General features: G+C 70.8%; 113 protein-coding genes and 1 tRNA gene (2 of these 114 running past the window's edge). 50 read left to right on the top strand and 64 right to left on the bottom strand.

The features are described from left to right. From MZC64_RS01320 to MZC64_RS01280, 9 genes are all read right to left on the bottom strand, one after another. A protein-coding gene (locus tag MZC64_RS01320; protein WP_247755252.1) for a DUF2334 domain-containing protein crosses the window boundary here: on the bottom strand, positions 1-506 show its 5' portion. Its footprint begins 250 nt before the window's first position; 506 of the gene's 756 nt are visible here — the first part of the coding sequence; the start codon lies at positions 504-506; the stop codon falls past the left edge of the window. 67 nt (positions 507-573) lie between these two features. After that, entirely contained in the window at positions 574-1467 is an 894-nt protein-coding gene (locus MZC64_RS01315) for a phosphoribosylaminoimidazolesuccinocarboxamide synthase (RefSeq protein WP_247755251.1), read from the bottom strand. A gap of 161 nt (positions 1468-1628) precedes the next feature. Continuing rightward, entirely contained in the window at positions 1629-2210 is a 582-nt protein-coding gene (locus tag MZC64_RS01310) for a TetR/AcrR family transcriptional regulator (RefSeq protein ID WP_247755250.1), read from the bottom strand. 140 nt (positions 2211-2350) lie between these two features. After that, positions 2351-3784 carry an adenylosuccinate lyase gene (purB, locus tag MZC64_RS01305; RefSeq protein ID WP_247755249.1) on the bottom strand — a complete coding sequence of 478 codons (1434 nt, stop codon included), beginning with the start codon at positions 3782-3784 and terminating at the stop codon, positions 2351-2353. Between the two features lie 135 nt (positions 3785-3919). Continuing rightward, positions 3920-4753, bottom strand: coding sequence for a hypothetical protein (locus MZC64_RS01300; RefSeq protein ID WP_247755248.1), 834 nt, complete (start codon positions 4751-4753; stop codon positions 3920-3922). Then, positions 4753-5295 (bottom strand): RNA polymerase sigma factor, encoded by a 543-nt coding sequence (locus tag MZC64_RS01295; protein ID WP_247755247.1) that lies wholly within the window; start codon positions 5293-5295, stop codon positions 4753-4755. The genes MZC64_RS01300 and MZC64_RS01295 overlap by 1 nt, the downstream gene beginning before the upstream one ends. Positions 5296-5361: 66 nt before the next feature. Continuing rightward, positions 5362-5979, bottom strand: a complete 618-nt coding sequence (locus MZC64_RS01290) for a TetR/AcrR family transcriptional regulator (RefSeq protein WP_247755246.1) — start codon at positions 5977-5979, stop codon at positions 5362-5364. A gap of 26 nt (positions 5980-6005) precedes the next feature. Next, positions 6006-6746, bottom strand: coding sequence for a hypothetical protein (locus MZC64_RS01285; protein ID WP_247755245.1), 741 nt, complete (start codon positions 6744-6746; stop codon positions 6006-6008). A 32-nt stretch (positions 6747-6778) separates the two neighbouring features. Continuing rightward, the gene (locus MZC64_RS01280; RefSeq protein WP_247755244.1) at positions 6779-7297 is read right to left on the bottom strand and encodes a SigE family RNA polymerase sigma factor; all 519 of its coding nucleotides are present in this window, start codon (positions 7295-7297) and stop codon (positions 6779-6781) included. 162 nt (positions 7298-7459) lie between these two features. Between MZC64_RS01280 and MZC64_RS01275 the strand changes: the two genes are divergently transcribed. Both MZC64_RS01275 and MZC64_RS01270 read left to right on the top strand, forming a co-directional pair. Continuing rightward, entirely contained in the window at positions 7460-8506 is a 1047-nt protein-coding gene (locus tag MZC64_RS01275; RefSeq protein ID WP_247755243.1) for a GntG family PLP-dependent aldolase, read from the top strand. A gap of 15 nt (positions 8507-8521) precedes the next feature. After that, positions 8522-9133 carry an HAD family phosphatase gene (locus MZC64_RS01270; RefSeq protein ID WP_247755242.1) on the top strand — a complete coding sequence of 204 codons (612 nt, stop codon included), beginning with the start codon at positions 8522-8524 and terminating at the stop codon, positions 9131-9133. Here MZC64_RS01270 and MZC64_RS01265 read toward each other — a convergent pair. Further along, positions 9105-9266, bottom strand: a complete 162-nt coding sequence (locus MZC64_RS01265; protein WP_247755241.1) for a hypothetical protein — start codon at positions 9264-9266, stop codon at positions 9105-9107. The two genes, MZC64_RS01270 and MZC64_RS01265, sit on opposite strands and share 29 nt — an antisense overlap. A gap of 86 nt (positions 9267-9352) precedes the next feature. Here MZC64_RS01265 and MZC64_RS01260 point away from each other — a divergent pair, with 86 nt between their 5' ends. Further along, positions 9353-9871, top strand: a complete 519-nt coding sequence (locus MZC64_RS01260) for a MarR family transcriptional regulator (protein ID WP_247755240.1) — start codon at positions 9353-9355, stop codon at positions 9869-9871. Here MZC64_RS01260 and MZC64_RS01255 read toward each other — a convergent pair whose 3' ends face one another. The 10 genes from MZC64_RS01255 to MZC64_RS01210 all read right to left on the bottom strand — a co-directional run bounded on the left by MZC64_RS01255 (position 9872) and on the right by MZC64_RS01210 (position 18139). Then, a complete protein-coding gene (locus MZC64_RS01255) occupies positions 9872-10261 on the bottom strand; it encodes a hypothetical protein (RefSeq protein WP_247755239.1) in 390 nt (129 codons plus the stop codon). It abuts the gene before it with no gap. A 101-nt stretch (positions 10262-10362) separates the two neighbouring features. Beyond that, positions 10363-11538, bottom strand: coding sequence for a pyridoxal phosphate-dependent aminotransferase (locus MZC64_RS01250; RefSeq protein ID WP_247755238.1), 1176 nt, complete (start codon positions 11536-11538; stop codon positions 10363-10365). A 20-nt stretch (positions 11539-11558) separates the two neighbouring features. Continuing rightward, complete coding sequence (locus MZC64_RS01245; protein WP_247755237.1) at positions 11559-12677, bottom strand: WXG100 family type VII secretion target; 1119 nt, start codon at positions 12675-12677, stop codon at positions 11559-11561. Further along, positions 12674-12976: a hypothetical protein gene (locus MZC64_RS01240; protein WP_247755236.1), complete on the bottom strand. Its 303-nt coding sequence runs from the start codon at positions 12974-12976 to the stop codon at positions 12674-12676. Before MZC64_RS01240 ends, MZC64_RS01245 begins: the two co-directional genes overlap by 4 nt. An 18-nt stretch (positions 12977-12994) precedes the next feature. Further along, positions 12995-14242, bottom strand: a complete 1248-nt coding sequence (purD, locus tag MZC64_RS01235) for a phosphoribosylamine--glycine ligase (protein ID WP_247755235.1) — start codon at positions 14240-14242, stop codon at positions 12995-12997. Positions 14243-14253: 11 nt separating this feature from the next. After that, positions 14254-15408 (bottom strand): glycoside hydrolase family 76 protein, encoded by a 1155-nt coding sequence (locus MZC64_RS01230; protein ID WP_247755234.1) that lies wholly within the window; start codon positions 15406-15408, stop codon positions 14254-14256. Positions 15409-15471: 63 nt separating this feature from the next. Next, entirely contained in the window at positions 15472-16122 is a 651-nt protein-coding gene (locus tag MZC64_RS01225; RefSeq protein ID WP_247755233.1) for an RNA methyltransferase, read from the bottom strand. A gap of 5 nt (positions 16123-16127) precedes the next feature. Further along, entirely contained in the window at positions 16128-16691 is a 564-nt protein-coding gene (gene pyrE / locus MZC64_RS01220) for an orotate phosphoribosyltransferase (RefSeq protein WP_247755232.1), read from the bottom strand. Beyond that, positions 16688-17353 (bottom strand): hypothetical protein, encoded by a 666-nt coding sequence (locus MZC64_RS01215; RefSeq protein WP_247755231.1) that lies wholly within the window; start codon positions 17351-17353, stop codon positions 16688-16690. Before MZC64_RS01215 ends, pyrE begins: the two co-directional genes overlap by 4 nt. A 6-nt stretch (positions 17354-17359) precedes the next feature. Then, positions 17360-18139: an SDR family oxidoreductase gene (locus MZC64_RS01210; RefSeq protein ID WP_247755230.1), complete on the bottom strand. Its 780-nt coding sequence runs from the start codon at positions 18137-18139 to the stop codon at positions 17360-17362. Between the two features lie 106 nt (positions 18140-18245). Here MZC64_RS01210 and MZC64_RS01205 point away from each other — a divergent pair, with 106 nt between their 5' ends. The 4 genes from MZC64_RS01205 (at position 18246) to MZC64_RS01190 (ending at position 20517) form a co-directional block, all read left to right on the top strand. Next, entirely contained in the window at positions 18246-18779 is a 534-nt protein-coding gene (locus MZC64_RS01205; RefSeq protein WP_247755229.1) for a hypothetical protein, read from the top strand. A 117-nt stretch (positions 18780-18896) separates the two neighbouring features. Beyond that, positions 18897-19418, top strand: coding sequence for a hypothetical protein (locus MZC64_RS01200; protein ID WP_247755228.1), 522 nt, complete (start codon positions 18897-18899; stop codon positions 19416-19418). Between the two features lie 35 nt (positions 19419-19453). Then, on the top strand, positions 19454-19978 hold the full coding sequence (locus MZC64_RS01195) for a hypothetical protein (protein ID WP_247755227.1): 525 nt from the start codon (positions 19454-19456) through the stop codon (positions 19976-19978). Then, positions 19975-20517 carry a hypothetical protein gene (locus MZC64_RS01190; RefSeq protein WP_247755226.1) on the top strand — a complete coding sequence of 181 codons (543 nt, stop codon included), beginning with the start codon at positions 19975-19977 and terminating at the stop codon, positions 20515-20517. Before MZC64_RS01195 ends, MZC64_RS01190 begins: the two co-directional genes overlap by 4 nt. Before the next feature lie 19 nt (positions 20518-20536). Here MZC64_RS01190 and MZC64_RS01185 read toward each other — a convergent pair whose 3' ends face one another. Next, entirely contained in the window at positions 20537-21238 is a 702-nt protein-coding gene (locus tag MZC64_RS01185; protein ID WP_185000829.1) for a hypothetical protein, read from the bottom strand. A gap of 133 nt (positions 21239-21371) precedes the next feature. Further along, positions 21372-23954, bottom strand: a complete 2583-nt coding sequence (gene clpB, locus MZC64_RS01180) for an ATP-dependent chaperone ClpB (protein ID WP_247755225.1) — start codon at positions 23952-23954, stop codon at positions 21372-21374. Between the two features lie 115 nt (positions 23955-24069). On the opposite strand from clpB, the gene MZC64_RS01175 reads away from it, so the two are divergent. Beyond that, on the top strand, positions 24070-24666 hold the full coding sequence (locus MZC64_RS01175) for a histidine phosphatase family protein (protein ID WP_247755224.1): 597 nt from the start codon (positions 24070-24072) through the stop codon (positions 24664-24666). A gap of 60 nt (positions 24667-24726) precedes the next feature. On the opposite strand, the gene MZC64_RS01170 is transcribed toward MZC64_RS01175, so the two are convergent. From MZC64_RS01170 to MZC64_RS01155, 4 genes are all read right to left on the bottom strand, one after another. Continuing rightward, positions 24727-26367 carry an MDR family MFS transporter gene (locus MZC64_RS01170; RefSeq protein ID WP_374205590.1) on the bottom strand — a complete coding sequence of 547 codons (1641 nt, stop codon included), beginning with the start codon at positions 26365-26367 and terminating at the stop codon, positions 24727-24729. Next, a complete protein-coding gene (locus MZC64_RS01165) occupies positions 26364-26834 on the bottom strand; it encodes a MarR family transcriptional regulator (protein WP_247755223.1) in 471 nt (156 codons plus the stop codon). Before MZC64_RS01165 ends, MZC64_RS01170 begins: the two co-directional genes overlap by 4 nt. Positions 26835-26944: 110 nt before the next feature. Beyond that, a complete protein-coding gene (locus MZC64_RS01160; RefSeq protein WP_247755222.1) occupies positions 26945-27391 on the bottom strand; it encodes a MarR family transcriptional regulator in 447 nt (148 codons plus the stop codon). A gap of 57 nt (positions 27392-27448) precedes the next feature. Further along, entirely contained in the window at positions 27449-28144 is a 696-nt protein-coding gene (locus MZC64_RS01155; RefSeq protein ID WP_247755221.1) for a pyridoxamine 5'-phosphate oxidase family protein, read from the bottom strand. Positions 28145-28719: 575 nt separating this feature from the next. On the opposite strand from MZC64_RS01155, the gene MZC64_RS01150 reads away from it, so the two are divergent. Then, entirely contained in the window at positions 28720-29823 is a 1104-nt protein-coding gene (locus MZC64_RS01150) for an FAD-binding oxidoreductase (protein WP_247756186.1), read from the top strand. A gap of 60 nt (positions 29824-29883) precedes the next feature. Here MZC64_RS01150 and metG read toward each other — a convergent pair whose 3' ends face one another. From metG to dnaK, 5 genes are all read right to left on the bottom strand, one after another. Further along, on the bottom strand, positions 29884-31401 hold the full coding sequence (gene metG / locus MZC64_RS01145) for a methionine--tRNA ligase (protein WP_247755220.1): 1518 nt from the start codon (positions 31399-31401) through the stop codon (positions 29884-29886). Positions 31402-31684: 283 nt separating this feature from the next. Continuing rightward, positions 31685-32137 carry a heat shock protein transcriptional repressor HspR gene (locus MZC64_RS01140; RefSeq protein WP_247755219.1) on the bottom strand — a complete coding sequence of 151 codons (453 nt, stop codon included), beginning with the start codon at positions 32135-32137 and terminating at the stop codon, positions 31685-31687. Beyond that, a complete protein-coding gene (gene dnaJ, locus MZC64_RS01135; RefSeq protein WP_247755218.1) occupies positions 32134-33318 on the bottom strand; it encodes a molecular chaperone DnaJ in 1185 nt (394 codons plus the stop codon). The genes MZC64_RS01140 and dnaJ overlap by 4 nt, the downstream gene beginning before the upstream one ends. A gap of 32 nt (positions 33319-33350) precedes the next feature. Beyond that, a complete protein-coding gene (gene grpE / locus MZC64_RS01130; RefSeq protein WP_247755217.1) occupies positions 33351-33992 on the bottom strand; it encodes a nucleotide exchange factor GrpE in 642 nt (213 codons plus the stop codon). Positions 33993-34018: 26 nt separating this feature from the next. After that, entirely contained in the window at positions 34019-35872 is a 1854-nt protein-coding gene (gene dnaK, locus MZC64_RS01125; protein ID WP_247755216.1) for a molecular chaperone DnaK, read from the bottom strand. Between the two features lie 244 nt (positions 35873-36116). On the opposite strand from dnaK, the gene MZC64_RS01120 reads away from it, so the two are divergent. Genes MZC64_RS01120 through MZC64_RS01075 form a run of 10 tightly spaced genes read left to right on the top strand, consistent with a single transcriptional unit; the run spans position 36117 to position 43270 of the window. Next, on the top strand, positions 36117-36548 hold the full coding sequence (locus MZC64_RS01120; RefSeq protein WP_247755215.1) for a helix-turn-helix transcriptional regulator: 432 nt from the start codon (positions 36117-36119) through the stop codon (positions 36546-36548). A 58-nt stretch (positions 36549-36606) separates the two neighbouring features. Continuing rightward, complete coding sequence (locus tag MZC64_RS01115) at positions 36607-37014, top strand: hypothetical protein (RefSeq protein WP_247755214.1); 408 nt, start codon at positions 36607-36609, stop codon at positions 37012-37014. Positions 37015-37029: 15 nt separating this feature from the next. Then, positions 37030-37596: a phage tail protein gene (locus tag MZC64_RS01110; protein ID WP_247755213.1), complete on the top strand. Its 567-nt coding sequence runs from the start codon at positions 37030-37032 to the stop codon at positions 37594-37596. Then, entirely contained in the window at positions 37593-37901 is a 309-nt protein-coding gene (locus tag MZC64_RS01105; RefSeq protein ID WP_247755212.1) for a hypothetical protein, read from the top strand. The genes MZC64_RS01110 and MZC64_RS01105 overlap by 4 nt, the downstream gene beginning before the upstream one ends. A 32-nt stretch (positions 37902-37933) precedes the next feature. Next, a complete protein-coding gene (locus tag MZC64_RS01100; protein ID WP_247755211.1) occupies positions 37934-38287 on the top strand; it encodes a hypothetical protein in 354 nt (117 codons plus the stop codon). After that, the gene (locus MZC64_RS01095) at positions 38284-39864 is read left to right on the top strand and encodes a hypothetical protein (protein WP_247755210.1); all 1581 of its coding nucleotides are present in this window, start codon (positions 38284-38286) and stop codon (positions 39862-39864) included. Before MZC64_RS01100 ends, MZC64_RS01095 begins: the two co-directional genes overlap by 4 nt. Then, positions 39861-40718 carry a phage tail domain-containing protein gene (locus MZC64_RS01090; RefSeq protein WP_247755209.1) on the top strand — a complete coding sequence of 286 codons (858 nt, stop codon included), beginning with the start codon at positions 39861-39863 and terminating at the stop codon, positions 40716-40718. Before MZC64_RS01095 ends, MZC64_RS01090 begins: the two co-directional genes overlap by 4 nt. Before the next feature lie 13 nt (positions 40719-40731). Next, on the top strand, positions 40732-41724 hold the full coding sequence (locus MZC64_RS01085) for a hypothetical protein (protein ID WP_247755208.1): 993 nt from the start codon (positions 40732-40734) through the stop codon (positions 41722-41724). Then, entirely contained in the window at positions 41694-42830 is a 1137-nt protein-coding gene (locus tag MZC64_RS01080; RefSeq protein ID WP_247755207.1) for a hypothetical protein, read from the top strand. The genes MZC64_RS01085 and MZC64_RS01080 overlap by 31 nt, the downstream gene beginning before the upstream one ends. Continuing rightward, entirely contained in the window at positions 42827-43270 is a 444-nt protein-coding gene (locus MZC64_RS01075) for a hypothetical protein (RefSeq protein WP_247755206.1), read from the top strand. Before MZC64_RS01080 ends, MZC64_RS01075 begins: the two co-directional genes overlap by 4 nt. On the opposite strand, the gene MZC64_RS01070 is transcribed toward MZC64_RS01075, so the two are convergent. Beyond that, on the bottom strand, positions 43267-44316 hold the full coding sequence (locus MZC64_RS01070; RefSeq protein ID WP_247755205.1) for an alpha/beta hydrolase: 1050 nt from the start codon (positions 44314-44316) through the stop codon (positions 43267-43269). The two genes, MZC64_RS01075 and MZC64_RS01070, sit on opposite strands and share 4 nt — an antisense overlap. A gap of 35 nt (positions 44317-44351) precedes the next feature. Then, positions 44352-45668 (bottom strand): cytochrome P450, encoded by a 1317-nt coding sequence (locus MZC64_RS01065; protein ID WP_247755204.1) that lies wholly within the window; start codon positions 45666-45668, stop codon positions 44352-44354. A 162-nt stretch (positions 45669-45830) separates the two neighbouring features. On the opposite strand from MZC64_RS01065, the gene MZC64_RS01060 reads away from it, so the two are divergent. From MZC64_RS01060 to MZC64_RS01025, 8 genes are all read left to right on the top strand, one after another. Further along, entirely contained in the window at positions 45831-46646 is an 816-nt protein-coding gene (locus MZC64_RS01060) for an SAM-dependent methyltransferase (RefSeq protein ID WP_247755203.1), read from the top strand. A 7-nt stretch (positions 46647-46653) separates the two neighbouring features. Continuing rightward, on the top strand, positions 46654-47499 hold the full coding sequence (locus tag MZC64_RS01055) for a PAS domain S-box protein (RefSeq protein ID WP_247755202.1): 846 nt from the start codon (positions 46654-46656) through the stop codon (positions 47497-47499). Further along, positions 47454-48815: an EAL domain-containing protein gene (locus MZC64_RS01050; RefSeq protein WP_247755201.1), complete on the top strand. Its 1362-nt coding sequence runs from the start codon at positions 47454-47456 to the stop codon at positions 48813-48815. The genes MZC64_RS01055 and MZC64_RS01050 overlap by 46 nt, the downstream gene beginning before the upstream one ends. 121 nt (positions 48816-48936) lie before the next feature. Then, complete coding sequence (locus tag MZC64_RS01045; RefSeq protein WP_247755200.1) at positions 48937-51036, top strand: S1 family peptidase; 2100 nt, start codon at positions 48937-48939, stop codon at positions 51034-51036. A gap of 183 nt (positions 51037-51219) precedes the next feature. After that, a complete protein-coding gene (locus tag MZC64_RS01040) occupies positions 51220-53205 on the top strand; it encodes a hypothetical protein (protein WP_247755199.1) in 1986 nt (661 codons plus the stop codon). A gap of 15 nt (positions 53206-53220) precedes the next feature. After that, complete coding sequence (locus tag MZC64_RS01035; protein WP_308300941.1) at positions 53221-54042, top strand: ESX secretion-associated protein EspG; 822 nt, start codon at positions 53221-53223, stop codon at positions 54040-54042. 112 nt (positions 54043-54154) lie between these two features. Next, a complete protein-coding gene (locus tag MZC64_RS01030; protein ID WP_247755197.1) occupies positions 54155-56368 on the top strand; it encodes a (Fe-S)-binding protein in 2214 nt (737 codons plus the stop codon). A 4-nt stretch (positions 56369-56372) separates the two neighbouring features. Then, positions 56373-56957, top strand: coding sequence for a Uma2 family endonuclease (locus MZC64_RS01025; protein ID WP_247755196.1), 585 nt, complete (start codon positions 56373-56375; stop codon positions 56955-56957). Between the two features lies 1 nt (position 56958). Here the strand turns inward: MZC64_RS01025 and MZC64_RS01020 are convergent, their stop codons facing one another. Beyond that, entirely contained in the window at positions 56959-58044 is a 1086-nt protein-coding gene (locus MZC64_RS01020; protein WP_247755195.1) for an SdrD B-like domain-containing protein, read from the bottom strand. 147 nt (positions 58045-58191) lie between these two features. Between MZC64_RS01020 and MZC64_RS01015 the strand changes: the two genes are divergently transcribed. Further along, positions 58192-59193 (top strand): cation diffusion facilitator family transporter, encoded by a 1002-nt coding sequence (locus tag MZC64_RS01015; RefSeq protein ID WP_247755194.1) that lies wholly within the window; start codon positions 58192-58194, stop codon positions 59191-59193. Position 59194: 1 nt separating this feature from the next. Here the strand turns inward: MZC64_RS01015 and MZC64_RS01010 are convergent, their stop codons facing one another. Both MZC64_RS01010 and dcd read right to left on the bottom strand, forming a co-directional pair. Then, positions 59195-65020: a CARDB domain-containing protein gene (locus MZC64_RS01010; RefSeq protein WP_247755193.1), complete on the bottom strand. Its 5826-nt coding sequence runs from the start codon at positions 65018-65020 to the stop codon at positions 59195-59197. Between the two features lie 75 nt (positions 65021-65095). Then, positions 65096-65677 carry a dCTP deaminase gene (dcd, locus tag MZC64_RS01005; RefSeq protein ID WP_247755192.1) on the bottom strand — a complete coding sequence of 194 codons (582 nt, stop codon included), beginning with the start codon at positions 65675-65677 and terminating at the stop codon, positions 65096-65098. 84 nt (positions 65678-65761) lie between these two features. Here dcd and MZC64_RS01000 point away from each other — a divergent pair. Beyond that, positions 65762-65835, top strand: a tRNA-Gly gene (locus MZC64_RS01000). A 237-nt stretch (positions 65836-66072) separates the two neighbouring features. Here MZC64_RS01000 and MZC64_RS00995 read toward each other — a convergent pair. The 3 genes from MZC64_RS00995 to MZC64_RS00985 all read right to left on the bottom strand — a co-directional run bounded on the left by MZC64_RS00995 (position 66073) and on the right by MZC64_RS00985 (position 68343). After that, positions 66073-66273 (bottom strand): DUF433 domain-containing protein, encoded by a 201-nt coding sequence (locus tag MZC64_RS00995; protein ID WP_247755191.1) that lies wholly within the window; start codon positions 66271-66273, stop codon positions 66073-66075. 212 nt (positions 66274-66485) lie between these two features. After that, entirely contained in the window at positions 66486-66683 is a 198-nt protein-coding gene (locus MZC64_RS00990; RefSeq protein ID WP_185000852.1) for a DUF433 domain-containing protein, read from the bottom strand. 136 nt (positions 66684-66819) lie between these two features. Further along, a complete protein-coding gene (locus MZC64_RS00985) occupies positions 66820-68343 on the bottom strand; it encodes a sodium:solute symporter family protein (protein ID WP_247755190.1) in 1524 nt (507 codons plus the stop codon). Positions 68344-68549: 206 nt separating this feature from the next. Here MZC64_RS00985 and MZC64_RS00980 point away from each other — a divergent pair, with 206 nt between their 5' ends. Together MZC64_RS00980 and MZC64_RS00975 are read left to right on the top strand one after the other, a co-directional pair. Next, the gene (locus tag MZC64_RS00980) at positions 68550-69182 is read left to right on the top strand and encodes a LysE family translocator (RefSeq protein WP_247755189.1); all 633 of its coding nucleotides are present in this window, start codon (positions 68550-68552) and stop codon (positions 69180-69182) included. Positions 69183-69329: 147 nt separating this feature from the next. After that, positions 69330-71165, top strand: a complete 1836-nt coding sequence (locus MZC64_RS00975; protein WP_247755188.1) for an acyl-CoA dehydrogenase — start codon at positions 69330-69332, stop codon at positions 71163-71165. 66 nt (positions 71166-71231) lie between these two features. Here the strand turns inward: MZC64_RS00975 and MZC64_RS00970 are convergent, their stop codons facing one another. The 4 genes from MZC64_RS00970 to MZC64_RS00955 form a co-directional block, all read right to left on the bottom strand. After that, the gene (locus MZC64_RS00970; protein ID WP_247755187.1) at positions 71232-72038 is read right to left on the bottom strand and encodes a DUF1206 domain-containing protein; all 807 of its coding nucleotides are present in this window, start codon (positions 72036-72038) and stop codon (positions 71232-71234) included. Between the two features lie 50 nt (positions 72039-72088). After that, a complete protein-coding gene (locus tag MZC64_RS48490; protein WP_247755186.1) occupies positions 72089-75208 on the bottom strand; it encodes a VanW family protein in 3120 nt (1039 codons plus the stop codon). A 71-nt stretch (positions 75209-75279) separates the two neighbouring features. Then, positions 75280-75600 carry a co-chaperone GroES gene (locus MZC64_RS00960; RefSeq protein WP_185000857.1) on the bottom strand — a complete coding sequence of 107 codons (321 nt, stop codon included), beginning with the start codon at positions 75598-75600 and terminating at the stop codon, positions 75280-75282. A 107-nt stretch (positions 75601-75707) separates the two neighbouring features. Continuing rightward, on the bottom strand, positions 75708-77636 hold the full coding sequence (locus tag MZC64_RS00955) for an NHL domain-containing thioredoxin family protein (protein WP_247755185.1): 1929 nt from the start codon (positions 77634-77636) through the stop codon (positions 75708-75710). On the opposite strand from MZC64_RS00955, the gene MZC64_RS00950 reads away from it, so the two are divergent. After that, positions 77635-78108 carry a hypothetical protein gene (locus tag MZC64_RS00950; protein WP_247755184.1) on the top strand — a complete coding sequence of 158 codons (474 nt, stop codon included), beginning with the start codon at positions 77635-77637 and terminating at the stop codon, positions 78106-78108. The genes MZC64_RS00955 and MZC64_RS00950 overlap by 2 nt on opposite strands. Before the next feature lie 21 nt (positions 78109-78129). Next, a complete protein-coding gene (locus tag MZC64_RS00945) occupies positions 78130-78513 on the top strand; it encodes an NUDIX hydrolase (RefSeq protein ID WP_247755183.1) in 384 nt (127 codons plus the stop codon). 622 nt (positions 78514-79135) lie between these two features. Here the strand turns inward: MZC64_RS00945 and MZC64_RS00940 are convergent. After that, positions 79136-79480 carry a hypothetical protein gene (locus MZC64_RS00940; RefSeq protein ID WP_247755182.1) on the bottom strand — a complete coding sequence of 115 codons (345 nt, stop codon included), beginning with the start codon at positions 79478-79480 and terminating at the stop codon, positions 79136-79138. Between the two features lie 123 nt (positions 79481-79603). Continuing rightward, complete coding sequence (locus MZC64_RS00935; RefSeq protein ID WP_247755181.1) at positions 79604-80170, bottom strand: hypothetical protein; 567 nt, start codon at positions 80168-80170, stop codon at positions 79604-79606. Positions 80171-80270: 100 nt separating this feature from the next. Here MZC64_RS00935 and MZC64_RS00930 point away from each other — a divergent pair, with 100 nt between their 5' ends. Next, the gene (locus MZC64_RS00930) at positions 80271-81017 is read left to right on the top strand and encodes a class I SAM-dependent methyltransferase (RefSeq protein WP_247755180.1); all 747 of its coding nucleotides are present in this window, start codon (positions 80271-80273) and stop codon (positions 81015-81017) included. A gap of 266 nt (positions 81018-81283) precedes the next feature. Here the strand turns inward: MZC64_RS00930 and MZC64_RS00925 are convergent, their stop codons facing one another. Both MZC64_RS00925 and MZC64_RS00920 read right to left on the bottom strand, forming a co-directional pair. Continuing rightward, positions 81284-81430, bottom strand: coding sequence for a hypothetical protein (locus MZC64_RS00925; protein WP_185000864.1), 147 nt, complete (start codon positions 81428-81430; stop codon positions 81284-81286). A gap of 156 nt (positions 81431-81586) precedes the next feature. After that, positions 81587-82780: an ATP-binding protein gene (locus MZC64_RS00920; RefSeq protein WP_247755179.1), complete on the bottom strand. Its 1194-nt coding sequence runs from the start codon at positions 82778-82780 to the stop codon at positions 81587-81589. 151 nt (positions 82781-82931) lie between these two features. Here MZC64_RS00920 and MZC64_RS00915 point away from each other — a divergent pair, with 151 nt between their 5' ends. Both MZC64_RS00915 and MZC64_RS00910 read left to right on the top strand, forming a co-directional pair. Further along, on the top strand, positions 82932-84710 hold the full coding sequence (locus tag MZC64_RS00915) for an amino acid permease (RefSeq protein WP_247755178.1): 1779 nt from the start codon (positions 82932-82934) through the stop codon (positions 84708-84710). Positions 84711-84807: 97 nt separating this feature from the next. Then, positions 84808-85416: an SIMPL domain-containing protein gene (locus MZC64_RS00910; protein WP_247755177.1), complete on the top strand. Its 609-nt coding sequence runs from the start codon at positions 84808-84810 to the stop codon at positions 85414-85416. Between the two features lie 161 nt (positions 85417-85577). On the opposite strand, the gene MZC64_RS00905 is transcribed toward MZC64_RS00910, so the two are convergent. Both MZC64_RS00905 and MZC64_RS00900 read right to left on the bottom strand, forming a co-directional pair. Next, the gene (locus MZC64_RS00905) at positions 85578-86330 is read right to left on the bottom strand and encodes a hypothetical protein (RefSeq protein ID WP_247755176.1); all 753 of its coding nucleotides are present in this window, start codon (positions 86328-86330) and stop codon (positions 85578-85580) included. Positions 86331-86451: 121 nt separating this feature from the next. After that, on the bottom strand, positions 86452-87732 hold the full coding sequence (locus MZC64_RS00900; protein WP_247755175.1) for an acetyl-CoA C-acetyltransferase: 1281 nt from the start codon (positions 87730-87732) through the stop codon (positions 86452-86454). Positions 87733-87819: 87 nt separating this feature from the next. On the opposite strand from MZC64_RS00900, the gene MZC64_RS00895 reads away from it, so the two are divergent. Then, positions 87820-89166 (top strand): 3-oxoacyl-ACP reductase, encoded by a 1347-nt coding sequence (locus MZC64_RS00895; protein WP_247755174.1) that lies wholly within the window; start codon positions 87820-87822, stop codon positions 89164-89166. A gap of 10 nt (positions 89167-89176) precedes the next feature. Further along, positions 89177-90016, top strand: coding sequence for a MaoC/PaaZ C-terminal domain-containing protein (locus tag MZC64_RS00890; RefSeq protein ID WP_247756184.1), 840 nt, complete (start codon positions 89177-89179; stop codon positions 90014-90016). A 13-nt stretch (positions 90017-90029) separates the two neighbouring features. Here MZC64_RS00890 and MZC64_RS00885 read toward each other — a convergent pair whose 3' ends face one another. Both MZC64_RS00885 and MZC64_RS00880 read right to left on the bottom strand, forming a co-directional pair. After that, positions 90030-91019: a TAXI family TRAP transporter solute-binding subunit gene (locus MZC64_RS00885; protein ID WP_247755173.1), complete on the bottom strand. Its 990-nt coding sequence runs from the start codon at positions 91017-91019 to the stop codon at positions 90030-90032. 11 nt (positions 91020-91030) lie between these two features. Then, on the bottom strand, positions 91031-93010 hold the full coding sequence (locus tag MZC64_RS00880) for a TRAP transporter fused permease subunit (protein WP_247755172.1): 1980 nt from the start codon (positions 93008-93010) through the stop codon (positions 91031-91033). Between the two features lie 164 nt (positions 93011-93174). Between MZC64_RS00880 and MZC64_RS00875 the strand changes: the two genes are divergently transcribed. After that, on the top strand, positions 93175-94314 hold the full coding sequence (locus MZC64_RS00875; protein WP_247755171.1) for a glycerophosphodiester phosphodiesterase: 1140 nt from the start codon (positions 93175-93177) through the stop codon (positions 94312-94314). A gap of 67 nt (positions 94315-94381) precedes the next feature. On the opposite strand, the gene MZC64_RS00870 is transcribed toward MZC64_RS00875, so the two are convergent. From MZC64_RS00870 to MZC64_RS00850, 6 genes are all read right to left on the bottom strand, one after another. After that, positions 94382-95485, bottom strand: coding sequence for an LLM class flavin-dependent oxidoreductase (locus MZC64_RS00870; RefSeq protein WP_247755170.1), 1104 nt, complete (start codon positions 95483-95485; stop codon positions 94382-94384). 10 nt (positions 95486-95495) lie between these two features. Continuing rightward, positions 95496-96497, bottom strand: a complete 1002-nt coding sequence (locus MZC64_RS00865; RefSeq protein ID WP_247755169.1) for an ABC transporter substrate-binding protein — start codon at positions 96495-96497, stop codon at positions 95496-95498. After that, positions 96481-97182 (bottom strand): ABC transporter ATP-binding protein, encoded by a 702-nt coding sequence (locus MZC64_RS00860; RefSeq protein ID WP_247755168.1) that lies wholly within the window; start codon positions 97180-97182, stop codon positions 96481-96483. The genes MZC64_RS00865 and MZC64_RS00860 overlap by 17 nt, the downstream gene beginning before the upstream one ends. Then, entirely contained in the window at positions 97152-97931 is a 780-nt protein-coding gene (locus tag MZC64_RS00855) for an ABC transporter permease (RefSeq protein ID WP_247755167.1), read from the bottom strand. Before MZC64_RS00855 ends, MZC64_RS00860 begins: the two co-directional genes overlap by 31 nt. Positions 97932-98013: 82 nt before the next feature. Continuing rightward, entirely contained in the window at positions 98014-98091 is a 78-nt protein-coding gene (locus tag MZC64_RS49060) for a putative leader peptide (RefSeq protein ID WP_374205632.1), read from the bottom strand. 76 nt (positions 98092-98167) lie between these two features. After that, a complete protein-coding gene (locus MZC64_RS00850; protein WP_247755166.1) occupies positions 98168-99457 on the bottom strand; it encodes an adenylosuccinate synthase in 1290 nt (429 codons plus the stop codon). A gap of 183 nt (positions 99458-99640) precedes the next feature. On the opposite strand from MZC64_RS00850, the gene MZC64_RS00845 reads away from it, so the two are divergent. From MZC64_RS00845 to MZC64_RS00835, 3 genes are all read left to right on the top strand, one after another. Continuing rightward, positions 99641-100207 carry a hypothetical protein gene (locus tag MZC64_RS00845; RefSeq protein ID WP_247755165.1) on the top strand — a complete coding sequence of 189 codons (567 nt, stop codon included), beginning with the start codon at positions 99641-99643 and terminating at the stop codon, positions 100205-100207. Between the two features lie 115 nt (positions 100208-100322). Beyond that, positions 100323-100961, top strand: coding sequence for an HNH endonuclease family protein (locus MZC64_RS00840; RefSeq protein WP_247755164.1), 639 nt, complete (start codon positions 100323-100325; stop codon positions 100959-100961). Between the two features lie 98 nt (positions 100962-101059). Continuing rightward, positions 101060-101311, top strand: coding sequence for a hypothetical protein (locus MZC64_RS00835; protein ID WP_247755163.1), 252 nt, complete (start codon positions 101060-101062; stop codon positions 101309-101311). Here the strand turns inward: MZC64_RS00835 and MZC64_RS00830 are convergent. From MZC64_RS00830 to fbaA, 4 genes are read right to left on the bottom strand one after another with little or no spacing between them, the layout of a single operon-like run. Continuing rightward, complete coding sequence (locus MZC64_RS00830) at positions 101308-102381, bottom strand: aromatic acid exporter family protein (RefSeq protein WP_247755162.1); 1074 nt, start codon at positions 102379-102381, stop codon at positions 101308-101310. The genes MZC64_RS00835 and MZC64_RS00830 overlap by 4 nt on opposite strands. 4 nt (positions 102382-102385) lie before the next feature. Further along, positions 102386-102982 (bottom strand): SRPBCC family protein, encoded by a 597-nt coding sequence (locus MZC64_RS00825; protein ID WP_247755161.1) that lies wholly within the window; start codon positions 102980-102982, stop codon positions 102386-102388. Positions 102983-103003: 21 nt separating this feature from the next. Beyond that, positions 103004-103423: a DUF3151 domain-containing protein gene (locus MZC64_RS00820; protein WP_247755160.1), complete on the bottom strand. Its 420-nt coding sequence runs from the start codon at positions 103421-103423 to the stop codon at positions 103004-103006. Between the two features lie 5 nt (positions 103424-103428). Then, a complete protein-coding gene (fbaA, locus tag MZC64_RS00815) occupies positions 103429-104463 on the bottom strand; it encodes a class II fructose-bisphosphate aldolase (RefSeq protein ID WP_247755159.1) in 1035 nt (344 codons plus the stop codon). A gap of 187 nt (positions 104464-104650) precedes the next feature. Here fbaA and MZC64_RS00810 point away from each other — a divergent pair, with 187 nt between their 5' ends. Then, complete coding sequence (locus tag MZC64_RS00810) at positions 104651-105034, top strand: hypothetical protein (protein WP_247755158.1); 384 nt, start codon at positions 104651-104653, stop codon at positions 105032-105034. Here MZC64_RS00810 and MZC64_RS00805 read toward each other — a convergent pair whose 3' ends face one another. Next, positions 105035-105715, bottom strand: coding sequence for an alpha/beta fold hydrolase (locus MZC64_RS00805; protein ID WP_247755157.1), 681 nt, complete (start codon positions 105713-105715; stop codon positions 105035-105037). 91 nt (positions 105716-105806) lie between these two features. Here MZC64_RS00805 and MZC64_RS00800 point away from each other — a divergent pair, with 91 nt between their 5' ends. Next, a complete protein-coding gene (locus tag MZC64_RS00800; protein WP_247755156.1) occupies positions 105807-106388 on the top strand; it encodes a TetR/AcrR family transcriptional regulator in 582 nt (193 codons plus the stop codon). Here MZC64_RS00800 and MZC64_RS00795 read toward each other — a convergent pair. Next, positions 106363-106689 (bottom strand): hypothetical protein, encoded by a 327-nt coding sequence (locus MZC64_RS00795; protein WP_247755155.1) that lies wholly within the window; start codon positions 106687-106689, stop codon positions 106363-106365. The genes MZC64_RS00800 and MZC64_RS00795 overlap by 26 nt on opposite strands. A gap of 309 nt (positions 106690-106998) precedes the next feature. Here MZC64_RS00795 and MZC64_RS00790 point away from each other — a divergent pair, with 309 nt between their 5' ends. After that, entirely contained in the window at positions 106999-107934 is a 936-nt protein-coding gene (locus MZC64_RS00790; protein WP_247755154.1) for an aldo/keto reductase, read from the top strand. Positions 107935-107985: 51 nt separating this feature from the next. Here the strand turns inward: MZC64_RS00790 and MZC64_RS00785 are convergent, their stop codons facing one another. After that, the gene (locus MZC64_RS00785; protein WP_247755153.1) at positions 107986-108270 is read right to left on the bottom strand and encodes a YciI family protein; all 285 of its coding nucleotides are present in this window, start codon (positions 108268-108270) and stop codon (positions 107986-107988) included. 148 nt (positions 108271-108418) lie between these two features. Between MZC64_RS00785 and MZC64_RS00780 the strand changes: the two genes are divergently transcribed. The 5 genes from MZC64_RS00780 to MZC64_RS00760 all read left to right on the top strand — a co-directional run. Further along, positions 108419-109042, top strand: coding sequence for a SigE family RNA polymerase sigma factor (locus MZC64_RS00780; protein WP_247755152.1), 624 nt, complete (start codon positions 108419-108421; stop codon positions 109040-109042). Between the two features lie 267 nt (positions 109043-109309). After that, positions 109310-110239: an ROK family protein gene (locus tag MZC64_RS00775; RefSeq protein WP_247755151.1), complete on the top strand. Its 930-nt coding sequence runs from the start codon at positions 109310-109312 to the stop codon at positions 110237-110239. After that, the gene (gene nagA / locus MZC64_RS00770; protein ID WP_247755150.1) at positions 110239-111378 is read left to right on the top strand and encodes an N-acetylglucosamine-6-phosphate deacetylase; all 1140 of its coding nucleotides are present in this window, start codon (positions 110239-110241) and stop codon (positions 111376-111378) included. Before MZC64_RS00775 ends, nagA begins: the two co-directional genes overlap by 1 nt. A 36-nt stretch (positions 111379-111414) precedes the next feature. Beyond that, positions 111415-111684 carry a hypothetical protein gene (locus tag MZC64_RS00765; protein ID WP_247755149.1) on the top strand — a complete coding sequence of 90 codons (270 nt, stop codon included), beginning with the start codon at positions 111415-111417 and terminating at the stop codon, positions 111682-111684. A gap of 639 nt (positions 111685-112323) precedes the next feature. Then, positions 112324-112554: the 5' portion of a VTT domain-containing protein gene (locus tag MZC64_RS00760; RefSeq protein WP_247755148.1), read on the top strand. It continues 477 nt past the right edge of the window; the window shows 231 of its 708 coding nt (coding positions 1-231); it begins with the start codon at positions 112324-112326; its stop codon lies beyond the right edge, outside the window.

Genomic DNA, 112554 nt, shown 5'->3' with positions numbered 1-112554 from the left:
CCGGTGCGCAGATCGTGCACGCCCGCGGCGTCCGCGCAGACCTCGAACCCCTTGCGCCGCAACGCGATCACCGTGCCGGCGGAGGCCAGCCAGCTCGGCGGCGCGAAGCACTTGGTGCGTAGTTCCAGACGGTCCAGCACCGCGGTGGCGGCCAGCAGCCGCAGCCCGGCCTCGTGCGCGGGCAGGTCGGCGAACTCGGCCCGCCGCCAGATCCGGCCGCCCGCCCAGCTGGCCGCCGGGGCCAGCCTGGGCAGCGGCAGCCGGGCCCCGCTGGGCTGGGCCACGTGGTCAAAACCGTGCAGCACCAGGGCGTCCCCGGCCTGTTCGCGAGCCCTGATCCAGTCCAGCACGGGCGAGTCCCTGGTGGGGCGCTCGCTGTTGGGTTTGGGGGTCAGCAGTAGGGACAGCGGCAGGCCGCGCCGGTCCAGCGCGGCGGCGAACGCGGCGCACTCGGCCAGGGTCGCTCGGCCGATGCCCGAGAGCGAGACGAGCAGTCTGGGGCGCATGACCCTATTGCGCCATGGCCGCGTGACCACGACCTGCCGCTGAGGTTGCGCGCAGGCGCAACTCTGCTTAAGCCTGCGGGGACGGCCAGTCCGCCAGCGCGCGGCCGGTGATCCGCTCGTACGCCTCGACGTAGCGGGCCCTGGTCGCGGCCACGACCTCCTCCGACAGCGGGGGCGGCGGGGTGTCCGAGGCCCGGTCCCAGCCCGAGGCCGGCGAGGTCAGCCAGTCCCGCACGTACTGCTTGTCGAAGGAGGGCTGGACCTTGCCCGGGGTGTACCCGTCGGCGGGCCAGAACCGGGAGGAGTCCGGGGTGAGCACCTCATCGGCCAGCACCAGCTGACCGGCCTTGTCCACGCCGAACTCGAACTTGGTGTCGGCCAGGATCAGGCCCCGGCTCTCCGCGTGCGTGGCCGCCCGGCCGTAGACGGCCAGGGTCAGCTCCCGCAGCTGCTCGGCCTGCTCGGCGCCGACCGTGTCGACCACGGCGGCGAAGGAGACGTTCTCGTCGTGCGCGCCGATCTCGGCCTTGGTGGCCGGGGTGAAGATCGGCTCCGGCAGCCGGTCGGACTCGCCGAGTCCGGCGGGCAGCTCGACCCCGCACACCGCGCCGGTGCGCCGGTAGTCGGCCAGGCCGGATCCGGTCAGGTAGCCCCTGGCCACGCATTCCACCTGCGCCATCGCCAGCCGCCGGACCAGCAGCGCGCGGCCACGGACCTCGGCCGGGATGCGCGGGTCGTCCCAGGCCACCACGTGGTTGGGCACCACGTCGGCGAGCAGCTCGAACCAGAACACGCTCATCGCGGTGAGCACCCGCCCCTTGTCCGGGATGCCGTTGGGCAGCACGAAGTCGAAGGCGGAGATCCGGTCGGAGGCGACGAACAGCAGGTGCTCGTCGTCGACGGAGTACAGCTCACGAACCTTGCCCGCGGCGATCAGCGGGTAGTCGGCGAGGGAGGTCACGGCCTCACCCTAGGCAATGCACCGCACGTGACCTGCGTCGCACCACCGGTGTCAAGAACCGACGAACCGTGCCATCATCTCGGCAACAGTTTTCCGCCACCTTCTCGGGGATCGTCCGGCGGATTCGGGATCGCCCGGCTCGGGGGCTGGGCGATCCTTTTTTATTGCCGGACCATCGCGGTCGCCAGGTCCAGCACCAGCGATTCCGGCACCGTCTCGCCCCGCAGCCGCCGCTGCTCGAAGCCCAGCACCAGGGCGCGCACGCCCAGCGCCAGGTACCCGGCCCGCCGCTCGTCCACCACCAGGCCGCGTTCGTCCCGGCGACCGGTCAGCGATTCGGCGAACTGGCGGTCCGAGCGCACCGAGATGTCGCGCAGCCGGGTGCTGACCACCGGATCGCTCTGCGCCAGCCCGGACAGCTCGGTCTCGAAGGCCAGCAGCGGCGCGGCGTCCTTGGCATCGGCCGCGCGCAACCGCCCGGCCACGTAGACCGCGATCACCTGTTCCAGCGAAAGTCGCGGATCGCTGAGCTGTTGCAGGTCGGCAATGACACGTCGGTGAATGTCCTCGATGACCGCAATCAACAGGTCGCGCTTGCTGCCGAAAATCGAGTAAATGGCGCCGGTGGTGAGGCCGGCCCGGCCCGCGATCACGCCAAGGGAGGCCCCGCGATGCCCTTCCTCGACGATGACTTCCCTGGCTGCTTCCAGTAGCGCGGTGCGGTTTCGGGCCTTCCCCTCCATCCGTGCGACCAAAGTTCACTCCCCAGTGACCCCGACGTGTTGTCTCGCGAGTCATTCTCCGGGGCGATTGTGCGCAATGCCCCGGTACTTAGAGGGTTCCGAAGTACCGGGGCACCAGTTCTGCCGGTTCGAAACCGGTCTCAGAGGATGGCGCCGGGGCTGTACTTGGCCGCCTCCGGGTAGCGCGCCAGCACCGCTTCGATCCGCGTCACCACCGCGCTGACCTGCGCGCCCGCCGCGCCGGTGAAGGGCAGCCGGTCGGCCAGCAGCGCGTCCAGCGCGGCCCGGTCCAGCGGCAGCCGCTCATCGGCGGCCAACCGGTCCAGCAGGTCGTTCCGTTCCAAACCTTCGCGAAGTTCCAGCGCGGTGGCGACCGCGTTCTCCTTGATCGCCTCGTGCGCGGTCTCCCGGCCCACCCCGGCCCGCACCGCGGCCATCAGCACCTTGGTGGTGGCCAGGAACGGCAGGTAGCGGTCGAGTTCGCGGCCGATCACCGCGGGGAAGGCGCCGAACTCGTCCAGCACGGTCAGGAAGGTCTCCAGCAGCCCGTCGAAGGCGAAGAAGGCGTCCGGCAGCGCGACCCGGCGCACCACCGAACAGGACACATCGCCCTCGTTCCACTGGTCCCCGGCCAGCTCGCCGACCATCGAGGCGTGCCCGCGCAGGATCACCGCGAAGCCGTTGACCCGCTCGCAGGACCGGGTGTTCATCTTGTGCGGCATGGCCGAGGAGCCCACCTGACCGGGCTTGAAGCCCTCGGTGACCAGCTCGTGCCCGGCCATCAGCCGGATCGTCTTGGCCAGGCTGGACGGCCCGGCGGCCAGCTGCACCAGCGCGGTGACCACCTCGAAGTCCAGCGAGCGCGGGTAGACCTGGCCGACACTGGTCAGCACCTGGCCGAACCCGAGGTGCCCGGCAACCGCGGTCTCCAGCCGGGCGAGCCGGTCCGCGTCCCCGTCCAGCAGGTCCAGCATGTCCTGCGCGGTGCCCACCGGGCCCTTGATGCCGCGCAGCGGGTACCGCGCGAGCAGATCCTCCAGCCGGCCGAACCCGGTCAGCAGCTCATCGGCCGCGGTGGCGAACCGCTTGCCCAGCGTGGTGGCCTGCGCGGCCACGTTGTGCGAACGCCCGGCCATGACCAGCTCGGCGTTCTCGGCCGAGAGCGCGCCCAGGCGGGCCAGCACCGCGACCACCCGGTCCCGCACATGCTCCAGGCTCAGCCGGATCTGCAGCTGCTCCACGTTCTCGGTGAGGTCCCGCGAGGTCATGCCCTTGTGCACGTGCTCGTGCCCGGCCAGCGCGTTGAACTCCTCGATCCGGGCCTTCACATCGTGCCGGGTGACCCGCTCCCGCTCGGCGATGGAGCCCAGGTCGACCTGCTCCAGCACCCGCTCGTAATCGGCCAGCGCACCGGCCGGCACCTCGATGCCGAGATCCACCTGGGCCCGCAGCACGGCCAGCCAGAGCTGCCGTTCCAGGACCACCTTGTGCTCGGGCGACCACAGGCGGGCCAGCTCAAGCGAGGCGTACCGGGAGGCCAGGACGTTGGGAATGCGCGGCTTGGTCGAGGTCACGTCTGGATAGCCTAGTTGACCAGCGCGTATATGAGCACGTGGCGGTCGGCACCCCCAGTGTCGACCGCCACGTGGCCGGCGCTGAAGATCAGCGCCGGCCACTATGGGATGTCCGGAACGAGCGGTTGGTTCCGGCTACTTCAGGTTCAGCCCCGGATTGGCCACCAACCGGATCAGCTGCTCGTAGCTCATCGCCTCGGTGTGCTTGTCCACCGGGTTCTCGTACAACTGCACCATCGTGCCGTCGGTGCGGAAATGCATGACATTCAGGCCCCGCTTCAGTGGCTTCCGGTCGGGGGCATTGAGGGCCATGTTCTTCTCAATGCTGCTCCCCGCCTTGACCACCACGGTGCTGCCGTCCGGCTGCGAGATCCGATCACAGCGGCGACGCTCCGTCACCTCAGGGTCGTCCTCCGGCTTTCCCTGCGCGTCGACCAGCACCGCGCACTGCTCACGGAGCTGGACGCTTTGCATGATCAAGGCGGCCTTGCCGTAGATGTGCAGGTTGAAGCTCTGTTCCCCATTCGGAGCGGTGAACTTCACGGTGTTCGCGAGGTAGTCCCAACTGTTCGGCCCGCCGTACTGGGAGAACGCGTCTGCCGTCACCTGCGCGTCCGGCTTGACCTTCTTGATGATCCCCGGCAGCTCGCGCTCCAGCCGCTCCTTCTGCTTGCTGAGGTCCACCTTCGGGTCGGGCAGCCGGGGCACCTCGGTCTTGGTCACGGTGGGCCAGGGCGTCGGCGGCGGCGCCGCGACCGAGATGCTGTCCGCTTCGCCGGGCAGCACCAGGCTCACCGAGAAAGCGGTCGCGGCCACCGCCAGCGTGGTGCCGATGCTCACGCCCAGCAGCGCGCGTCGGCGCTTGTGCAGCTTGGCCGCGGTGTCGGCCACCCGGTCCGGGTCGAAACCCAATGGCGGCTCCGCGCCGCCGATCCCACGCAGATCGTCGATCAACTGGTTCTCGTTCATCACACGCTCCTCCCGGCGACTGGCACGTACTCGACGTCCAGCCGCTCGACGACCGCGCGCAGGGCGTCCAGCCCGCGCGCGGCCTGGCTCTTGACGGTCCCTTCCGAGCAGCGCAGTGCGGCCGCGGCATCCGCGATGGACAGGTCTGCCCAGTAGCGGAGGACCACGGCGGCACGCTGCCGCGGTGGGATCTCGGTGAGCGCGCGCAGCAGTAGGTCCCTGGTCCCCGTGGCCGGTCCGGCCAGTGCGGGATCAAGATCGGCGCCGGGCTGGTCGGGCACCTGGCCGTCGCGGTTCTCGACGGTGCGCCAGGGTTTCCTTCGCTCGTCCAGCCAGCAGCGGAGCAGGACCTGCCGCGCGTAGTTGTCGACGGTGTTCTTCCGTTGCACCTTGGGCCAGGCCCGGTACATCTTGATCAGCGCTGTCTGCGTCAAGTCCTCGGCGAGGTGCCAGTCCGCGCACAACAGGTAGGCCAGCCGCCGCAGCGACATGGCCTTCGTTCTGGCGAACTCCCGATAGCTCGCGTCATCCTCGGCTCGCATCCAGCGCCTCCCATCACCCAGATCCGCCTTTACTCACGGAGGCAGCCGGGAACAGGTTGCACGGTGTCAGCGGCGGCCGGGCAGGTTTGCCCGCAACATCCGGCGGGCGCCGTCCCTGGGGTCGGGGTTGCTCTCGATCAGCGCGTTCACCACCGCGCCGTCCACCAGCGCGACCAGCTCGTTCAGCCGTTCCCGGCTCACCGGGGTGCCGGAATGCGCGAACAGCTCGGTGAGCAGGGCCATCAGCTCCTCGCCGAGGCCGCGCATCAGCTCGGTGAGGAATGGCCGCCTGGCGCTGCCGACCAGGCGTTCGTAGCGCAGCAGCACCGGTTCCAGGCCACCGTCCCTGGACGCGCGGCCGAGCAGCAGGTCCAGCATCAGCTCGACCAGGTCCGCCGCGCACACCGGACCGTCCCGGTCGGACAGCTCATCCAGGCAGGTCCGGCCGAAGGTCAGCTCGGCCCGGGAGCTGTGCTCGATCGCGGCCGCCACCAGATCGTCCAGCGAGCTGAAGTAGTAGGTGGTGGAGGCCAGCGGCAGTTCGGCCCGCTCGGCCACCGCGCGATGCCGGATGGCGTCGAACCCGCCCTCGGCGAGCAGCGCGGCGGCCGCCTCGATCAGCGCGTGCCGCCTGCGCTCGCCCTTGGGCGTGCTCGCGGGATGTCTGCCGGGGGTCTCGGACATAACCCGCGATCGTGCCAGAAGCGGACTCAGAACACCTCGGAGAGCGCCTTCGCCAACCGTTCCAGCTCAGCGGCGTACGGCGGGGTGGCCTTGCCCTTGGCCGGTTTGCTGGACACGGTCAGCGGGGCGCCCTTGGCGGTGTGGGCGGTGTAGCCGCGGCTGCGCTCCGGCCCCTCGAATGCCTGGCCGTTCCTGGCCATCGGGCCGCCGTCCGGGCCGAGCACCACGGTCAGCACGCCGTCGGGCAGCTTCAGCGCGACGCCACGCGAACCCGGTGCCGTGCACAGCTCGCCCTGGGGCTGTTCCAGGGGAAGGGAGGTGACGGCCGGAAGCTCGACGGCGAGGGCGGCTGCGAGCTTCCGGTCCGCCATCCCGCACCCTTCGGTGCCACCGGCCGAGGGGCCGGCGCTCGCTGATGTTTCCCCCTGCTTGGAAACATCAGGCGAGGTCTTGGGGTTGGACCGGCTGGTGCCGGGATCCGCGGTGGAGGCATCACCGCCGGGGCCGCGCAGCACGCCGCCCTCCGCCGTGGCCTCACCCGAGGACGCCGTGTTCGCCGGGGTCGGCTCCGGTCCGAGCAGGTTGCTCACCACCAGCGTGCCGCCGAGCAGCAGCGCCGCGCCGAAAGTCGATCCGGACAGGATCAGCTTCCGTTGCCGCGCGCTCGCCTGGTGCGAGGCGGTGACCACGTCCTGCTCGTTGAAGGACGGCGGTGGCACCTCACGCACGGCATCGCGGAGGGCGTCCGCGAGTTTGTGCTCGTCCACCTACATCCACCTCCTCGACCCGATGATCCCGCTCATGTGGCGGACCTCAGATCGTCCAGTGCGTCACCCAGCGCCTCCCGCAGGGCATCGAGCCCGCGGGCGGTCTGACTTTTCACGGTTCCCTCCGAACAGCCCAGCGCCTTGGCCGCGGCCGAGACGTCCAGACCTTCCAGGAACCGCAACACGAGCACCGCGCGCTGCCGCGGCGGGACCCGCCGCAAGCCGTCGAGCAGAGCCGACCTGGTGGCCACCGAGTCACCGACCTCCGGTGTGCTCGCCGGAGTCTCCGGCAGCTCGTCCACGACGCGTTCGCGCCGCCACGGCCGCCGGGACTCGTCGATCGACGCGCGCACCAGCGTGCGTCTGACATAGGCATCCAGGGCACCCTTGTCCCTGACCTTGCGCCAGCGCCGGTGCAACGCGACGAACGCGGTCTGGGCCAGGTCATCCGCCCGGTGCCAGTCGCCGCAGAGCAGGTAGGCCGTCCGTCGCACCGCATCGCGCCTGGCGAGGAAGTACTCGGCGAACTCCTGCTCCTCGTGATGGTCCACGCGGAACTCTCCGCTCGTCTGCTTGCACCTACTGGACGAAACAACTGCGCACAACGGTTGCACGTTCCCGGGAAGAGATCCACGTCACCCCCCGCGTGCCCGAGCCCGCGAGCTGGGCATTCGCCGCTCGATCCGCGGCGGCGAGTGTGGTGTGATCGTATCGTGACCTACTCGGCTCCGATTGACCTGCGATCGGACACCGTCACCAAGCCCGATGACCGGATGCGCGCGGCCATGGCCGCCGCCGAGGTCGGTGACGACGTCCTGGACCGCGACCCGACGATGCGCGCGCTGGAGGAACGCGCCGCCGACCGGCTCGGCATGGCCGCCGCGCTGTGGGTGCCCAGCGGCACCATGGGCAACATCATCGCGCTGATGATCCACCTGCGCCGCGGCGACCGCTTCCTGGCCGCCAAGGACGCGCACGTGCTGCAGAACGAGCTGGGCGCGCCTGCCTGGCTGGCCGGCGGCATGCCGGCCGAACTGCCCTGCGAGCTGGGACCCGGCCGGATGGCGCCGGAGACCGTGCGCGCGGCGGCGGGCGCCGCCGGTCCGTACTACGCGCTGCGCACCACGCTGCTGTGCCTGGAGAACACGCACAACGCGGCCGGTGGCGCGGTGGTGCCGATCGAGGAGCACACCCGCCTGGTCGCCACCGCGCGCCAGACCGGGCTGCGGGTGCACCTGGACGGGGCCCGGATCTGGAACGCCTCGGTGGCCCTGGAGGTGCCACCGGCGGCGCTGACCGTGGGCGCGGACTCGGTGCAGTCCTGCCTGAGCAAGGGCCTGGGCGCCCCGGTGGGTTCGGTGCTGGCCGGGTCGGCGGAGTTCGTCGACGAGGCGCGCCGGGTGCGCAAGATGCTCGGCGGCGGGGTGCGCCAGGGCGGTGTGCTGGCCGCGGCCGGACTGCTCGCGCTGGAGCGGGTGAGTGAACTGGCCGAGGACCACGCCAACGCCCAGCTGCTCGCCGACGGACTGACCGAACAGGGCTGGCGGGTGCAGCGGCCGCAGACCAACATCCTGCTGGCCGGGGTGCCGGACCTGGACCTGGCCTTGCAGCGGCTGACCGGCGCGGGCGTGCTGGCCACCCCGATGGCCGGGCAGGTCCGGTTCGTCACGCACCGGGATGTGGACCGGGCCGGGATCGTGGAGGTCCTGCGCCGGATCGAGAAGGAAGACGTGCTCCGCAACCAGACCGCGGCGCGATAAGGCGAGAGGGAACACATGTACTGGGTGGTTTTCGACTACGGCGAGGTACTCAGCCGGAAGACGGCCGCGCTGCCCGCGCTGGCCCAGCAACTCGGCGTGTCCGCGGCGGAGTTCGAGCCCGCCTACTGGGCCGAGCGGGAGGCATACGACCGTGGCTGCCCGGATGCGCGGTACTGGCGTGCGGTGGGCGACCGGCTCGGGGTCGCGGTGGACGAGGAGACCGTGGTCGCGCTGACCAAGGCCGACGGCGAGGGCTGGCTGGTCTTCGAGCCGGAAGCCGAGGCGCTGCTCGACGAGCTGCACCAGAGCGGGGTGCCGCTGGCACTGCTGTCCAACGCGCCTGCCGCCTTCGGGCGTGCGGTGGAGCAGCGGGACTGGTCGGCCAAGTTCCGCACGCTGGTCTTCTCCGGCGACCTGGAATGCGCCAAGCCCGACCCCGAGATCTGGGCCGAGCTGGTGCGCAGGCTGGATGCCCAGCCGGAGCAGTGCGTGTTCTTCGACGACCGCCAGGTCAACATCGACGGCGCGCTGGCCGCGGGGCTGGACGCCAGGCTGTGGGCCGGGGCGGCGGACGCCCGCGCCTACCTGGCCGGGAAACTCAGTGGATCTGGCGGTTCTGCTTCTTGACCCAGGTCACCGCGGTGGCCCCGACGAAGATCACACCACCCACGATGGCCAGCCAGAACAGTCCCTTGACCAGGAACCCGATCACGGACAGGGCGATCCAGCCGACCAGCAGGATCCCGATGATCATCAACATAACGCTCTCCCCTCGCGAACCTCTCGGTCGATGAACGATCGAGCGGCCAGCGGAGTTCCATCCGGCCCGTTGGCAATAATGGCCAGGTGAGCGAACCACGCTGGCTGAGCGAAGCCCAGATGCGCGCCTGGGTCCACTTCCTGGACGCCAGCCGCCTGGTGGAGGAGCGGGTGGCCCAGCAGCTGCGCCGGGACCACGGCATCACGCACTTCGAGTACGAGGTGCTGGTGCGGTTGTCCGCGACCCCACAGCGGCGGATCAGGCTGGCGGACCTGGCGGCGCAGGTGGTGGCCGCCAGGCCGCGGCTCACCCATGTCATCGACCGGTTGCAGCAGCGCGGCTGGGTGCGCCGGGAGGCGGTGCCGGATGACGCCCGCGGGTACTTCGCGGTGCTCACGCCGGAGGGATACGCCGCGCTGGAGAGCTTCGCGCCCAGCCATGTGGAGACGGTGCGGGCCGCGCTGATCGACCAGCTCACCCCGGGGCAGATCGACGCGCTGGGCGATGTCATGTCGCACCTGTCGGTCAAACTGCGCTCGGACCGCGAGGGCGGTTGCGGCTGGCCGTCGGCGGGAGTGCGCGGCACCGGCACCGAATCCGGCTGATCAGCAGTCGTTGTACTTAGCGCCGATCGGCGGGAACTCCTGGAGATCGGCCCACAGCGCGAGACAGCGGCCGTTGGGGTTGAACGGCGAGGCGACCAGGGTCACCACGAACTTGGCCACCGGCCCGCACAGCGCGTTGGCCGGGGCGGGCACGATCACGCTGCACCCCAGTGAGACCAGGGTTTCGCCGCCGGTCTTGGCCGCGTCGTAGAGGAACTTGGTCTCCTCCTTGGTGAACTGGTGCCGCAGCCCCTGCTGGGCGACGGCGAGTTCAGCGCCGGAGAGGGTCATGACGGGCTCGGCGCTGGCCGGGGCGGACAGGCCGAGGCCGGCGACCACGGTGACCACGGCGGTGGCGGCCAGGCGGCGGAGGAAGGTCGAGGCGCGCATCCGTTCGTCCTTTCTGGACGGTGAGGGAAGGACGCCCCGACGCTAGGCGCGGGTTTTCCGCGGCTGCCGCCCCGTTGGTCGGGTATCGGCTATGCCCCGGGTCACAGCGTGGGCAGCCAGCTCCCGATGCGCGCCACGGCCTCGGTGATGGTCGCGGTGGCCGAGGCGAAGGAGAGCCGGACGAACCGGTTGCCGTGCACCGGGTCGAAGTCGATGCCCGGCACCACCGCGACACCGGTGTCGGCCAGCAGTTTCCGGCAGAAGCCCATCGAGTCCTCGGTGAGGTGGCCGATGTCGGCGTAGACGTAGAAGGCGCCGTCGGCCGGGGCCACCCGGTCGATGCCCAGCCCGGCCAGGCCGGAGAGCAGCAGGTCCCGGTTGGTGCGGTAGCGCAGCACGTGCGCGTCCGCCTCGGCGTAGGACTCCTGGGTGAAGGCGGCCACCGCGGCGTACTGGGACAGCGCGGGCGGGCAGAGGGTGAAGTTGCCGGTCAGGCAGTCCACCGCGCGGCGCAGTCCGGCGGGCAGCAGCAGCCAGCCCAGCCGCCAGCCGGTCATCGCGAAGTACTTGGAGAAGCTGTTGGCCACGATCGCTTCGCGCGAGGTCTGCCAGGCGCAGCCGAGCGGCTGGCCGTAGCTGATGCCGTGGTAGATCTCGTCGCTGACCAGCCGCACCCCGTTGGCCGCGCACCACGCCGCGATCCGGGCCAGCTCGGCCGGGTCCAGCCCGGTGCCGGTGGGGTTGGCCGGACTGGCCACGATCAGCCCCTTGATCGGCTGGTCGAGGGATTCCAGCAGCTCCACGGTGGGCTGGAACCGGGTCTCGTGCTCGCACGGCAGCTCGACCACCTCGCAGCCCAGCGCCCGCAGGATGTTGCGGTAGGCCGGATACCCGGGCCTGGTCAGCGCGACCCGGTCGCCAGGATCGAAGGCGGCCAGGAAGGCCAGCAGGAATCCGCCGGAGGACCCGGTGGTGACCACCACGTCCTCCGGGCTGACGTCCAGGTCGTAGGTGCGCCCGTAGTGCCCGGCGATGGCACTGCGCAGCTCCAGGATGCCGAGCTGCTCGGTGTAGCCCAGGGTCTGTTTGGCCAGCGCCTCGGCCGCGGCCGCGCGCACCGGCGCGGGCGCGGGACTGGACGGCTGCCCGGCGGCGAGGGAGAGCACGTCACCGCGTTCGCGTTGCCGCTTGGCCGCCGCGGAGACCACGTCCATGACGTGGAACGGCGGGATGTCGGCACGGGCGGCGACGGAGAACAGCGAGGTCGGCTGGGCCATGGCCGCAGCCTAAACAGCGCTCAGTAGCCGCGGTAACCCGATCCGGTCTTGACTCCCACCACACCCGGCACGTTGGACACCGAGCCGTAGCGCTCCACCGAGTACCGGATGCCGGCGATGATGTTGTCCACCGGGTTCCAGATGTCCTTGTGCCCTGGCACTGACCAGCGGTCGAAGGTGGGGTCGATGGTCTGCATGAGGCCCTTGGACGGGGTGCCCTTGGCCGCGTTGGAGTCCCAGTTGTTGATCGCCTGCGGGTTGCCGCCGGACTCCTTCTGGATGATCATCCAGATGTCGTTGGGGTTCATCTTGTCCACCGGGTAGCCCTGGGCCTTGAGGATCTCGATGGCCTGGTTGATCCACTCGGCCACCTGCCCCTGTGGCGCGGGTCCGCCGCCGGGCGGTGGTCCGCCGCTGGGACCCAGCCCGCCACCGCCGCCTCCGCCGGTACCGCCACCGCCACCGCCGCTGGAGCCGGACCCGCCGCCGCTTTCCCGCGGTCGTTCGGCCGGTCGTTCCTCCTTCTTCGGCTCGGGGCTGGGCTGCCAGTCCACCTTCTTGCCCGGTGCGGGCGCGAAGGGCTGGCCGTCGGGGGCGTCGAGCTTGGCGAACTTGGGTTCGGCGGACCGGCCGCGCAGGGCGCCGAGTGCGCCGCGCAGGGCGGTTTCGGCCTCGGTGACCTTGGGCTGGGCGTCGGCGATGGCCTCCTTGACGAAGCCCTCGATCACCGGCCGCACGTCCTCCTCGGGCTGGTTCCGGTTCTGCTGTTTGAAGGTGCGCACCCGGCTGAGCAGGTTCTCGCAGATGGTGTTCACCGACTGCTCGGCGCCGGAGAGGGCGTCCGCGGCGGCCCGGAGGTCGCCGGCGGCCTGGGTGAGGGTGGTCTGCGCGGCGGTGGCGGCGGTGTCGAACTTGCCCATGTAGCCAACGAAGCCGTCCGCGGAGCTGCCCTGCCAGGCGGCGTCCAGTCCGGCCACCGATGTGCGCACCGCGCCAGCGCACTCGCCCGCCTTGCCCGCGGCCTCGGTCCAGCGGGTGGCGACCGCGCGGATGGCCTCCGGATCGCCGTTGACCTTGTCGCAGATCTCGGCGAGGGCCTGGCCGCCGGGCAGGCCGGCGACCGCGTCCCTGGCGCTCACCGGCGCACCCCGTCGGCGTTGGCGCGCTCGGTGTCGGCCACCGTGCGCTGCACCGCGTCCAGTGCCCGGTCGATCTTGCCGAGCAGCACCTCGGCCGCGTTGAAGTCCTCGTTCATCGACTTGTCCAGGGCGTCCAGGGCCTGGGCGAACGCGCCGGAGTCGGCGAGTTTGCCGAACATGGCCGCGTTGCTCGCCGCCTTGGGGAAGCCGTCCCCGACCGCGCCGAACTGACCGGCCTGGCCGGCCACCGTGGTGCGGCAGCCTTCCAGCGCCTCCCGGTTGAACTTGACCATCCCCACACTGGGGAGGGTAGGACGTCAGCGGGCTGCCTGGGCTGCCTTCAGGGCAATGTCCGTTCGGTGGTGTGAACCGGTGAGGTGTACCCCGGCCACCCGCCGGTACGCCTCGGCGCGCGCGGCGTCCAGATCGTCCCCGGTGCCGACCACGGACAGCACCCGGCCGCCCGCGGAGACCACCGCGCCGTCGTCCCGGCGCCGGGTGCCGGCGTGCAGCACGCCCTCGGCGTCCGCGCCGGTGATCACGTCGCCGGTGCGCGGCAGGCTCGGGTAGCCCTCGGCCGCGACCACCACGGTGACCGCGGCGCCCTCGGCCCAGTCCAGCTCGGCCTGCTCGTCCAGCCGACCCTCGGCCACCGCGAGCAGCAGGCCGGCCAGCGGGGTGCGCAGCAGGGCCAGCACGGCCTGGGTCTCCGGGTCGCCGAACCGGCAGTTGAACTCGATCACCGACGGGCCCTCGGCGGTGACCGCCAGGCCCGCGTAGAGCACGCCCTGGAACGGGGTGCCGCGCTTGGCCAGCTCGTCCACTACCGGCTGGGCCACCGTGGTCACGATGGTCTCGACCAGGTCGGGGGCGGCCCAGGGCAGCGGGGCGTAGGCGCCCATGCCGCCGGTGTTCGGGCCGCTGTCGTTGTCGCCGACCCGCTTGAAGTCCTGGGCGGGCAGCAATGCGCGCACGGTGCGGCCGTCGGTGAGGCAGAACAGCGACACCTCGGGACCGTCCAGGAAGGACTCCAGCAGCACCGGGTGGCCGCCGTCGAGCAGCTTCATCGCGTGCGCGCGGGCCGCGTCCAGATCCCTGGTGACCACCACGCCCTTGCCCGCGGCCAGCCCGTCGTCCTTGACCACCCAGGTCGGGCCGAATCGGGCCAGCGCGGCGTCCAGCCGGGCCGGGTTGTCCACGATCTCGCTGTGCGCGGTCGGCACGCCCGCCGCGGCCATGATCTCCTTGGCGAAGGCCTTGGAGCCCTCGATCCGGGCGGCTTCCTTCGACGGTCCGAAGCAGGGGATGCCCGAAGCGCGCACCGCGTCGGCCACCCCGGCCACCAGCGGGGCCTCCGGACCGACCACGACCAGGTCGGCCTTCCACTCCGCGGCCAGCGCGGTGACCGCGGCCGGGCTGGTCGCCTCCACGCCGTAGTTCTCCGCGACCGCGGCGGTGCCCGCGTTGCCGGGAGCGCAGGCCAGCGCGGTCACCCCGGGATCACGGGACAGGCCAAGCAGCAGGGCGTGCTCTCGGGCACCGGAACCAATCACCAGGACGCGCACGGAGCGGCAGTTTAGAGGGTGCGGGGGCGGCGGGCCGAGCCGCGGTCGTCGAAGCCGGCCCGCTCCAGCAGGGCCGCGGACTCCAGCGCCAGCCAGCCCGCGAGCTGCACGGACAGCTCCCGCTCGGCGCGCGGCCCCGGCGCGGGGGCCTCCCCGGCGACCGGGCGTTCAGTGGGTGAGATGGCCGGGACCGTCCACTCCGGACCGAACAGCGGGCCGCCCCTGGCCACCGCCCGGTTCCGCCAGGCCGCCTCGGCCGAGGCGAAGACCACCCGCGCGGCCAGCACCGCCGCCGGGTCGTCGCGCAGGGCCAGCGCGGCCGAGGCCAGGTTGCGGGACAGGATGCCCAGCGCCGGACCGGGTTCGTGACCATGCAGCACGTCGTCGGCGTCGGCCAGCTTCTCGGCCACCGCGGTGACCAGCCCGGCGGTGGCCTCCGGCCAGCCGCGTTCGCCGGTGCTGACCGCCAGCCGGGCGCAGGCGCCGAGCACGTAGGCGTTGCCGGTCACCGAGATCGCCCGGTCCAGTGCGCCGGGACCGCCGTCCGGGGCCACGCTCAGGCCGGTGACCACCAGACCGTCGTCGAGCAGGTGCTGCAGCATCCAGTCCACTGTGGACCGGGCGCGGTGCAGATCGGCCTTTTCGCCGCCCTCGGTGGCCAGCTGGGCGAACAGCAGCGCGGCCGCGCCGTTGGCGAGCGCGCCCTTGCGCCCGGCCGGTTCGTCCGACCACAGGCCGCCGCCGGCGTGATCGCTCCAGCTCTCCCGCAGCCTGCGCACGGCCAGCCGGGCCAGCGCGGGCCGGGCGGGTGCGGCGGCCCGGCTGTGCGCGCGGTGCAGGGCCAGCGCGAGCGCGGCCAGTTCGGCGTTGCCCAGCTGTTTCGGCCGTGCCCGCAGCCCGCGGATCAGGCCGGTCAGCCGGGCCTGCCGGTCGGCGGTCGGCGCGCGCAGCCAGGCGTCCACCGCGCAGTCCAGCAGGGTGGCCCGCCACGGCGAGCGCTGCGGCGGCCGCAACCGGCTCGCCGGCCAGACGTCGAGTTCGCGCAGGCGGCCGGTCAGCAGGCCGCGGCGCAGCTGGCGGGCGCAGACCGCGCGTTCGGCCACCGCCGCCCGCGCCGCCCACAGCTCGGGCCGGTCATCGCCCCGGCCGCTCCGCCTGCCACTCATCCGCCCATGGTCCGGTTCGCCGGGGATGGATCGGCGCAACCGCCACCCGACGCACCGGGAATCTCACCAGGCCGTGTCCAGATCCGCGTGCGCCCGCACCCAGGCGTGCATGACGATGCCGGCGGCCACTCCCGCGTTGATCGAGCGGGTGGAGCCGAACTGCGCGATCGACACGGTCAGCTCGGCCGCCTGCGCCGCCGCCGGGGTGAGCCCCGGCCCCTCCTGGCCGAACAGCAGCACGCAGTCCCTGGGCAGGGTCACCGTCTCCAGCCGGGCCGCGCCCGGGGTGTTGTCCACCCCGACCACCACCAGGCCCTGTTCACGGGCGTGCGCCGCCAGCGCGGCGATGTCCTCGTGGTGGTGCACGTGCTGGTACCGGTCGGTGACCATGGCGCCGCGCCGGTTCCATCGTTTGCGCCCGACGATGTGCACCGCGCGGGCGGCGAAGGCGTTGGCGGTGCGCACCACGGTGCCGATGTTGTGGTCGTGCTGGAAGTTCTCGATGGCCACGTGGAAGCCGTGCCGCCGGGTGTCCAGGTCGGCCACGATCGCCTCCCGCCGCCAGTACCGGTAGGCGTCCACCACGTTGCGGCGGTCGCCCTCGGCGAGCAGGTCGGGGTCCAACCGCGGATCATCCGGGGCCGGACCCGCCCACGGACCCACCCCGACCTGCTCGGCGCCCCATTCGGTCGGGCCCGGTTCGTCGACGAACACAGTGCTCAGAGCCCCAGGTCTGCCAGGTCGAGCAGGTAGCGGTAGGGCAGCCCCTCGGCCTCGATGGCCTCCCGCGCGCCGGTGCCCCGGTCCACCACGGTGGCCACGCCGATGACCTGGGCGCCGACCTCGCGCAGGGTGGTCACCGCGGTCAGCACACTGCCGCCGGTGGTGGAGGTGTCCTCCACCGCGAGCACCCGCTTGCCGACCACGTCCGGGCCCTCGACCGAGCGCTGCAGGCCGTGTGCCTTCTGCGCCTTGCGCACCACGAAGGAGTCCACCGTGCGCAGCGCGGGATCGGCGGCGCTGGCGTGCATCATCGCAGTGGCCACCGGGTCCGCGCCCAGGGTGAGTCCGCCGACGGCGGCGTAGTCCCAGTCCGCGGTCAGCTGGGCGAGCAGGCGGCCGATCAGCGGGGCGGCCGCGTGGTGCAGGGTGGCCCGCCGCAGGTCGACGTAGTAGTCGGCTTCCTTGCCGGAGGACAGCGTCACCTTGCCGTGCACCACGGCCAGTTCACGCACGAGAGCGGCCAGCTCGGCCTTGGCCTGGGGGTTGATCTGGGAGGTCACGAAGGGTCAGCTAAGCACATCAGCTCGCCGGCGTACTCGGCGAGCCACCGCACCGCGGGCAGCTCGAACCGCCCCGGCCACCACACCACCAGATCACCCGGCCCCCAGCGCAGGCTGACCTCGCGGGCGTGCGGGTGGTGCAGCAGCCAGTGCCGCAGCCGCGGGTTGAGCAGGTGCCCGACGAACTCGGGCACCTGGCACTCGACGAAGAAGGCGTCGTCGAACACCGGATCGCCGGTGGGCTGACGCCGGGTGCCGAACAGCCGCAGCAGCCCCTGCCCGGCCCGCCGCTGGACCAGGGTCAGCTCGGGAGCCTGCGCCCGCAGCGGCAGGGCGAGCACCACGAAGTCGATGGTGGACTGGGCGTCGTGCACCTGCTGGCTGACCTGGGCGCGGAATGCCACCAGCGGCAGCCCCCGGTGCGTCCCGGTGATCGACTCACCGCTGGGCAGTCCCGGCCCGAACGGCGAGTTCCGCACGGTGAACCGGTCCCGCAGCACCTTGGGCGGGGTCCAGCCGTGCTGCCAGCCGAGTTGGGCCGCGGCCACGGTCAGCGCGGCCTGCCGCGCCTGCTCCCGGCGATGCGCCCACACCAGCAGGACCGGCACCCCGACCAGCACCACGGCCACGAAGACCAGCACCAGCACCACCAGGAAGGCCATCGCGGATCAGGTGCGGCCGCGGCCCCCGCCGACGCGGGAGGCCAGCCTGCGAAGCAGGGTGCGCGGCAGGAACTTGGTGACCGCGACCAGCGCCTTGTACTGGAGGCTGGGCACCGAGACGATCTTGCCGGCGCGCAGGTCGGCCAGGCTGTCGTGCACCAGGCGGTCGGCGTCGAGCCAGAAGAAGCCCGGGGTGCCGGACATGTCGATCTGCGCCCGCTGGTGGAACTCGGTGCGCACAAAGCCGGGGCACAGCGCCATGACCCTGACCCCGGTCCCGGTCAGGCTCATCGCCAGGCCCTCGGACAGCAGGGTCACGTAGCTCTTGCCCGCGCTGTAGGTGGAACCGCGGCCGGGGAAGAACCCGGCCACGCTGGACACGTTGATCACCGCGCCACTGCCGCGCTCGCGCATGCCGGGCAGCACCGCGTGGGTCAGCCGCAGCACGCTGGTCACGTTGACCTCGTGCTGGTGCAGCAGCTCCGCAGGCGTGTTCTCCAGGAAGTCCTTGCCGGTGCCCAGACCGGCGTTGTTGACCAGCAGGTCGATCGGCGCGGCGGTGTCCCGCAGCCGCGCCTCCACCGCCTCGCGCTGACCAGGGTCGGCCAGATCGGCGACCAGCACCTCGGCCTTGATCCCGTGCCGCGCGGCGAGCTGATCGGCGAGTTCACCCAGCCGGGTGGCATTGCGCGCGACCAGCACCAGGTCGTGTCCCTCAGCGGCCAGGCGGCGGGCGAAGGCAGCGCCGATCCCTGCGGTGGGCCCGGTAATTAGCGCGATCGGCATAACAAGCAACCTACCGGGCTGCACTCGGCGTAGAGAACTGGTAACGAAGTGGATATAACGGGACGAAGTCACCCGTGTAGGTGATCAAGCACTCGGGGGGACGTGCATGCGAACGACCATCACAGCGCTGGTGATCGTCTCAATCGGCTTGCTGGGCGGCTGCGGTCTGACCCTGCCCGCGCCGCCGACACCGACCACCCAGTCCACCTCGACCACCCCGCCGATCCCGAGCTTCGGCGGCCGGTTCGCCTGGCCGAGCGGCCTGGAGATCACCCTCGGCGCGGCCACCCCGCACACCCTGTCCGAACAGGCCCGCGGGCTGTACCCGAACATCGGCCGGGTGATGGCCTTCGCGGTCACCCTGGTCAACCGCACCGACCGCCCGGTCAAGCCGGCGATCATGGTCTTCTCCGCCCGCCGCACCGGGGTGCCCGATCCGGAGGCCGCCAAGGCACCCAGCATCCGCGACCAGGCGGCCAACATCGGCATCGGCCTGGACACGCCCGACCTGGCGCCGGGCCAGACCTTCCAGGGCACGGTCGCCTTCGGCCTGCCGGAACAGCCAGGGCCGCTGCGCGTGGAGGTGTCCCCTGACCTGGTCGGGGCGCAGCCGAGGGCGGTCTTCGAAGGCACCGCCTGAGCCGTCAAGTCCTGGCCGGGAGGTCTGCCCATTCGGGCCGAATAGGGTGACCAGGAAGTTGATCAGCGGAACAATGACATCCGGGGGCCGATCATTGTTGATCGAGGGGGAAACATCATGAAGCGTGCGGCTTTCGCCACCGCTGTCTGCGGCCTGACGCTGGGCGCGACCGGCTGCCTGCCGTCGCTGCCGGAGCAGCACGGTTCGACCGGGCAGTACACCGCGACCGTGCCGCGCACCGCGCAGTTCGGGCAGCGCTACAGCTGGGCCGACGGTGTGTCCGTGGAGTTCTCCCGCCCCACCCCGCTGCGCTCGCCGCTGATCGGCCCCGGCCGCCGCGGCGTGCAGCTCACCATGACCGTCAGCAATGGCGGCAGCGCGCCGCTGCGGCTGCCGATGACCAAGCTGGACGGCACCTTCTCCGAACGCGGCACCGGCCGGATCGTGGACGCCGAACCGCTGGTGGACAAGGTCGGCAAGATCGGCATCAGCCCGGACTCGCCGGAACTGCCCGTCGGCCGCAGCATCCACTGGCAGGTCGGCTTCTCCGTGAGCGAGTCGGCTGGGACTCTGCTGGTCGCGGCCTCGCCCGGCCAGGGCGCGAAGTACCAGGACGTCACCTTCGCCGGCGAGGTCTGACCGGCAATCCGGGCGCAGCTCTGGGGGAGATCAACTTGCGCGCAATTTCCATCGTTGTAACCGGCACCCTGTTACTCGGTTCGGCGGGCTGCACCTTCATCCCGGTGCCGGTCCCCGTGCAGCCGACCGGCCTGCCAGGACCCAGCTCCACAGCGGCGCGGACGGGCAAGTTCGGCGACGCGGTGGAGACCCCGGGCAAGGTGCGGATCGAGTTCGCCAAACCGGAGCCTTATCAGCTGGGCCAGACCCTCGACGAGGACGACCGCAAGCACGCCCGCGGGGTGCTGCTCGTCGCGACCATCACCAACAACACCGGGAAGACCCTCACCAACCTCTACACCGTGAGCTTCGGCTCCTTCACCGAGAACGGCGGCAAGGAGGTCGTCGAGGTCCGCGCGGTGACCGCGCCGGACACCACGATCAGCGTGCCGGACCTGCCGCCCGGCAAGCTGACCAAGGTCCGGCTCGCCTTCGGGCTCGGCGCGAAACCGGGTCTGCTCCGGCTGGACGTGCGGGATCTGGCCGGTGGCGCCCAGGTCTACTTCGAGGGAGAGGTGTGAGCGCCCGGCGCGGTGCGCTGCCGCTCGGCCTGGCGGTGCTCGCCCTGACCGCCTGCACCCCGGACCCACAGCCCGCACCACCACCGCCCGCGCCGCCCACCAGCACGGTCCTCCGTTTCGGCAACCCGCCCGGCACCGCCTTCGGCGCCGAGGTGACCCTGCCCGCGGGCTACCGGCTGACGGTCTCCACGCCCCGGCCGATCCCGACGGCCGAGCTGCCCGCGGACGCCCGGCGTCCCGGCAAGCGCGCTGTGGTGTTCACCGTGACCGTGGTCAACACCAGCCCGGCGCCGCAGCGCTTCCCGGATCCGACCTTCAGCGGCTCGTTCGCCGCGCACGACTCGGCCGAGGTGGTCAGTGCGACCGGCCGGCCCACCGAAGAGTTGATCAAGCTGCTCGACGAGGACAAGCCGATCCCCGCCGGCGGCACGGTGCGGGTGGACCAGTGGCTGCTGTTACCTGACCGACCGGGCGTGCTCCAGCTCAAAGGGCTCACCCGCGCCGCCGCGGACAGCGTCACCTACGAGGGCGAGGTCTGAGTCAGGGCCCAGGTTTGAGTCAGTGCGGGGTGTGCTGGGTGCCGTCGGCTGAGGGCGCCGCGGTGTCGTCGGCGGCGTCCACGTCGAACGGGTCGACGAAGTCGGCCACCTCGCCCAGATCGCTGAGCAGCCGTTCCAGCCGGGCCGGGTCGGCGTTGGGCGGGGCGGCGGCCAGCACCCAGGAGCCCTCCAGCCAGACCACCATGATGTCGTCGCCGATCTCGTCGATGGTGTCGACGAAGTCCGGCGTGATCAGCGGGTGCACGATGGCCATGTCGGTGGTGAAGCCGTAGCGGTTGCCCACCGGGCCGTACAAGTCCAGCTCGGCCTCGCGCTCGCGGGCGAACGGGACGCTGGGCTCCCACAGCTCCAGGATGGTGGGCACGGTGCGGCGCATCCGGACCGCGGCGATCACCATGGTCACCTTGTTCGACTGCTGGTGGTCGAGCACCTGCACCAGGCGGCGGCCGTCGGCGGTGAACATCGAGCCGGTCACCACGTCGACCGCGACACCCTGCTTGGAATAGGCGAGCCCGCCGTGCTTCCACTGGGTGAGCAGCACCTGGTCCTCATCGGTGAACCGCCAGCCGCGCAAGGCGGCCCAGCGGCGGCGCTCCCGATTGCGCGCTGTGCGTTGCGCCCGGTCCGTGCCCAGCAAGACCGCGCCGGCGATGGCCGCCAGCACGGCCACCGAGAACCAGATCCACGCAGGTATGCCCACAGTCGCAGCCTAGCGGTGCGAGCCGCCCTAGCCGAGATCACATTCGGTCCAGTAGGCCCCAATTGGCCCTGAAGTCGGACCCGGAACGGCGTAGCCCACCCGTCTGGCGGAGTGGGCCACGCCGATTACTGCCTTATGCCTTGGCAACATCCAGGCCGGAATTGTCGTCCCGAACATCGACCAGGATCTTGTCCCCGTCGGTGATCTCCCCGGCCAGCAGCTTGCGGGCGAGCTGATCGCCGATCGCCGAGGACACCAGCCGCCGCAATGGCCGCGCGCCGTAGACCGGGTCGAAGCCCTGCAGCGCCAGCCAGCCCTTCGCCGATTCGGTGACTTCCAGAACGAGTCGCCGCTCGGCGAGTCGCCGGGCCAGCCTGCGCACCTGGATGTCCACAATGGAGGTCAGTTCCTCGGTGGCCAGCGCGTGGAAGACCACCACGTCGTCCAGCCGGTTGAGGAACTCCGGCTTGAAGTGCCGCTGCACCACCGCGAGCACCGCGTCCTTGCGGGCCAGTTCGGACATGGTGGCGTCCGCGATCACCTGCGAGCCGAGGTTGGAGGTGAGCACCAGGATGGTGTTGCGGAAGTCCACCGTGCGGCCCTGGCCGTCGGTGAGCCTGCCGTCGTCGAGCACCTGGAGCAGCACGTCGAAGACGTCCGGGTGCGCCTTCTCCACCTCATCCAGCAGCACCACGCTGTACGGCCGCCGCCGGACCGCCTCGGTGAGCTGACCACCCTGGTCGTAGCCGACGTAACCGGGCGGCGCGCCGACCAGGCGGGCGACGGTGTGCTTGTCGCCGTACTCGCTCATGTCGATGCGGATCATGGCCCGCTCGTCGTCGAAGAGGAACTCGGCCAGCGCCTTGGCCAGCTCGGTCTTGCCGACGCCGGTGGGGCCAAGGAACAGGAACGAGCCGGTCGGCCGGTCCGGATCGGCGACTCCGGCCCTGGCCCGGCGCACCGCGTCGGAGACCACCCGGACCGCCTCGGCCTGACCGACCACCCTGGCCCCGATGGCCTCTTCCATCCGCAGCAGCTTGGCGGTCTCGCCTTCGAGCAGCCGGCCGGCCGGGATGCCGGTCCAGGCGGAGACCACATCGGCGACGTCGTCCGCGGTGACCTCCTCCTTGAGCATGGCCTGCTTGTCCTCGGTGACCGCGGTGGCCGCCTCCAGTTCCTTCTCCAGCGCCGGGATCCGGCCGTAGCGCAGTTCGGCGGCCCGGCCCAGATCACTGTCCCGTTCGGCCCGCTCGGACTCCCCGCGCAGCTGCTCCAGCTGTTCCTTCAGCTCCCGGATGCGGTCGATCGCGCCCTTCTCGCCCTTCCAGCGCACAGTCAGCTCGGCGAGCTGCTCGCGCCGGTCGGCCAGTTCGGCGCGCAGCGTGGCCAGCCGGAACCTGGACCCGGCATCGTCCTCTTTGGACAGCGCCATCTCCTCGATCTCCAGCCGCCGCACCGCCCGCTCGACCTCGTCCAGCTCCACCGGCCGGGAGTCGATCTCCATCCGCAGCCGGGAGGCGGCCTCGTCGACCAGGTCGATGGCCTTGTCCGGCAGGAAACGCGCGGTGATGTAGCGGTCGGACAGGGTGGCCGCGGCAACCAGCGCGCCATCGGTGATCCGCACGCCGTGGTGGACCTCGTAGCGTTCCTTGAGCCCGCGCAGGATGCCGATCGCGTCCGCCACGCTGGGCTCGCCGACCAGCACCTGCTGGAACCGCCGCTCCAGCGCAGGGTCCTTCTCGATGTGCTTGCGGTACTCATCCAGCGTGGTCGCGCCGACCAGCCGCAGCTCGCCGCGGGCCAGCATCGGCTTGATCATGTTGCCCGCGTCCATCGCGCCCTCGCCAGTGGCGCCCGCGCCGACGATGGTGTGCAGCTCGTCGATGAAGGTGACCACCTGGCCGGCGGAGTCGGTGATCTCCTTCAGCACGGCCTTGAGCCGCTCCTCGAACTCACCGCGGAACTTCGCGCCGGCCACCATCGCGCCCAGGTCCAGGGAGACCACTCGCTTACCGCGCAAGGACTCCGGCACGTCGCCGGCCACGATCCGCTGGGCAAGGCCCTCCACGATCGCGGTCTTGCCGACGCCGGGCTCGCCGATGAGCACCGGGTTGTTCTTGGTGCGCCGGGACAGCACCTGCACCACCCGGCGGATCTCCGCGTCCCGGCCGACCACCGGATCCAGCTCGCCCTTGCGGGCCCGCTCGGTCAGGTCGACGCCGTACTTCTCCAGCGCCTGGTAGGTGCTCTCCGGATCGGCGCTGGTCACCCTGCCCGAACCGCGCACCTTGTCGAATGCCTCGCGCAGTGCCTCGGCACTCGCGCCGTGGCGGCGCAGCAGATCGGCCACCTTGCCGCCCTCGGCGGCCAGGCCGACCAGCAGGTGCTCGGTGGAGACGAACTCGTCGTTCATCTCGGTGGCCAGCTGCTGGGCGTGGGTGAGCACCCGCAGGCTCTCCCGGGAGAACTGCGGGGCGGAGACCGTCGCGCCGGTGGCGGACGGGAGCTGCTGAGCCAGCCGGTCCAGTTCGGGCCGCACCCTGGCGACATCCGCGCCAACCGCGGCCAGCAGCGGCGCCGCGAGGCCGTCGGCCTGCGCGAGCAGCGCGCCCAGCAGGTGCACCGGCCCGACATCGGGATTTCCGGCCACCCCGGCGGCCTGCACCGCCGACGTGATCGCCTGCTGGGTCTTCGTGGTCGGGTTGAAAGCGTCCATCCCTCACCTCATCGGCACGTTCGTCCAGTCACAGGGATAACGTCAGAAAAGTTGAGCGTGTTCCGCTCAACTCCAACTTTGACAACCGAGATCCGGGCCACACGTCCCACAAGATATGGCGAACCGACTGCTGTACCTCCTCCGGCACGGCGAGGCGGCCGAGGACGACTCGCTCACCGAGCGCGGCCGCGAGCAGGCCCGGCGCACCGCGGACCGGCTGGCCGGGGTGTCCTTCGCCGCGGTGCACCACAGCACCACGACCCGTGCGACGGAGACGGTCAAGGCGCTCGCCGAAGCACTGCAAGGCGTTCCGCACTACCCCTCTGACCTGCTGCGGGAGTGCGTGCCGAGCATCCCGGACCACCGGTTCCTGACCCCGGCCCAGGTCGAGTTCTTCACCGGGTTGTCACCCCAGGTGCTGGCGGATGAGGGGCCTGGGCAGGCCGCGGCGGCGCTGGCCCGCTACGCCGGGACCGCCGAGGAGGACCGGCGGGAACTGGTCGTCACGCACGGGAACCTGATCCGGCACTTCGTGGCCGCGGCCCTGGGCGCGCCCAGCCACGCCTGGCTGAACCTGGCCGACTACAACTGCGGGCTCTCGGTGATCCTCTACCGGCCGGCGCGGCCGAGCGTCGTGGTGGTCTACAACGACGTCGGCCATCTGCCGCCGGAACTCCGCGGCACCGAGTTCCCGGCCGAGCTGCGGATGTGAACAGCGGGAAAACGCCGGGTTATTTGTCCACAGGTGGCTCATCCCCAGCTCAGAGCGGTTTTACACAGGGTTGTCCACAGCCTTGTCCACCGTCCGCCGGCAGCCCTCCACAACCTGGGCAAACCTGCCCCCAACTGCACTGATGGGCCGCGAAGGCGTCAACAGCCTGTCCACCGGCGTTGCCCGGTTATCCACAGCTTCCCCAGGGTTGTCCACAGGTTTTGGGGTGGCTGTGTGTTCACCTGTGGAGCCTGGCGTGTTGTTGCGCAGCGGGACTTCCTTGATCAGCGCGATCGCGACCAGGGCGACCAGCGCGAGCGCGGCGGCGATCAGGAAGACCAGGCCACTGGCATCGCCCTGGGCGTCCCGCACCGGCTCGCCGTGCCCGACCAGCTGGCCGACCCGGCCGGCCAGCACCGCGCCGAGCACCGAGACCCCGGCCGCGCCGCCGAGCGAGCGGAAGAACATCACCGAGGAGCTGGCCGCGCCGAGGTCGGTGGCCGGCACCGCGTTCTGCACCGCGAGCACCAGGTTCTGCATGGTCAGGCCCATGCCGATGCCGACGATCAACAGGTAGCCGGCGAGCAGCCAGACCGGGCTGGTGTGCGTGATGGTGGCCAGCAGGGCGAGCCCGGCGAAGAGCGCGATGGCGCCGGTGACCAGGTAGATCTTCCACCGGCCGGTCTTGGTGATCCGGCGGCCGGACCAGGTCGAGGTCAGCACGTAGCCCAGGGCCAGGGGCATGCCGAGCAGTCCGGCCACGGTCGGGCTGAAGCCACGGGCCTGCTGGAAGTACTGGCCGATGAACACCGAGGCGCCGAACATCGCGGTGCCGATCCCGAGGCTGGCCAGCACGGACAGCAGCACGGTGCGGTCCCGGAACAGCCGCGGCGGCACCACCGGCTCGGCCGCCCTGGACTCCACGAACACCGCGAGTCCGAGCGCGAGCAGCGCGCCCAGCAGGTAGAGCCCGCTGGTCGGGGAGATCCAGCCGAAGTCCTTGCCCGCGAAGGAAACCCACAGCATCAGCAGGCTGACCCCGCCGATGATCAGGGTGGCGCCCAGCCAGTCGATCCGGACCTTGCGGCGCAGCACCGGCAGGTGCAGCGTCTTGTGGATGACCACCATCGCGGCCAGGGCCAGCGGCACGACCAGGAAGAAGCAGTAGCGCCAGCCCAGCCACGGGGTGTCCACGATGAACCCGCCGACCAGCGGTCCGCTGACCGTGGCCACCGCGATCACCGCGCCGGTGTAGCCCGCGTAACGGCCGCGTTCGCGCGGGCTGACCATGGCCGCGATGACCACCTGGGCCAGTGCCTGCAGACCGCCGACGCCCAGGCCCTGCACCGCGCGGTAGGCGATCAGTTCGGGCATGGAGGTGGCGATCCCGGCCAGGATCGAGCCGAAGGCGAAGAGTCCGATGGCGACCTGGTAGAGCAGTTTCTTGCTGAACAGGTCGGCGAGTTTGCCCCAGATCGGGGTGGTCGCGGTGGCGGCCAGCAGGGTCGCGGTGACCACCCAGGTGTACTGGCCCTGGCTGCCGTGCAGGTCCTTGAGGATGCTGGGCAGCGCGTTGGCCACGATGGTGGAGCTGAGGATGGCCACCAGCAGGGAGAGCAGCAGGCCGGTCAGCGCCCGCAGGATCTCCCGGTGCGACATCGGCGCCAGTGCCTCGGGGTCCCGGGGTTCGGGCGGGCTCACCCGGTGGCCGCCACCCGCTTCGGACTCAGTCCGCCACGCAGGTCGCAGGTCAGCCGTTCGATCAGTCGGCTCGCCTTGGCGAGATCCTCGTCCGTCCAGTCCGACAGCGCGCTCCGCATCCACTCGATCTGCTCCTGTTTCCACTGCTCGATCAGCGTGATCCCGGCCGGGGTCGCGCTGAGCAACATGGCCCGCCCGTCCTCCGGCGAGATCCGGCGTTCCACCAGACCGGCGCGTTGCAGCTGGGCCACCTGCCTGCTCACCACGGAGGGATCGACCGCGCGTTCCTGGGCGATCTCGCCGGAGCGGCGCGGTCCGTTGACCACCAGCTCGGCCAGCAGGCCGACCGCGGCGAGGTGCAGCTCGCGTTCGTCCCGCCAGACCCGGTGCGCGACCGCGTGCCGGATCTGGACCAGGTTCTTCACCTGCCGCAGCAGTTCGAAGACGGAATCGGGTCGTGGGTCCACGTTGACCACCCCCATGGTTGCCTGACGCAACTATATCTCGTTAGTTGCAGATAGCAACCTTTTTACGGTCGGTAGCCGCTGAGGTCTCGATCACACCTTCGTGGAGTGGGTCAGAGATCCTGGTTGAGCCTGCCGAGCAGACTCGACAGCGATTCGAGGTCGCCGGTGCTCCAGGTGCGGAAGTGCTCACGCAGTTTGCCGCGCCGTTCGTGCCGCACCTCGGAGAGGCGCTGGCGGCCGGAAGCGGTCAGCTGGACCAGCCGGGCCCGGCCGTCGTACGGGTCGGCCACCCGCTCCACCAGCTCCAGCCGGTGCAGCTGGGCGATCTGCCTGCTCAGCGTGGACTTGTCCAGGCCGAGCTGTTCGACCAGGTCAGTGGCGCGCACCGACTCCCGGTCGTCGATCAGCAGCAGCAACGCGTAGGCCGCGGAGTCCAGTTCGGGGTGGATCCGGGCAGCCAGGGACATCGACATGCTCCTGGACCGGCGCATCAGCAGAGCCAGCTCACGCTCCACCGCCTCGGCCGCCGTCCGGCGTACCGGGTCGTCGCTGTCCACTCTTCTCCTTGAAGCCGGTCTGCCCCCAGAACCAGGACATACCGTACCCAGTGCAGGTCAAGACCCGGTGGAGTCCCGCCACGGCTTGGGCATCGCCTTGGCCTCGAAGTAGTCGCCGCCCTTGCGCTTGACGTCGTCGGTGCCCCAGTCCCGGTCCCGCAGCACCGGCACCATCCGCGGGATGTGCTTGCGGCAGTGCACGTAGGCCTCCTCGACCTCGACCACCACCCAGCGTTCCGGAGTACGGCCGCGCTCGAAGTCCGCGGGCAGCCGCGGGTGCTCGGCCCGCAGGTCGGCGTCGTCGACGATCCGGGCCCGGCCGTTGACGTGCAAACCGATCACATCGTCCACGAAGTCGATCATCATCAGGCCGACGTGCGGGTTCTCACTGATGTTGCCGAGACTGGCCAACACGCCATTGCCCCGGTACTCCGGGTAAGCAACATGCTTGTCATCCAGCACCTGGATAAACCCGCGCGGCCCAGCCCGAAGAGAAGAATCACACTCTCCGTGACCATCAGCAGTGGCCACAAACAGCATTTCCATCCGCCCGACGAACTCGGTCATCACCGGATTGAGGTGATCCAGCACCTGATCCGAGTAGAACCGGGCGGCCCTGGACTCGGTGCCGAAGGCCCGCTGCAACAGGTGCTCGCCGCGGGATCCGGGCAGGCCGGCGGGGGCGGGCGGCAGTGGATCGGCCGGGCCGGAGAGGCTGCGCGGGGGCAGTTCGATCCGCCTGGTGGTCTCCATGCCGAGGCTCAGTTGCTGCGCCGGCCGGGCGATGACCCGGGTGGGGGCATCCAGTTGGCGGGTACGCGCGGCTGAAGTGTCGTTACCGCTCGTCGCGCTGCGAGCGGAATCCGCAGATTCCTCGACTGGCACACTGGACGTGACGGCCTGCTGCCGTGTGTGATCACCGGGTACGACCGCCGCCACCTCGGTGACACGGGCCGGTGAATCGGACAGCTCCAGTAGCAACAAGTCAGGATCGGCAGTGCCGGTCGGGACCGGAGTGTCGGGCATCACGGTGCCCACCGTGTCACGAGATGGTGTGGTCACGCACATCGCACTGCCAACGGTCGCCCGTTGCGCGGAGCACATGTACACACGCAGTAAGCAAATTGCACTCGAACGTGGCATCAAGGCTCCGATGACCCGAGGGAGGGGTTAATGTCCAACTCTGTCGGGGGATGCTGGTCACCATCGGTGCGTCGGATGGGCGTGCCGAACAACGTGGAGAAGACTGCGCCCGGACTATGACCGCGAACGCCGTGCTCAACCCGACCCAGCCCCCGCACCGGGAACCTCCGCCAGGGGTCACCGCGATGGTGCGCCTGATCCGCGAGAGCTTCGCGGTGATCGAGCCGCGCGCCGAGGAAGTAGCCCAGTTCTTCTACGGGATGCTCTTCAGCCTCGCACCGACCACCCGTGAGCTGTTCCCGGCCAATATGGAGGTGCAGCGCAGCCGCTTGCTGCGCGCCCTCGTCCACGTCGTGCAGATGGTGGACCGCCCAGACGATCTGGTGCCCTTCCTCAAGCAACTCGGCCGCGACCACCGCAAGTTCGGTGTGGTCTCGGTGCACTACGAGGCGGTGGGCACCGCGCTGCTCGCCGCGATCAAGCGGTTCGCCGGCGACGCCTGGACGCCCGCCGTGGAACGCGCCTGGGCCGAGGCTTACACGATCATGGCCCAGACCATGCTCGAGTCGGCGGCCTCCGACGACAACCCGGCGTTCTGGACCGCCAGCGTGATCGAGCACCAGCGGCTGAGCTGGGACCTGGCCGTGGTCCGGCTCAAGCCCGACCACCCGGTGCCCTACCGCGCCGGGCAGTACCTGAGTGTGGAGACCCCGCAGCGCCCCCGGCTCTGGCGCTACTTCTCCCCGGCCAACGCGCCCAGCCCGGACGGCGTGATGGAGTTCCACGTCCGCGCGGTGAACAACGGCTGGGTGAGCCGGTCCGTGGTGGGCCACACCCAGATCGGCGACACCTGGCGGGTCGGTCCGCCGATGGGCCGGATGGGCATCGACCGCACCAGCAAGCGGGACATCCTGATGGTCGCCGGCGGCACCGGCATCGCGCCGATGCGGGCGATGCTGGACGAGATGGCCGCCTACGGGGAGAACCCGAAGGTGCACCTGTTCTACGGCGGCCGGGCCCGCGGCGACCTGTACGACCTGGACACCGTGCAGCGGCTGGCCATGGGCAACCCGTGGCTGACCGTGGTGCCGGTGCTGGAATCCGATCCCGGCGCCCGCGGCGTGGAACACGGCACCCTGGCCGATGTGGTCACCCGCTACGGCGCCTGGAACGACCGGGACGTGCTGGTGTGCGGTTCCCCGGCGATGATCAGGGCCACCGTGTCCCGGATGCTGGTGGCGGGCACGCCGCTGGATCGGATCCGGTACGACCCGTTCACGCTGGACTGATGCCGGACGGTGCCGCCCCCGGCGAGGGCGGCACCGGCGCCAGGATTATTCGGCGCTGATTTACTCGGCGGCAGCCAGTTCCAAGCGGGGGAAGACCGGCTTGGGCTCGGCCACGGTGTCGCCGCCGTCGCCGACCTGCTGCGCGATCCGCGCGGCGGCCGAGGGCAGGAACGGCACCAGGTGCTGGGCCAGTTCGCGGACCGTGGTCACCAGCTCGGCCAGCACCGCGTCCAGTGCGGCGGGCGGGGCGTCGTCCTTCTTCTCCGCCTTGGCCAGCGCCCACGGGGTGGTGGCCTCGACGAACCGGTTGGCCTCATCGCCGATCCGGCTGATCGACTCGACCGCGCGCCGGAAGTCGAAGTTGGCCAGCGCGTCGTCAATGGTCGGCCCGGCCTCGGCCCGCGCGGCGCGCAGTGCGGCGGCGGCCGGGTTGTCCTGCGCCACCGGCGGGATCGCGCCGTCGCGGTACTTGCGCACCATGGACACCGCGCGGTTGACCAGGTTGCCCATGTTGTTGGCCAGGTCCTCGTTCGCCCTGGTGACCAGCCGCTCGGCGGTGTAGTCGGTGTCCCCGGCCCTGGCCACGTCGCGCAGCATCCACCAGCGCATCGCGTCACTGCCGTAGGCGGCCACGATGTCGGCCGGATCCTCGGCGTTGCCCAGCGACTTGCTGATCTTCTGGCCGCCCGCGGTCAGGTACTCGTGCACGAAGATCGTCGAGGGCAGCGGCAGCCCGCCGGAGAGCAGCATGGCCGGCCAGTACACCGCGTGGAAGCGGATGATGCCCTTGCCGATCACGTGCACCTGCTCGACGTCCTCGGACCACCAGTGCCGGTAGCCGGCCTCGTCGGTGCCGAAGCCGGGGGCGGTGATGTAGTTGGACAGCGCGTCGAACCACACGTAGATGACCTGCTCGGGGTCGCCGGGCACCGGAATGCCCCAGCCCCGGGCCCTGGCCATGCTGCGCGAGCAGCTGAAGTCCTCAAGCCCGGACTCGATGAAGGCCAGCACCTCGCGCTTGCGGTGCGGCGGCTCGACCCGCAGCTTGTCGGTGGAGATCAGCTCGATGAGCTGGTCCTGGTACCGGGAGAGCCGGAAGAACCAGTTGTTCTCCTCGATCTCCTCCGGCACCGTGCCGTGCTCCGGGCACTTGCCGTCGACCAGTTCGGCCTCGGTGTAGAACAGCTCGCAGCCGATGCAGTACAGACCGGTGTAGCTCTTGCGGTAGAAGTCGCCCTGCTTGGCGCACAGCTCCCACAGCTTGTCCACGCCCGGCTTGTGCCGGGGGTCGGAGCTGGTCTTGATGAAGTCGTCGAAGGACAGCTCCAGCGCCTCGCCGAGCTTGAGGAAGTTCTGCGCCACCCGCTCGACGTATTCGGCCGGGGTGATCCCCTCGACCTCGGCGGCCTGCACGTTCTTCAGCGCGTTGTCATCGGTGCCGGTCTGCGCGCGCACCTCGTCACCGCGCTGCCGCCGGTGCCGCGCCAGCACATCGGCCTGGATCAGTTCCAGGGCGTGGCCGACGTGCGGCTTGCCGTTGACGTACGGAATGGATGTCATGACGTTGTAGCGGCTCATCGCTACCTTCCTGGCCCCGGGCGGATGGTGTCGGCCCGGTGAGGGGCCGCCGGTTGGGGGGCCTCCTCAGCAGTGGTCAGGACATGCGGAGGAGGCCGGAGAACATCATCATCCGGCCGCGCATGGTCATGCTGTCGCACGTCCTCAGCATGGGAGCAGGGTACACCCGAGCCGCAGGTCAGCCGCACCCAGCCGTTCCGCACCAGTTGGGCAAACCGGTACGCCCGGTTGGCCCAAGTTGGCGTACCAGTTGGGCCAAGTCGGCGGAGGTTGCCGCTGGTGGTCAGCGCTGCGGGGGCTTCCAGACGACCAGGGCGGTCTGCTGGGGGCGGAGCGGGACCAGGTCGCGGCGGTAGGAGGCGTGCACGGCGGCGGCCGCGTGGTCGGCGGCGGCGTGTGCGGCGGCGAGCTGGCGGTGCAGTTCCTCGACCTCGGCGCGCAGGCGTTCGGCCTCGGTGGCGAGTTCGATGATCCGCTTGACGCCGGCCAGGTTGACGCCCTCCTCCTGGGAGAGCCGCTGGACTTCCTTGAGCAGCGCGATGTCCCGCGCGGAGTACCGGCGGCCCCCGCCCGCGGTGCGGCCGGGGGACACCAGGCCAAGCCGGTCGTAGGTGCGCAGGGTTTGCGCGTGCAGTCCGGACAGCTGGGCCGCGACCGAGATCACGAACACCGGGCTGTCCTCGGACGCTCCGGGCGGGAACGGGATCCCGCCGCCCTGCTCACCGAACTGGCTCATGGCTCATCCCGTCCCAACAGTGCGGTCAGCGCCGGTCGTGGGTCGAAATCCGCGGTTGCCACGGCGTATGCCTCGAGTGCGGCGCGGGCTGCATCGTCCACAGTGGACGGAACCGCCACCTGCAGGGTGACCAGCAGGTCGCCGAAGGTGCCGTCCTTGCGGGCAACGCCCTTGCCGCGCACCCGGAGCGTGCGGCCGCTCGTGGTGCCTGCCGGCACCCGTACCGACACCTTGCCCTCCAGCGTGGGCACGGTCAACGTGGTGCCCAGCACCAGTTCCGGGAAGGTGCACGGGATGGTGACGGTGATGTCGTCGCCGTTGCGGCCGAACAACTCGTGCGGGGCCACGTGCACCCGGACGAACAGATCGCCCGCCGGCGCGCCGTTGCGGCCGGGTTCGCCCTGGCCGGCCAGCCGGATGCGCTGGCCGTCATCCACGCCTGCCGGGATCCGCACGGTCAGCGAGCGGGTACGGGTGCTGACCCCGTCACCGCCGCACTCCCCGCACGGGTCGTCCACGATCCGGCCGGAGCCTCGGCAGTCGCGGCAGGGCTCGCTGAAGGCGAAGGCGCCCTGGCTGCGGCTGACCACGCCGGCGCCGGCACAGGTGCCACAGGTGCGCGGCGAGGTGCCGGGCCGGGCGCCGTTGCCACCACAGGTGCCACAGGTGGCCGGGCTGGACAGGCGCAGCGACACGGTGGCTCCCCGGACGGCCTCGGTGAAGTCGATCCGGACCTCGGTCTCCACGTCCTTGCCGCGCTGCGCCCTGGTGGCCCCGGCGGCCTGGCCGCCACGACGACCGAACAGCCCGCCCAGGATGTCGCCGATCCCGCCGGAACCGCCGGCCTGGGCACTGCTGCTCGCCCCGCCGAAGAGGTCGCCGAAGTCGAAACCACCGGAACCGCCGCCACCGCCGAAGCCGCCGCTGGGCCGGAATCCGCCGGAGCCGAACAGCCTGCGGGCCTCGTCGTACTGCTTGCGCTTCTCGGTGTCCGACAGCACGCCGTAGGCCTCGGAGACGGACTTGAACCGGGCCTCCGCCTTGGCATCGCCCGGGTTCGCGTCCGGGTGCAGCTCACGGGCGAGCTTGCGGTAGGACTTCTTGATGTCCTCACCCGGCGCGTCGGGAGGGACACCCAGCTCGGCGTAGAAGTCCTTCTCGATCCAGTCCCTCGCGCTCATCCGGACGCCCCTCCCTTCCCGCTGTTTGTCATTTACTGCTGGGTGTTCTCGCCTGCGCCGGTCTCCGGCGCGGCGTGCCGCCCGGTGGCCTCCGGCGCCGGGGCCGCCGCGCCTGGCTCGTGGTCTGTGACCCCGACCATGGCCGGGCGCAACACCCGCTCGCCGAAGCGGAAACCGCGGCGCAGCACCGTGGTGACCGTGGGCCCGGCCACCTCGGGCGAGGTGTCGTGCTGCACGGCCTGGTGCACCGAGGGGTCGAACTCCTCGCCGTGCTGCCCGAAGGCTTCCAGGCCCGCCTTCTGCAGCGTGGTGACGACCTTGTCCGCCACCGCCTTGAAGGCGCCGGTCAGATCGCCGTGCTGCTCGGCGCGCTCGAAGTCATCGAGCACCGGCAGCAGTTCGGAGACCACGCCTGCCTTGGCGTTGGCCACCACCAGCTCGCGGTCGCGGTCGACCCGCTTGCGGTAGTTGGCGTACTCGGCCTGCAGGCGTTGCAGGTCAGCGGTGCGTTCCTCGAGCTGCTTCTGCAACTCCACCAGGGCATCGACATCCACCGGCGCCGCCGGGACGGTGGCTTCAGCGACCGCCTCCGCGGCGGCCAGCTCCTCGCTGGCCGCCGCGGAGCGAACCTCGCCGGTCTCCGGGTCGATGCGACGGCGGTCGCGAACCACCACGCGCTCGGATTCTGGCTGCTGTTCGGTCACTTCTTGGTGCCACCCTTGTTGTCGTCCTCGACGATCTCCGCGTCGACCACGTCATCGGCCTTGGCCTGACCAGGGGTCTCCGCGCCCGGCGCGCCAGGGGCGGCCTGCTCGTTGCCCTGGTACATCGCCGCGCCCATGGCCTGGGACTCGGTGGAGAGCTTCTCCATCGCGGCCTTGATCGCCGGGATGTCGGTGCCCTTCAGCGCTTCCTTGGACTCGGCGAGCGCGGCGTTGACCTTGTCCTTGACCTCGGCCGGGAGCTTCTCGTCGTTGTCCTTGACGAACTTCTCGGTCTGGTAGACCAGGGTCTCGGCCTGGTTGCGGACCTCGGCCTCCTCGCGGCGCTGCTTGTCCTCGTCCGCGTGCGCCTCGGCGTCCTTCATCATCCGGTCGATCTCGTCCTTGCCCAGGGCGGATCCACCGGTGATCTGCATGCCCTGTTCCTTGCCGGTGGCGAGGTCCTTGGCCGAGACGTGCACGATGCCGTTGGCGTCGATGTCGAAGGTGACCTCGATCTGCGGCACGCCACGCGGGGCGGGCGGCAGGCCGGTCAGCTCGAACATGCCGAGCTTCTTGTTGTACGCGGCGATCTCGCGCTCACCCTGGAACACCTGGATCTGCACCGACGGCTGGTTGTCATCCGCGGTGGTGAAGATCTCCGAGCGCTTGGTCGGGATCGTGGTGTTGCGCTCGATGAGCTTGGTCATCACGCCGCCCTTGGTCTCAATACCAAGGGAGAGCGGGGTGACATCGAGCAGCAGGACGTCCTTGACCTCGCCCTTGAGCACACCGGCCTGCAGCGCCGCGCCGACCGCGACGACCTCGTCCGGGTTCACGCCCTTGTTCGGCTCGCGGCCGCCGGTCAGCTCCTTGACCAGCTCGGCAACCGCGGGCATCCGAGTGGAACCGCCGACCAGCACCACGTGGTCGATCGAGCCGACCGGGATGCCGGCGTCCTTGATCACGTTGTTGAACGGCGCGCGGCAGCGGTCCAGCAGGTCGGAGGTGATCCGCTGGAACTCGGCGCGGGTCAGCGACTCGTCCAGGAACAGCGGGTTCTTGTCCGAGTCCACGGTGATGTAGGGCAGGTTGATGTTCGCGGTGGAGGTGCTGGAGAGTTCGATCTTCGCCTTCTCCGCGGCCTCCCGGATCCGCTGCAACGCCATCTTGTCCTTGGTCAGGTCGATGCCGTTGCTGGACTTGAACTTCTCCACCAGCCAGTCGACGATGCGCTGGTCCCAGTCGTCACCGCCGAGGTGGTTGTCACCGGAGGTGGCGCGGACCTCGACCACACCGTCGCCCAGCTCCAGCAGGGACACGTCGAAGGTGCCGCCGCCGAGGTCGAAGACCAGGATGGTCTGTTCCTTCTCGCCCTTGTCCAGCCCGTAGGCCAGCGCGGCGGAAGTGGGCTCGTTGACGATGCGGAGCACGTTCAGGCCGGCGATCTGCCCGGCCTCCTTGGTGGCCTGCCGCTGCGCGTCCTCGAAGTACGCGGGCACGGTGATCACCGCGTCGGTGATCTCCTCGCCCAGGTATGCCTCGGCGTCGCGCTTGAGCTTCATCAGCACCCTGGCGCTGATCTCCTGCGCGGTGTACGCCTTGCCGTCGATCTCGGTCTTCCAGTTGGTGCCGATGTGCCGCTTGACCGACCTGATGGTCCGGTCCACGTTCGTCACTGCCTGGTTCTTGGCGGGCTGACCCACCAGGACCTCGCCGTTCTTGGCGAAGGCGACGATGGACGGCGTCGTCCTCGAGCCCTCCGAGTTGGCGATAACCGTCGGCTCACCGCCCTCGAGGACGGTGACGACGGAGTTGGTCGTCCCCAGGTCGATACCGACCGCTCGCGCCATGAATCTTCCCTCCACTGCTGGTCACGCTGTACGTAGGCGAATCACGCAAGGTTGCCCTTGAGCGATCCTGGCTCAAGTCTGAGCGTAAGCGTCGCTCCTCGTCAAATGCGAGGTTGAGTCCGCCACACTCAAGCTTCTGACAGCTCCAACGGACGGCGCCGCGGCTTTGTTCCGGCCTCGTTTTTGGCTGTGTCCCGTGCCACAGTGGGATGTGGGTCGGGGATGACTCACAAGGGGGATTCTTGTGGCCGTCACTGGGGGCGCCGCGGACTTCGCGGGGCTGCTGGCTGCACTGAAGGCAAGGACAAACCGGAGCTACGCCGCACTCGCCAAGCGGGTCGGCCTGAGCAGTTCGACACTGCACCGCTACTGCACCGGCACCGGGCTGCCGCCCAGCCACGACCTGGTGCAGCGACTCGGCCGGGCCTGCGGGGCCAGCCGGGCGGAGCTGGCGGAGTTGCACGCCGCCTGGCTGCGGGCGCATTCGGCGCGGGAGCTACCCGTGCCGCAGCCCCGCGAGGACGAGGTCCCGGTCACCGCGCATCCGGCGCCGGAACTGCGGTTCGTCGCCGTCGTGACGCTGCTCAACATCCTGCTCGCGGTGTGGGGCGTGCTGCGCGGGATGTCCCGCCGCACATCCCGTCAGGTCACCGAACGCGCAGGTCAGCGGAGTTGATCCGGCCCGCCGTCCCGTTGCGTTGGCAGCGGGACGGCGGCCCGGAAAACCTGGGGACATGTTGGTGTTCCCCGATCTGGAGAGCCTGCTCGCCACCTTTCTGGACGCCCGCCCCGAACTGGACGGCGTCACCGTCACCACCGACCTGCCGCTGAACTTCACCGGCGCCACCGGGGCAGTGCTGATCACCCGGATGGGTGGCGAATTCCGGGACGACGAGCTGATCGACGCCGCCCGGATCCGGGTGGACGCCTACGGACCGGCCAAACCGGCCGCGCACCGGCTGGCGCTGCTCGTCCGCGGGCTGCTGCCACTGCTGCCCACCACCCGGCATGCCGAGGGCGTGCTGGTCAGCGAGGTGGTGGAGGAGTACGGGCCGGTCTGGTTCACCGATTCCCGGCGCGGGCACATCGCCCGCTACGTCACCAAGTTCCGCGTGCTGGCCGCCGTCCGGCCCGCGAGTTGAGACAGGAGCGCGTCAATGCCAGGAATGAACGCCAGCGAGATCAGGGTGGCCGGCACCGGCCGGATCCTTCTCGCGCCCGCGCACACCGCCGCCCCGGCGGATTTCACCAAGGACTGGGCCGCGCCCTGGGTCGACCTCGGCTACACCGCCAGCGACGGGGTGAAGTTCGTGCGCAAGGACAAACTGGACGCGGTGGACACCTGGCAGACGGTGGCCGCGATCCGCTACGTCTTCAGTGACCGGGACTTCTCGCTGAAGTTCGGCCTGTTGCAGGTCAACCCGGACACGCTGCCGTTCTTCTTCGGCGGCGGCAAGGTCAGCAACACCGCGGCCGGGATCAACATCGAGATCGCCGCCGCGCCGCGGCCGGACGAACGGGCACTGGGCATCGAGTTCAAGGACGGCCCGGAGCTGACCCACCGCTTCTACATCCCGCGCGGGGTGGTCACCGAGACCGACGAGACCCCGCTGACCCGCACCGCCGCGCTCAAACTGGGCGTCACCTTCACCGCGCTGACCCCGATCAACGCCACCGGCGGCGAACCCCTTGCCGTCTGGTCGATGAACAAGGTGACCGCATGAGCAGGCACAACGTCAACGCGGCCCGCGCGCAGCGGCTGGAGGCCCAGGGCGAGAAGTGGGAGTTCGAGCTGGACGGCGAGGTCTTCACGCTGCCGGTCGAACTGTCCAGGGGCGCCGTCAGCGCACTGTCCACTTTGGACGCCACAGATCTGGACGGGTTGCTGCGGGCGCTGCTGGGCGAGGAGCAGTTCAAGCGGTTCGACCAGCATGAGGTCAGCGTGCAGGACATCCAGGGCGTGCTGGAGGCCTACGGCCGGGACACCGGGATGACCCTGGGGGAACCATCGGCCTCGACGACCTCCTGACCGAGCACGCCGAGGCGATCGAGGCCGATCTGTTGCGGCACTACGGGATCGACCTGCTCGACCACTACCGCGGCCAGGTCTCCCGGCGCCGCCTGCGGGTGCTGATCCAGCACCTGCCGCGGGATGGCGCGCTGGCACGGGAACTCCGCGGCGAGGCGGCCGACTGGGGCCTGGGCGAGCAGTTGCTCGCGGCCGCGGTGGACCAGCTCGCCGCGGCCAACTGGATGTACGCCGCCGCGCACACCGCCGAGGGCGCGGACCCGCCGGAACGCCCGCTCCCGGTGCCCCGGCCCGGGATCGAGCAAACACCGGAGCCCGCCGGGGCCAGTCCGGCGCAGATCGCGGCGTTCTTCGGCGCCCCACTACCGCAAGGAGGGCAGCGATGAGCAGTCCGGCCGGTGACGCGACCGCCGCGGCCGCGGCCGCACAGGAGGTCGCGCGCAGCATCGTCGGCAACTTCGCCGAGGCGGTCTCCGACCAGGTCGGCAGGCTGACCGGGCAGTTCCGCGACCTGAACCGGCAGCTGCCGCAGAGCCGCGCCGAGGCCACCCGTTACGGCGTGGCGGTCCGGTCCATGGCGGGCAACCTGCACCTGCTCGCGGCCCAGGTGGCCAGGGCGCTGCTGTCGCTGACCCGGATCCCGGCGGCCATCCGCGCCATGGTGACCGCGGCCAGGGCGGCCTTCCTGACCGTGCGCTCGCAGTGGTTGCAGACCCTGTCCGCGACCACCATGGCACTGCTGCTGATCCGCCGGGTCAGCGACAACACCTGGCGCGCGCTGCCCAGGGCGGTGGCCGAGTCGATGCTGGCCATCCGGCGCACCGCGCTGCTGGGCTGGCGGCAGATCCAGCAGGTGATCCTGGTGGCGCTCAACGCGATCCGCCGGGCCAACGCGGCCACCTGGCTGGCCGTGCAACGCACCGTCAACCAGGTGATGCCGGTGCTGCGCCGGATCATCACCCTCAACTGGCGACTGATCACCACCGCCACCACCGGGGCGCACGCCCAGCTGCTCAACACCGTCCGGCAGCACTGGCGGCTGATCGTCGCGGCCACCACCCAGTCGCTGCGGACGCTGCTCAACCTCGTCCGGCAGTTCTGGCGGCTCATCCAGAACGCCGTGCAGCAGGCCGCGCAGCAGATCCAGCACCTCTGGCGGCGGGCCCTGGACGGGATGCTGGCGGCGACCAGCCAGTTCTTCGCCCAGGTGCTGGACCAGCTGGCCAAGTTCCAGGTCGCGCTGCTGGTGCGGGTCGGCATCCTGCTCGCGGCCCTCACCCTGGCGGTCGGCGTGTTCACCCTGCTGGTGCAGAAGCTGGTGTCCCGGTTGCTGGAGAACATCCTCGACCAGCTGACCAAGTTCCAGATCAAGCTGCTGCTCCAGGTCGCCGGGATCTTCGCACTGGTGATCGCCGAATGGGTCGCGTTCACCGTGGTGTTCGGCTCGCTGGTCGAGAGTTTTCTGGCCGGATTGCTGAAGAAGGTCAAGGACTTCGGCGAGGCGCTGGTCAGTTCGCTGGACGGCAAGCTCACCGAGCTGACCGGGAAGCTGCGCAACTACTTCCGCGACCTGGAGAACGAGCTGGGCCCGTTGCTGGACGCGATGGGCAAACGCCTGGGCACCCGGCTGGCCGAGGCGATCCAGACCAGCATCATCGAGACCTTCCTCTCCCCTGGGAAGTGGCTCAAGGCACTCATCACCGCGATCCAGAACGCACTGCGCAAGATCCCGCTGATCGGCGACGTGCTGGCCGGCTTCCTGGACGGGGTGAAGCCGGAGAGCCTGTCCACGGCAGGCGGGTTCGTGAACGCCTTCACCGTGCCCGGCGCGGCGCCAGGGGCGGCCGCCGCGGTGCCCGGTGGCACGTCAGTGGTGGTCAACGTCTATGCCCGGCCGGGGCAGTCGGAGTACGAGATCGGGCGGATCGCCGCCCGCGAGGTGGCCTGGGCGGCGAGACGATGACCGAGCCGATGGTGTTGCAGCGTCCGGTGTTCGAGGTGGACGGCTGGGCCGGCGGGACGGTGGACGCCGAGGGCGTGGAGTGGTGGATCACCCGCGAGGACGGCTGGTCCAGCACCCCGGAACTGCGGCTGGACCTGGTCAACCGGCCGCAGCGGGACGGCGCCTTCGACGCGCCCGGCTACCGCGGCGCGCGAGTGGTCACGTTGGAGGGCAGTGCGATCGCGCCCAGCGTGGCGGCCAAGGAACGGGCCAAGAACCGGCTGGCCGGGGTGCTCGCGGACACCGCGGGCCTGCGCGAGCTGCGGGTGACCGAGCAGGGCTTCGACCGGCACGCGCTGGTCCGGCTGGGCGCGGGCACCAGGATCGACGACGTCACGCCGTACCTGTTCACCTTCTCCCTGGTGCTCACCGCGCCGGATCCGCTGCGCTACGGCTCGCCCCGGCAGGCCGCCTGCGCACTGCCCCAGGCCGCGCCCGGCATCAGATTCCCGCTGACCTTCCCGCTGGTCTTCGGCCAGCCGGTGGGCGGGGTGCTGCTACTGGACAACGCGGGCACCGTGCGCAGCCAGCCGGTCTGGGAGCTGCGCGGCCCGGTGCGCAAACCGGTGATCACCCAACGTGGCACCGGCGCCCGGCTGGCCTTCGACCTGGACCTGGCCACCGGCGAACTGCTGGAGATCGACACCGCGGCGCGCACGGTGCGGCTGGGCGCGGCCTCCCGCCGGGCCGCGCTGGCCCCCGGCTCGACCTGGTTCGGCCTGCCACCAGGGCAGACCGCGGTCGCCTTCACCGCCCATCAGGACCGCAACGACACGGCCCGGCTCACCGCGCACTGGCGCGACGCCTGGGTCTGAGAGAGGACCGGACATGGCAGAACGGATTCCGGGCTGGGTCGACGGGATCGACGCCGCCTCCGCCCGGCTGACCACCGGCATGACCTGGACCAGCTCGGGCGACCTACCGGCGGATCCGGTGGGGGTGCGGGCCGGGATCAGGCCCGCGCCCGGCGCGCCCGGCCAGGTCAGCCTCAACGGCGACACGGTCACGGTCAACGCCTTCCAGGCGGTGCTGCCCGATCCGAGTGGGGCCGGGCCGTTCCTGGTCACCGTGGACGGGGCACGCAGGCTGACGCTGACCCCGCCCGGCAGGCTCATGCAACGGATCACCTGGGTGCTGGTGCAACTCACCGTCGATGCGGACGGCAAGCCGAACGGGATCGAGCTGCGGCTGCTGGACGGCCCGGCCAGCGATGTCGAGCATCCGGCCGTGCCGCCTGCTCCGCCCCCGCGTGCCCACCTCCTGCTGGCCGAGCTGTACCTGATGGACACGGCGCCGGTACGGGTGCGGGACAAGCGCCGGTTCATCGCGGCGGTCGGCGGCGTGCTGCCGGTGCTGGACGCTGCCGACCGCCCGGTCAGCGCTCCCCTGGGCAGCTACGTGCACCGGCTGGACACCCACGTGCTGGAGGTGGCCACCAAGGACGGCTGGCGCACGCTGGACCCCACCGACACCGGCTGGCAGGCAGCCACCCCGGAGCCGCGGTGGGCGCACAAGACCGACCGGCCATTGCAGGTGCGCCGCCTCGGGCGGATGGTGAGCCTGTCCGGCACCATGACCCGCACCTTCCCGGCCAACGCGATCAGGGTGGCCGCCTACCTGCCCGCCGAGTTCAGCCCGGGCGGCCAGGGCCACGTGTGGATCGCGCACGGTGTGCTCCGGCCGATGGGCGGCGAGGCCAGGTTCGCCGCGCTGTGCCTGTCCGCCTACCGGCACCCCGACGGGCGGACCCAGCTCAGCCTGGAGGAGAGCATCGACCACGTGGTCGAGGTGTGGTTCGACGTCACCTGGTCCGCGGACTGATGGCCACCTACACCTACCTGTTCGCCGACCTGCGCACCGGCCGGATCGTGGACGAGCTGCCGCTGTCCGGGGTCACCTTCAGCCGCAGGCTCAACGACGTGGGCGAGTTCCGCGGGCAGCTGCGGGTCACCGACGCCGAGGTCCGGCAGCGGCGTCCCCGGGTCGCGGCCACCCCTGGTCGCACCGCGCTGTACGTGGACCGGGACGGGACCTTGGTCTGGGGCGGCATCCTGTGGGCCAGCCGCTACGACGGCACCAGCGGCACGCTGGAGCTGACCGGGCACGACTTCTTCTCCTACTTCGAGCACCGGCGGCTGGTCCGGCATCCGCTGAGCAACACCGAACCGCTGTCCTGGCAAGGGGATCAGCTGATGATCGCGCGCGAGATCGTGGCACTGGCCCAGTCCCACCCCGGCGGCGACCTGGGCATCGAGGTGACCGGACCCGAAGTGTCCACTGTGGACAGATCGGTGAGCTATGCGGCGCACGAGCTGAAGCCGGTGGCCGAGGCGTTGCGCGAACTGGCCGAGGCGGACCGCGGTTTCGACTTCGCCATGGACACCCCCTACGGCCCGGACGGGCGGCCACGACGGTTGCTGCGCCTGGGTTTCCCGCAGCTGGGCGGGCGCGGCGCCGGGCACGTGTGGGAGTACGGGGCGAACCTGCTGGAACTGGTCTGGCCGGCGGACGCGGCGGCCATGGCCACCAGGGTGTTCGTGCAGGGCACCGGCGGCGAGGAGGACCGGATCGTGGTCTACGCCGAGGACGCGGCAGCGGGCGAGCAGGGCTGGCCGCTGCTGGAGGAGGCGGAGTCCTTCGTCGACTCCAGCGATCTGTACCTGCTGGCCGCCCAGGCCAGGGCCAGGCTGGCCGCGACCCGGCGGCCGGTGGTGCTGCCCGAACTGGTGGTGCGGGCCGATCTGGACCCGGTGCTGGGCAGTTACGCGGTGGGCGATGAGGCGCGGATCGTGGTGGAGGACCCGTTCTTCGCCGACGGCGCGCTGGACGTGCCGGTGCGGGTGCTGGGCTACGAGGTGGAACCGGGCGATGACGGCGGGCTGGAGCGGGTCACGCTGACCGTCGCACCGGTGCGGGAGGCGTGGTGAGGACGAACCGGCGGCCGGACCTGGCCGAGGAGTTGCGGGAGATCCGGCGACGGCTGCGGTTGCTGGAGGGCCTGCGCCCACCGGCGCCCCCGGCCGCCTTCACCCCGGTCCGGCCGCTGGACTGGCCGGGCACCGGCTCGGCGGACTGGGAGCCGCTGCTGGTCGCGGCCGTGCCCGCGGGCGAGGTGGAGATCTTGTTGTCCGGCTTGGTTTCCGCGGGCGCCGCGGCGGTCCGGGTGCTGGTGGACGGCGAGCCGGCAGGCGCGGAACTGGCCTGGGCCGAGGGAGTCGCCGGGGACACGATGCTCGTGCGGCTCGACCGGGCCGCGGAGATCACGGTGGCCGCGCGGGTGCGCGAGGACGGCGCGGAGGTGCGGGTGCAGGCGGTGCTGGGGACGGCCGTCCGGGCGGTGCTGGCCGTCCCCAGCGGGCCGGCCTAGCGACCGACCATCTCCTCAGCCCACCTCGCGGTGGCCTGGAAGAACTCCGAGGCGTTCGGCGCGTAGTTGAAGGAGTGCCCGTAGTTGGGCAGCACGAACGTGCGCAGCTGGGCGGCAGGCCCGAAGTTGGGCGCCTCGAACTGCTTGAGCGCCTCCGCCGAGGAGCAGTCGCTACCCAGCAGGCCACCGCAGAACACCTGGTCGTTGCCGCCCATGGCGAGCAGCACCGGCACCTTGATCAGCTTGCTCAGCGGCAGGATGGTGCCGAGCAGGATGCCGTCCACCGCCTCACCCGCGGCCAGTCCGTCCTTGTTCGCCTCGTCCTCGGCGACCGCGATCTCATCCAGCGGGCCGCCGCGGTGGAAGGCGGTGAAGCGCTGCCCGACCGCGGTGGTCAGGAAGGTCGGGTCCAGCAGCCGGAACGCCGGTTTGGGGTCCAGCAGCACCGGGGTCAGCGTGGTCAGGGTGGGGATGATGCCGGTCAGGTTCAGCCGGTGCAGCTGGCCGGCGATCAGCACGCCGTCCACGTTCTGGTGCTTGGCCGCCACGATCACCGAGATCGCCGAGCCCAGTGAGTGCCCACCGAGGATGACCTTGCCGAACCTCGGCCCCAGCGAACCGGACTTCATCGCCTTGACCACGTGGTTGACCGCGTTGGCCTGGGTGAAGGCGGTCAGCAGCGCGCCCAGCGGCTTGGAGCTGCGCCCGCTGCCGATCCGGTCCAGCGCGAGCGTGGCGAACCCGGCCTGGTTCTGTGCCTTCCGGTACGAGCGGGTCTCCGGCGAGTGCGCGATGTCCCAGTAGGAGCTGTTGTAGGTGCCGCCGGGAATCAGCACCTGCACGGTGTTGCTGCCGCCCGCCGGGGTGCACAGCCGGCCGTACATGGTCTGGTCCAGGCTGAGCAAGGGCAGGTCAAGCAGGGAAACCGGGATGGACAGGTCCCGGCAGGTCGCCTCGGCGGCGCCGGCCGGGATGGGGGCGATCAGCGTGCTCAAACCCAGGCAGGCGGCGGTGGCCGCCCCGATCCGGCGCAAGAACAAACGCACGGGAAAAACCTCCGAATGGATGATTTGCGAAGCAACTAATGGCGTGGAACTGCCGTCATCGGCAGGGCGTTCGGGTACGGCGCGTTGGTGAACTTCACCCGCACCGGCCGATCCGGCACCGGAACGAGTCGCCATTGCGCGGCGACCGTGGCGATCGCGGTCAGCAGCTCGGTCAGCGCGAAAGAGTTTCCGATGCACTGCCGGATGCCGGCGCCGAACGGGATGTACGCGCCCTCGGGCACCGCGGCCGTCCGTTCGGGCGACCATCGGTCCGGGTCGAACCGATCCGGGTCAGGGAAGGACCGATCGTCGAAATGCATGGTGTACGGGCTGACGATGACCTCATCGCCCGGTCGCAGGCGCAGCCCGCCGAGGTCGACCTCGCGGTTGGCCCGCCGCATCAGCAGCCAGAGCGAGTACATCCGCAGGCCCTCGGTGGCCACCCGCCGGGTGTACTCCAGCCGGGGCAGGTCGGCGAAGGTCACCGGGCGGCCGCCCAGCACCTCGTCCAGTTCGGCGTGCAGCCGCGCCTCGACCTCGGAGTTGCGGCCCAGTTCGTGGAAGATCCAGCCCAGCGCGAGCGCGCTGGTCTCGATGCCCGCGGTGAGCAGCGTGATGACCTCGTCGAAGACCTGCTGCTCGGTCATGCCCTCGCCGGTGTCGGCATCCCTGGCCAGTAGCAGCAGGGACAGCAGATCGCCGTGGTCGACGCCGTCCCAGCTGGTGATGACCTGGGTGACCACCTCGCGCATCCGGCTGATCGCGGCGTCGAAGGCCCGGTTGCCCGGGATCGGCAGGCGCTCGACGAAGTTGGGCGAGAGCGCCCGGATGATGCCTTGTTTGACGATCACCGGGATGGACCGGCGGGACTCCTCGATCGCGGGCCCGCCCAGTTCGGTGGCGAACAACGCGGCGCCGACGATGGTGACCGCCAGACCCTGCATGTCGGCGTCGACCAGCCGGACCTCGCCCGGCCGCCAGGAGCCGGTCAGCTCGGTGGCCGCCCGCACCATGTTCCCGGCGTAGTGCTCGATCCGCCCCTGGCGGAAGGCGGGCAGGATGAGCTTGCGCTGGCGCCGGTGGAACGCGCCGTCCGACATCGCCAGGCCGTTACCCATGTAAGGCCGGAACTTGTCGAACATGGCGCCTTTTCCGAAACTCGCGCCGTCCGTTACCAGTACGCGGTGGACCAGTTCAGGACTTGTGATGAAATAAGCCTGGAGTGGTCCCAGATACAGCTTGACAACGTCGCCATGATCGCGGAGTCCCGAGGTGAACCTGAATTTTCTGCGTAGCAAGGCCGGTGTGTGCCCAAGTAACGGCCACTGACCGGGTGCCACCCGGACGGGCATTCGCACTCCTTGCGCCGGGAAAGGGGAAGTGGCCACACTAGGGCCCATTCGGCCGCAGGCGACAGTACCCGTCCGAGTGGGGCGTCATCCCATTGGTCGATCATCAACTCGGGCACCAAATCTCGCTATGCTGGTCACCGCTACGAATCGAGGTGTTTTTCCGTGACGCGGACGCAGGACTGGGTCCCGGCCGGCGTCGACATAACGACGCCGAGCATCGCCCGGGTCTACGACTACGTGCTCGGCGGCAGCCACAACTTCGCGGTGGATCGCGCCACCGCCGAGACGTTGCAGCGCATCGCACCCAGCCTGCGCCGGGTGGCCCGGCTCAACCGCGCCTTCATGGCCAGGGCGGTCCGGCACCTGATGGCACAAGGGATCCGGCAGTTCCTGGACATCGGCTCGGGCATCCCGACCGTGGGCAACGTGCACGAGATCGCGCAGCGGATCGACCCGGCCTGCCGGGTGGTCTACCTGGACCGCGATCCGGTCGCGGTCGCGCACAGCCAGCTGATGCTGGAGCACACGCCCGGCACCGGCGTGGTGCACGCGGACATGCGCGACTTCGAGCTGGTCGTCGGCAGCCCCGCGGTCCGGCAGCTGCTCGACTTCTCCCAGCCGGTCGGCCTGCTGTTCATGCTGGTGCTGCACTGGCTGCCGGATGAGTCCAATCCCGCCGAGCTGATGCGCCACTACCGTGATCTGCTCGCGCCCGGCAGCCACCTCGCGCTCACCCACGCCACTCACGACGAGCAGAAGCAGGACCTCGAAGACCTCGGCGACGCCATCCGGCTCTCCCGCAGCGCGGACCAGGTCACCCCGCGCTCCTACGAGGAGATCATGACCATGTTCGGCGACTTCGAGCTGGTCGAGCCGGGGCTGGTCGGCTGTGCCGACTGGCGGGCCGACGGTCCGGGCGCCATCGCCGATCCGTCGAGCAACGAATACACCTACGCCGGCGTGGCCAGGAAGCGCTGAGCGACCCATGCCGGATCTCGGCCTGCAGACGAGCCCGGCGCCGCCGCCGGAGGATTGGCGGCGCAAGCGCCGCACCCTCGCGCGCAAATGGGCCTACGTGCTGGCCGAAACCGACTATGTGCCGCTGGTGCACACCGAGTTCGAGGACGAACTGGCCGGGCTGCTGGACACCTTGTGCGCCACGGTGCACAGCGAGCAGGCGGGCAACGCGGCGGCCGAGGCGGCCGGCGCCCGGCTGGTCGCGCTGAACTGCGCCAGCCAGCAGTCGCTGGCGCTGACCATGGACATCCTGGGCAAGGGCATGCTGGCGCTGCCGGAGTTCCGCGGCGGCAAGTCGGCCGAACGCGTGGTGGGCACGCTCGGCGCGCTGGCCGCCGGTTTCCTCGCGGCCGCGCAGCGGGCCACCCTGGAGCAGCAGGAGAGCATGAAACTCTCGCTGCTCAAGGCGGTGCGCGACGCCAAGTGGAACCTGCGCGCGGCCGAGGCCCGGTTCGAGGAGGTCGCCACCTGCTCGGCCAGCGGCATCCTGATCACCGATCTGGACGGCACGCTGCTGCGGGTGAACGGCTCGGTCGGCGCCATCCTCGGGCACACCGCGGCCGAGCTGACCGGCCGCAACCTGTTCGACCTGGTCCCGCCCGAGCACGCGTCCGCGCTGCGCGAGGACTACGCGGCCCTGCTCAGCGGCCGGGTGCAGCGGATCAAGCAGTCGCAGAAACTGCTGCTGCAGGACGGCGACCACGCCATGGTCTCGCTGACCGCCTCTTTACTGCGCGGCGAGGACGAGGCGCCAGCCAGTTCGTCACCGTGGTGGAGGACGGCACCGAACTGCTGCTGTTGCAGAACGAGCTGAGCAGGCAGGCGCTGCACGACGTGCTGACCGGGCTGCCCAACCGCCAGTACTTCGGCACCCACCTGGAATCCGTGCTGCGCCAAGCGGATCCGCGCTACGGCGTCACCCTGTTCCACCTCGGCCTGGACGCCTTCGCGGTGGTCCGCGACGGTCTTGGCGAGCACGCGGGCGAGCACCTGCTGGTGATGGTCGCCCAGCGGCTCAAGACGGTGGTGGCCGGGGAGAAGGCCATGGTGGCGCGGATCGACGGGTCCGAGTTCGCGGTGCTGGTGGAGAACTGCTCCAGCACCCCGGCCCCGATGACCATGGTGCACATGATCCGGTGCGAGCTGGCCGAACCGACCTACGTGGACGGGCACGGGCTGGCCGCCTCGGTCAGCATCGGCGTGGTGCACCGGCCGCCGCCGGAGAGCACGCCCGCCGAACTGCTGCGCGGCGCGCACCTGGCGTTGCGCCGGGCCCGCGGCAACGGACCGGGGCAGTGGGAGCAGCTGCATCCCGAGCAGGACCGGCTGGACCGGGAACGGGACGCGCTGGCCGCCTCGATGCCGGGCGCGTTCGAGAACGGCGCGGTGGAACCGAGGTACCGGCCGCTGGTGCGGTTGGCCGACGGCCGGGTGCTCGGGGTGGAGGCGTTGCTGAGCTGGGAGCACCCGGAGCTCGGGCCGCTGCCGGACCGGCGGTGCCGGGAGCTGGCCGAGTCGACTGGACTGATGGCCAACCTGGGCGAGTGGCTGCTGCGCGCCGGCTGCCGGCAGACCGGCTGGTGGCGGCAGCGGCTGGGCCGGGATCTGGTGCTCGCGCTGAGCCTGACCCCGCACCAGGCGGCAGACGCGGACCTGGTGACCAGGGTGGTCGGCGTGCTCAAGGAGACCGCGTTCCCGGCGACCAAGCTGCTGGTCGAACTGCCCGCGCCGGTGCTGACCGCGGACCGGGGCGAGGCCAGGGACAACCTGCGCACGCTGGCCGACCTCGGCGTGCGCACCGTGCTCAGCGACTTCGGGCTGGCCGCGGGCGACCTGGCCACGCTGACCGAACTTCCGGTGAACTCGGTCCGGCTCAACCGTGAACTTCTCGGCCGGGCGGGCACCGCGGGTCCGGCGGTGGCCGATTCGCTGCGGGCGCTGCCCGGCCTGGCGCACCGGGCCGGTGCCACCGAGGTGATCGCGGACGGTGTGTCAACCGCTGAGCAGGCAGAATTCTGGCTGGCAGCCGAAGCCGATCTTGCTGTCGGTGATCATTTCGGACTGCCGTGCAGGCCAGACGAGCTGGCGGCGGCCTTCGGCGGCCCGGCCTGGCGAGTCAAATCTTCGTAACGAAGTTCGCACCTTTTTTCACAAACCCGGTCCCAAGTAGAGGGAACTACAGCTAGCTTCCCTGCGTCACCCCTCCGAGGTAACCCAATCGGGTCATGGTGGGGTCTGGGGAAGGAGCTAGATGAGCAAGGCAAGCCTCCGCCGGAGGGTGGGCGCCGCTGTTTCGGTGGCGGGTGTGCTGGTGCTGGGCACCGCGCTGAGCACGGGCATGGCGCCCGCGCAGCCGACCGAGGTCACCGCGGACGCGGTCGTGCAGTCCATGCCGGCCGAGCTGAAGGAAGCGATCCGTCGCGACCTCGGCAAGGACGCCAAGGAGTACGTGGCGACCGCACGGGCCGCGGACAAGGCCGCGCTGGCCGGTTCGCGACTGCGCAAGGAGCTGGGCGAGAAGTTCGGCGGCGCGTGGTTCGACAAGAGCAGCAAGAAACTGCACGTCGCGGTCACTGACGCCGCCGTGGCCGCCAAGGTGCGGGCCGCCGGTGGCGAGGTGCACCAGCGTGGGGTCTCCGCCAGCGCGCTCGACCGCGCCGCGGACACCATCAGCAACTGGGTCAAGGCCCTGCCCGCCGAGAAGAAGGCCGCGTTCCAGGCCGTCGCGGTGGACACCAAGGACGGCAAGCTGGGCGTGACCCTGTCCAGCTCGGAGGCGGGCAAGGCCCTGGCCACCGAGCTGCCCAAGGTGAACGTCCAGGTCGAGATCGGGCACAAGCAGGAAGAGCTGCAGGCCGAGAAGGACATCCGCGGTGGCGACGGCTACACCGTCTCCGGCGCGGGCAGCAGCCTGCGGCTCTGCTCCCTCGGCTTCAACGCCGTGGACAAGCTCGGCCGTGGCCAGATCATCACCGCCGGCCACTGCTTCGACGGCTTTGACGGCCGCAAGGTCAACGTCGAGATCAAGGGCGCGGGCAACCCGGTCGGCGAGGCCATCGGTCTCGGCGAGAACGTCCGGTTCGACAACGCCCCCGACGGCGACGACTCGGCCACCATCAAGGTGACCAACGGTGGCAACAAGCTGCTGCCCGAGGTCAACCGCTACAACGGCAGTGGCCTGAAGCTGGACGGCGTCACCGACCCGATCCAGGGCCAGGAGATCTGCAAGTCCGGCCGCACCACCGGCTGGCAGTGCGGCAACGTGGTCAACGTCGACGTGCAGGTGCGGATCAGCAACCACCTGCTCTCGCTGTTCCAGCACGACGCCTGCAGCATCCCGGGTGACTCCGGCGGCGCTGTGGTCCTGGGTTCCAAGGCGCTGGGCATCACCTCCGGCGGCGCGGCCAACCCCGGCGACAAGTGCCCCACCGCGGGCCAGCCGAAGGACCGCTCCTACGCCGAGTTCGTCGGCAGGGACATCCTGCCCGACCACAAGGGCGACGCCCAGCTCACCGTGCTGACCAGCAACGGTGACGTGGACGAGGACGGCGTGCTCGACATCGACGAGCTGAACGCCGACATCACCAAGATCAAGGACACCAACAACAACGGTGTCGCCGCCTACCGTGACGCCGACGAGCCGAACCTGTCCGCGCCGAAGCTGACCAGCCCGGCCGACAAGTCCCGGATCACCGAGCGCAAGCCGGTGCTCACCGGCACCGCCAAGCCCAACGCCGCGGTCACCCTGTCCTACAAGGGCCAGACCACGGAGATCAAGGCTGACGCGAGCGGCAAGTGGACGCAGGCCACGGGCGCGGAACTGGCCTACGGCGACCACGAGGTCGGCCTGAAGCAGAAGGTCGGCGAGCTGACCTCGCGCGAGGTCAAGTCCAAGTTCACCATCGTTCCGGCGGCTCCGGTCATCACCGAGCCCAAGGAAGGCGCCAAGAGCGAGAACGCCCGCCCGGTCATCTCCGGCACCGGCACCGCCAAGGCCACCGTCACGGTGACCGCCGGCGAGACCAAGCTGGGCGAGACCACCGTGGGCGCCGACGGCAAGTGGACGCTCACCCCGGCCGCTGACCTGGCCAAGGGCAAGCACACCATCTCCGCCAAGCAGACCATCGACAAGGTGGACTCGGACGCGGACACCGTGGCCTACGAGCTGACCAAGGGTGGCGCGGCCCCGCCGACCACCAGCCCCGCCGGCAACGGCGGCGGTAACGGCGGCCTGGCCAAGACCGGTGTGGACGGCGTGGTGCCGATGCTGATCGGTGGCGCCGTGGCCGTCGCCGGTGGCATCGCGCTGCTGGTGTTCTTCCGCCGCCGCAAGGCGGGCGTGCAGTCCTGAAGTAACTGAGTAAACACCGCGAAACGGGCGGTCGTCCTCCGGGACGGCCGCCCGTTTCTTTGCCATACCGCGACCTTCGTAACGAACCCGGCAGCGACCGGCGGAACTGCCCCTTCGGGCGGCTAGCGTTTGCCCACTCCCGTTGTCATGGGCGGGTTTGGGTGGTGGCGAAGAAGGTGCGGGATGCGCAGGGCGCTTGGGTTGTCCGGAGCCGCCTGCCTGCTCGTGCTGGGTGCGATGCCTGCGCAGGCCGCGCAGCAGCCCGGTGAGCAGGCGTTGCTGGCCGCGCACGCCGAGGCGCTGCCGCCGCAGCTGAAACAGGCGTTGCGCCGCGATCTCGGCCTGGACCCGGTGACCTACCTGGCCAACGGCCGCGCGGCCCGGCAGGCCGCGGCCGCCGCCGACCGGCTGCGCGCCGAACTGGGTTCGGCCTTCGGCGGCGCCTGGTTCGAGTCCGGCAACCGGCGGCTGCGGGTCGCGGTCACCGACGAGGCTGCCGCGGACCGGGTCCGGATCGCCGGCGCGGGCGCGCAGGTGCGGCCGGTCAACGCCGAGGCCCTGGACCAGGCGGTGGACGCGGTGGCCCGCTGGTCGGCCACGCTGCCGCCGGCCGAGCGGGCCGCGGTCTACGGCATCACCCCGGACGTGCGCGCCGGGAACCTGCGCCTGCTGCTGGCCGACTCCCCCATCGGCCGCAGGCTGGCGAACTCCTTGCCCCGCCCCGGGGTATCGCTGCGGGTCGAGCACACCGACCTGCCGCCGCAACCGCCCGCGGTGCGCGCCCAGGGCTGCGGCTACGGCCTCAACGCGCTGGACCGGCTCGGCCGCGCGGTCTCCCTCGGCCCGGCGCACTGCGCCCCGCTGGGCTCGGTGGACAAGTTCACCCTGGCCTCCCTGGACGGCGACGGCCCCGGCGACGATCTGGCCTCGATCCGGATCGCCGACCCGCACGCCACCCCGCTGCCCGAGGTGGCCGGACCCGGTGGCGCGCAACGGGTCGAGTCGCTCGCCGCGGCCATCCCCGGCGCCCAGGTGTGCGCGGCGGGCCGGGCGGGCTACTCCTGCGGCACGGTGTTCGCCCCGCGCTCGGTGTGGCGGCTCGGCGAGTCCGGCGGGATGGCGTTGCGCGGGTTCGAGGTGCACGGGCTGTGCGTGGACGGCGGCGGCGCGCTGCTGGCCGGTGGCGCGGCCCTGGGCTGGACCTCGGCCGCGCACCTCGGCTCGGCCGCCGGTCGCTGCCGCCCCGCGCCCGGCCCCAGCGGCCTGACCACGCTGGCGCTGGGCGAATCGCTGACCGCGGACGTGCTGCCCAGTTTCGGCGGCGAACTGCGGCTGCTGACCACCGAGGGCGACGCGGACGCCGACGGCGTGCGCGATGTGGACGAGCTGGCCCCGGACCGCACCCGGCCGCGCGATGCCAACCGGGACAAGCTGGTGGCCTACCTGGACCCGGACGAGCCGCGGCTGCGCGCGCCCACGCTGCTGGGCCCGCTGGACGGCAGCCGGGGCACCGAGGCGCTGCCGGAGGTGCACGGCACCGCCCGGCCCGGCGCGCGGGTGAGCGTGCGCCTGGACGCCAAACCACCGGTGCTGATCATCGCTGACGGCGAGGGCCGCTGGCGGCTGACGCTGCCGGAGAAGCTGTGCCTCGGCGGGCATCAGGTGGCGCTGAAGCAGAGCGTGGACGGGCAGGAGTCCCCGGAAACGGTCGGCAACTTCACCGTGATGCCGCCGCCACCGGTGATCACCACGCCCGGCCAGGGCGACCACGGCGACCTGCCCCGGCCGCAGATCGCCGGCACCGGCAAACCCAAGGCGCTGGTGACCGTCTCGGTGGACGGGGTGCCCGCCGGGTCGACCATGGTCGGCGCGGACGGCCAGTGGCGGCTGCGGCCCGGCGCCGACCTCAAGCCCGGCGCGCGTTCGATCACCGCGCGGCAGACGGTGACCAGGGTGGACTCGGCCGAGGCGAGCGTGCGTTACCTGGTCGGCGGTGCGGCCCCGCCCAGCCGGGACGCGGTGGAGACCGGCGCGAACCCCGGGCTGGCCGCCGAACTCAAGGGCGGCGGGCACCCGGTGGCGGTGGCGGTGACCCTGGGCGGCGGGCTGCTCCTGCTCGGCCTGGTGCTCGGGCTGCGCCGGTTCCGGCGGCGGGCTGGCGCGGATTAGCGCGTTGTGCGGCCGATGCCGCCTGTTCGGGGGTACCGTTGGCCGTCTGAACCTGGTGGGAGACAGGGAAGGAAGGCCATGGCGGCGGTCGTGCTCACGCCGATGGAGTTTTTCGTGAGCTGGGAAGACCTCGCACCGGGGGCCCGGCCGCTGGTGCTCGACGTCGTGCCCGATCCGGCCACCGACGAGGAGGCCGAGCAGATCCGCAGGTCGGCCTGGGTGGGCCTGGCGGACAAGGGCCTGGGCTGGCCCGGTCAGCTCAATTCCTGGTACACGGATCTGCTGCACCAGTTCGCCCGCCCGCGCACCGCCATCGACCTGCGCTTCAACCTGGACCGGGAGCGTTCGCTGCGGGCCATGGTCACCGGCAGCGGCGAGTTCGTGGCCTGCGGCAGCGTGATGGACAACCAGATCCGGATCTCCGAGATCGGCCCCACCACCATGCCCGAGGCCGCGGTGGAGCTGCTGCCCGAGCACCCGCCCGGCCACGGCGACTCGATCACCGTGCCCAACGATCTGCTCCAGTACGCCGCGGCCCGCGCCGGCAAGTCCTACGACGCCTTCGCGCACCAGCTGGAGCTGGGCGGCATGCCGGCCGGACCGGCCCGCGCGCTGGCCCAGACGGTCAGCGCGGAACGGCTGCGCGGCGGTCAGTTCGGCGCCACCGGCTGGGACCACTGGGGCGAGCGCAACCGCGCTGAGCACGTGGTTTCCGTGGTGGACAACATCGAGGGCCGCTACTCGGTGCGCGCGATCGGTCAATACACGACGGTCGCCCCGGCGGACACCGAGCGCTTGGTCGAGAATCTGTCCGAACTGCTGATCTCGGTCAACTAGCGCCAACCGGTGCGACACCGGACACGCCAGGTGGTTACTGGTGAGTAATATGGCGTAGTCTCCGGGCGAGGCAGGATACCGACGCCGCTATCACCTGGGAGGACTGCCGAGCATGGGTGCTGTGCATATCGTGTTGGGCCTGATTTCTCTGGCCGCCACCCTCGCCTGGGTCGTGCTGCTCTCCAGGGCCGTGGTCCAGATGGTGCGCACCGTGCGGCTAGGTCAGCCCGACCCGACCCGCAACGGTCCGCTGTTCGGCCGCCTCAGGACCATGCTGACCGAGATCCTCGGGCACACCCGGATGCTCAAGTGGGGTGTGGTCGGCGCGGCGCACTGGTTCGTCATGGTCGGCTTCGGCTCGCTGGTGCTGACCCTGGTGGAGGCGCACGGCGAGGTCTTCGACCCCTCCTTCGAGCTGCCCATCATCGGCGGCTGGTCGATCTGGGGCCTGTTCGTCGAGCTGATCGGCCTGACCACGGTGATCGGCATCCTGGTGCTGATCACCATCCGCCAGCGCAACCACCCGCGGCGTGCGGACCGCCAGTCCCGGTTCCAGGGCTCCAACTTCTGGCAGGCCTACTTCGTCGAGGGCGTCATCCTCAGCGTGGGCGTCTGCATCTTCGCCATCCGCGCGTTCAAGGCCTCCAGCGGGCTGTTCCACTACCCGGTCTGGGCCACCCCGATCTCGCACGGCCTCGGCGCCATCCTGCCCAGCGCGGCGATCATGGTCTCCATCTTCGCGGTGCTGAAGATCTTCATCTCGGCCGCCTGGGCGATCACCATCTCGCGCAACCTGAACATGGGCGTGGCCTGGCACCGGTTCACCGCCTTCTTCAACATCTACTTCAAGCGCGAGGCCGACGGCGGCGTGGCGCTGGGCGCGGCCAAGCCGATGATGAGCGGCGGCAAGCCGCTGGACTTCGAGGAGGCCGACCCGGAGAAGGACGTCTTCGGCGCGGGCAAGGTCGAGGACTTCTCCTGGAAGGGCTGGCTGGACTTCACCACCTGCACCGAGTGCGGGCGTTGCCAGTCCCAGTGCCCGGCCTGGAACACCGGCAAGCCGCTCTCACCCAAGCTGATGATCACGGCGCTGCGTGACCACGCCTACGCCAAGGCTCCGTACCTGCTGGCCGGCGGCCGCAAGGACATGGGCGGCGACGAGGTCGGCATCACCGGCGAGGACGCCGAGGCCCGGCTGGCCAAGATCGACGTGCTGGCGCTGGCCGAGTCCGAGCGCCCGCTGATCGGCGGCCCGGACGAGCTGGGCGTGATCGACCCCGAGGTGCTGTGGTCCTGCACCACCTGCGGCGCCTGCGTCGAGCAGTGCCCGGTGGACATCGAGCACGTGGACCACATCGTGGACATGCGCCGGTATCAGGTGCTGATCGAGTCGAACTTCCCGAGCGAGCTGGGCGGGATGTTCAAGAACCTGGAGAACAAGGGCAACCCCTGGGGCCAGAACGCCAAGGACCGGCTGGCCTGGACCGAGGGCCTGGACTTCGAGGTGCCGGTCTTCGACGGCGAACTGGGCGACACCGAGTACCTGTTCTGGGTCGGCTGCGCGGGCGCGTTCGAGGACCGGGCGAAGAAGACTACCCGCGCGGTGGCCGAACTGCTGCACCTGGCCGAGGTCAAGTACACCGTGCTCGGCCCCGAGGAGACCTGCACCGGCGACCCGGCCCGGCGCGCCGGCAACGAGTTCCTGTTCCAGATGCTGGCCCAGCAGAACGTCGAGGTGCTGAACTCGGTGTTCGAGGGCAGGCCCAAGGGCAAGCGCAAGATCGTGGCCACCTGCGCGCACTGCTTCAACTCGCTGGCCAACGAGTACCCGCAGCTGGGGGGCGAGTTCGAGGTCGTGCACCACACCCAGCTGCTCAACCGCCTGGTCCGGGAACGCCGCCTGGTCCCGGTCGCCCCACTGGCCGAGGACATCACCTATCACGACCCCTGCTACCTGGGCAGGCACAACAAGGTCTACACCCCGCCGCGCGAGCTGATCGGCGCCACCGGCGCGGCCTTCCGCGAGATGCCCCGGCACGGCGACCGGTCCATGTGCTGTGGCGCCGGCGGCGCCCGGATGTGGATGGAGGAGCGGATCGGCAAGCGGATCAACGTCGACCGCGTGGACGAGGCCCTGGGCACCGCCCCCACCAAGATCGCCACCGGCTGCCCGTTCTGCCGGGTGATGCTCACCGACGGCGTCACCCAGCGCCAGAGCGAGGGCCAGGGCGCGGGGGTCGAGGTGATCGACGTGTCCCAGCTGCTGCTCAGCGCGGTCAAGCGGGGCACGCCCGCGACGGCCGAGCCGGACCCCAGCGAGGGGTGAGCCAGTGCACCGGGGGCCTTTCGACCCACTCGTGGACTTCGACGGAATGTGGACCACGGCACTGGCGGAGCACTACCTGCCACTGCCGTATGTTCCGGCGGCCAAGTACGAGTGCCTGGACGGCAAGCTGATCATGAGCCCGCACGAGCCCTCGCAGAACTCCTACGCCGCGGCACAGCTGAGCTACCTGGCAATCCTGGCTGCCAAGGGGACCCCGTTCCGGGTGTATGGCACGGTCAACCTGCCGTTCACGCCTGAGCGGTGGATCCAGCCGGACATCACGGTGCTCAACGGCTCAGCGGAGGGTGCCGTGTGGGTAGAGCCCACTCTCGTGACGCTGGCGGGTGAGGTGGTCTCGCCAACCAGCCGCCGGGGCCGCATCGACAAGCCGACCCTGTGCGCCGAGGCGGGCATCCCGTTCTACCTCTGGGTCCAGGTCAATCACGCGCTGGAGCAGGCTGCGGTCCACCTGTACAAGCTGGACCACGGCACCTACCGGCCGTACGCCGGCGCGCTGGCCGGGCAGAAGTTCGAGACCGACCTGCCGTTCCCGATGTCCTTCGACCCGGCCGAGCTGCTCGACTACTGAGCTAGGGCCTGCGGCCCACCCACAGGTAGCCGTCGTCGTTGCCGGGGTCGCGGTCGCCGCCGACCTCGGGGCGTTGCCGGAACTGCAACGGCTCGGTCAGTGGGTGTTCCAGCACCACGGTCAGCGTGAGCGCGCATTCCCGGGCGCCGGGTTCGATCGCGTGCACCGAGTTGGCCAGCACGGTGGGGCCGGTGGAGACCACCGTCCAGTCGCCGCTGACCCCGGAGATCCGCACGCCGGCCGGTGGGTACAGCGAGACCGCCACCCGCTGGCCGGTGTCGCCGCGGTTGGTCAGGTGCACGGTGATCTTGAGCGGCTCGCCGACGGCCACCGTCTGCGGGTCGCGGTCGGTGCTGATGGCGAGGGTGCCGTCGTAGTGGGACTCGGCGTAGCCCGCGTCCACCCCGCGCACCGTCTCCCCGGGGCGAACGCGCAGCTCACGGGTGGTGTAGCTGCCCCAGGTGAAGGCGTTGTCCCGGCCGGGGCGGGTCAGGGTGAGCTGGGCGGGGCCTGCCACTGAACTGGCCTTGAGCTGGAAGCGTCCGGCGGGCAGGTCCTCCAGGGTGTAGCGACCGTCCGCGGCGGAGACCGCGTACCGGGTGACCGGTTTGACCGAGGAGAGCTGCACCTCGGACAGCGGAGGTTCGCCCTGGTCCCTGCGGCCATCCCGGTCGGTGTCCTGCCAGACCACGCCGGTGACGGTGGCGCCGCGGATGCCGAAGTCGGCCGGGCGGATGCCCTCGGCGGAGACCAGCACGAACCGGACCGGACCGGTGGTGGCCGCGTACTCGGCCCGGTGGTGGCTGACCTTGTACAGCCCGAACCGCAGCGCGGGTGAGGTGTACCGGCCGTCCTCGTCGGTGACCGCCTTGCCGGCCGGGCGCAGCCGCAGCACGTCGTAGAAGCTCACCTCGGCCTCCCACGCGCCGGGTTCGCCCGGCTGGGCCGCGCCGTCGGCGTTGCGGTCGAACCAGACTCTGCCGGTGACCACGCCGGTCGGGGCGGTGTCCTCGGCTTGGGCGGGCATTCCGGTCAGGGACAGCAGACTCACACCGGCCAGGACCACGGCAGTGCGCCGCAGGTTCATCTGGACTCCCATCGGCCTCGAAGTTGGTTGACATCCAACACACGTGCGATGTTGCCGGTTGGTTGTCCACAGCGGCGCGGATTCACCCCTCCGGCGGCACCGCGTGCCCGGTGTGCCGGAAACCGCTCTGGAGAGCACGATGTGCGCATGGCGGAGGAGAGCAAACCGGGCGGCGAGAGCACGCTCACCGTGGTGCTGGCACTGATCGTCAACTTCCTGATCGGCATCATGAAGGCGGTCGCCGGGGTGCTCACCGGCTCGGCGGCGCTGCTGGCCGAGGCTGGGCACTCGGTCGCGGACACCTTCACCGAGGGCCTGCTGCTGACCGCGCTGCGCCGCTCCGGCAAGCCCGCCGACGCCCGCCACCCGTTCGGCTACGGCAAGGAGCGCTTCTTCTGGTCGCTGATGGCCGCGGTGGCGATCTTCGCCTCGGGCGCGGTGTTCGCGGTGGTGGAGGGCGTGCACACGCTGCTCAGCGGGGACGACGAGCAGACCCGGCCGTGGGTGGCCTACCTGGTGCTGGGCCTGGCTTTTGTGCTGGAGTCGGTCTCCTTCATCCAGGCGAGCCGCCAGGTCCGGCGGGAGGCCAAGGCCGAGGGCCGCACGCTGACGGCCTACCTGCGGCACTCCGACGATCCCACGGTGAAGACGGTGTTCTTCGAGGACACCGCCGCGCTGATCGGCCTGCTGCTGGCCTTCCTCGGCGTGCTGCTGCACCAGCTCACCGGCTCCGCGGTCTGGGACGCGGTGGCCTCGCTGGCCATCGGCGTGCTGCTGGCCGGGGTGGCCTACCTGCTGGGCCGCACCAACCTCGGCCTGCTCATCGGCCGCCAGGCCGATCCGGTGCTGGTGCGCGCGGCCTACCGGCGGATCGAGGCGCAGCCCGAGGTGGAGGTGGTGGTGGACATCCTGAGCATGGTCACCGGCACCGACCGGGTGCTGCTGTGCGCCCGGCTGGACTTCGACGACAGCCTGGGCGCGGCCGACCTGGAACGCGCCTGCGTGCGCATCTCGGCCGAGTTGCACGCCGAGTTCGCCGAGCTGGACGAGGTCTTCCTGGAGCCGGTCCCCCGGGCCGATCCCGAGCTGCGGGCCAGGGTGCTCGCCCGCTACGGCGAGCTGTTCCCCCGGCCCGCGGACGGGCACTGACTCAGCTCCGGCGACGTCGGGTTCCGGCTACCAGCACCACGCCGAGCGCCAGCAACGCCAGCCCGGCCCACAGGAACACGGTGGGCGCGGCGCCGGTCTTGGCCAGCGGCGGAGGCGGCGGGGTCGGCCCGCCGGGCACCCGCACCGAGGCGGAATCGGTGTCGGTGACCGGGTTCCCCGGCCGTTCGGTGTCCGGCTGACCGGTCGCGGTGGCGGTGTTGACCATCGTGCCGCTGCCGGGCGCCGCGGCGGTGCAGGTCCAGGTCCGACTGTCGTTGACCGGCAGCCGGTCAAGGCGGCGGTCGCAGCCGGGCAGGCTCGGGTCGGCCACGGTGACGCCGATCAGGTCGACGGTGCCGGTATTGCGCACGGTCAGCTTGAACGTCACCGTGCGGCCGGGCGCGGCCTCGTCCTGGTCGGCGGTCTTGGTCAGGTCGATGCCCGGCTTGCCGAGCTTGGCGGTGGCCTGGTCCGTATCGGTCACCGGCCGGCCGGTGGGGTCGGTGCCGGTGGCGGTCACGGTGTTCTCGATGTTGTTGTCCCGCATGGTCACCGTGCAGGTCACCGGCTTGCTCGACTCCCCTGGCGCGAGGTTCCCGACGGTCACCGCGCAGCCGGGCGCGATCGGGTCGGTGAGCACCACGTTGGTCAGCGGCACATCGCCGGTGTTGCGCACCACCACGGTGAAGGTGGCGTCCTGGCCGGTCAGCAGTGGTTTCGCCGGGCCGGTCTTGGTCACCTCGATACCGGGGCCGATCACATCCAGCACCGCGTCGTCGGTGTCGGTCACCGGGCGGCCGGTCGGGTCGTTCCCGGTCACCGCCGCGGTGTTGGTGACGTCCTGGGTCGCGGCGATGGCACAGGTGCGGGTCTCGGTCCCGTCGACCGGCAGCAGCGGCAGGGTGAACCCGCAGCTCGCCTGCTTGTCGTCGGTGACCCGGACGTCGGTGAGCGGCACGTCACCGGTGTTCCGGACGACGATCGTGTAGGTGACCTGGTCGCCGGGCCGGGCGGTGACCGGGCTGACCGACTTGTCGATGGTCACTCCCGGGTGCAGCACGTCCACCGGTGCATCGTCCACATCGGACACATCCGGTCCGGTCGGCGGTTTTCCGTTGGCAGTGGCCGTGTTCACCACGTCGTCCGCGGGCGCGATCATCGTGCACGGGTAGGTCTCGACCGCGCCGACGGCCAGTTCCGGGAAGCCGCGGCGGCATTCCGGCGCGAGCTGGTCGGTCACCGTGACGCCGGTCAGCGGCACGTCGCCGGTGTTGCTGACCTTGATCCGGAAGGTCACCGAGTCCCCGGCGCGGAAGGGCCCGCCCTCGACGTCCTTGGTGATGGTGATGCCCGGGTGCTGCACGTCCACCCGCACGGTGTCCTCATCGGTGACCGGCGGCCCGACCGGCGGGGTGCCGGTGCCGGTGGCGGTGTTGGCGAAGTCCGCGGCGGGCGCGGTGATGGTGCAGGTGATCTGCTGCGCCGCGCCGACGGCCAGCTGCGTGATGGTGCGGCCGCAGTCGGGCGCCGCCGGATCGCTGATGACCACGTTGGTCAGCGGCACGTCGCCGGTGTTGCGCACGGTCACGGTGAAGGTGATCCGGTCGCCCTCACGCACGGTTTTCTTGTCCGCGGTCTTGGTGACGTCCAGGGCCGGGTGGATCACGTCCACGGTGGCGTCATCGGTGTCGGTGACCGGCGGCCCCACCGGCGGTGTCCCGGTCACCGCGGCCGTGTTGACCAGGTCGTCCTGCCCCGCGGTCCAGGTGCAGGTGTAGGTCTGGGTCTCGCCGGCGGCGAGCTGGTCGATGGTGCGGGCGCAGCCGGGCACGGCCTGGTCGGACACGGTGACCGCGGTCAGCCCGGTGTCGCCGGTGTTGCGCACCCGGATGGTGAAGGTGACGGTGTCCCCGGCCCGCACGGTCTCCGGCGCGGCGCTCTTGTCCAGTTCCACGCCCGGGTGCACCACATCGACCTCGGCACCGTCCACATCGGACACTGGCGGCCCGGTCGGCGGGGTGCCGGTGGTGCTCGCGGTGTTCTGGATGTCGTTGGCGGGCGCGGTCATCGTGCAGGTGTAGGTCTGGCTGGCGCCCGGTGCGAGGTCGGGCAGGGTGCGGGCGCAGTCCGGGGCCACCTGGTCGGTGACCGAGACCGCGGTCAGCGGGGCGTCGCCGGTGTTGGTCACGGTGATGCCGAAGGTGACGGTGTCGCCTTCCCGGAACGGCCCGCCGCGCACGTCCTTGGCGATGTTGATGCCGGGGTGCAGCACCGAGACGACCACCTTGCCGTCATCGGTGACCGGCGGCCCGACCGGCGGGGTGCCGGTGCCGGTGGCGGTGTTGGTGAATTCCTGGGCGGGCGCGGTCATCGTGCAGGTGATCTCCCGCTCGCCGCCGACCGGCAGTTCCGCGATGGTGGCGCCGCAGCCCGGCGCGACCGGATCGGTGACCACCACGTTGGTCAGCGGCACATCGCCGGTGTTGCGCACCAGCACGGTGAAGGTGACCTGGTCGCCCTCGCGCACGGTCTTCTTGTCCGCGGTCTTGCTGACGTCCAGGGCCGGGTGGATCACGTCCACCTTCGCGTCGTCGGTGGCGGTCACCGGCCGGCCGGTCGGGTCATTGCCGGTGGCGGTGGCGGTGTTGACCAGGTCCTCGCTGCCCGCGGTCCAGGAGCAGGTGTAGCTCTGGCTCGCCCCCGGCGCCAGGTCGGGCAGGGTGCGGGCGCAGGCCGGGACGGCCGGGTCAGCCACCGTGACCGAGGTCAGCGGCGCGTCGCCGGAGTTGGTGACCTTGATCGTGAAGGTCACCGCATCGCCCACCCGGACGGTGCCGGGTTCGGCCGACTTCTCGATGTCCAGCCGCGGATTCACCACGTCGACCACGGCGTCGTCGGTCGAGGTGACCGGCGGGCCGACCGGGGGTGTGCCGGTCACGGTGGCCACGTTGGCGAGGTCCTGGGTGGCGGTCAGCACGCAGGTGTAGGTCTGGCTGGCGCCACTGGCCAGGCTGGCGAACACCCGGTCGCAGGCCGGGGTCAGCGGGTCGGCCACCCGCACGTCGGTCAGCGGCACGTCGCCGGTGTTGTCCACCTTGATGGTGAAGGTGACCTGCTCACCGGCCCGCACCCGGGCGGGTTCGGCGGTCTTGGTGATCCGCACCGCCGGGTGCTGCACGTCCACCCGTGCGGTGTCCGTGTCAGTGACCGGCGGCCCCACCGGCGAAGTGCCGGTGGCGGTGGCGGTGTTGGCGAAGTCCTCCTGCGGCGCGGTCACCGTGCAGGTGAACCGCTGCTGCGCGCCCACGGCCAGCTGGGCGAGGGTGCCGCCGCAGCCGGCCGCGTCCGGGTCGGCCACCACCACGTTGGTCAGCGGCACATCCCCGGTGTTGCGCACCAGCACGGTGAAGGTGACCTGGTCGCCGACCCGGACGGTGCCGGGTTCGGCGGTCTTGGTGACCTCGATGGCCGGGTTGATCACATCCACCCTGGCGTCGTCGGTGTCGGTCACCGGCGGCCCGACCGGTGGGGTGCCGGTGACGGTCGCGGTGTTCACCAGGTCCGCGCTGACCTTGGTGCTGCACGTGTAGGTCTCACTCGCGCCGGGCGCGAGCCGCTCGAACTCCTTGGCGCACACCGGCAACGCCTGATCGGACACGGTGACCCGGGTCAGTTCGCTGTCCCCGGTGTTGGTCACCTTGATGGTGAAGGTGACGGTGTCCCCGGCCCGCACGGTCTCCGGCGAGGCGGTTTTCTCGATGTCCACCGCGGGTTTGAGCACCTTGACGGTGGCCTGCGCGCTCGCGGTGACGTCCTGCCCAGACCTGTCCCGCCCGGTCGCGGTCGCGATGTTGGTGGTGGTCTCGGTCAGCCGCGCGGTGCAGGTGTAGGTCTGGCTGCCGCCCGCGGGCAGTGCTCCGGACAGGGTGCGCGCGCAGTCCGGAGTGCGGTCGTCGGCGATGCGCACCGGGTCCAGCGGCGAGTCGCCGGTGTTGCGCACGGTGATGGTGAACGTGGTCTGGTCCCCGGCCCGGATGGTGGCCGGGTCGGCGGTCTTGGTCAGCTCGATGCCGGGCCGCACGATCGGCACCGGGGCGTCGTCACTGGCTTCCACCTTCAGTCCGAGCGAGTCGAAACCGCTGGCGGTGGCGGTGTTCACGCCGTCGGCCACCGGCGCGGTGGTGGTGCAGGTGAAGGTGCGGCTGGCGCCTGCGGCGAGCACCCCGCCGAGGTTGCGCGCGCAGTCGGGGACCTTGGCGTCGGCCACCTGGATCCGGGTGAGCGGCACGTCGCCGGAGTTGGTGACCTTGATGGTGAAGGTGACGGTGTCACCCGCGCGGTAGGCGGGTTTGTCCGCGTCCTTGGCCACGGTGATGGCCGGGTGGATCACGTCCACCTTCGCGCTCGACGTGCCCTCCAGCGGGTCGCCGAGGCTGCTGGTGCCGGTCACGTTGGCCACGTTGGTGACGTCGTCGGCAGGCGCGGTCCCGGTGCAGGTGTAGGTGCTGGACCGCCCGGCCGCCAGCGCGCCGATCACCCGGTCGCAGCCGGGGAAGGCCGGATCACTCACCTTGACCCCGCTGGCCGGGGCGCCGCTGGGATTGGTCACCGTGATGGTGAAGGTGACCTGCTCGCCCGCGTGCACCACGGCCGGGTCCGCGGACTTCTCGATCTGCAGTTCCGGCACCGCGACCGAGAACACCAGGTTCTGCGCCAGGTAGGAGTCGCCGTTGGTGACGAAGGACAGGTCGGCGCTGGTCGCCCCGGCGCGGATCGCGGTGGTGGTGAAGGACTTGGCGTCCACGCTCCAGTTGTTCACCGAGTCCGGGCTGGACCGCCCGTCGGCCAGCGAGACGAAGAAGTTGTCCGTGTTGCCGGTGCCGGGTTCGGGGATCGAGGTGTTGTTGACCTTGAACTCGTCCCGGGAGATGTTCCGGTCGCCCTCGTAGGCGGTGACGCCGATCCGGGTGGTCGCGGCGGCGGAGCGGAAACCGGTGACGGTGACCGTGGTGGCCGCGTCCGAGCTGTTCTGCCGCACGTGCCCGTCGTAGACGAACACCTCGCGCTTGCTGGGCGCGTTGACCGGGTCCCGCTCGGCGTACTTGTAGACCACCACCAGCGACCAGCCCGCCATGCAGCCGAACCCGTTGACGCCCCACACGTTGCCGGTGGTGATGCTCAGGTCAGACCCGGTGGCCGCGCCGGCGAAGGCCGAGGTCACGTCGGCGTAGGCGGAGTAGTACTGGCCGCCGCCGGTGTAGCCGCCTGCCGGATCCCTGGTCAGCGCCGCCGGGCTGACCTGCTGGGACTTCTCGCCCACGGTGAGCTTGACCTGCTGATCCTCCGGTGAGGCGGCCGCGCCCGCGGGCACGGTGGCCGGGATGAAGCTGCGGTTCTGGCACATCAGGGCCCGCGAACCGTCGTAGGTCCCGGTGTTGCCCGCCCAGTTCAGCCGAGCGAAATCGATCTTGGCGCCGGGCGGGATGCGCAGGGTGGCCCTGGAGGAGTTGAACGTGTCGGAGTCGCCGTCCACGTCCGCCTGGAGCATGAAGTAGTCGTCGTTGTAGTCACCCGAGCTGCCCTGCGGCACCCGCCCGCCGGCGGCGACCCCAGCGCAGGCGGCAGGCGTGGCGTTGCGCCACTGCGGTGCGTTGTCCGCCGTGGTCGGGCAGCGCAACGAGCCGTTGCCGACCTCCAGGAAGTCGCCGTAGCCGACCTGGTCGTAGTTCAGCTTGAACGCCTTGACCACGCCCGCCTGCGCGGGCACGCCAGCCAGCAGTGCACCGAAGGCGAGGAGCAGGGCGAGCAGGACCCGGAGCAGGCGCATACCCGGCACACTGGGCCCGCACCGGTGATCTCACCACCGGAGCACGCCGGACATTCCTCCGATGAGGGGAACGAGTTACCTCTTGGTGGTGGCCCGGTGGAAGTTCAGGTAGGCCCGCGAGGGTGTCGGCCCGCGCTGCCCCTGGTAGCGGGAGCCGGCCGCGGCCGAACCGTAGGGGTTCTCCGCAGGCGAGCTGAGCCGGAACAGGCACAGCTGGCCGATCTTCATCCCCGGCCACAGGGTGATCGGCAGGTTGGCCACGTTGGACAGCTCCAGCGTGATGTGCCCGGTGAAGCCGGGGTCGATGAACCCCGCGGTGGAGTGGGTCAGCAACCCCAGGCGCCCCAGCGAGGACTTGCCCTCCAGCCGCCCGGCGAGATCATCCGGCAGCCCGACCCGCTCGAAGGTGGAGCCGAGCACGAACTCACCGGGGTGCAGCACGAAGGCCTCGTCGTCCTCCTTCTCCACCAGCGAGGTCAGCTCGTCCTGCTGCAACGACGGGTCGATGTGGGTGTACTTGGTGTTGTCGAACACCCGGAAGAACCGGTCGAGCCGGACGTCGATGCTGGAGGGCTGGACCAGGTCGACGTCGAACGGATCGAGGTTGAGCCGACCGGCCTCGACCTCCTTGCGCAGGTCGCTGTCACTGAGGAGCACGTGCCCCAGCGTAACCCGGCCCGGCTGGACACAGTCCCGCCCAGTCCCTGTATGCTCGACCGCGCACGATCACGCGGGTAGTTCGCGGGTGTAGTTCATTGGTAGAACGACAGCTTCCCAAGCTGTAGAGGCGGGTTCGATTCCCGTCACCCGCTCCACTTCCGCCCCGGTTTGCTCGCCCTTGCGGGCTCGCCGGGGCGTTTCGCATCTCACTGGGGGCCGAGCCCCCAGGCCCCAGCCGGGGGTGGCCCCCGGACCCCCTGGTTGCGTGGGTGGCTGGGTTTGTTGGCTTGTTGGTTTGTTGTTGGCGCGCGGGTCTGGGTCTTGGCGACACGAAGGCCCGGATCTCGTCGAGATCCGGGCCTTGTTGCTTGTCTGGCTTGGGTTTGCGGGGGTCAGCGGCCGCCGTTGCGGGAGTATTCGGCGCAGGCGTCGACGTCGTCCAGGGTGATGCTGGGGTGCCGGGTGATGATCTCGGCGGGCGAGAGTCCCTCGCTCAGCAGGGCGTTGACCACCGCGACGGGCACGTCGGTGCCGGTGACGAACGGGACGCCGTGCGCTACCCCCGGGTCATGGGAGATCTGCTCTAGAGCCACCCCGTCAGTCTGCTTCCGGGGTCCGGGGTCGTCAATGGCCCGCGCGGCGGGTTTCGCGGATCTCGAAGGCCGCGATCACTGAGTGTGACCGGGCTTACCGGATATGGCGAAGACCACATTTTTCCGTTCGGAAAATGGTCTTGAACCATCCGGTTTGCCCGGTCTGAATTACGGTCCTGTCGCGGAGAGAAATGCGGTTGTCGCGTGTTTGACTACGCTCCGCCGCGCAGGTATTCAAGGCAGAAGTCCACGTCGCCGATCTCCAGGTCCGGGTGCTTCAGCACGATCTCCGCAGCGGTGAGACCCTCGCAGACCAGGGCAACCACCGTGGCGACCGCGATCTTGGTACCGGTGACGACGGGAACCCCACGGAGCACAGCGGGGTCCTGTGAGACCTTGAGAAAAGACATGAAAATATCCTGCGCCTTCGACCGGATTGATGTCGACTGCACATGGTAGCGAAAATTCTCCGCCCATTGGGGCGGTCCTGGTCCACCGACTGGCGGACCAGGACGCCCCGGAAACCCGGCGGAAGCCGGAAACCAATCAGGCCTTGGCTGCGACGGTCTCCGGTCCGGTCGGCTTGTCGGCCTCGTCGGAGTTCAGCGAGTCGATCAGTTCGTCACGGTCCGTGGTGCGCTCCGGCTTGACCAGGCCGACCACCAGGAACAGCACCACCGAGGTCAGCAGCGGGTAGGCGACCAGCGCCTCCTTGGCCACCGTGGTGCCCATCTGCTGCGAGATGTAGAGCACCGCCCACACCCCGAGCCCGCCCAGGGTGGAGGAGATCGCGGAGGTCGGGCCCATCCGGCGGAACCAGGGCAGCATGCCCAGCATCAGCGGCACCGCGATCGGGCCCATGGTGGCGGCCACCAGATCGACCACGACCTTGAGCACGCCGTCGTTGGTATCCAGGGACACCGCCATCAACATGCTCAGCCCGATGAAGCTGAACGTGGTCACCCGCGCCAGTTTCAGCTGGGCGGCGGCGGTCATCCGCTTGGCGCCCTTCCAGATCCTGGGCAGGATGTCCCTGGTGATCACCGCGGTGATCACGTTGGCGTCCGAGGAGACCATCGCCATGGTGTGCGAGAAGAACCCGGCCAGCACCAGACCGATCATGCCGGCGGGCAGCATCACCTTGCCCAGCTCGATGTAGGCATCGCCCGCCCTGGCGGCCAGGTCCGGCACGATCAGCGGCGCGGCCCACATCGGGAAGAACAGGACCAGCGGCCACACCAGCCACAGCACGCTGGACAGGATCGCCGAGCGCTTCGCCTCGCGGCCGGAGGGCGCGGCCATGTAGCGCTGCGCCAGGTTCCACATGCCGCCGTTGTACTCCAGCGTCTTGATCACGAACAGCGCCATGAAGAAGGTCGCGGTGTAGGGCTCGCGCAGCGGCTCGCTGTTGGCGGCCGGCAGCTTGTCCCAGATCTCCCACATGAACTGGATGCCGCCGAAGTGCGCGGCCACCGCCACGAACATCACGATGCCCGCGGCGCCCTGGATGATGAACTGGCCGAAGTCGGTGAGCGCGTCCGCCCACAGGCCGCCGAGCACCGAGTAGATCATCGTGACCACGCCGACGATCAGGATGCCCCACACGATCGGCACCCCGGCGAAACCGCGCAGCAGGATGGCCACCGCGGACCACTTGGCCGCGATGTCGACCACCTTGAGCACCGAACCGGACCAGGCCATGAGCTGCTGGGCGGGCACGTTGTAGCGCCGGGCCAGGTACTCCAGCGGCGAGGCCACCCCGTGCTTGGACCGCAGCCGGTTCCAGCGCGCGGCGAACAGGAACGCCCCGATGCCGATACCGATGCCGATGGTCAGCGCCCACCAGACGTAGACGGTCAGGCCGAGCCGGTAGGCCTCGCTGGCGAAGGCCACGAACATGACGGCGCTGTAGCCGGACATGTGGTGGCTGATACCGGAGAGCCACCACGGCATCTTGCCGCCCGCGGTGAAGAAGTCGACGACGTTGGCGATCCGGCCGCGCGACCACCAGCCGATCGCCACCATGACGAAGAAATACCCAGCGACCACAACCCAGTCGAGGGTGCCCATGACACCTCCAGCATCAGTACCCGCCACGGGCTGGCGGTCCCTAAGTTGTGGTCCGTCTTACGAGGTAACCCTTGGGTTACGGAACGATTTCCCATGAACCGAGTCACATCTGTGACGAACAGTCAGATATGTGAACACGAATGTGATAAAGCGCCGCGGATCTCGCCCACTCGGTCGCTTGCGGTGACACTGTCATCGTGGACCTCGTGACCTGGCCTTTCGTACTCACCTGCATCGCGGTGGTGGTCTCTCCCGGACCGTCGCTGGCGGTCATCGTCAATCAAGCGCTGCGCGCCGGGCGCACCACCGGCCTGGCGACCATCGCGGGCAACACCAGCGGACTGGTGTTCTGGGCCGCGGCCTCCGCGCTGGGGCTGACCGCGCTGGTGCGCACCTCCGAGGTGGCCTTCGTGGCACTCAAGGTGGCCGGCGCGCTCTACCTGTGCTGGCTGGGCGTGCAGACCCTGCTGCGCTCGCGCAGGCACCAGGAGCAGCCGCCGGAGGACCTGGCCGCCGGGGAGCGGCCACGGGGACTGTGGGCGGCCTACCGGGCCGGGCTGCTGGCCAACCTGAGCAACCCCAAGGCCGCCGCGCTCTACCTCGCGCTGCTGCCCCAGTTCCTGCCGCCGGAGGGGTCGGTGCTCGCCGGCACCGCGGTGCTGACCGTGGTGCAGATGGCGATCAGCGCGGGCTGGTACGTGCTGGTGGTGCTGGCCGTGGGCGCGGTCCGCCGGGTGCTGTCCAAGCCGGCCGTGCGGGCGCGGTTGGACCAGCTCAGCGGCTTGATCCTGGTCGGCATGGGAGTACGGATGGCCACCCTGACCCGTGCCACACTCTGAGTGAGCCGGGTCACAATCGACACTACCGCCAGAAGGGTGACCAATCCCGCCTTGCTGAGGGTTACTCACAGGTAATACTCTGTTGTTACCGGCCAGTAGGGGACCGGCCCGGAAGGCCAGCACCCCGCACAACACGGGAGCGACGAGATGGGCCACTACAAGAGCAACCTGCGCGACCTCGAGTTCAACCTGTTCGAGGTCTTCAAGATCCAGGAGCGCCTGGGCAAGGCGCCCTTCGAGCAGGCGGACGAGGACACCGCGCGCGGGATTCTCAGTGAGCTGAACAACCTGGCGACCGGCCCGCTGGCCGAGTCCTTCGCCGACGCCGACCGCAACCCGCCGGTCTTCGACCCCAAGACGCACTCGGTGTCGCTGCCCGAGTCGCTGCGGTCCTCCTACGCGGCCCTGCAGGACGGCGACTGGGGCAAGCTCTACCTGCCGGAGGAGCAGGGCGGCTACGGCCTGCCGCGCACCGTGCAGTGGGCCGCCGCCGAGCTGATCCTGGGCGCGAACCCGGCTGTGTTCATGTACCTGACCGGCCCGAGCTTCTCCACCATCGTGCACCGCAACGGCACCGAGGAGCAGCAGCGCTGGGCCCAGATCATGCTGGACAAGGGCTGGACGGCCACCATGGTGCTCACCGAGCCGGACGCCGGTTCCGACGTCGGCGCCGGCCGCACCAAGGCGGTGCTGCAGGAGGACGGCAGCTGGCACCTGGACGGCGTGAAGCGGTTCATCACCTCCGCCGAGCACGACCTCAGCGAGAACATCATGCACCTGGTGCTGGCCCGCCCCGAGGGCCCCGGCATCGAGGCCAAGGCGGGCACCAAGGGCCTGAGCCTGTTCCTGGTGCCCAAGTTCCACTTCGACACCCAGACCGGCGAACTGGGCGAGCGCAACGGCGCCTACGTCACCAACGTCGAGCACAAGATGGGCCTGAAGGCCTCCACCACCTGTGAGCTGACCTTCGGCCAGCACGACCTCCCGGCCAAGGGCTGGCTGCTGGGCGAGGTGCACGACGGCATCGCGCAGATGTTCCAGGTGATCGAGTACGCCCGGATGATGGTCGGCACCAAGGCGATCGCCACCCTGTCCACCGGGTACCTGAACGCGCGCGACTACGCCAAGGAGCGCGTGCAGTCGGCGGACCTGACCCAGATGCTGGACAAGGCCGCGCCCAGGGTGACCATCACCAACCACCCGGACGTGCGGCGGATCCTGATGCTGCAGAAGGCCTACACCGAGGGCCTGCGCGCGGTGTACCTCTACACCGCCACCTTCCAGGACTCGATCATCGCCCAGGAGAACACCGAGCTGGCCGAGCGGGTCAACGACCTGCTGCTGCCCATCGTCAAGGGCGTCGGCTCCGAGCGCGCCTACGAGCTGCTCGCGCTGTCCCTGCAGACCCTGGGTGGTTCCGGCTTCCTGCAGGACTACCCGATCGAGCAGTACATCCGGGACGCCAAGATCGACACCCTGTACGAAGGCACCACGGCGATCCAGTCCCTGGACTTCTTCTTCCGCAAGATCGTGCGGGACAAGGGCCAGGCGCTCGGCTTCATCGCGAGCGAGATCCAGAAGACGCTGGAGTCCGAGGTCGGCAACGGCAGGCTGAAGGAGGAGCGCGCGCTGCTCAAGACCGCCCTGGAGGACGTGCAGGGCATGCTGGGCGCGATGATCGGCTTCCTGACCACCGCGCAGGAGGACCCGCGCAACACCTACAAGGTCGGCCAGAACACGGTCCGGCTCTTGATGAGCGCGGGCGACCTGCTGGTCGGCTGGCAGCTGCTGCGCCAGGCCGAGATCGCCATCACCGCGCTGGACGGCGGCGGCGCCTCGGTCAAGGACCAGGCCTTCTACCAGGGCAAGCTGGCCGCGGCCTCGTTCTTCGCCAAGAGCGTGCTGCCCGAGCTGACCGCCCGCCGCAAGATCGTGGAGACCACGGACAACGGGCTGATGGACCTGGACGAGGCCGCGTTCTGAGTCTCACCACCTGACGCTGTCGGGGCCGCGACGGGATTCCCTCGCGGCCCCGCTGCACGTCCGGGGTCAGCCGCGGTGGCAACGAGCTTCGGCGAAGCAGTAGATCCCGAAGGCGGCCACGCCCAGTCCGACCACGGTGAGCAGGTAGGGGCCGTACTCGGCGTCGGCCAGCGTGCGCAGCGCCGCGTCGAGCCCACCGGCCTGCCGGGGATCGTGGTGCACCGCAGCCAGCCCGATCAGCACGCCGACCACCCCGTAGGCCACGCCCTTGGCCACGAATCCGGCCTGGCCCAGTCGCATGGTGAGCCGCTGGGTGCCTTCGGGCAGCTTGCCCAGTTCCAGCTCGTCGGTGAAGGTCCGGCGGATGCCCTTGACCGCGGCGGCCACTCCGACGCCGAGCACGATCAGCGCGAGCAGTCCGACCAGGAATTGCCCGTACGGCAAGGACATCAGCCAGCCGGTGATCTCCTGCTGACTCTGATCTCCTTGGGTGGCACCGGATCCGCTCAGCAACTGCACCGCGACCACGGTCAGCACGGCGGCGGCGAAGCCATGCGCGGCGGCGGAAATCCTTTTGGTTACTTGCCTTCTGCCGGAGAGCCAGTGGTAGCCGCCGACCGCGGTGAGCAGCTGCCAGAGGGCGAAGAAGGCGAGTCCGGCGGCCAGCGCGGTCAGCAGCACACCGCCCAGCGGCTGCTCCGCGAGCGCGGCCAGCGCGCCCTTCTGGTCCGCCTCACCGGCGCTGTCCCCGAAGGCGATCTGGATGGCCAGCCAGGCCACCAGCAGGTGCACGATGCCGAAGCACACCGCGCCGATCCGGCCCAGTAGCACGACCCACTGCCTGCCCTGTTCAGCACTCCGCGTGGACACCATGTGCTCGGGGTGTCCACGCGGAGGAGGTCAAAACGGGCTGAATGGCCCAGTCAGGGCGTCGGCGGCCCGCAGACGATCTTGTCCTGCGCCTTGTAGGTCACCGTGCGCCGCTCGGTGCGGCTCTTGCCGGTGGTGATGTCCTTGATCGTCCGGGTGTCGGTGATCGTGAAGCCTTCCAGGCCACCATTGGGCTTGCAGTCCGGCTTGTCGGTGACGTGCCGGGTGTTGGGCTGGGTGACGTTGCTGCGCTGGCCGTCCTGGGCCTGCACGTCGTAGGTCTTGGTGCCCCACAGCTGCACGGTGATCGAGTTGGAGGTCCAGATGGTCTGCACGTAGATGCCGGTCTTGCTGTCGTTGCGGAACTTCACGTCGATCAGGCTCTGCCCGCTGGGCCCCTGGAAGACCGTGGCCTCCCGGCCCGCCGGGTAGCGGCTGATGTAGTTGCTGTGTTCCTTGTGCTCCACGTCGACCATGCCCGCGTAGTAGGCGGCGTTGTAGATCGTGGTGGCCATCTGGGACACGCCGCCGCCGACCCCTCGGCCGGGCAGGCCGTGCTCCAGGATGCCCGCCTCGACGTAGCCGGTGGCCGCGGTCCGCGGGCCAGTGCGACCGTTGAGGCTGAACGTCTCGCCCGGCTTGACCACCGCGCCGTTGATCTGTTCGGCGGCCCGGCGGATGTTCTGCCCGGAGTCGGCCGCGAAGCCCTTGGTCTCGAACCGGCTGACCAGCTCCTTGACGCCGAGCTGGTTGGCCTGGTCGGTGGTCAGCTTGGCTGGCTGGTCGCCGTACTCGGCCTTGATGGTGCGGTTGTCCGTGCGGCGCAACACCTCGGGCAGGCCGGCCAGGGTCTTCTCCCAGTCCACGCCCCGGCCGTCCGCGGACTCCTTGACCACCGGCTTGCCGCCCTCGAAGGAGAAGGTGGCGTCCTTGCCCGGCTTCTCGGTGGAGGCCAGCTGCGGCTTGGCGTTGTCGACCACCTTGCCGTTGTCCAGCTTGGGGATCAGGTTGCCGCCCTCGTCGACCTCGAACTTGAGCGCGTTGGCGATCGCGGCGGGCGGCACGTTGGCGTTCTTGCCCTCGCCCTGCACCACAACGGGTCCGGAGACCGCGGGCTTGGCGATCTCCTCCACCGCCTTGCGCACCGACTCGGGGGAACTCTTGACCTGGCTGGCGCTGACCGGCAGCTCGACGACCTTGCCGTCGGCCCAGTCCGCGACCATGGCCGCGCTGGCCTTCTCCACGTCCAGCTTCTGCCCGGACTTCGGGTCCACCGCCACCGGCTTGGCGTTCTGGAAGCGCACGGTGCCCTCGACCGGGTCCCGGTCGGTCTTGCCGCGCAGGCCCTCCAGGGCCGCGGTGAGCTTGGGCCCGTCCGCGCGGGTGACCACGCCGACGTCCCGGGTGCCGAAGAAGGAAGTGAGGCGGGTCAACGGGTTCAGCGGCTGCGCGCCGGCCTGGTCCAGGGTCGCGGGCCAGTCCAGCGTCAGCCCGGCTTCCTGCGGGTTGACGCCTGCCTCGACGTCACCGGCCCGCACGGTCACCGGTTTGGTCAGCCGCGGCTCGATCTGCTGCCGCAGCTTGGTTTCGGCCGCGGCCCGGTCCAGCCCGCCGACGTCCACGCCGGCCACGGCCACCCCACGCGGCACGTTGCCCTGGGTCAGCAGCAGATCAACCCCGTACAGCAGGCCGAACACACCGAACGCGGCGGCCACACCCATGATCGTCCGGCGCTTGCGCCTGCTGCGCCGCTCGTCCGCGCCACCCTCGTCGAACCCGTCGGTGGGTCCGCCCGGCGGCGTCGGCGGCAACGCGGCCACCACGGTCGCGTCCGCCTCCCGCGCCGGGGCGGGCAGGTAGGAGGTGGCGGCCTCGATCTTCGGAATCTGGATGGTGTCGGCGTCCGGATCGGGCTGCCTCCCGGCGCCGAGCGGCCGCGGGATGGACTGGGTGGGCTGCTCCACCGGGCGGCCCCGCTTCGGCAACGCCTGGGTGGACTGCTCGACCTGCCGGGTCACCTGCTCGAAGGCCCGCGCCGGGATGGCCTGGGTCGGCCCGTCGACGGATCGCGCCTGCAGCTGCTCCATGCCCCGCGGCGGGGTCTGGGGACGGAGCTGGCCACGGGGCGGCGTGCCGGGGCCCTGCGGGCCGCCCTGGCCCTCCGGACCGCGCGGCGGGAGGTGCTGGGTCTGCTCCGCGAAACCCCGCGGCGGCGTGCCGGGAGCCTGGTTCTGGAACCCGCGGGGCGGCGTCCCCGGAGTCAGGCTCGCGAAGCCACCGGGCGGCGTGCCCGGGGCCTGGTTCGCGAAGTCCCGCAGCTGCGCTCCCGGAGTCTGGACTCCCGGTGCCTGGAATCCCGGCGGCGGCGTGCCCGGCCCCTGGCCGCCCTGCGGCGGGGTGCCCTGGCGCTGGCCCTCGAAGCCGCGCGGCGCGGGCCCCTGGCCGGGTGCGGTGAAGCCGCGGGCCGGAGTACCGGGTCCGCGGGGCGCGGTCTGCTCGACCGGGGTGTCCCGCAGCGACGGGTAGGACTGCGCGGACTCGGCAGGCCGGATCGGCGCGAACAGGCCCCTGGTCAGCGGCTCGGGCTGGACCGGGGGGTTCGGCGGCGGCGTGCTCTTGCCCTGTTCCGGGCTGTCCTCGGCCGATTCGCTCTCGGCCGCGGGAGTCTCCGGGGCGGTGGGCTGCGGAGCCGGGCTCTGCGGGGCCGAACCGGCGCGACCGGCCAGCTCGTCCAGCGGCGAGCGCTCGTTCCGGGTGACCGGCTCCTCGGTGCGGCCGGCCGGGTCGTGCTGCGGGGACGACCCGTTCGGCGCAGCCGGCTTGGCCGGTGCGGACAGTCCGGCGAGCCTGGCCAGCTCGTCCTGCGGCGCGGCCCCGTTCCGGACCGGCTCAGCCGGCGCGGACGAGCCGTTGTCCGCGGCCTGCACGGTCACCGTGGCCTCCTCGGCCGCGGCGTCGGCCACCGCCGCTTCGGCGCTGGCCTGCTCGGCCGATGGCGTCATCGGGCGGGTGCGCGAGTCCAGGTCGGGACGCGCGGTGAGTTGTTGGGTATGCGGGTCGAGCCCGTTGGCGGGCGTCCCGTCCTCGGCCGTGGGCTGCTCTACCGGCTGCGGGGCGGACAACACCGTCGTCTGCTCTGACCGCGGGCCGGGCCGCTGCTCTTCCTCCGGCACCGTGTCCCCTTCTGACGTGGGCGCGAGCACGCGCCTGGCTAGCTACCCGGCTGTCACGTCGAGGGCACGCGTCACAGGTACAAACCCGTGCCGTGCTCGGCTTGCTCGCTGGCGACGGCGTGCAGATCGCGCTCGCGCATCACCAGGTAAGCCTGGCCCTGTACCTCGACCTCGAACTGCTCCTCGGGGTTGAAGAGCACCCTGTCACCCACCTTGACAGTACGTACGTGATTCCCGACCCCGAAAACCTCGCCCCATGCCAGCCGTTTGGCCACCTGGGCAGTGGCTGGGATCACGATCCCGCCGCTGCTGCGTCGCTCCCCGCCCTCCTGCGCGATCCGCACCATCACGCGGTCGTGCAGCATCTGGATCTGGAGCTTGGCATCGGGCACCTTCGGAGTTTACTTGCCCCGCCGAGGCCGACGCGGGGCGGCTCTGCCTGCCTTATACCCCGGAGCACGCTGTTGAGCAGGCAACCAGCCCAACAGCGTGCGACAGATCACACCGCGGATTCGTCCATTCCGCCCATAACGAGCGCGAGCCGTACGGGCGCAGCCGACCGGATCTGGACCGGCACTCCCCAGTCCTGCCTGCTCAGACGGCAGGCCGGATGCTCGACACCCTCGTCACAGCTTGCTGCCTGGGCGACCACGTGGAGTACACCCGACGGCACGTCCGGGGCGATCACCAGCCGCCGCACCAGATCCGTGCCGACCCCCGCGCCCTCGACCAGCAGCTCCGGCGGCGAGGCGGTGACCTCCAGCCGGGTAGACGGCCCGTACCGCTCGTCCAGCTTCTGCCCCGGCGGCGGCACGAACACCACCGCCAGCTCCACCGGCCCCGCGGCCAGCTCACTCGGCGGCCGCCGAACCTGTTGCGCCGCACCGGAGACCAGCCTCGCCGCCACCCCGGGCGGCACCGGCCGCTCCAGCCGGTGCGCGGCGGAGGCGACCACGACCACCTCGCCGTCGAGCACCACCACGCCGGAGGGCTCGGCCAGCTCGCCCGCGAGCGTGCTCACCTCGCCGGATTCCGGGTCGTAACGCCGCAGCGCGCCGTTGTAGGTGTCGGCCACCGCGATGCTGCCGTCGGGCAGCACGGCCACCCCGAGCGGATGCTGCAACAGCGCCTGCTCGGCCGGACCGTCCCGGTGCCCGAAGTCGAACAGCCCGGTGCCGATCACAGTGCGCACGGTGAGCAAGCCGTCCTCGTAGGCCAGGTACCGCAATGCTGAGGTCTCGGAATCGGCCAGCCACAACCGTTCCCGCGCCGGATCCACCGCCAGTCCCGAGGTCTGCGCGAAGAACGCCTCGGCCGCGTCCCCGTCCCGCAACCCCTCCACCGTGGTCCCGGCAAAGCGCGACACCGTGCCCGCCACCGGATCGAACAACCCGATCGTGTGGTTCCCGGCCAGCGCGATCACCACCCCGCCTGCGGGTTCCCACCAGGCGACATCCCACGGACTGGTGAGGTCGATTTCCGTTGCCACACCGTCGGTTTCGCCATCCCGCCACTGCTCGCCGGTACCGGCCACAGTGGACACGAACCCATCACTGAGCCGCACCCCGCGCAGCAGGTGGTTGACCGTGTCCGCCACGACGACGTCGTACCCGACCCGCTCGGCGACCTCCGGCGGCAACAGCGAAAGCCCTGCGGGCTCAGCGAAACCGGCCTCCTCAGCCACTCCAGCAGCCCGCCCGCGAACACCGGAACCAATGCGCCGCAACAGGGTCTCCCCATCCGCGGCCAGCTCCGCCAGCGAATGCCGGGCCGAATCCGCCACCAGCAGGGTCTGCTGCGGAGTGACGATCGCCTTTGCGGGGAAGCGAAGTTCGGTCGCCGCGGCCACCGGCGGCACGTACGGCCCGTCCCCGCGGTGCAGCGTGCCCTTGGCGGAGTGCTCGGCGATCAGCTCGGCCAGCACCCGCCGCAACGCCTCGGCATGCCCCTCACCCGCGGCCACGTGCACCACGTAACCCTCGGGATCCACCAGCACCAGCGTCGGCCACGCCTTGACCGCGTAGGCCTGCCAGGTCACCAGCTCCGGATCGTCCAGCACCGGGTGGTGCACCTCGTACCGCTCCACCGCCGCGGCCAGCGCCACCGGATCCGCCTCGTGCGCGAACTTCGGCGAGTGCACCCCGACGGTGACCAGCACATCGGCGAACTCCGCCTCCAGCGGCCGCAGTTCGTCCAGCACGTGCAGGCAGTTGATGCAGCAGAAGGTCCAGAAGTCGAGCAGGGTGATCTTCCCGCGCAGCTCCGCGAGCCGGATGTCCTTGCCGCCGGTGTTCAGCCAGCCACGTCCGACCAGCTCAGGGGCACGGACGCGGGCACGACGTTTCGCAGTGGTCACATCCGTAGTCAACACAGCGATTGACCAGCGGTGTTCCCCGGCCCACCAGGTGAGACGGCAGCATGGCGGCATGAGCGAGTTGCGCTGGGACGAGGTCGCGGATCTCTTCGACCCCGACAACGGGGTGCTGCCGGACGTCGAAGTCGCCGGAACGACCGTGGCGGACTGGCAGACGGTGTTCGACCTGGTGCGGGCCCGCGGCTGGGAGCACCGGTACAACCCGGAGGTGGGGGACGCCGAACTGCCTGCCGCGGCGGAGATCTTCGCCGGTGGGGCGGTGCTGGACGCGGATTTGCACGTGTGGCCGGCGCCGGACGTGATGGCGATCTTCCGGTTCTACCGGGCGGAAACCGTGGACTTCGACGTGCATCTGGAGGAGTTGCAGGGGCAGGGGCCGCTGGATGTGTTGTGCGAGTTCTATCGCACCATCGGGCGGGCGCTGGGCAAGTCGGTGGTAATGACCTTCGAGGGGCACCGGGAGCTGCCGATGATCGGTTATGACGTTGGGCTGGACCGGGTGATCCGGCTCGCTCCGCCGGACTAGGGGGACGTGGTGGGCTATCCGGTGTCGATCAAGGGTGTGCTGGTCCGGGCGGGGCGGGTGTTGTTGTTGCGCAACGACCGCAGGGAGTGGGAGTTGCCCGGAGGGCGGATCGAGGCTGGGGAGACGCCGGAGTTGTGCCTGGCCAGGGAGATCCGAGAGGAGACCGGGTGCGCGGTGACCGTCGGGCCGATCCTGGACTCCTGGCTGTACCTGATCGAACAGGTGGGCCGGGAGGTGTTCATCGTGACCTACGGCTGTCATCCGGCCGATGACGTCGAGCCGACGCTGTCCGCTGAGCACCGGGAAATCGGGTTCTTCACGGCGGCTCAGGTCGCGGGGCTGGTCATGCCCGAGGGGTATCGGCGGTCGGTGACGCACTGGTTCGCGGACTCGCGGCGACTGTGATGCCGGTCACAGGTTGAACCGGGGCTGGGATTTGCTCGTCTTCGAGTCTGAAGCAAGGGACAAACAGGGACGGATGGGCCGGCTGGGCTCCTGATCCGCTGGTGCTGGGTGGCGCTGGTGGGGCGGGGTCCGGGCGGTGCCGGGGTGCTCGATGGGACGGGGTCAGTCGGTTCGGGCGGTGCCGGATCGGGTGGTTTTCGTCGGGCGCGGAACCGGTGTGGGCCGTCTCTGGGGACCCCGCGGCGCAGGGGCAGTGCTGTCGGGTCTCGGGTGGCCTGTCCATGGGCGGACAGGTCGCCGCGGTCGCGCGCCGGCTACTCCACACCGGCGCGCGGCCGCGGTTCTTTTTCCTGCGCGCCAACGGGATGGTCGCCCGTACCCCCACGGCCGGACGACCTTCCCCGCTCGCGCTCATGGCCTGGCTGCTCAGTTCTGGCACCACGCTGCTGCGCCGCGTTCGCCTCCTACACGTCCGGGCGGCGGTGCCGGTTGCCGGGAAAATCGGCCAATATCGCCGAATTTCCGGGGCAACCCCGGGGGGTGCTCAGACGTCAAACACTGTTGGCGGACAAGAAGAAAGGGGAGCCCGGAAACCGGACTCCCCTATGGGCGGTCACTCAGTTCAGTCGAGCACCCGCACGGTCACCTGGTACTCACCCGGCTCGACCTCGCCCAGCGCGACGTCGGCGTAGCGCACCGGTCCGGGCTTGATCAGCGGGGCGGCCGGGAACAGCGTGGACTCCACCCACGGCGAGTCGAGCCGCGGGCAGAGCTGCTCGTCCACCACGATGCCGACGTCGTTGCCGGGCAGCACGCCCTGCCGGTTGCCGGGGATCCCGTAGTAACTCACCGTCCGGTCCGCGTTGATCTCGATGGTCTGCACCGTGCCCGCGCCAGCCAGCGGCGCGGCGAGCACCGCGGTCCCCAGGGCGAGGGCGAACGCGGCGATGGCGGCTTTGCTTCTCATGGTCTTCCTCCCAGTGGCGACACGGCGCCCCCGCGCCGTGTCGCTATCCAGCCAAACTCGCTGGACTTTCCGGGCAACCGGCGACCCCGCCGGACGTCTGACGACGTTGGGACACAAGCGCTTTCAGCTCCGCACGCCACCCCGGCGGCGGCGCAGCAGCCAGCCGCCGAGCGCGGCGCCTGCCAGCAACGCGCCGCCGCCGGCGAGCACCCCGCCGAGGCCGGTGTCCGTGGTGCCGCCGCCACCGGTCTCCGGGGCGCCCTTCGGCTTGGTCGGCACCGCCGCGCTGGTGCTGGGCCGGGGGCGGGAGGTGGCCGGCGGCGGGGCCTGGATGGTGAACTCACCGCGGTAGGCGACCGGGCCGCAGGTGAAGGTCATGGTGTGCTTGCCGCCCTTGACCCCCTTGGGGATGGTGAACTCGCCCATCGCCACCCCGGCGCTGCCGCCGTTGAGCTGGATCTCGCCCATGCCGCTGAGCTTGACCTTGCTCGCCTTGTCCGGCGCGCAGTCGGTGCCGATCATCACCCTGGCCGGCAGGTGGAAGGTGCTGCCCGCGCCGAAGGTGGTCTTCCCGGCTTCGAAGTCCACGGTGTAGGCGTTGGTGCCAGGCTGGGCCATGGCGGCTGGTGCGGCGAGCAGCGCGGTGCCCGCGGCGAGGGCGAGGGTGGCGAGGACGGTCCTGGTCTGCATGGCGAGTCTCCCCGACTGTCTTGCCGTGACTGGTGACTTCTACACGTTGATCGCGCCCTAGTTGGTTGCCTGTTGACGAGGAAATCCCGGGGAGGATTTTGTGACCGGCGAACTCAACACCTACGACACCGCCACCGCGGCCGCCTACCGGCAGGCCAGGGAGATCCCGCGGCCGGGACTGACGCACTGGCGGGCGGCGATCGAGCGACACCTCGCCCCGGCCGCGGGCTCGACCGTGCTCGACCTGGGCGCGGGCACCGGGCTGTTCGCCACCGCGCTGGCCGACTGGTTCGGCGTCCGGGTGCTCGCGGTCGAGCCCGCCGACGCGATGCGCGCGCACATCCCGGCGCACCCGCTGGTGACGGTCGCGCCGGGGGACGCGACGACCGTCCCGGTCGAGGCTGGCTCGCTGGCCGGGGCCTGGCTGTCCACGGTCATCCACCACGTGCCGGACCGGGTGGCCGCCGGGCACGAGCTGCGCCGGGTACTGCGGCCGGGTGCGCCGGTGCTCATCCGGGGTGTCTTCCGGGAGCGGCCGCTGGAGTTGAACGTGCTCCGGCACTTCCCGGAGGGCAGGCGGGCGCTGGCGAGGTTCCCGACCGTGGCCGAGGTCTGCGCGGACCTCGGGGTGGCCGGGTTCGAGCAGGTCAGCCTGGAGTCGGTCCCTCAGACAAGTGCACCCGATCTGGGGACAGTGCTCGGCCGGATTCAGCAGAACGGTGACACTTTGCTGCGGGGGCTGAGCGTCGAGGAATATGCCGCGGGCCTGGACCGGCTACAGGCCGCGGTGGCGGCTGGCGCCAGCGGGCCGGTCATCGACCGGCTTGACCTGCTGGTTCTGCGCTGACCCCGGATATGGGAAACCCCGCAGTGCTGCCAGGTCGGGGGTCCGACAGCACCGCGGGGTCATCTAGAACATCGCTACGCCCCCCAAAGGCGTTACACCCGATTGGGTAAGTGACGTGGGTCACTACAGCGATGCGTGATTGTGCAGGTGAAACAGCACGACCCCGACCGGCGGGAGGCAAGTCGGGGCCGTGCGTCTTCCCCCGTGGGGTCACGGCGACGGGAGGGCTCGCCCAATCGAGGTAGGGCGTCCGCGCCGGACCGGGCTCAGCGGAGGGAGGTCACCTGGGCGGCGGCAATGGCCATCAGTTCGTGCCGCATGGCCGGAGTGGCGGCGGCGTCGATCGCGCGGTTCACGGCTCGCCGGGTGCGGGCCTGTGCACGGCGGGACCGGATCTTCGCGACGAGGTTCATCTGAGTTGCATCCCCTTAGTAAGCATCTCGTTGTCTGTGCCTCAAGTATGCACCACCCAAACCTCGATTGCACCCGATTATCCGGTGAGACGGGCCACAGGCCGATGATTCATCGGCAAAGCCCGGGAAGTTACCGGCGATTCGTCCGGTGTTCACCTAGTCACCGGCGGTCAGCAGGAAGCGGCCGAAATGCGGCACGGTGAAGGCGATCCGGCCCCGTTCGGCGGAGTAGACCAGGCCCTTCTTGATCAGAGAGTCACGTGCCGGGGACAGCGAGGAGGGCTTGCGCGCGAGGTGTTCGGCCAGGTGAGCGGTGCCGACCGGCTCGTCCCGGCCTTCGCTGAGCACCGCCATCCCGTGCAGGTACTCCCGTTCGGCCGGGGTGGCCCGCTCGTAGCGGGAGCCGAAGAAGCCCACCGCCAGCTCGCCCGCGGCCTCCGGTTCGGCCACCGCGACGTCCTCGGCGGTGATCGGATCCCCGGGGGCGGCGTCCCAGGCGGCCTTGGCGTATGCCTGCACAAAGTACGGGTAACCACCGCTGGCCTCGAACAACGCGGCCAGCGCGGCCGGGGCGATGCCCGCTTCCTCGCGTTCGATCGGCGCGGTCACCGCGCGGTCGTGCTCGGCCCGGTCCAGCCGGTCGATCTTGACGTAGCGGAACAGCCGCTCGGAGTAGGACTTGCTGGCCGAGAGCACCGCGGGCAGGTGCGGCAGCCCGGCGCCGACCACCACCAGCGGCGCGCCGGACTGGGACAGCTCGTGGCAGGCCGCGCACAGCGCCGAGACGTCCTCCGGCGGCACGTCCTGCATCTCGTCGATGAGCAGCGCGACCCCGGTGCCCACGTCCGCGGCCAGCTCGGCCACGTCGGTGAACAGCTCCACCAGGTCGATCTCGATATCGCCGGAGTCGGCCCGGCCGCTGGCCGCCGGCACGTCGATGCCGGGCTGCCAGCGGTCCCGCAGCTTGGCGCCCTCCGGGGTGGCCCGCAGCGCGAAGGCCTTGAGCACGCCGAGCACCTGCTCCACCCGGTCCGGCGCGCGATGCCGGACCGCCAGTTCGCGCACGGCCCGGTGCAGGGCGGCCGACAACGGCCTGCGCAGCCCGGAGTCCGGCCGGGCCTCGATCTTGCCCGCGCCCCAGCCGCGCCGGATGGCCATCGAGCGCAGTTCGCCGAGCAGCACGGTCTTGCCCACCCCGCGCAGTCCGGTCAGCACCAGGCTGCGTTCCGGGCGGCCCCTGGCGATGCGTTCCAGGACCACCTCGAACGCGCCGACCTCCCGGTCCCGGCCGGCGAGTTCGGGCGGCCGCTGGCCTGCCCCTGGGGCGAAGGGATTGCGCACCGGGTCCACGATCGGACCGTATCGGCGTTTCTAGGTCCACTCCGATACGGCGGCAGAAAGAGCGGTCCGCGTGTCGGCGGCGTCAAGATCAGCCCGACCGGGCTCAGGATCGCGTCAACGTGGCCGGGCGCGGTGGATCCGGCACCGCACAGTGCGGCGTGTGCTGACCCTGACTCGCGCCGAGGCCGGTGAGAACCGGCACCGGCTGACCGCCACCACCGGCGTCGCCGCCCTCGGCCTGGACGCGCTCGCCTCGGTTTCCTACGGCCCGCAGGCCATCGTGCTGGCGCTGGCCGCGGCCGGGGCGGCCGGCATCGGCTGGACGTTGCCGGTGACCGTGGCGATCGTGCTGCTGCTGGTGGTGCTGGTGGCCGCGTACCGGCAGGTGGTGCACGCCTATCCGGACGGCGGCGGCGCGTACACGGTGGCCCGGCGCAACCTGGGTGAGCGGGCCGGGCTGGTCGCGGCGGCCTCGCTGATCGTGGACTACGTGCTCAACGCGGCGGTGGCCACCGCGGCCGGGGTGGCCGCGCTGACCTCGGCGGTGCCCGGCCTGCTGCCCTGGACCACCGAGCTGTGCCTGGCCGTGCTGGTGCTGGTCACCCTGGTGAACCTGCGCGGGGTGGCCAGCAGCGCCCGCGCTTTCACCGCGCCGACCGCGTTGTTCGTGCTCGCGGTGCTGGTGGTGATCGGCATCGGCCTGCTGCGCGGCGCGCCGCTGAACCCGTTGCCCGACCCCGCGCCCGCCCAGACCACCGCGGCCGTCGGCGTGCTGCTGGTGTTGTCCGCCTTCGCCAACGGCTGCGCCTCGCTGACCGGGATCGAGGCGATCGCCAACGCCACCCCGTCCTTCCGCAGCCCGCGCCCGCGCCACGCCGCTCGCGCGCAGACCCTGCTCGGCCTGCTGCTCGGGGTGATGCTGCTGGGCCTGGCCGCCCTGGTCGAGCTGTTCGACCTGCGCCCGGTCGAGGGCCGCACGGTGCTGTCGCTGCTGGTGGAAGGCGCGGTCGGGGACGGCGCGATCTTCCTGGTCGTGCAGTTCACCACGGTGCTGCTGCTGGCCCTGTCGGCCAACACCTCCTTCGGCGGCCTGCCGGTGCTGGCCGCCCGGCTGGCCGCCGACCATTACCTGCCGCACGCCTTCGGGCTGCGTGCGGACCGGCTGGTGCACCGGATCGGCGTGCTGGTGCTGGCCGGACTGGCCGCGGCGCTGATCATCGGTTCCGGCGGGCAGCTCGACGTGCTGGTGCCGATGTTCACCATCGGTGTCTTCGTCGGGTTCGCGCTGTGCCAGACCGGGATGGTGCGGCACTGGCGCACCCGCGGCGAACGCGGTTGGCGGCTGTGGCTCAACCTGGTGGGCGCGGTGCTGAGCACGGTGGCCGCGGTGGTGGTGACGATCGTGAAGTTCACCGAGGGCGCCTGGCTGGTGGTGCTGGTGCTGCCGCTGCTGGTGTTCGCGCTGCGCCGGGTGCACCGGGCCTACGCGGTGCTCGGGCGGCAACTCGGCCTGGGTTCGCTGCCCGAGCTGCCCAGGCCGGAGGCGGCGCTGGTGGTGGTGCCGGTCGCCGGGCTGTCGGTGCTGACCTCGCACTGCCTGAGCACCGCGTTGTCCTTGGGGCACAAGGTGATCGCGGTGCACGTGGCCGGCGGCGGGCAGCCCGCGGAGTGCCAGCGCGAGCTGGGCGCGGACTGGACCGCCTGGCATCCGGAGGTGCCGCTGGTGCTGCTGGAGCGGTCCCGCGGCGGACTCGGCGCGACCATCGCGGCCTACGTGCGCGGCATGCCGGACCGGCAGGTGGTGGTGCTGATCGGCGAGTTGCGGCCGCGCAGCGCGTGGATCCGGTTGCTGCTCAACGGTCAGGGCGGCGGCATCGCCCGTGCGGTACGCGGCCGCAGCCAGGCCGCGGTGTGCCGGATGCACTACCGCCTACCCTGATCTAGCGCTTTCTTACGAAAAGGCTAGATATTGGTATACGCCGGAATCGTTGCGGGGCGGGCTCCGGGCGAGTTGGCTGGGCGGCGTGGCTGAAGTTGTGACGAAGGGGACCGGAGAAGTCGAGCGGATCGCCGATCGGGCTCAGTTGTGGGTGACCTTCGCGGTGACCGCCACCGAGCGCGCCGAGGCGGTCCGCCTGCTCGGCAAGCGGATCGAGCGGGTCGAACCACTGCTGACCCAGGACGGCGTCGAGGTGCGCTCCCGGCGGGTCTCGGTGCACCCGTACTGGAGCGGTGACAAGGGCGAACAGGCCGGGGTGCACGCCGAGCAGCAGTACCAGCTGCGGGCCGCCGACCAGGCTTCGCTGGAGACGCTGGTAGCCGCGCTGATCGGCCAGGAACCGACCGCGCTCAACGGCCCGGACTGGGAACTGAGCGATCAGGCCGAGGCGGCGCGCGAGGCCCAGGTGCTCGCGGTCGCCGACGCGCGCCGCCGGGCCGAGGGCTACGCCGAGGCGCTCGGCGTGCGACTGGGCACGTTGCTGCGGATCAGCGACGGCGACGATCAGCATTACGCGCCGATGGCCAGGGCGGCCGGGTTCGCCATGGAGGCCGACCGGCTGCCCAGCGTGCAGTCGCTGAACCTGGAACCGCAGGCGGTGGTGGTCAGCGCCCGCTGCACCACGTCGTGGTCGTTGCTCGACTAAGCGGGAGAAATGGAGAGGGCCGGTCCTTCGACCGGCCCTTCTCGCTAAAAACGGGGGCTCTGCTCGTTGAGCTACACCGGCTAGGCCGGGCCAGGACTCGCACCTGGGTCTCCCACGTTCCGCTGCTCACGATACACCTGTGGTTTGGGGGACGGAAGGAGTCAGACGTGCAGGCCAGCGGCGTGTGCCGCCGTGACCAGCTCCGTCTCGGACACACCCGTGGCCGTGTAATGGAACCTCGCCCAGCCACGTAGCTTCCGGTGTCGTTCCGCCGCGTTCTTGGCCGGTGGCCCATGTGCGAGGTAGTCCGCCACGATCAGCTGCGCCCACCGTGCACTGGGCAAAGCCGCGGTCAACATCCGATTGGCGTCCTTGGCCACGTTCTTCGTTGTCGCCAAGGCCATGAACATCTCCCCTACCCCAAGCTCGATCCGCACGCCCACGGCCAGGTTCACCGGGGAACGGCCGACAATCCTCTTCCAGTCCGCCGCGGCCATCGGGGACAAGGCACCCGCGCAATCCGGGACGCGCTGATCAATCACGCCACCGTTGTGGATGACGGAGTTGCGCATCTCCCGCAACACGTGGAACTGGGCCAGCGGGTCGGCTCGGAAGGTGCCGCCGGTGCAGGTCTCCAGGGCGCGGTGCAGATGCTTGACGGACTGGGGTGCTGTGCCTCCGGCGAGGGTGATGCAGGAACGCAGGAGGTCCTCGTGCAGGGCAAGCGCGTACGGGACGGCCATCATGCCCAGGTGCTGGTCAGCCTGAATCAGCACGTCCCTCGCCGCCGCAGAGGTCAAGTTGAAGCGGCCAACGTGCTCGACAGCGGGAAAGATCGTGGGCAGCAGGTGCTTGGAGCCGTCGGTCAGGCTCAGGAAGTTGGCAGCGATCTTGGCGCCGACGAGCAGGCCCATGATCGCGGTGTTCGCTTCCTCTCGGGCCTGCGTGTACTGCCGGAAGTCCGGGAAGTTGACCAGGGGTAGGTTTGCCGCCACCAGGGCATCTTACGGACAGCGACAGACAATCAGCAGAGCGTCATCGCTCCAGGATGGCGGTGACGCCCTGGCCGCCTGCGGCGCAGATGGAGATCAGGCCGCGGCCGGATCCCTTGCGGGCCAGCAGTTTGGCCAGGGTGGCCACGATCCGGCCGCCGGTGGCGGCGAAGGGGTGGCCCGCGGCCAGTGAGGAGCCGTTGACGTTGAGCCTGGCCCGGTCGATCTCGCCGAGCGGGGCGTCCAGGCCGAGCTTCTCCTTGCAGAAGGCGGGGTCGGTCCAGGCTTTGAGGGTGGCCAGGACCTGGGAGGCGAATGCCTCGTGGATCTCGTAGTAGTCGAAGTCCTGCAGGGTGAGGCCGGCGCGGGCGAGCATCCGGGGGACCGCGTAGGCCGGGGCCATCAGCAGGCCCTCGCCGCCGTGCACGAAGTCGACCGCGGCGGTCTCGCACTGGGTGAGGTAGGCCAGCGGGGTCAGCCGGTGTGCGGCCGCCCATTCCTCGCTCGCCAGCAGCACCGTGCTGGCGCCGTCGGAGAGCGGGGTGGAGTTGGCCGCGGTCATGGTGGCATCCTCGCCCTTGCCGAAGACCGGCTTGAGCTTGGCCAGCTTCTCCAGGCTGGAGTCGGCGCGCAGGTTCTGGTCGCGTTCCAGGCCCTGGAACGGGGTGAGCAGGTCGTCGAAGAAGCCGGAGTCGTAGGCGCGGGCCAGGTTCTGGTGACTGGCCACGGTCAGCTCGTCCTGCGCCTCGCGGCTGATCTCCCACTCCTTGGCGGTGATCGCCGCGTGGTCGCCCATGGACAGGCCGGTGCGTGGTTCGCCGTTGCGCGGGATGTCCAGGACGATGTGCGTCGGGCGCAGCCTGGTCAGCAGGCGCAGCCGCTTACCGAGGCTCTTGGCCCGGTTGAGGTCGAGCAGCACCTGGCGGAAGTCCTCGTTGACGCCGATCGGGGCGTCGCTGGTGGTGTCCACGCCGCCGGCCACGCCGACCTCGATCTGCCCGAGCGCGATCTTGTTGGCCACCAGGATGGCCGCCTCCAGGCCGGTGCCGCAGGCCTGTTGCACGTCGTAGGCGGGGGTTTCCGGGGCGAGTCTGCTGCCCAGCACGGTCTCCCTGGTCAGGTTGAAGTCCCGGCTGTGCTTGAGCACCGCGCCCGCGACCACCTCGCCCAGCCGCTCGCCCTGCAGGCCGAACCGGCTGACCAGGCCGTCCAGCGCGGCGGTGAGCATGTCCTGGTTGGATGCCCTGGCGTAGGGGCCGTTGGATCGGGCGAAGGGGATCCGGTTGCCACCCAGGACCGCCACTCGTCGCGTGCTCGCGGACATCGCGCCTCCTCGCCGGGATCTCTGGCTGCTAGCCTAGCGAGGATAACCTACTGACGAGTAGCCTTACTGGCGAGTAGGGAGTGTCACATGACCGATCGGTACCAGAAGCTGGCGCGCTCCGCGGTGGGCCGCACGCTGGTCAAACGGCTCGGCCTGCCCAATCCCGCCAAGCTGCGCCGGTACCAGCCGGGCCAGCCCGTGGTGGCGGGGCCGGTGCTGTTCGGCTCGGCGCCCAAGGGGCGGCTCGGCGAGGCGGTGCTGGATCTGCTCAAGGCGGTCGAGGCCACCGTGCTGACCAGTGCGGCCGAGGCCGATCCCGAGCAGCGCTACGGCGCGCTGGTCTTCGACGCCACCGGCATCGAGCGCAGCGAGGACCTGCGTGAGCTGTACCGGTTCTTCCACCCGGTGATCCGCCAACTCGGCGGCAACGGCCGGGTGATCGTGCTGGGCACTCCCCCTGAACTGGTCGATTCGCCGCGGCAGTCGGTGGCGCAGCGCGCGCTGGAGGGCTTCACCCGCGCGGTGGGCAAGGAGGTCCAGCGCGGCGGGACCGCACAGCTGGTCTACGTGGCCCCCGGCGCCGAGGGCAATCTGGCCGCCACGCTGCGGTTCTTCCTTTCCGCCCGCTCCGCCTACGTCTCCGGGCAGGTGGTCCGGGTCGGGGCCGCGCCGGTGGTCGAGCCCGCCGACTGGGACAAGCCACTGGCCGGCAAGGTCGCGCTGGTCACCGGGGCCGCGCGCGGGATCGGCGAGTCCATTGCCGAGGTGCTGGCCAGGGACGGCGCGCACGTGGTGTGCCTGGACATCCCGGCCGCGGGCGAGGACCTGTCCAAGGTGGCCAACCGGGTCAGCGGCACCACCGTCCAGCTCGACATCACCAGCGCGGAGGCCCCCGCGACGCTGGCCGCGCATCTGAGTGAGCGGCACGGCGGGGTGGACATCGTGGTGCACAACGCGGGTATCACCAGGGACAAGACGCTGGGCCGGATGGACGACGCGCGCTGGGACTCAGCACTTGACGTCAACCTCTCCGCGCAGGAGCGGATCAATGAGGTGCTGTTGCGGGACAACGTGATCCACGATGGCGGACGGCTGATCGGACTGTCCTCGATCAGCGGGGTCGCGGGCAACTTCGGCCAGACCAACTACTCCACCTCCAAGGCCGGGGTGATCGGCGTGGTGCAGGCGCTGGCCCCGGCGCTGCGCGAGCGTGGCATCACGGTCAACGCGGTCGCGCCCGGGTTCATCGAGACCCGGCTGACCTCCGCGATCCCGTTGTTCACCAGGGAAGCGGGCCGCCGGATGAACAGCCTGGCCCAGGGCGGACTGCCGATCGACGTCGCCGAGACCATCGCGTGGTTCGCCGGCCCGGGTGCGGGCGGGGTGACCGGGAACGTGGTGCGGGTCTGCGGCCAGAGCCTGCTCGGAGCCTGAGATGTCCACAGTGGAGGTTCAGGAACTGGACAGCGCGCCCGGTCTCGGGCTGCTCTACCCCAAGGCCGTGCTGACCGGATTCACCCGCAGTGGCAAGGAGTTACCGGGCACCGGGTACCTGCGCCGCGCGGTGGAAGTGGACCGGGCGCAGCTGGCCCAGTACAGCCGGGTGTGCGGGTTCGGCCTCACCGACACGTTGCCGGTGACCTATCCGCACATCCTCGCCTTCCCGATGGCGGTCAAGCTGATGACCGCACCCGGGTTCCCGTTCCCGCTGGTCGGGCTGGTGCACATCGGCAACCGGATCCACCAGCTGCGGCCGGTGCGGGCCGGGGAACCGCTGGATCTGCGGGTGTGGGCGCAGAACCTGGGTGCGCACGACCGGGGCCGTCAGTTCGAGGTGGTCAGCGAGGCGTCGGTGGGCGAGGAGGTGGTCTGGCGGGAGGTCAGCACCTACCTGCGCCGGGAGAAGTCCAGTGGGGGCAAGGAATCTCGGCCGGACACGCCGGAGCTGCCCGAGCCAGCCGCGTTGTGGCGGGTGCCCAAGGACATCGGGCGGCGCTACGCCAAGGTCTCCGGCGACAGCAACCCGATCCACCTGTACCCGTTGAGCGCCAAGCTGTTCGGCTTCCCCCGGCACATCGCGCACGGCATGTGGAGCAAGGCCCGCTGCCTGGCCGCGTTCGAGGGCCGGCTGCCCGATGTCTACACCGCCGAGGTGAGCTTCAAGCTGCCGATCCTGTTGCCCGGCAAGGTCGCCTTCCGCACCGAACACATCGGCGCGGGCTGGGCGTTCGACCTGCGGGCGGCCAAGGACGGCCGCCCGCATCTGGCCGGAACCATTTCCTAGCTGCCCAGAAGGATCAGCGCAGTGACTCCAGGGCCTTCGACGCGCCGGGGTGCATCGGGATCGGGTCGATCACGGTCGCCTTGTGCACGTCGATGTCCTTGGCCGCCGGGTGCACCTTGGCCAGGTCGTCCTTCTTGTCATAGATCAGCTTGGTGATCGCGCAGGCATTGCCTGCCGGGAAGTCCTCGCGCACCAGCAGCACGTTCGGGATCACCACGGTGGGCACCTCGGCCGGGGTGCGGTAGGTGGCCGCCGGGATCTTGGCCTGGTCGTAGACCGGGTTGATCTGCTTGAGCTTGCCCAGCAAACCGGTCACGTCGACGAATTTGGCCCGGTCCTTCAACGTGGTGGTGAGGTCGGTGATCTGCGCGGTGGGCAGGCCGCCGACCCAGACCAGGCCGTCGATGGTGCCGTCCTTCATACCGTCCACGGTCTTGGTCAGGTCCAGTCGCTGGGCCTGCACATCGCTGTCCGGGTTCAGTCCGGCCGCCTGCAGCAGCCGGTTGGCGATCACCTCGGTGCCCGAGCGCGGCGAGCCGGTGGAGATCCGCTTGCCACGCATGTCGGTGATCGAGTTGATGCCGGCGCCCGCGCGCACCACCACGTGCACGTAGTTGAGGTGGATCCGGGTCAGCGCCTGCACCTTCTGCGGCTTGCCGTTGAAGGAGTCCCGGCCGGCCACCGCGTCCGCGGCGGTGTCGGCCAGGGAGAAGGCGATGTCGTAGTCGCCCGCGACGAGTTGCTGGATGTTCTGCACCGAGGCTCCGGTCTCCGCGGCGGTGGCTTTGAGCTTGCTGTTGCCGCTGATCACCTGGGCCAGGCCGCCGCCGAGCACGTAGTACACGCCGCCCGCGTTGCCGGTGGCCAGGGTGACCCGGCCTTCGCTGGCCTCGCACGGCGCGGCGCTGGCGTTGGTCGCCGGGGTGTCCCGTTGTTTGCCGCCACAGCCCGCGGCGAGCAGGCTCAGTGCGGCGACGGCGGCGAGAACTCTGGTTAATCGCATCGGTGCTTCCCTCATGTTGTCCCCACAGGTTCGCGTTTGCGCGTCACGACATGCAGCACCACCGCCGCCGCGAACACCACGAGACCGGCGGTGATCGTCCACGGCTGCAGGTAGAGCAGGAGCAGCGCGGCCAGCACGCACAGCGCGCGTTCCGGCCAGCGCGCCGGGCCGAACAGCCAGCCGCCGGTGCTGATCGCCAGTGCGGCCACGCCGAGCACGGACACCCCGAACACCCACAGCACCTCGACCCAGGACCGCTGCAACAGCAACGCGGTGCCTGATTCGGTGAGCACGAAGGCGATCGGCACCAGGAAGGCGGGCAGGGTGTATTTCCAGGTCTGCCACATGGTGCGCATCACCGAGCCACCGGTGATCGCGGCCGCGGCCACCGAGGCCAGCGCGGTCGGCGGGGTCACCTCGGAGAGCACCGCGTAGTAGAACAGGAACATCGCCCGCGCCGGGTCGGAGACGCCGAGTTCGGCCAGGGCCGGGCCGAGCACCACCCAGGCGATGATGAACGAGGCGGTCACCGGCACCGCCAGGCCGAGGATGCTGACCGCGATCGCGGCGAACAGCACGGTCAGCAGCAGCACCAGGGTGGGGTTGCCGGTGAGGAACCGGGCCGCGGAGACCAGTCCGGAGGAGAGTTCCTGGCCGAGGCCGGTCTTGGTGATGGTGGAGGTGATCACCCCGGCCGCCGCGCAGACCGCGATCACCGGCAGCGCGCTGCGCACCCCGGTGGACAGCGCGGTGAACATGTCCAGCGCCCAGCTCCGCGGCCAACCGTCCTGTTTGGACAGAACCCGCTGGACGAGCGCGAACAGCGCGGCCAGTCCGGTGGCGTAGACCACCGCGGAGAAGGCCGGGATGCCCAGGGCCAGGAACAGCACGATGACGCCCAGCGAGGCGAAGTGGTAGCCGCCGGTGAGCAGCAGCCGCCACGGGCTGGGCGTGTCCACCTCGACCGCCTTGGCGCCGAAGCGGCGGGCGTCGGCCTCCACCGCGAGCACGATGCCCAGGTAGTAGAGCACCGTGGGCAGGCAGGCCCACAGCAGCACGTCCAGGTAGGGCACCCGCAGGTATTCGGCGATGATGAACGCGGCCGCGCCCAGGGTGGGCGGGGACAGGATCGCGCCGATCCCGGAGGCGGCCAGCAGCCCGCCCGCGTTCTCCTTGGGATAGCCGGCCTTGCGCAGGATCGGCCAGGTGACCGCGCCCAGGCTGACCGTGGTCGCGGTGCCCGAACCGGAGACGGTGCCGAGCAGGAAGCCCGAGAGCGCGGTGGTGCGGCCGGGTGCGGTGGGCGAGTTCTTGAAGCTGGCGAAGCTGATGTCGACGAAGAACTTGCCCGCGCCGGAGACGTCCAGCATCGCGCCGTAGATGGTGAACAGCACGATGTAGGTGGCGGCCACGTCCAGCGGGGTGCCGTAGAAGCCGCTGGCGTCGTTGTAGAGGGCGTTGACGATCTGCTCGAAGTCGATGCCGGAGTGCGCGATCAGCCAGCCCGGCGGCAGGAATCCGCCGTAGTAGGCGTGCGCGAGGAAGAGCAGGCAGACCGCGGGCAGCACCAGGCCGGTGGTGCGCCGGGTGGCCTCCAGGATCAGCACCAGCAGCACCGCGCCCGCGATGACGTCCATCGTGGACAGTGAGCCCTGCCGGTCCAGGAAGCCGTTGAAGCCGGTGACCACCGGGTAGAGCCCGGTGGCCAGGGACAACGCGGCCAGCACCCAGTCCACCGGATGCGGGTCGTCCGCGCCGGTTCGTCGTTTCAGCGCAGGGCGGTAGACCAGGAAGACCAGCGGCAGGGTCAGCCCGAGGAAGACGATCAGGTAGAACTGGCTGCCCGCGCTGAACGGGAAGAACACCTGGCGCAGCACCAGGAGCGCGATCGCGAAGGTCGCCACCGCGATACCGAGGTCCCACCGCCTGCTCAGCCGCCGGGACGGGCGTTCCTCGTCCTGTTCGGCCACCAGCTCATCGACCGCGGTCACCCTCGGGACGCTACCTGTGCCGGAGGTCACAATTGAAGACACAAGTTGCCGCGGGCTGAAATACCTGGCGTTCACCACGCGGTTCACCGGGGTTGGCCCTACGGTGGCCCGCACGACGCCATCCCGGGTGAAGGTGGCCCTTACTGAACGAGGAGGTCAGCACGATGTCTCATCCGTTACGGGCACTTCGGCTCGCCGGCGTCGCCGTCATGGCGCTCGCCATGTTGGGCAGCAGCACCCTGGCAGCCGCCCCTGCCACCGCCCTGGAGGTGAACATCGACCTGTCATTCGGCAAGAAGCCGGAGAAGTTGCTGGTGGTGGGCCACCGCGGGGCTTCGGGCTACCGCCCCGAGCACACCCTGGCCTCCTACGAGCTGGCCGCTCGGATGGGCGCGGACTACATCGAGCCGGACCTGGTCTCGACCAAGGACGGCGTGCTGGTGGCCCGGCACGAGAACGAGATCAGCGGCACCACCGACGTGGCCGCGCGCCCGGAGTTCGCCGCGCGCAAGGCGACCAAGGTGATCGACGGCACCAGCCTGACCGGCTGGTTCACCGAGGACTTCACCCTGGCCGAGCTGAAGACGCTGCGGGCCAAGGAGCGCATCCCGCAGTTCCGGCCGAACAACGTGATCTACGACGGCCGGTTCCAGGTGCCCACCTTCCAGGAGGTGCTGGACCTGCGCGCCCGGCTGTCCCTGGAGCTGCGGCGGGACATCGGGGTGTACCCGGAGACCAAGCACCCCACCTACTTCCGCACGATCAAGCTCCCGCTGGAGCCCGCGCTGGTCCGCACGCTGACCAAGAACGGGCTGAACCACCGCTCCGCCAAGGTGTTCGTGCAGTCCTTCGAGGTGGGCAACCTCAAGGCGCTCAGCCGTGAGCTGCGGGTGCCGCTGATCCAGCTGCTGGACTCCGCGGGCGCGCCGTATGACTTCATCGCGTCCGGGGACAAGCGCACCTACGCCGACCTGGTGACGCCCAAGGGCCTCAAGGAGATCTCCGGGTACGCCGCGGGCATCGGGCCGTACAAGGAGATGGTGATCCCGCGCGGTGCGGACGGGAACCTGACCGCGCCGACCCAGCTGGTGCCGGAGGCGCACAAGGCCGGCCTGAAGGTGCACCCGTACACCTTCCGCAGCGAGAACAACTTCCTGCCGACGAACATGCGGCTGCCGGGGGCGCCCTCGGTGCACGGCAACGCTTTCGCCGAGTACGAGGCGTATTTCAAGGCCGGGGTGGACGGCGTGTTCGCCGACAACCCGGACACCGCGATCGAGGCGCGCAGCACGTTCAAGCGCTGAGCAACGACAGCGGCGCCGCTCGGTTCACCAGGCCGAGCGGCGCCGCTGTTTTTTCCTCACCCCCGGCTCAGTCCCACTCTTGGGCGAGCAGTCCACGGGCGGCGAGTTCGGGGCGGACCCCTTCGCCGAACCAGTAGGCCTCCTCCAGATGCGGGTAGCCGGACAGGATGAACTCGGACACGCCCAGCGCGTGGTACTCCTCGATCCGGTCGGCGACCTCGCGGTGGCTGCCCACCAGCGCGGTGCCCGCGCCGCCGCGGACCAGGCCGATCCCGGCCCACAGGTTGGGCGCGATCTCCAGGCCGTCCCGGTTTCCGTTGTGCAGGGCCACCATCCGCTGCTGCCCGACCGACTGACTGGCGGAAAGGTGTTGCTGCGCCTTGGCCACCGCCGCCGGATCGAGTGCGTCGAGCAGTCGCTGGGCCTCGGCCCAGGCGTCCTTGGCGGAGTCCCGGGTGATGGTGTGCAACCGGATGCCGAACCTCAGCTCCCGGCCTTGCGCCGCAGCGAGTTCGCGCACCCGGCCGATCTTCTCCGCCACCGCCGCCGGAGGCTCGCCCCAGGTCAGGTAGACGTCGGCGCGCTTGGCCGCCACCGGCAGCGCGGCCGCGGAGGACCCGCCGAAGTAGACGGTCGGCAGTGGGTCCGGCGGGGCCAGCAGGGTGGCGCCCTCGGTGCGGTAGAAGGAACCCGCGTGATCCACCGGCTTGCCGTCCCAGATCGCGCGCACCAGGGCCAGGAATTCATCCGTGCGGGCGTAGCGCTCGTCGTGGTCCAGCCAATCGCCGAACCGGCGCTGTTCCACGGTGTCCCCGCCGGTGACCACGTTGAGCAGCAGCCGCCCGCCGGAGATGCGCTGGTAGGTCGCGGCCATCTGCGCGGCCAGCGTCGGGGAGAGCACGCCGGGCCGGAAGGCGACCAGGAACTTCAGCCTGCGGGTCTCCCGGATCAACGCGGCCGTGGTCAGCCAGGCGTCCTCGCACCAGGTGCCGGTCGGGGTGAGCACGCCGGTGAAGCCAAGCTTCTCCGCGGCGTGCGCGATCTGGGCCAGGTAGTCGATATCGGGTGGCCGGTGCGCGGGCGTGCCGCCGTCGGTGGCGTTGTGGAAACGGTCCAGCACGGTGCGGCCGTCGCCCGCGGTGGGCAGGAACCAGTGCAGTGCGACGCTCATGCCGGCCTCCTCATTTCAGCGCGGTCTGGATGTCGGCGTCGAACCGGGTGTCCACGAACTCGGCGAAGTTCACCTTGCCGGGCAACACCTTCGCCGTGGTGAAGGCATCCGCCAGCTCCTGCTCGGACCTGATCACCCCGGCGTCCAGCGGCACGTACAGGTCCACCCCGCGCTCCACCGCGGCGGTGGCCACCGGCAGCGACAGCCCGGTCTCCTCGGCCCAGGTCTTCGCGCGTTCCGGGCGGTGCGCGTCCGACCAGCGCTGTGCCTTGGCCAGCCGGGACAGGTAGTCCTTGATCGCGCCGGTCTTGCGGCTGTCGGTGAGCGCGGACCGGCTGGCCACCTGGAAGCTGTAACCGTTGGCCACGCCCGCGCCGTCCACCAGCACCCGCGCCTTGGCCTCCAGCAGCGCCTGGGAGGTGTAAGGATCCCAGACCGCCCAGGCGTCCACCCGCTTCTGGGTGAAGGCCGCGTACGCCTCGGCCGGGGCCAGGAACACCGGTTTCACATCGCTGAGCCGGAGTCCGGCGCGCTGCAGCACGAGCAGCAGCGAGCCGTGCGCGGAACTGCCCTTGGCCACCGCGATCTGCTTGCCGCGCAACGAACCCGCGTCGGTCAGCGGGGATCCGTCCGGCACCAGGATGGCGTCGCTGCTGGCATCACCCTGGGCCGCGGCCACCACGGTGATCTTCGCGTTGGCCGCGGCGGCGAAGATCGGCGGGGTGTTGCCGACCCCGCCGAGGTCGATGGCACTGGCCGAGGCCGCCTCCAGCAACGGCGGACCGCTGGTGAAGGTGGACCACTCGAGCTTGTACGGCAGGTCCTTGAGCAGTCCGGCCGCGCTCAGCAGCGACTGCGAGTTGCCCTTCTGGTCGCCGACCTTGAGCACCAGCTCGCCGGGTTCGGCCGCACCCGGCGAGCACCCGCTGAGCAGCAGGGCCGAGACGAGCACCCCGGCCAGCCGGGTTCGCTTGTCCCGCAACAGGGTCAGCCAGTCATCGCGCCAGTTCATGATCGATCACTCCCAGGTCGGCGAGCACCAGCTCGCGCAGGTGTGCGAGGTCGGCGCCCTCGGTCCGGTGCTCGGCGATGATGCGACCATCGGCGAGCACCAGGATCCGGTCGGCCAGGCGCAGCGCCTCGTCGATGTCGTGGGTGACCAGCAGCACCGAGGGCCGGTGCGCCAGCCACAACTCCCGCACCAGGCGGTGCATGGCCAGCCGGGTCAGCGCGTCCAGCGCGCCGAAGGGCTCGTCCAGCAACAGCAGCTCCGGTTCCCGGACCAGCGCGCGGGCCAGCGAAACCCGTTGCGCCTCACCGCCGGAGAGGGTCAGCGGCCACGCGTCGGCGTGCCCGGTGAGCCCGACCTCGGCCAGTGCCTTGGCGGCCACCGCGGCCGCGTCCGGACGGCGCAGCCCGAGGGAGACGTTCTGCCCGACCTTGCGCCAGGGCAGCAGCCGCGGTTCCTGGAAGGCCACCGACACCGTGCCCGGCACGCCGGCCTCGCCGGTGTAGCCGGTGTCCAGTCCGGCCAGCACCCGCAGCAGGGTGGACTTGCCGGAACCGCTGCGCCCCAACAGTCCCACGAACTCCCCCGGCTCGATGTCCAGGTCGAGATCGTCCAGCACCACCCGCTCGCCGAAGACCTTCCGCAGCCCGCGAACGGTCAGTGCACCGTGGTCACGCTGTGCCGCCATGCCAATGCCCTCCTCTCCAGTGCCCGCACCAGCGCGTCGGTGCCCAGGCCGAGCAACGCGTAGACCAGCAGCCCCACCACGATCACGTCGGTGCGCAGGAACTCCCTGGCGTTGTTGATCAGGTAGCCGAGGCCGGCCTCGGCGTTGACCTGCTCGCCGATCACCAGCGACAGCCAGGCCACGCTCAGCCCCTGGCGCAGCCCGACCATGGTCTGCGGCAGCGCCGAGGGCAGCACCACGTGCTGGATCCGCTCCCAGCCGGTGTAGCCGAGCACCGTGGTGGCCTCGATCAGCCGCCGGTCCACGCCGCGGATCCCGGCGTGCGTGTTGAGGTAGATCGGGAAGGTCACGCCGAGCGCGACCAGCGCGATCTTGGGCGCCTCGCCGATGCCGAACCACAGGATCAGCAACGGGATCAACCCGAGGAAGGGCAGGGTGCGCAGCATCTGCACCGGCGGGTCCAGCAGCGCGTCCCCCCACCGGGACAACCCGGCGAGCAGACCGAGGCCCAGCCCGGCAAACAGCCCGATGGCGAAGCCGAGCACAACCCGTTGCAGGGACACGGCGAAGGCGGTCAGCAGCTCACCGCTGACCACGAGTTCGACCGCGGAACTCAGCACGGTCAGCGGGGCGGCGAGTTTGTCCGGTGGCAGCAGACCGGTCGTGCTGGCCAGCTGCCACAGCAGCACGATCGCCACCGGGCTCAGCCAACGGCGTGGCCGCGTTTTGTCCACAGTGGACATAGACATGAAGGGGCTCCCGGACGCGGGGAGAACAAGGGCAGGCGAAAGCGGACGGCGAAGGCCGTCAGGCAGCGCGGGAGGGAAAAGCTCAGCTACAACAGAGGGCGCTGGCGTGCCGTCGCAGGTCGACGTGCAGCCGCGCAACAAGCTCCGTGCGCTGGGTCATGAAAAAGAGCCTGACCGCCCAGCCGTGATCATGTCAACGGCGGGCGGTCAGGCTCCCAGTGTCCGGGATTGTTTGCTCAGGGGGTCATCTCGTGCCGCACGATGGTCTGGTCGCGGCCGGGGCCGACGCCGATGGCCGACATGCGGGCGCCGGAGAGTTCCTCCAGACGCTCCACATAGGACCGTGCGTTGGCTGGCAGCTCCTCGAAGGTGCGGCAGTGGCTGATGTCCTCGAACCAGCCGGGCAGCTCCTCGTAGACCGGCTTGGCGTGGTGCACGTCGGTCTGGGTCATCGGCATCTCGTCCACCCGCTGGCCGTCGACCTCGTAGGCCACGCAGACCGGGATGGTGTCGTGCCCGGAGAGCACGTCCAGCTTGGTCAGGAAGTAGTCGGTGATGCCGTTGACCCTGGCGGCGTAGCGGGCGATCACCGCGTCGAACCAGCCGGTGCGCCGGGAGCGGCCGGTGGTCACGCCGAACTCGCCGCCGGTCTTGCGCAGCCGCTCGCCCATCTCGTCGTGCAGCTCGGTCGGGAACGGACCGGAGCCCACGCGGGTGGTGTAGGCCTTGAGGATGCCGATCACCGTGGTGATCCGGGTGGGGCCGATGCCCGAGCCGACCGCGGCGCCGCCGGAGGTCGGGTTCGAGGAGGTGACGAACGGGTAGGTGCCGTGGTCGACGTCGAGCAGGGTGCCCTGCGAGCCCTCCAGCAGCACCGTCTCGCCGCGTTCCAGGGCCTGGTTGAGCAGCAGGCGGGTGTCGGCGATGCGGTGGGCGAACTTGGCGCCGTGCTCCAGCACGCTGTCCACCACCTGGTTCGCGTCCAGGCCGCGCCGGTTGTAGACCTTGACCAGCACCTGGTTCTTGAAGTCCAGCGCGGCCTCGACCTTCTGCCGCAGGATCTTCTCATCCAGCAGGTCCTGCACCCGGACGCCGACGCGGGCCAGCTTGTCCTGGTAGGCCGGGCCGATGCCGCGGCCGGTGGTGCCGATCTTGGCCTTGCCCAGGTAGCGCTCGGTCACCCGGTCGATGGCCACGTGGTACGGCATGATCAGGTGCGCGTCCGCGGAGATCAGCAGGCCGGAGGTGTCGACCTTGCGGTCCTCCAGCCCGGACAGCTCCTCCAGCAGCACACCAGGGTCGACCACGACACCGTTGCCGATGACGTTGGTGACACCAGGGGTGAGGATGCCCGAGGGGATGAGGTGCAGGGCGAAGTCCTGGCCGTCGGGCAGCACCACGGTGTGACCCGCGTTGTTGCCGCCCTGGTATCGGACGACCCATTGGACGCGCTCACCGAGCAGGTCGGTGGCCTTGCCCTTGCCTTCATCGCCCCACTGGGCGCCGATCAGGACGATGGCAGGCATTGGAAACTCCCCGAGGTCCGGCTTCTGACAGGCTGATGCCGGTGGTTGAGGTTAAACCAGGAGCGGAACGTGCGTGTACTAGCCCTGTCCTGCGGAAACGATGACGTCGACGCAGAGTTGCAAACGTTGACCGAACGTGAGGGTATCTCACTGCGTTCGGGACCGGCTTTACCGGCAAAAGACGTGGTAGATCCCCTGCTGGCCGAGCTGGACGGTGCTCGGCTGCTGGTGCGCGGGAGTGACGCGGATCTCGCCGCGGTGGTGCTGCGGGTGCTCCGCCAGGACCGGCTCGGCGAGGTCACGCTGGGCTACCTGCCGACCGATCCGGGTAGCCGGATCGCCCGATTGTGGGGTCTGCCGACCGAGTTGGGCGCGGCCTGGCGGGTCGCGCTGGGCGCTGGTCCGGTGGGCGTGCCGCTGCTGCGCGACGACGTGGGCGGGGTGCTGCTCGGGCACGGCGAGATCAGTCCGGTGAAGGGCTCGGCCTACTGCGACGACGTGCACGTGCTCAAGGGCGCGGCGACCCGGCTGGCGGTGGGCCCGGATCCGGCCGGCGGCGAGGGCCTGCTGGTGCGGGTGCGCCGGCGGGGCCTGTTCGGGCGACGCACGATCGTGCAGCCCGGTCGCGCGCTGCAGCTGGCCTGCGAGCCGGCCACGGTGCTCCGGGATGGCGTCCCTCATGCCCGCCTGATGGAGAAGTGGACCTGGTACCGCCATACCGCTGACCTGCGGCTGGTCCGCGCGGGCTGACATCCGGCCGACAGCGGGGAGCCATCCGGCTGTCACCTTTTCGTGTTGCGCAAGTCACTCCAGTGGGTGACGGTCATGTCGTAGACGTGATCACCCCCACCACCTGGAGGTTGGAGTGAACGGCGCACGCCCCATCAGGGCCCTGCTCACCACCCTGCTGATCACCGCGGCTGTCTCGCTCGGTCTGTCCGCCCCTGCCAACGCGGAACCGCCGAACATCCCGAGCGCGAGCACCGCCCGAACCCAGCTCAACGGCCTGACCGTGGCCCCGGCCGGTTCGATGACCGGCTACTCGCGGGAGAAGTTCCCGCACTGGATCACCATCTCCGGCGCCTGCAACACCCGGGAGACCGTGCTCAAGCGGGACGGGCGCAACGTGCAGGTCAACGCGAGCTGCGCGGCCACCTCGGGCTCCTGGCACAGCCCGTACGACGGCGCGACCTGGACCGCGGCCAGTGATGTGGACATCGACCACATCGTGCCGCTGGCCGCGGCCTGGCGCTCCGGCGCGGCGAACTGGACCACGGCCAAGCGCCAGCAGTTCGCCAACGACCTGACCAACTCCCAGCTCATCGCGGTGACCGACAACGTCAACCAGGCCAAGGGGGACAAGACCCCTGACCTGTGGAAGCCGCCGCTGGGCTCCTACCACTGCACCTACGCCCGGATGTGGACCGGCGCCAAGCACGCCTGGGGCCTGACCGTGACCGCGGCGGAGAAGGGCGCGCTGAGCGGCATGCTCAGCAGCTGCTGATTCGCCCGTGATCCCCTGGGTACCCCGCTCCTCGCGGATGGCCGAGTGCCGCGGTTGGCGCTAGGTTGCCGCGAGGAGCGACCCAGGGAGGGTGTGTCGTGGAGGAACTGCGGACCTTGTTCAAGGCCGGGCCCGGTGGCGTGATGACCGACGACGTCGGCGTGATCACCGGTGATCTCGAGCTGCTGACCCGCTGCGATCCGGCAGGCGAGGTGACAACGCTGGTCACCTACGAGGGCGCCGAGGAGTGGTACAAGCTCACCGGCGGCGGCACCCACCTGCACGACGCCAAGGACCACGAGCCGCTGCACCGCACGCTGGCGGCGGTGTTGAATCGCCCGATCGGTTAGAGCGGCGGCAGCGCGGCGATCGCGTCGTCCCGGCTGACGCCGGTGGCCTGGAGCAGGTCGACGGCCAGCGAACGCAGCTGAGCGACCACCACGCGCACCGAGAACCCGCCTTCGCCGATCAGGGCCACGCTGGCCTCCTTCGCCGCCTCCAGGGCCAGCTGGCGGGCCGCGAGGGGCTCGTCACCGGCGGCCAGCTCGGCCCGCAGCAGGTCCACCGCGTCGGCGAGCTTGGTCAGCACCGCGGGCAGCTCGGCCGGCGCGGGCTCGCCGTCCCGCAACGCGGCCAGCGCACGCCGGATGAGCACCCTGGTGTTGCGCATGGCGTGGTCCAGCGGGACCGCGGCGGCCAGGTAGTTGTCCAGGTCGGCCCGGCGGCGCCAGCGGATCGGCGCGATCCGGGCGATCTCCGCGCCGGTGTCCAGCGCGGTGCGGAAGTCCTCGAACGCCTTGGTGGTCTTGCGCGCCCGGCTCAGCGCCGCGGCCGCCTTGCCCGGGTCCCGCCCGGTCACCGCCCCGGCCACCGCACGCAGCGCGGCGGCCAGCTCACCGAGCAGCACCTTGCCCTGGCGGTGCGCCACGGTCAGCGGGTTGGCCGGCAGCAGGGCGGCCACCGCGAGCGCGACCAGGCCGCCGATCAGAGCGTCGACCATCCGGTCCAGACCGCCGGAATCACCCGGTGGCAGCAAGGTGGCGACCAGCACCGCCGAGGATCCGGCCTGCATGGCGATGACGGTGCCGCTGTCCAGCAGCACCGCCGTGATCAGCGCCAGTGCCACCACCAGCATGATCTGCCAGGTGCCGGACCCGATCTGCAGGATCAGCAGGTCGCCGACGCCAATGCCGATGCTCACCCCGGCCACCAGCTCGGCCACCCGCCGCAACCGCTGGCCGAGGGAGACGCCGAGGCAGATCACCGCGGCGATCGGGGCGAAGAACGGGCGGGCGTGCCCGATGAGATCCGCCGCGATCAGCCAGGCGATCCCGGCGCTGATCGCGCTGTGCAGGATCGGCAACGCGGTGCGCCGCAGCCGCAGCAGTCGTCGGCTCAGCTCCTCGCGTACCCGGTGCACGCGGCTAAGTCTGCCTCCTGCGGCGGAAGGCGAACGCCAGGAGTGCGGCGGCGGCGAGTCCGGCCAGCAGCGGGGTGCTCGCGGACCGGCCCGGCGGGGGCGGCACGGCCTCCCGTTCGGCCGGGCTGGCCGCGGAACGGCGGGCCAGTTCGAGTTCCAGGCTGCGCAGGCCCTTGGCCATGGCCCAGTTGTGATTGGCCGAGAACACCGGCTTGAACACCGGCGAGCCCAGGCGTAACAGCGGTTTGTCCGCGCGGACCCGCCAGTCGAAGTCGACCTCGACCCGGTCGCCGTCCTGGCTCAGCCGCCACACGCCCTCGCCGCTGAGGTCGCCCTCGGCGGTGAAGGTGGAGGTGGTGCCCTGGTCGTGGCTGACCACCCGCATCCGCCAGCGCAGCGTGTAGGGCAGCCAGCCCTTGGTGTAGAGGTCGAAGGCGGAGCCGATGCCGCGCTCGTCGCCCTCGGCGGCGCGGCGGACGTCCATGTACACCGACGGCCACCAGCGGACCAGGTCCTCCGGATCGAAGAGCACGTCGGCGACCTCGGCCACCCGGCCCGGCACCGACCAGCGGGTGTGGAACGCGTAGTCGTTGCCGGGCACGGGTCGCTCCGTCAGATCAGCTCAGGCCAGACCGGTCGCGGCGGGCGCGGCCGGGTCGGAGTCGGCGAGGAAGGAGGCGCAGCGCTCGTGCTCCTCGGTCTCGCCGATCTCACCGGCGGACCTGGCCAGCGCGGCCAGCGCCCGCAGGAAGCCCTGGTTGGGCGCGTGCGACCACGGCACCGGGCCGTGGCCCTTCCAGCCAGCGCGGCGGAGCTGGTCGAGACCGCGGTGGTAGCCGGTGCGGGCGTAGGCGTAGCCGGTGACCGGGTCACCGGCGGCCAGCGCCCGCTCGGCCAGCGCGGCCCAGGCGGCGCTGAAGTCCGGGAACTCCCGCGCCACCTCGGAGGGGTCCTTGCCGCTGTCCAGTGCCGACTGCGGACCGGGCCGCTCCGGCAGCAGGGTGTCGGGCGGGCCGCCGAAGAGGTTGCCGAACTGGGTCATCGCGCTCAGCCCGCGATCATGCGGCCGGCGGACTTCAGGTTCTCGCAGGCGTGCGCGATGCGCGCGGCCATGCCCTGCTCCGCTGCCTTGAGGTAGCTGCGCGGGTCGTAGACCTTCTTGTTGCCGACCTCGCCGTCGATCTTGAGCACACCGTCGTAGTTGCTGAACATGTGCGCGGCGATCGGCCGGGTGAAGGCGTACTGGGTGTCGGTGTCGATGTTCATCTTGATCACACCGAAGGTCACCGCCTGGTGGATCTCCTCCAGCAGCGAGCCGGAGCCGCCGTGGAAGACCAGGTCGAAGGGCTTGGACCCGGCGGGCAGGCCGAGCTTCTCCGACACCACGTCCTGGCCCTGCTTGAGGATCTCCGGACGCAGCTTCACGTTGCCCGGCTTGTAGACGCCGTGCACGTTGCCGAAGGTCGCGGCCAGCAGGTAGCGGCCGCGCTCGCCGACGCCGAGGGCCTCCACGGTCTGCAGGTAGTCCTCTGGCGAGGTGTAGAGCTTGTCGTTGATCTCGTTGTCGACGCCGTCCTCCTCGCCGCCGACCACACCGACCTCGATCTCAAGAATGATCTTGGCCTTGGCCGCGCGGTCCAGCAGTTCGGTGGCGATGACCAGGTTCTCCTCCATCGGCACCGCCGAGCCGTCCCACATGTGCGACTGGAACAGCGGATTCTCGCCCCTGGCCACCCGCTCCTCGGAGATCGCGATCAGCGGCCGGACGAACCCGTCCAGCTTGTCCTTGGGGCAGTGGTCGGTGTGCAGCGCGATGTTCACCGGGTACTTCGCGGCCACCACGTGCGCGAACTCGGCCAGGGCCGAGGCGCCGGTGACCATGTCCTTGACCTTGGTGCCGGAGAGGAACTCGGCGCCACCGGTGGAAACCTGGATGATCCCGTCACTCTCGGCTTCGGCGAAGCCCCGCAGCGCGGCGTTGAGGGTTTCCGACGAGGTCACGTTGATCGCCGGGTAGGCGAACTCGTTCGCCTTGGCCCGGTCGAGCATCTCCGCGTAGACCTCGGGGGTTGCGATCGGCATCGAACCGTCCTCCTCATGGGCGCCTTTGTGCGCCCCACATCCTACGAGGCGGCACAGCGGCCTCCGTCACACGGAGGTGCTGGCCGGAAGTTCCCCCGGTGGGTCGATCTTGAATTCGTCGAACTCTCGGTAGCCTTCCGGGTACCGGCGGTGACCTCGTGCCCCGCCATCGGCGCCGGAGGTGGAGATGAGCTGGGACGTGGCCTGCCCCAGGTGCTCGGGCACCGGGAAGAACACCGAACCGGGAGCGGAAGAACTGAGCCAGGAGGAACTGCGCCTGCGCCGCCGCGCCGCCCAGTTCGTCCGCTCGGCCCCGGTGGCGCAGAAGCTGGCCGATCTCAAGGAGGAGTGGGAGGAGCTGAAGGCGCTGGCCACCAGCAAGGCCGCCGACGCCGAGGTGATCCCGTTCCAGGAGTACATCGAGCTGCGCGAGGGCGACAACGTGATCACCCGCGCGCACAAGACCGCCAACACGCACCCGGCCTGCCCCGACTGCAAGGGCAAGGGCAAGGAGCTGACCGCGGAGGGCAAGGCGTTGCTGGAGTTCATCAAGCGCTGGCCACCGGAGTGATCAGCCCGGCGTGATCAGCGCGGCCAGCTCGCGCGGCTTGGTCAGCGGCAGCAGGTGCCCGGCGCCGGGCACCAGGTCCAGCCTGCCGTTGCCGCAGGCGGCCAGGAACAGCCGCTCATCCGTCCGGAAGTGGTCACGGGCGCCGTTGACCAGTCGCACCGGCCCCGGATAGCGCCGCAGGTCGGCGAGCGGATCCAGGTCCAGCAGCCCGTCGAGCACCGCGGGCACCGCCGCGTACGAAACCCCGCCCGCGGTGAAGGCCGCTCCCGGTCCGGCCCCGAGGACCAGCCGCGCCAGCCCGGTGGTGAGCGCGAGCCCGCCATCCGGCAGCCCGGCCAGCGCCGCGGCCGCCCACCGGTAGGGCCGGACCAGGGCCGGGGTCGGTCGCAGCGTGCAGCCCACCGGGACCAGCTCCGCCACTCGTTCCGGATGCTCGGCCGCGGTCGCGATGGCCAGGTAGCCACCCAGCGAGTGCCCGACCAGCACCACCCGCCCACCGACCTCGTCGATGGCCGCCCTGATCACCGCGACCGCCCCGGCCACGGTGAACCGCTCAGCCGCCCGACTCCCGTGTCCCGGCAGGTCAGGAGCCCGCACAACGGTTCCCCCGGCCAACGCCCGCTGGGCCCGCCACATGCTCCCGCTGACCCGGATCCCGTGCACCAGCACGATCGGTGTCATGCCCACTCCCCTCGAATGCAACGCAACGTCGCGTTGCATTCGAAGCTACGTCGACCACCGACACAACGCAACGTCGCGTAGTGTTTCCCGCATGGTGAACGCGGCACGCCGGTCCGGCGACGGCCCCCGCCAGGCGCAGGCGATCTTCACCGCCACCCTGGAACTGCTGGCCGAACGCGGCTACGACGGCCTGACCATGGAGGGCGTGGCCGCGCGCAGCGGCGTGCACAAGACCACGATCTACCGCTGGTGGGCGGACAAGGACGCGCTGCTGGGCGCCGCCCTGCTGAACTCGGCCCTGCTGGAACTCCCGGTCCCCGACACCGGCACCCTGCGCGGCGACCTGCTCGCCCTGACCAGCCACGTGCTCCGCCTGCTGACCACCGAGCCCAGCGCCTCCGTGGTCACCGCGGCACTGACCGCGGCAGGCCGCCCAGTGCTGTCCCGGCTGGCCCACGAGTTCTTCGCCGACCGCCTGGCAGGCGAACTCGTCATCTTCGACCGCGCGCGGCACCGCGGCGAGATCCCCGCGGACATCGATCCCAAGCTCGTGGTGGACCTGCTCGCCGGCGCGATGTGGACCCGCGTCCTGCTCCGCCAGGAACAGCCACCCCCGGGCTTCGCGGCGCAGGCGGTCGACCTGGTGCTCACCGCGCTCGCCTGGTCCGGCTGACCGGCCCTTCCCGCAGTCCGAACTCGCTGACCTGACCCATGACGTCCAGACGCACCCGGTCGCCGTCGACCCGGTAGGCCCACGGCGGTTCGGCCCACGCCGCCCAGCGCCGTTGTCCGTCCACGGACCAGCCGCTCAGCTCCAGCTCGGCCAGCCCCAGCACCCTGTCGCCGTGCTGCGCCCAGCCGAAGAACCCCATTTCGGCGACGTCCTGGTCCACCCGGCGCACCTGGCCGGGGGTCAGCGCGTAGGTCAGCAGGTCCCGCCCCGCGCCGACGAAGAGCGTCTCGGTCGCGGGCACCAGGTGGATCGCGGGCAGGAAGACCTCGTCGGTCGGCGCGTAGGTCAGGGCCAGCGCGAGCCCGGGGGGCGGCGCCGGTCCGGCCGGCGACCAGGTGCACCGTGCTGGTCTCGCCCGGCTCGAACCGGCCCTCGCCCTGGTGCTCGGTCAATTCGGCGACCTCGCCGGGCGCGGACCAGTGCACCGTGACGGTCAGGCCGCCCGCGGAGATGCGGGTGGAACTCATGGCGGTCAGCCCAGCAGTGTCAAATCGAAAAGTCCAAGCGAATACCCGGAATGTCGCCGCCGAACAGGGTGTTTGCTTAGGTCGTGGCAAGAATCGGCACGAGTGACCTGGACGTCTATCCGCTTTGCCTCGGTGGCAACGTGTTCGGCTGGACCTCGGACGAGCAGCAGTCGTTCGCAGTGCTGGACGCCTACGCGGCGGCGGGCGGGAACTTCATCGACACCGCGGATGTGTACTCGGCCTGGGCCGAGGGCAACTCGGGCGGGGAGTCCGAGGCGGTCATCGGCCGCTGGCTGGCCCGCCGCGGTCGCCGCGACGACCTGGTGATCGCGACCAAGGTCGGTCAGCTGCCCACCGCCAAGGGGCTGTCCGCGGCCAATATCAAGGTCGCCGTGGAGGGGTCCCTGCACAGACTGGGCACCGACCACATCGACCTGTACTACGCGCACATCGACGACAGCACGGTCCCGCTGGCCGAAACGCTGGGCGCGTTCACCGAGCTGGTCAAGGAAGGCAAGGTCCGGCACCTGGCCGCCTCCAACTACGACACCGACCGGCTGGCCGAGGCGCTGGAGATCAGCAAGCGGGAGAACCTGGCTGGCTACGTCGCGCTCCAGCCCGAGTACAACCTGGTCGAGCGCGAGGGCTACGAGGGCAAGCTCGCCGCGCTGGTGGCCATCGAGGGCCTGTCCGCGGTGCCGTACTGGGGCCTGGCCAAGGGCTTCCTGACCGGCAAGTACCGCCCCGGCGTCACGGTGGACAGCCCGCGTGCCGCCGGCGCGGGCGCCTACCTGGACGACCGCGGCCTGCGGGTGCTCGCCGTCCTGGACGAACTGGCCGCCGCGCACCGCACCTCGGTCGCCTCGGTGGCGCTGGCCTGGCTGGGCGCCCAGCCGACGGTGGTCGCCCCGATCGCCAGCGCCCGCACCGTCGAACAGCTGGACGACCTGCTCGGCGCGGCCACCCTGGAGCTGGCCGAGGACGAGATCCAGCGCCTCACCGAGGCCGGCGCCCGCTAGTCAGCGCGTCCCCGGCGGCCAGTTCCGGTCGCCGGGGACGCGGGCTTGCACTCAGCCGGTGATCCACGCGCCGGTGACCACGGTCCACTCCCGGATCCGGGTCTCGGCGATCACATCGGCCGAGGCGTAGGGGTCGCTGTCCAGGATCTTGGCCAGCTCGTCCCGGTCCGCCGCCTCCAGCACGACCTGCGCGCCGGTGTCGTTCGCCCACGGCCCGCCGGCCAGCAGCACACCCTGTTTGGCCTGCTCAGCGGCCCACTCTCGGTGCGCGGGCCGAACCGCCAGCCGCTCGTCCCGGTTGGTCCCGAAGACCCACTCCACCACGAACCGCGCCATCGCGCCCCTCCTCGGCAAAACCCAGCCCCGCCGGCCGGCGAGACGACACGCCGACGCTACTCGCGGCCCCCGCCACCGGCCCGGCCCGGTGAGGTGATCCCAGGCACCGAGATCGCCAGCCCTTGACCAGCGCGGGTACCTTCTGTGCGTGGGTTGGGACGCGCCGCGCGGGGACAGCCGTGCCACCGGAAATCAGGCGCCGAACGTCGAAGCGACGGTCGAGCGCACCTTCAGCCATCTCCGGACCCTGGACGGCAACACACCGCAAACCGGTGGTGTCCAGGCTCCCGAAGCGCCATTGACCTTGGAAGACCTCTACCGCCAGCACCGCATGCGCCTGGTCCGCCTGGCCATCCTGCTGGTCGACGACCCGGCCACCGCCGAGGACGTCGTGCAGGAGGCGTTCACCGGCCTGCACCGCAACTGGGGCGGCCTGCGCGACGGCGCGGCGGCCGTCGGTTACCTGCGGACCGCCGTGGTCAACGGCAGCCGCTCGGTGCTCCGCCGCCGCAAGACCGCCCGCGAGTACCAGCCACCGCACCTGACCACGGCCCGCTCGGCCGAGTCCCTGGCCATGCTGACCGCCGAACACCAGGCCGTGGTCAGCGCTCTCGGCCAGCTCCCGCCTCGTCAGCGTGAAGTGCTGGTGCTGCGGTACTACGGCGGCCTGTCCGAACAGGAGATCGCCGAGTCCACCGGCATCTCCCGCGGCACGGTGAAGTCCACCGCCAGCCGCGCCTTGGACGCGCTGCAGAAGGCCCTCAAGGGCTGAGCCCCGCGCTCGGCCGCCGCCGGCACGCGGGGTCCGGCCCGGCCTCGACAGCCGGTCGCCCGGTCCCGGCGACCGGTCGCCCAGTCCCGGGCTGCCAGTCACCCGGTCCCGGGCTGTCGGTCAGAGCCACCGGCGGCCTCCTCCGACGGCTCCGAGCACGCGAAATCGCGCTTGGAATCGCTCTCACGCGCAATTTGTGGCATTCCCGTGGGCGTCGTTCGCGCAGAGGTCTAGACCAGAGTCGCCGCATGCCCCAGGATTCGAGCTGTGCCCAGCTCGCGAACCGTGGTCGCCGTTGACGTCGGCGGCACCGACATCAAGGCAGCCCTGGTCGAGGGCGACCCCGCCGCGCCCGTGCTGGTCGACCGGCTGCGCCGGGCCACACCGCGAGGCGCCACCGGCGCGGAGACCGCGGACGCCCTGGTCAGCCTGATCGCCGACCTGGTCAAGACCTGGTCGGCCGAGTCGGCCAACCCGGTCGAGGCGGTCGGCGTCGTGGTGCCGGGCATCGTCGACGCCGAGGCCGGGGTGGGCGTGTTCTCGGCCAACCTCGGCTGGCGCGACTACCCGTTCCGCACCGCCCTGCGCGAACGCCTCGGCCTGCCGGTGGTCTTCGACCACGACGTGCGCGCCGGCGGCCTGGCCGAGGCACGACTGGGCGCGGCGCGCGGTTTCACCGACGCCGTGGTCATGCCCATCGGCACCGGCATCGCCGCCGCCCTGCTGCTCGGCGGCCGACTGCACTCCGGCGGCGGCTACGCGGGCGAGGTCGGTCACCTCTCCCTCGGCGCCGGCGAGCTGTGCGGCTGCGGCCAGCACGGCTGCCTGGAGCTGCGTGCCTCCTCCGCGGCCGTGGCCCGCCGCTACACCGAACGCACCGGCCGCCCCGTGCGCGGCGCGATCGATGTCGCCAACGCGGTCCGCGCGGGCGATCCCGACGCCGCCGCCGTCTGGGCGGAGGCGGTCGAGGCTCTGGCCCAGGCCGTGATCCTGTTGACCACCCTGCTCGGGTTGCAGGCCGTGGTCCTCGGTGGTGGCCTGGCCATGGCGGGTGAGCTGCTGCTCGCCCCCCTTGGCGACCGGCTGGACGAGCTGGTCTCGTTCCAGCGCCGACCCGAACTGCGGTTGGCGGCGCTGGGTGACGAGGCTGGTTGCCTCGGAGCCGCGCTGCTGGCCATGGACCTGTTGGAGGGTTGATGAAACTCGTCGGCGGCAAGGTCGTCACTCCTGGCGGTGTGCTCGATGACGGCTGGGTTCGGGTCGAGGGCGGACTGATCACCGAGGTGGGCGCGGGCTCGACCAACGGTCAGCGCGCGACCGAGGAGGTCGTCGACGTCACCGGTCAGTGGGTGGTCCCCGGGTTCGTGGACATCCACTGCCACGGCGGCGGCGGCGAATCCTTCTCCAACCCCGATCAGCAGCGGGTGCTCAAGGCCGCCTCCGCCCATCGGCGGCACGGCACGACCACTCTGCTCGGGAGCCTGGTGTCCGGGTCCATCCCGGACATGTCCCGGCAGATCGCGGCGCTGGCCGAACTGACCCAGGGCGGCCTGCTCGCGGGCGTGCACCTGGAAGGCCCGTTCCTGTCCGCGGCCCGCTGCGGCGCGCACGACCCGGCGATCCTGCGTCCACCGGCCAAGGCCGATGTGCAGACCCTGCTGGACGCCGGTCGCGGCACCGTGCGCATGGTGACCCTGGCCCCCGAGCTGGACAACGGCGTGGAAGCCGTCCGCCAGCTCGTCGACCAGGAGGTCATCGCCGCCATCGGCCACACCGACGGCACCGAGGCCCAGGTCCGCCCCGCGGTGGACGCCGGAGCCAGCGTGGCCACACACCTGTTCAACGGCATGCGCCCGCTGCACCACCGCGAGCCCGGCCCGATCGGCGCCCTGCTGGACGACGAGCGGGTGACCGTGGAACTGATCTGCGACCTGGTGCACCTGCACCCGACCGCGATCCGGCTCGCCGCCCGGCACGCCGGTCTCGCGCGCACCGTCCTGATCACCGACGCCATCGCGGCCGCCGGGGTCGGCGACGGCGTGTACGACGTCGGCGGCCTGGAGGTCACCGTGACCGACGGCGTGCCAACGCTGGCCGGGGGCGGTTCGCTGGCAGGCAGCACCCTGACCATGGACGCGGCCTTCCGCAACCTGGTCCTGGAGTGCGGCCTCAGCGTCACCGACGCGGCAACTGCCTGCTCCACCCGCCCGGCGGCCCTGCTCGGCCTGACCAAGGTGACCGGCTCGATCAGCGCGGGCCTGGCCGCCGACCTGGTCGTGCTGGACGCCGGACTCCGTCCCACCCGGGTGCTGCACCGCGGCGAGTGGGTGTCCTGAGCGCGCATCAGCCGCACACCGCACTACGGTGTTGGCGTGGCCGCCTCGGACAATCCGGAGAAGCTGCTCGCTGACGCCCTGCGCGCCCAGGCAGCGGGCAGCCCGAGCATGCCTCCGGTCGAAGCGCCGTTCCCGCCGATGCCGGTGCTCCCGCTGGGCAACGACACCGGACCGACGGACCGGTTCACCTCGGCCCGCGGCATCGGCCTGCCACCGCCGTCACTGCCGGCCTGGGTGCTGCTGTTGTTCGCCGTGCTGCTTGGTCTGGCCGCGGGCGCGGTCATCGGTGTGCTGACGCTGTGGTGATCACCTCCGGTTCTGGGGTTTGTCGCTGCTGAGTGGCGACGGGGCGTGACTGCCGGGCGGTCGGGTGTGGGGCTGGTGGGCGCGCCTGGGACCAGGTTGTCGTGACTCCGGGTGGGCGGCAAGCGGCGGGGCTGCAGGCTGTGGATAACTGGGATGTTGTGGATAAGTGCGGATCTTGGTGGCTTTGAGCTGCTGTTTTGTCGGTGCTGGGCGGTAGCGTTGATGTCGTGGGGGTCCCCCTCGGGCGCGCGCGGGGTGGCGAGGGGGGTTGCGGGGTGTGACGGGCCCGGGTGGCTTTCGGGGCGGGCTGGGGCAGGTTTTGCGGGCGGGTAGAGGCGTGTGCTGGGGCTGTCTGGCACCGGGGGTGCGCCGGTTGTCCCGGCGGGGATGCTCCGCCTATTTCCGCGGGCGGGAGCTACGCCGCGGCGGTGTTGCGGCCTGGGCGGGGCCGGTTTCCGTGGGCGTTAGTCGCTGTCGCGGGTGGGGATTTGGGGTGGGGCGAGGATGGTCACATTGTCCGGTTTGTCGGGTGGTTGGGGCTGGTGGGGGTGGGTTTTCGGCGTGGCGGGGCCGGGTGGGGCGGGGGTGTTGTGGTAGTCCGGGGCGGGTTGCGGTGGGGGTCCCTGTACCGTGGGCGGGGTGACGACCGTTACTGGTGCGGCCGTGCCGCTCGCTCTTTTTGGGATCGACTGGCTGAATCCGGTCTTCCTTATTCAGCAAATGGGGCACTTCGCGCTGATCGGTCTGTGCCTGATCGTGTTCGCCGAGTGCGGGGCCTTCGCGTTCTTCCTGCCCGGTGACTCGCTGCTGTTCATCGCGGGCTTCTTCGCCGCCAGTGGCGCCTTTGGCGTGCCGGTCTGGGTTGTCGCG

Source organism: Crossiella sp. S99.2, assembly GCF_023094165.1.
Lineage (GTDB): Bacteria > Actinomycetota > Actinomycetes > Mycobacteriales > Pseudonocardiaceae > Crossiella.
This window is presented reverse-complemented; position numbering and strand designations above follow the sequence as displayed.

What these genes read in the sequence shown, in the direction of transcription:
- MZC64_RS01310 (WP_247755250.1), bottom strand. Translation starts at nt 2,210, where the DNA reads ATGGAGGGGAAGGCCCGAAACCGCACCGCGCTACTGGAAGCAGCCAGG.
- MZC64_RS01300 (WP_247755248.1), bottom strand. Translation starts at nt 4,753, where the DNA reads ATGAACGAGAACCAGTTGATCGACGATCTGCGTGGGATCGGCGGCGCG.
- MZC64_RS01295 (WP_247755247.1), bottom strand. Translation starts at nt 5,295, where the DNA reads ATGCGAGCCGAGGATGACGCGAGCTATCGGGAGTTCGCCAGAACGAAG.
- MZC64_RS01290 (WP_247755246.1), bottom strand. Translation starts at nt 5,979, where the DNA reads ATGTCCGAGACCCCCGGCAGACATCCCGCGAGCACGCCCAAGGGCGAG.
- MZC64_RS01270 (WP_247755242.1), top strand. Translation starts at nt 8,522, where the DNA reads ATGTACTGGGTGGTTTTCGACTACGGCGAGGTACTCAGCCGGAAGACG.
- MZC64_RS01265 (WP_247755241.1), bottom strand. Translation starts at nt 9,266, where the DNA reads ATGTTGATGATCATCGGGATCCTGCTGGTCGGCTGGATCGCCCTGTCC.
- MZC64_RS01255 (WP_247755239.1), bottom strand. Translation starts at nt 10,261, where the DNA reads ATGCGCGCCTCGACCTTCCTCCGCCGCCTGGCCGCCACCGCCGTGGTC.
- MZC64_RS01250 (WP_247755238.1), bottom strand. Translation starts at nt 11,538, where the DNA reads ATGGCCCAGCCGACCTCGCTGTTCTCCGTCGCCGCCCGTGCCGACATC.
- MZC64_RS01230 (WP_247755234.1), bottom strand. Translation starts at nt 15,408, where the DNA reads ATGAGTGGCAGGCGGAGCGGCCGGGGCGATGACCGGCCCGAGCTGTGG.
- MZC64_RS01215 (WP_247755231.1), bottom strand. Translation starts at nt 17,353, where the DNA reads ATGGCCTTCCTGGTGGTGCTGGTGCTGGTCTTCGTGGCCGTGGTGCTG.
- MZC64_RS01210 (WP_247755230.1), bottom strand. Translation starts at nt 18,139, where the DNA reads ATGCCGATCGCGCTAATTACCGGGCCCACCGCAGGGATCGGCGCTGCC.
- MZC64_RS01205 (WP_247755229.1), top strand. Translation starts at nt 18,246, where the DNA reads ATGCGAACGACCATCACAGCGCTGGTGATCGTCTCAATCGGCTTGCTG.
- MZC64_RS01200 (WP_247755228.1), top strand. Translation starts at nt 18,897, where the DNA reads ATGAAGCGTGCGGCTTTCGCCACCGCTGTCTGCGGCCTGACGCTGGGC.
- clpB (WP_247755225.1), bottom strand. Translation starts at nt 23,954, where the DNA reads ATGGACGCTTTCAACCCGACCACGAAGACCCAGCAGGCGATCACGTCG.
- MZC64_RS01175 (WP_247755224.1), top strand. Translation starts at nt 24,070, where the DNA reads ATGGCGAACCGACTGCTGTACCTCCTCCGGCACGGCGAGGCGGCCGAG.
- MZC64_RS01155 (WP_247755221.1), bottom strand. Translation starts at nt 28,144, where the DNA reads ATGGAGACCACCAGGCGGATCGAACTGCCCCCGCGCAGCCTCTCCGGC.
- MZC64_RS01150 (WP_247756186.1), top strand. Translation starts at nt 28,720, where the DNA reads ATGGTGCGCCTGATCCGCGAGAGCTTCGCGGTGATCGAGCCGCGCGCC.
- metG (WP_247755220.1), bottom strand. Translation starts at nt 31,401, where the DNA reads ATGAGCCGCTACAACGTCATGACATCCATTCCGTACGTCAACGGCAAG.
- MZC64_RS01140 (WP_247755219.1), bottom strand. Translation starts at nt 32,137, where the DNA reads ATGAGCCAGTTCGGTGAGCAGGGCGGCGGGATCCCGTTCCCGCCCGGA.
- dnaJ (WP_247755218.1), bottom strand. Translation starts at nt 33,318, where the DNA reads ATGAGCGCGAGGGACTGGATCGAGAAGGACTTCTACGCCGAGCTGGGT.
- dnaK (WP_247755216.1), bottom strand. Translation starts at nt 35,872, where the DNA reads ATGGCGCGAGCGGTCGGTATCGACCTGGGGACGACCAACTCCGTCGTC.
- MZC64_RS01115 (WP_247755214.1), top strand. Translation starts at nt 36,607, where the DNA reads ATGTTGGTGTTCCCCGATCTGGAGAGCCTGCTCGCCACCTTTCTGGAC.
- MZC64_RS01110 (WP_247755213.1), top strand. Translation starts at nt 37,030, where the DNA reads ATGCCAGGAATGAACGCCAGCGAGATCAGGGTGGCCGGCACCGGCCGG.
- MZC64_RS01105 (WP_247755212.1), top strand. Translation starts at nt 37,593, where the DNA reads ATGAGCAGGCACAACGTCAACGCGGCCCGCGCGCAGCGGCTGGAGGCC.
- MZC64_RS01095 (WP_247755210.1), top strand. Translation starts at nt 38,284, where the DNA reads ATGAGCAGTCCGGCCGGTGACGCGACCGCCGCGGCCGCGGCCGCACAG.
- MZC64_RS01090 (WP_247755209.1), top strand. Translation starts at nt 39,861, where the DNA reads ATGACCGAGCCGATGGTGTTGCAGCGTCCGGTGTTCGAGGTGGACGGC.
- MZC64_RS01085 (WP_247755208.1), top strand. Translation starts at nt 40,732, where the DNA reads ATGGCAGAACGGATTCCGGGCTGGGTCGACGGGATCGACGCCGCCTCC.
- MZC64_RS01065 (WP_247755204.1), bottom strand. Translation starts at nt 45,668, where the DNA reads ATGCCCGTCCGGGTGGCACCCGGTCAGTGGCCGTTACTTGGGCACACA.
- MZC64_RS01055 (WP_247755202.1), top strand. Translation starts at nt 46,654, where the DNA reads ATGCCGGATCTCGGCCTGCAGACGAGCCCGGCGCCGCCGCCGGAGGAT.
- MZC64_RS01045 (WP_247755200.1), top strand. Translation starts at nt 48,937, where the DNA reads ATGAGCAAGGCAAGCCTCCGCCGGAGGGTGGGCGCCGCTGTTTCGGTG.
- MZC64_RS01040 (WP_247755199.1), top strand. Translation starts at nt 51,220, where the DNA reads ATGCGCAGGGCGCTTGGGTTGTCCGGAGCCGCCTGCCTGCTCGTGCTG.
- MZC64_RS01035 (WP_308300941.1), top strand. Translation starts at nt 53,221, where the DNA reads ATGCCGCCTGTTCGGGGGTACCGTTGGCCGTCTGAACCTGGTGGGAGA.
- MZC64_RS01030 (WP_247755197.1), top strand. Translation starts at nt 54,155, where the DNA reads ATGGGTGCTGTGCATATCGTGTTGGGCCTGATTTCTCTGGCCGCCACC.
- MZC64_RS01020 (WP_247755195.1), bottom strand. Translation starts at nt 58,044, where the DNA reads ATGAACCTGCGGCGCACTGCCGTGGTCCTGGCCGGTGTGAGTCTGCTG.
- MZC64_RS01015 (WP_247755194.1), top strand. Translation starts at nt 58,192, where the DNA reads ATGGCGGAGGAGAGCAAACCGGGCGGCGAGAGCACGCTCACCGTGGTG.
- MZC64_RS01010 (WP_247755193.1), bottom strand. Translation starts at nt 65,020, where the DNA reads ATGCGCCTGCTCCGGGTCCTGCTCGCCCTGCTCCTCGCCTTCGGTGCA.
- MZC64_RS00990 (WP_185000852.1), bottom strand. Translation starts at nt 66,683, where the DNA reads ATGTCTTTTCTCAAGGTCTCACAGGACCCCGCTGTGCTCCGTGGGGTT.
- MZC64_RS00985 (WP_247755190.1), bottom strand. Translation starts at nt 68,343, where the DNA reads ATGGGCACCCTCGACTGGGTTGTGGTCGCTGGGTATTTCTTCGTCATG.
- MZC64_RS00975 (WP_247755188.1), top strand. Translation starts at nt 69,330, where the DNA reads ATGGGCCACTACAAGAGCAACCTGCGCGACCTCGAGTTCAACCTGTTC.
- MZC64_RS00970 (WP_247755187.1), bottom strand. Translation starts at nt 72,038, where the DNA reads ATGGTGTCCACGCGGAGTGCTGAACAGGGCAGGCAGTGGGTCGTGCTA.
- MZC64_RS00950 (WP_247755184.1), top strand. Translation starts at nt 77,635, where the DNA reads ATGAGCGAGTTGCGCTGGGACGAGGTCGCGGATCTCTTCGACCCCGAC.
- MZC64_RS00955 (WP_247755185.1), bottom strand. Translation starts at nt 77,636, where the DNA reads ATGCCGCCATGCTGCCGTCTCACCTGGTGGGCCGGGGAACACCGCTGG.
- MZC64_RS00940 (WP_247755182.1), bottom strand. Translation starts at nt 79,480, where the DNA reads ATGAGAAGCAAAGCCGCCATCGCCGCGTTCGCCCTCGCCCTGGGGACC.
- MZC64_RS00935 (WP_247755181.1), bottom strand. Translation starts at nt 80,170, where the DNA reads ATGCAGACCAGGACCGTCCTCGCCACCCTCGCCCTCGCCGCGGGCACC.
- MZC64_RS00925 (WP_185000864.1), bottom strand. Translation starts at nt 81,430, where the DNA reads ATGAACCTCGTCGCGAAGATCCGGTCCCGCCGTGCACAGGCCCGCACC.
- MZC64_RS00905 (WP_247755176.1), bottom strand. Translation starts at nt 86,330, where the DNA reads ATGGGCCTGCTCGTCGGCGCCAAGATCGCTGCCAACTTCCTGAGCCTG.
- MZC64_RS00900 (WP_247755175.1), bottom strand. Translation starts at nt 87,732, where the DNA reads ATGTCCGCGAGCACGCGACGAGTGGCGGTCCTGGGTGGCAACCGGATC.
- MZC64_RS00895 (WP_247755174.1), top strand. Translation starts at nt 87,820, where the DNA reads ATGACCGATCGGTACCAGAAGCTGGCGCGCTCCGCGGTGGGCCGCACG.
- MZC64_RS00885 (WP_247755173.1), bottom strand. Translation starts at nt 91,019, where the DNA reads ATGCGATTAACCAGAGTTCTCGCCGCCGTCGCCGCACTGAGCCTGCTC.
- MZC64_RS00875 (WP_247755171.1), top strand. Translation starts at nt 93,175, where the DNA reads ATGTCTCATCCGTTACGGGCACTTCGGCTCGCCGGCGTCGCCGTCATG.
- MZC64_RS00870 (WP_247755170.1), bottom strand. Translation starts at nt 95,485, where the DNA reads ATGAGCGTCGCACTGCACTGGTTCCTGCCCACCGCGGGCGACGGCCGC.
- MZC64_RS00865 (WP_247755169.1), bottom strand. Translation starts at nt 96,497, where the DNA reads ATGAACTGGCGCGATGACTGGCTGACCCTGTTGCGGGACAAGCGAACC.
- MZC64_RS00860 (WP_247755168.1), bottom strand. Translation starts at nt 97,182, where the DNA reads ATGGCGGCACAGCGTGACCACGGTGCACTGACCGTTCGCGGGCTGCGG.
- MZC64_RS00855 (WP_247755167.1), bottom strand. Translation starts at nt 97,931, where the DNA reads ATGTCTATGTCCACTGTGGACAAAACGCGGCCACGCCGTTGGCTGAGC.
- MZC64_RS49060 (WP_374205632.1), bottom strand. Translation starts at nt 98,091, where the DNA reads ATGACCCAGCGCACGGAGCTTGTTGCGCGGCTGCACGTCGACCTGCGA.
- MZC64_RS00850 (WP_247755166.1), bottom strand. Translation starts at nt 99,457, where the DNA reads ATGCCTGCCATCGTCCTGATCGGCGCCCAGTGGGGCGATGAAGGCAAG.
- MZC64_RS00820 (WP_247755160.1), bottom strand. Translation starts at nt 103,423, where the DNA reads ATGACCCAGTTCGGCAACCTCTTCGGCGGCCCGCCCGACACCCTGCTG.
- fbaA (WP_247755159.1), bottom strand. Translation starts at nt 104,463, where the DNA reads ATGCCGATCGCAACCCCCGAGGTCTACGCGGAGATGCTCGACCGGGCC.
- MZC64_RS00810 (WP_247755158.1), top strand. Translation starts at nt 104,651, where the DNA reads ATGAGCTGGGACGTGGCCTGCCCCAGGTGCTCGGGCACCGGGAAGAAC.
- MZC64_RS00805 (WP_247755157.1), bottom strand. Translation starts at nt 105,715, where the DNA reads ATGACACCGATCGTGCTGGTGCACGGGATCCGGGTCAGCGGGAGCATG.
- MZC64_RS00800 (WP_247755156.1), top strand. Translation starts at nt 105,807, where the DNA reads ATGGTGAACGCGGCACGCCGGTCCGGCGACGGCCCCCGCCAGGCGCAG.
- MZC64_RS00785 (WP_247755153.1), bottom strand. Translation starts at nt 108,270, where the DNA reads ATGGCGCGGTTCGTGGTGGAGTGGGTCTTCGGGACCAACCGGGACGAG.
- nagA (WP_247755150.1), top strand. Translation starts at nt 110,239, where the DNA reads ATGAAACTCGTCGGCGGCAAGGTCGTCACTCCTGGCGGTGTGCTCGAT.